Annotated in this window: 87 protein-coding genes and 1 pseudogene; 48 read left to right on the top strand and 40 right to left on the bottom strand. The window is 69.5% G+C overall.

What is annotated here, in order from left to right:
- Positions 1-116 precede the first annotated feature (116 nt).
- Positions 117-692 (bottom strand): YdeI/OmpD-associated family protein, encoded by a 576-nt coding sequence (locus ACLKM7_RS05155; RefSeq protein WP_436446088.1) that lies wholly within the window; start codon positions 690-692, stop codon positions 117-119.
- A gap of 38 nt (positions 693-730) precedes the next feature.
- Positions 731-1,540: an HAD-IIA family hydrolase gene (locus tag ACLKM7_RS05150; RefSeq protein ID WP_436446087.1), complete on the bottom strand. Its 810-nt coding sequence runs from the start codon at positions 1,538-1,540 to the stop codon at positions 731-733.
- 38 nt (positions 1,541-1,578) lie between these two features.
- Here ACLKM7_RS05150 and ACLKM7_RS05145 point away from each other — a divergent pair, with 38 nt between their 5' ends.
- Positions 1,579-2,538, top strand: coding sequence for an SDR family NAD(P)-dependent oxidoreductase (locus ACLKM7_RS05145; RefSeq protein ID WP_436446086.1), 960 nt, complete (start codon positions 1,579-1,581; stop codon positions 2,536-2,538).
- Positions 2,539-2,772: 234 nt separating this feature from the next.
- Here ACLKM7_RS05145 and ACLKM7_RS05140 read toward each other — a convergent pair whose 3' ends face one another.
- The gene (locus ACLKM7_RS05140; protein WP_436446085.1) at positions 2,773-3,408 is read right to left on the bottom strand and encodes a metal-dependent transcriptional regulator; all 636 of its coding nucleotides are present in this window, start codon (positions 3,406-3,408) and stop codon (positions 2,773-2,775) included.
- Between the two features lie 20 nt (positions 3,409-3,428).
- Positions 3,429-4,814 (bottom strand): Nramp family divalent metal transporter, encoded by a 1,386-nt coding sequence (locus ACLKM7_RS05135; protein WP_436446084.1) that lies wholly within the window; start codon positions 4,812-4,814, stop codon positions 3,429-3,431.
- Between the two features lie 152 nt (positions 4,815-4,966).
- On the opposite strand from ACLKM7_RS05135, the gene ACLKM7_RS05130 reads away from it, so the two are divergent.
- Positions 4,967-5,602, top strand: coding sequence for a TrmH family RNA methyltransferase (locus tag ACLKM7_RS05130; protein ID WP_436446083.1), 636 nt, complete (start codon positions 4,967-4,969; stop codon positions 5,600-5,602).
- 13 nt (positions 5,603-5,615) lie between these two features.
- Here ACLKM7_RS05130 and ACLKM7_RS05125 read toward each other — a convergent pair whose 3' ends face one another.
- Positions 5,616-6,941: an MATE family efflux transporter gene (locus tag ACLKM7_RS05125; protein WP_436446082.1), complete on the bottom strand. Its 1,326-nt coding sequence runs from the start codon at positions 6,939-6,941 to the stop codon at positions 5,616-5,618.
- Between the two features lie 59 nt (positions 6,942-7,000).
- Between ACLKM7_RS05125 and ACLKM7_RS05120 the strand changes: the two genes are divergently transcribed.
- From ACLKM7_RS05120 to ACLKM7_RS05110, 3 genes are all read left to right on the top strand, one after another.
- Positions 7,001-8,965, top strand: a complete 1,965-nt coding sequence (locus tag ACLKM7_RS05120; protein WP_436446081.1) for a M13 family metallopeptidase — start codon at positions 7,001-7,003, stop codon at positions 8,963-8,965.
- A 98-nt stretch (positions 8,966-9,063) separates the two neighbouring features.
- Positions 9,064-9,948: a serine hydrolase gene (locus ACLKM7_RS05115; protein ID WP_436446091.1), complete on the top strand. Its 885-nt coding sequence runs from the start codon at positions 9,064-9,066 to the stop codon at positions 9,946-9,948.
- An 82-nt stretch (positions 9,949-10,030) separates the two neighbouring features.
- Positions 10,031-11,143 (top strand): 5-methyltetrahydropteroyltriglutamate--homocysteine S-methyltransferase, encoded by a 1,113-nt coding sequence (locus ACLKM7_RS05110; RefSeq protein WP_436446080.1) that lies wholly within the window; start codon positions 10,031-10,033, stop codon positions 11,141-11,143.
- A gap of 25 nt (positions 11,144-11,168) precedes the next feature.
- On the opposite strand, the gene ACLKM7_RS05105 is transcribed toward ACLKM7_RS05110, so the two are convergent.
- The gene (locus ACLKM7_RS05105; RefSeq protein WP_436446079.1) at positions 11,169-11,960 is read right to left on the bottom strand and encodes an ABC transporter permease; all 792 of its coding nucleotides are present in this window, start codon (positions 11,958-11,960) and stop codon (positions 11,169-11,171) included.
- The gene (locus tag ACLKM7_RS05100; RefSeq protein WP_436446078.1) at positions 11,957-12,724 is read right to left on the bottom strand and encodes an ABC transporter ATP-binding protein; all 768 of its coding nucleotides are present in this window, start codon (positions 12,722-12,724) and stop codon (positions 11,957-11,959) included. Before ACLKM7_RS05100 ends, ACLKM7_RS05105 begins: the two co-directional genes overlap by 4 nt.
- Positions 12,725-12,803: 79 nt before the next feature.
- Here ACLKM7_RS05100 and ACLKM7_RS05095 point away from each other — a divergent pair, with 79 nt between their 5' ends.
- Positions 12,804-13,370: a helix-turn-helix domain-containing protein gene (locus tag ACLKM7_RS05095; RefSeq protein WP_436446077.1), complete on the top strand. Its 567-nt coding sequence runs from the start codon at positions 12,804-12,806 to the stop codon at positions 13,368-13,370.
- Between the two features lie 47 nt (positions 13,371-13,417).
- On the opposite strand, the gene ACLKM7_RS05090 is transcribed toward ACLKM7_RS05095, so the two are convergent.
- From ACLKM7_RS05090 to ACLKM7_RS05075, 4 genes are all read right to left on the bottom strand, one after another.
- On the bottom strand, positions 13,418-14,368 hold the full coding sequence (locus tag ACLKM7_RS05090; RefSeq protein WP_436446076.1) for a VOC family protein: 951 nt from the start codon (positions 14,366-14,368) through the stop codon (positions 13,418-13,420).
- Positions 14,369-14,443: 75 nt separating this feature from the next.
- Entirely contained in the window at positions 14,444-15,568 is a 1,125-nt protein-coding gene (locus tag ACLKM7_RS05085; RefSeq protein WP_436446075.1) for a PrpF domain-containing protein, read from the bottom strand.
- On the bottom strand, positions 15,555-16,274 hold the full coding sequence (locus tag ACLKM7_RS05080) for a 4-carboxy-4-hydroxy-2-oxoadipate aldolase/oxaloacetate decarboxylase (protein WP_436446074.1): 720 nt from the start codon (positions 16,272-16,274) through the stop codon (positions 15,555-15,557). The genes ACLKM7_RS05085 and ACLKM7_RS05080 overlap by 14 nt, the downstream gene beginning before the upstream one ends.
- Positions 16,275-16,287: 13 nt before the next feature.
- Positions 16,288-17,058, bottom strand: a complete 771-nt coding sequence (locus ACLKM7_RS05075) for a PIG-L deacetylase family protein (RefSeq protein WP_436446073.1) — start codon at positions 17,056-17,058, stop codon at positions 16,288-16,290.
- A gap of 143 nt (positions 17,059-17,201) precedes the next feature.
- Between ACLKM7_RS05075 and ligM (ACLKM7_RS05070) the strand changes: the two genes are divergently transcribed.
- On the top strand, positions 17,202-18,605 hold the full coding sequence (ligM, locus tag ACLKM7_RS05070) for a vanillate/3-O-methylgallate O-demethylase (RefSeq protein ID WP_436446090.1): 1,404 nt from the start codon (positions 17,202-17,204) through the stop codon (positions 18,603-18,605).
- Between the two features lie 342 nt (positions 18,606-18,947).
- Here ligM (ACLKM7_RS05070) and ACLKM7_RS05065 read toward each other — a convergent pair whose 3' ends face one another.
- Positions 18,948-20,285 (bottom strand): DUF222 domain-containing protein, encoded by a 1,338-nt coding sequence (locus ACLKM7_RS05065; RefSeq protein ID WP_436446072.1) that lies wholly within the window; start codon positions 20,283-20,285, stop codon positions 18,948-18,950.
- A 238-nt stretch (positions 20,286-20,523) separates the two neighbouring features.
- On the opposite strand from ACLKM7_RS05065, the gene ACLKM7_RS05060 reads away from it, so the two are divergent.
- Entirely contained in the window at positions 20,524-22,155 is a 1,632-nt protein-coding gene (locus ACLKM7_RS05060) for a tannase/feruloyl esterase family alpha/beta hydrolase (RefSeq protein ID WP_168913099.1), read from the top strand.
- 66 nt (positions 22,156-22,221) lie between these two features.
- Here ACLKM7_RS05060 and ACLKM7_RS05055 read toward each other — a convergent pair whose 3' ends face one another.
- A complete protein-coding gene (locus ACLKM7_RS05055; RefSeq protein ID WP_436446071.1) occupies positions 22,222-23,157 on the bottom strand; it encodes a LysR family transcriptional regulator in 936 nt (311 codons plus the stop codon).
- Positions 23,158-23,257: 100 nt separating this feature from the next.
- On the opposite strand from ACLKM7_RS05055, the gene ACLKM7_RS05050 reads away from it, so the two are divergent.
- Positions 23,258-24,610, top strand: a complete 1,353-nt coding sequence (locus tag ACLKM7_RS05050; protein WP_436446070.1) for an aminomethyl transferase family protein — start codon at positions 23,258-23,260, stop codon at positions 24,608-24,610.
- Positions 24,582-25,397: an IclR family transcriptional regulator gene (locus ACLKM7_RS05045; RefSeq protein WP_436446069.1), complete on the top strand. Its 816-nt coding sequence runs from the start codon at positions 24,582-24,584 to the stop codon at positions 25,395-25,397. The genes ACLKM7_RS05050 and ACLKM7_RS05045 overlap by 29 nt, the downstream gene beginning before the upstream one ends.
- Before the next feature lies 1 nt (position 25,398).
- Here the strand turns inward: ACLKM7_RS05045 and ACLKM7_RS05040 are convergent, their stop codons facing one another.
- Positions 25,399-27,015, bottom strand: a complete 1,617-nt coding sequence (locus ACLKM7_RS05040; protein WP_436446068.1) for an AMP-binding protein — start codon at positions 27,013-27,015, stop codon at positions 25,399-25,401.
- Between the two features lie 192 nt (positions 27,016-27,207).
- Here ACLKM7_RS05040 and ACLKM7_RS05035 point away from each other — a divergent pair, with 192 nt between their 5' ends.
- From ACLKM7_RS05035 to ACLKM7_RS05000, 8 genes are read left to right on the top strand one after another with little or no spacing between them, the layout of a single operon-like run.
- The gene (locus ACLKM7_RS05035; protein ID WP_168913094.1) at positions 27,208-27,747 is read left to right on the top strand and encodes a UGSC family (seleno)protein; all 540 of its coding nucleotides are present in this window, start codon (positions 27,208-27,210) and stop codon (positions 27,745-27,747) included.
- Position 27,748: 1 nt separating this feature from the next.
- Complete coding sequence (locus ACLKM7_RS05030) at positions 27,749-28,864, top strand: hypothetical protein (protein ID WP_436446067.1); 1,116 nt, start codon at positions 27,749-27,751, stop codon at positions 28,862-28,864.
- Positions 28,861-29,145, top strand: coding sequence for a hypothetical protein (locus ACLKM7_RS05025; RefSeq protein WP_436446066.1), 285 nt, complete (start codon positions 28,861-28,863; stop codon positions 29,143-29,145). Before ACLKM7_RS05030 ends, ACLKM7_RS05025 begins: the two co-directional genes overlap by 4 nt.
- Before the next feature lie 12 nt (positions 29,146-29,157).
- Positions 29,158-30,441 (top strand): aconitase X, encoded by a 1,284-nt coding sequence (locus ACLKM7_RS05020; RefSeq protein ID WP_436446065.1) that lies wholly within the window; start codon positions 29,158-29,160, stop codon positions 30,439-30,441.
- Positions 30,438-30,899 carry an aconitase X swivel domain-containing protein gene (locus ACLKM7_RS05015; RefSeq protein WP_436446064.1) on the top strand — a complete coding sequence of 154 codons (462 nt, stop codon included), beginning with the start codon at positions 30,438-30,440 and terminating at the stop codon, positions 30,897-30,899. The genes ACLKM7_RS05020 and ACLKM7_RS05015 overlap by 4 nt, the downstream gene beginning before the upstream one ends.
- A 59-nt stretch (positions 30,900-30,958) precedes the next feature.
- The gene (locus ACLKM7_RS05010; protein ID WP_436446063.1) at positions 30,959-32,059 is read left to right on the top strand and encodes an ABC transporter substrate-binding protein; all 1,101 of its coding nucleotides are present in this window, start codon (positions 30,959-30,961) and stop codon (positions 32,057-32,059) included.
- 29 nt (positions 32,060-32,088) lie between these two features.
- Positions 32,089-32,922 carry an ABC transporter ATP-binding protein gene (locus ACLKM7_RS05005; RefSeq protein ID WP_436446062.1) on the top strand — a complete coding sequence of 278 codons (834 nt, stop codon included), beginning with the start codon at positions 32,089-32,091 and terminating at the stop codon, positions 32,920-32,922.
- A 1-nt stretch (position 32,923) separates the two neighbouring features.
- The gene (locus ACLKM7_RS05000; RefSeq protein ID WP_436446061.1) at positions 32,924-33,721 is read left to right on the top strand and encodes an ABC transporter permease; all 798 of its coding nucleotides are present in this window, start codon (positions 32,924-32,926) and stop codon (positions 33,719-33,721) included.
- A 21-nt stretch (positions 33,722-33,742) separates the two neighbouring features.
- Here ACLKM7_RS05000 and ACLKM7_RS04995 read toward each other — a convergent pair whose 3' ends face one another.
- Genes ACLKM7_RS04995 through ACLKM7_RS04985 form a run of 3 tightly spaced genes read right to left on the bottom strand, consistent with a single transcriptional unit; the run spans position 33,743 to position 37,364 of the window.
- Positions 33,743-34,189 (bottom strand): MarR family winged helix-turn-helix transcriptional regulator, encoded by a 447-nt coding sequence (locus ACLKM7_RS04995; protein ID WP_436446060.1) that lies wholly within the window; start codon positions 34,187-34,189, stop codon positions 33,743-33,745.
- Between the two features lie 56 nt (positions 34,190-34,245).
- Complete coding sequence (locus ACLKM7_RS04990) at positions 34,246-35,619, bottom strand: FAD-dependent oxidoreductase (protein ID WP_436446059.1); 1,374 nt, start codon at positions 35,617-35,619, stop codon at positions 34,246-34,248.
- Positions 35,616-37,364: a dihydroxy-acid dehydratase domain-containing protein gene (locus tag ACLKM7_RS04985; RefSeq protein ID WP_436446058.1), complete on the bottom strand. Its 1,749-nt coding sequence runs from the start codon at positions 37,362-37,364 to the stop codon at positions 35,616-35,618. The genes ACLKM7_RS04990 and ACLKM7_RS04985 overlap by 4 nt, the downstream gene beginning before the upstream one ends.
- Positions 37,365-37,483: 119 nt before the next feature.
- On the opposite strand from ACLKM7_RS04985, the gene ACLKM7_RS04980 reads away from it, so the two are divergent.
- Complete coding sequence (locus ACLKM7_RS04980) at positions 37,484-38,929, top strand: aldehyde dehydrogenase (protein WP_436446057.1); 1,446 nt, start codon at positions 37,484-37,486, stop codon at positions 38,927-38,929.
- 100 nt (positions 38,930-39,029) lie between these two features.
- Positions 39,030-40,154: an NDMA-dependent alcohol dehydrogenase gene (locus tag ACLKM7_RS04975; RefSeq protein ID WP_436446056.1), complete on the top strand. Its 1,125-nt coding sequence runs from the start codon at positions 39,030-39,032 to the stop codon at positions 40,152-40,154.
- Positions 40,155-40,158: 4 nt separating this feature from the next.
- On the opposite strand, the gene ACLKM7_RS04970 is transcribed toward ACLKM7_RS04975, so the two are convergent.
- Positions 40,159-40,977 carry an IclR family transcriptional regulator domain-containing protein gene (locus tag ACLKM7_RS04970; RefSeq protein WP_436446055.1) on the bottom strand — a complete coding sequence of 273 codons (819 nt, stop codon included), beginning with the start codon at positions 40,975-40,977 and terminating at the stop codon, positions 40,159-40,161.
- A gap of 143 nt (positions 40,978-41,120) precedes the next feature.
- Here ACLKM7_RS04970 and ACLKM7_RS04965 point away from each other — a divergent pair, with 143 nt between their 5' ends.
- The 10 genes from ACLKM7_RS04965 (at position 41,121) to ACLKM7_RS04920 (ending at position 51,279) form a co-directional block, all read left to right on the top strand.
- Entirely contained in the window at positions 41,121-41,582 is a 462-nt protein-coding gene (locus tag ACLKM7_RS04965; RefSeq protein WP_436446054.1) for a MaoC family dehydratase, read from the top strand.
- The gene (locus tag ACLKM7_RS04960; RefSeq protein ID WP_436446053.1) at positions 41,579-42,484 is read left to right on the top strand and encodes an SDR family oxidoreductase; all 906 of its coding nucleotides are present in this window, start codon (positions 41,579-41,581) and stop codon (positions 42,482-42,484) included. The genes ACLKM7_RS04965 and ACLKM7_RS04960 overlap by 4 nt, the downstream gene beginning before the upstream one ends.
- A gap of 18 nt (positions 42,485-42,502) precedes the next feature.
- Positions 42,503-44,122, top strand: a complete 1,620-nt coding sequence (locus ACLKM7_RS04955) for an AMP-binding protein (protein WP_436446052.1) — start codon at positions 42,503-42,505, stop codon at positions 44,120-44,122.
- Positions 44,119-45,000: an amidohydrolase family protein gene (locus tag ACLKM7_RS04950; RefSeq protein ID WP_436446051.1), complete on the top strand. Its 882-nt coding sequence runs from the start codon at positions 44,119-44,121 to the stop codon at positions 44,998-45,000. The genes ACLKM7_RS04955 and ACLKM7_RS04950 overlap by 4 nt, the downstream gene beginning before the upstream one ends.
- Positions 44,997-46,193 (top strand): acyl-CoA dehydrogenase family protein, encoded by a 1,197-nt coding sequence (locus ACLKM7_RS04945; protein WP_436446050.1) that lies wholly within the window; start codon positions 44,997-44,999, stop codon positions 46,191-46,193. The genes ACLKM7_RS04950 and ACLKM7_RS04945 overlap by 4 nt, the downstream gene beginning before the upstream one ends.
- A gap of 122 nt (positions 46,194-46,315) precedes the next feature.
- Positions 46,316-47,089, top strand: coding sequence for an ABC transporter ATP-binding protein (locus ACLKM7_RS04940; RefSeq protein ID WP_436446049.1), 774 nt, complete (start codon positions 46,316-46,318; stop codon positions 47,087-47,089).
- Positions 47,086-47,955, top strand: coding sequence for an ABC transporter ATP-binding protein (locus ACLKM7_RS04935; RefSeq protein WP_436446048.1), 870 nt, complete (start codon positions 47,086-47,088; stop codon positions 47,953-47,955). Before ACLKM7_RS04940 ends, ACLKM7_RS04935 begins: the two co-directional genes overlap by 4 nt.
- The gene (locus tag ACLKM7_RS04930; protein ID WP_436446047.1) at positions 47,952-48,836 is read left to right on the top strand and encodes a branched-chain amino acid ABC transporter permease; all 885 of its coding nucleotides are present in this window, start codon (positions 47,952-47,954) and stop codon (positions 48,834-48,836) included. Before ACLKM7_RS04935 ends, ACLKM7_RS04930 begins: the two co-directional genes overlap by 4 nt.
- Positions 48,833-50,029: a branched-chain amino acid ABC transporter permease gene (locus tag ACLKM7_RS04925; protein WP_436446046.1), complete on the top strand. Its 1,197-nt coding sequence runs from the start codon at positions 48,833-48,835 to the stop codon at positions 50,027-50,029. The genes ACLKM7_RS04930 and ACLKM7_RS04925 overlap by 4 nt, the downstream gene beginning before the upstream one ends.
- Positions 50,026-51,279 carry an ABC transporter substrate-binding protein gene (locus ACLKM7_RS04920; protein WP_436446045.1) on the top strand — a complete coding sequence of 418 codons (1,254 nt, stop codon included), beginning with the start codon at positions 50,026-50,028 and terminating at the stop codon, positions 51,277-51,279. Before ACLKM7_RS04925 ends, ACLKM7_RS04920 begins: the two co-directional genes overlap by 4 nt.
- A gap of 65 nt (positions 51,280-51,344) precedes the next feature.
- On the opposite strand, the gene ACLKM7_RS04915 is transcribed toward ACLKM7_RS04920, so the two are convergent.
- The 5 genes from ACLKM7_RS04915 to ACLKM7_RS04895 form a co-directional block, all read right to left on the bottom strand.
- Positions 51,345-52,145 (bottom strand): DUF1932 domain-containing protein, encoded by an 801-nt coding sequence (locus ACLKM7_RS04915; RefSeq protein ID WP_436446044.1) that lies wholly within the window; start codon positions 52,143-52,145, stop codon positions 51,345-51,347.
- Positions 52,142-53,047, bottom strand: a complete 906-nt coding sequence (locus ACLKM7_RS04910) for an IclR family transcriptional regulator (protein ID WP_436446043.1) — start codon at positions 53,045-53,047, stop codon at positions 52,142-52,144. Before ACLKM7_RS04910 ends, ACLKM7_RS04915 begins: the two co-directional genes overlap by 4 nt.
- A 91-nt stretch (positions 53,048-53,138) precedes the next feature.
- A complete protein-coding gene (locus tag ACLKM7_RS04905) occupies positions 53,139-53,930 on the bottom strand; it encodes an MBL fold metallo-hydrolase (RefSeq protein ID WP_436446042.1) in 792 nt (263 codons plus the stop codon).
- The gene (locus ACLKM7_RS04900) at positions 53,906-54,706 is read right to left on the bottom strand and encodes an alpha/beta hydrolase (RefSeq protein WP_436446041.1); all 801 of its coding nucleotides are present in this window, start codon (positions 54,704-54,706) and stop codon (positions 53,906-53,908) included. The genes ACLKM7_RS04905 and ACLKM7_RS04900 overlap by 25 nt, the downstream gene beginning before the upstream one ends.
- A 39-nt stretch (positions 54,707-54,745) precedes the next feature.
- Positions 54,746-55,570 (bottom strand): alpha/beta fold hydrolase, encoded by an 825-nt coding sequence (locus ACLKM7_RS04895; protein WP_436446040.1) that lies wholly within the window; start codon positions 55,568-55,570, stop codon positions 54,746-54,748.
- Positions 55,571-55,741: 171 nt separating this feature from the next.
- On the opposite strand from ACLKM7_RS04895, the gene ACLKM7_RS04890 reads away from it, so the two are divergent.
- Positions 55,742-56,710, top strand: coding sequence for a GlxA family transcriptional regulator (locus tag ACLKM7_RS04890; RefSeq protein ID WP_436446039.1), 969 nt, complete (start codon positions 55,742-55,744; stop codon positions 56,708-56,710).
- Between the two features lie 11 nt (positions 56,711-56,721).
- Here the strand turns inward: ACLKM7_RS04890 and ACLKM7_RS04885 are convergent, their stop codons facing one another.
- Entirely contained in the window at positions 56,722-58,113 is a 1,392-nt protein-coding gene (locus ACLKM7_RS04885) for an aminomethyl transferase family protein (protein ID WP_436446038.1), read from the bottom strand.
- A 330-nt stretch (positions 58,114-58,443) separates the two neighbouring features.
- Here ACLKM7_RS04885 and ACLKM7_RS04880 point away from each other — a divergent pair, with 330 nt between their 5' ends.
- From ACLKM7_RS04880 to ACLKM7_RS04860, 5 genes are read left to right on the top strand one after another with little or no spacing between them, the layout of a single operon-like run.
- Complete coding sequence (locus tag ACLKM7_RS04880) at positions 58,444-59,205, top strand: ABC transporter ATP-binding protein (RefSeq protein ID WP_436446037.1); 762 nt, start codon at positions 58,444-58,446, stop codon at positions 59,203-59,205.
- Complete coding sequence (locus ACLKM7_RS04875) at positions 59,192-59,902, top strand: ABC transporter ATP-binding protein (RefSeq protein WP_436446036.1); 711 nt, start codon at positions 59,192-59,194, stop codon at positions 59,900-59,902. Before ACLKM7_RS04880 ends, ACLKM7_RS04875 begins: the two co-directional genes overlap by 14 nt.
- 3 nt (positions 59,903-59,905) lie before the next feature.
- Entirely contained in the window at positions 59,906-60,787 is an 882-nt protein-coding gene (locus ACLKM7_RS04870) for a branched-chain amino acid ABC transporter permease (protein WP_436446035.1), read from the top strand.
- Entirely contained in the window at positions 60,787-61,914 is a 1,128-nt protein-coding gene (locus ACLKM7_RS04865; protein WP_436446034.1) for a branched-chain amino acid ABC transporter permease, read from the top strand. Before ACLKM7_RS04870 ends, ACLKM7_RS04865 begins: the two co-directional genes overlap by 1 nt.
- Positions 61,911-63,182 carry an ABC transporter substrate-binding protein gene (locus ACLKM7_RS04860; protein ID WP_436446033.1) on the top strand — a complete coding sequence of 424 codons (1,272 nt, stop codon included), beginning with the start codon at positions 61,911-61,913 and terminating at the stop codon, positions 63,180-63,182. The genes ACLKM7_RS04865 and ACLKM7_RS04860 overlap by 4 nt, the downstream gene beginning before the upstream one ends.
- Before the next feature lie 93 nt (positions 63,183-63,275).
- Here ACLKM7_RS04860 and ACLKM7_RS04855 read toward each other — a convergent pair whose 3' ends face one another.
- Positions 63,276-63,935, bottom strand: coding sequence for a GntR family transcriptional regulator (locus ACLKM7_RS04855; protein WP_168913068.1), 660 nt, complete (start codon positions 63,933-63,935; stop codon positions 63,276-63,278).
- A gap of 164 nt (positions 63,936-64,099) precedes the next feature.
- On the opposite strand from ACLKM7_RS04855, the gene ACLKM7_RS04850 reads away from it, so the two are divergent.
- The 4 genes from ACLKM7_RS04850 to ACLKM7_RS04835 all read left to right on the top strand — a co-directional run bounded on the left by ACLKM7_RS04850 (position 64,100) and on the right by ACLKM7_RS04835 (position 69,074).
- Positions 64,100-65,596 (top strand): aldehyde dehydrogenase family protein, encoded by a 1,497-nt coding sequence (locus tag ACLKM7_RS04850; protein WP_436446032.1) that lies wholly within the window; start codon positions 64,100-64,102, stop codon positions 65,594-65,596.
- A 38-nt stretch (positions 65,597-65,634) separates the two neighbouring features.
- Entirely contained in the window at positions 65,635-66,510 is an 876-nt protein-coding gene (locus ACLKM7_RS04845; protein ID WP_436446031.1) for a PaaX family transcriptional regulator, read from the top strand.
- A 91-nt stretch (positions 66,511-66,601) separates the two neighbouring features.
- Positions 66,602-68,698: a DUF6351 family protein gene (locus ACLKM7_RS04840; RefSeq protein ID WP_436446030.1), complete on the top strand. Its 2,097-nt coding sequence runs from the start codon at positions 66,602-66,604 to the stop codon at positions 68,696-68,698.
- A 148-nt stretch (positions 68,699-68,846) separates the two neighbouring features.
- Entirely contained in the window at positions 68,847-69,074 is a 228-nt protein-coding gene (locus ACLKM7_RS04835; protein ID WP_436446029.1) for an RNA-binding S4 domain-containing protein, read from the top strand.
- Positions 69,075-69,168: 94 nt separating this feature from the next.
- Here the strand turns inward: ACLKM7_RS04835 and ACLKM7_RS04830 are convergent, their stop codons facing one another.
- Positions 69,169-70,365 (bottom strand): Cmx/CmrA family chloramphenicol efflux MFS transporter, encoded by a 1,197-nt coding sequence (locus tag ACLKM7_RS04830; protein WP_436446028.1) that lies wholly within the window; start codon positions 70,363-70,365, stop codon positions 69,169-69,171.
- Between the two features lie 256 nt (positions 70,366-70,621).
- Positions 70,622-72,046, bottom strand: a complete 1,425-nt coding sequence (locus ACLKM7_RS04825) for a DUF222 domain-containing protein (protein WP_436446027.1) — start codon at positions 72,044-72,046, stop codon at positions 70,622-70,624.
- A gap of 254 nt (positions 72,047-72,300) precedes the next feature.
- Here ACLKM7_RS04825 and ACLKM7_RS04820 point away from each other — a divergent pair, with 254 nt between their 5' ends.
- Genes ACLKM7_RS04820 through ACLKM7_RS04785 form a run of 8 tightly spaced genes read left to right on the top strand, consistent with a single transcriptional unit; the run spans position 72,301 to position 80,810 of the window.
- On the top strand, positions 72,301-73,203 hold the full coding sequence (locus tag ACLKM7_RS04820) for a transporter substrate-binding domain-containing protein (RefSeq protein ID WP_436446026.1): 903 nt from the start codon (positions 72,301-72,303) through the stop codon (positions 73,201-73,203).
- 2 nt (positions 73,204-73,205) lie between these two features.
- On the top strand, positions 73,206-74,129 hold the full coding sequence (locus ACLKM7_RS04815; protein WP_436446025.1) for an amino acid ABC transporter permease: 924 nt from the start codon (positions 73,206-73,208) through the stop codon (positions 74,127-74,129).
- Complete coding sequence (locus ACLKM7_RS04810; RefSeq protein WP_436446024.1) at positions 74,126-74,935, top strand: amino acid ABC transporter ATP-binding protein; 810 nt, start codon at positions 74,126-74,128, stop codon at positions 74,933-74,935. Before ACLKM7_RS04815 ends, ACLKM7_RS04810 begins: the two co-directional genes overlap by 4 nt.
- Positions 74,932-76,074 carry a CapA family protein gene (locus tag ACLKM7_RS04805; RefSeq protein ID WP_436446023.1) on the top strand — a complete coding sequence of 381 codons (1,143 nt, stop codon included), beginning with the start codon at positions 74,932-74,934 and terminating at the stop codon, positions 76,072-76,074. Before ACLKM7_RS04810 ends, ACLKM7_RS04805 begins: the two co-directional genes overlap by 4 nt.
- Positions 76,071-77,315, top strand: coding sequence for a CaiB/BaiF CoA transferase family protein (locus tag ACLKM7_RS04800; protein ID WP_436446022.1), 1,245 nt, complete (start codon positions 76,071-76,073; stop codon positions 77,313-77,315). Before ACLKM7_RS04805 ends, ACLKM7_RS04800 begins: the two co-directional genes overlap by 4 nt.
- Positions 77,312-78,358, top strand: coding sequence for a 2-hydroxyacyl-CoA dehydratase (locus ACLKM7_RS04795; protein WP_436446021.1), 1,047 nt, complete (start codon positions 77,312-77,314; stop codon positions 78,356-78,358). The genes ACLKM7_RS04800 and ACLKM7_RS04795 overlap by 4 nt, the downstream gene beginning before the upstream one ends.
- Positions 78,355-79,617, top strand: coding sequence for a 2-hydroxyacyl-CoA dehydratase (locus tag ACLKM7_RS04790; protein ID WP_436446020.1), 1,263 nt, complete (start codon positions 78,355-78,357; stop codon positions 79,615-79,617). Before ACLKM7_RS04795 ends, ACLKM7_RS04790 begins: the two co-directional genes overlap by 4 nt.
- Entirely contained in the window at positions 79,614-80,810 is a 1,197-nt protein-coding gene (locus ACLKM7_RS04785) for an MFS transporter (protein ID WP_436446019.1), read from the top strand. The genes ACLKM7_RS04790 and ACLKM7_RS04785 overlap by 4 nt, the downstream gene beginning before the upstream one ends.
- Before the next feature lie 58 nt (positions 80,811-80,868).
- On the opposite strand, the gene ACLKM7_RS04780 is transcribed toward ACLKM7_RS04785, so the two are convergent.
- The 13 genes and pseudogenes from ACLKM7_RS04780 to ACLKM7_RS04720 form a co-directional block, all read right to left on the bottom strand.
- A complete protein-coding gene (locus tag ACLKM7_RS04780; protein ID WP_436446089.1) occupies positions 80,869-81,399 on the bottom strand; it encodes a MarR family winged helix-turn-helix transcriptional regulator in 531 nt (176 codons plus the stop codon).
- Between the two features lie 107 nt (positions 81,400-81,506).
- Complete coding sequence (locus tag ACLKM7_RS04775) at positions 81,507-82,424, bottom strand: amidohydrolase family protein (protein WP_436446018.1); 918 nt, start codon at positions 82,422-82,424, stop codon at positions 81,507-81,509.
- 149 nt (positions 82,425-82,573) lie between these two features.
- Positions 82,574-84,304 carry a thiamine pyrophosphate-requiring protein gene (locus tag ACLKM7_RS04770; RefSeq protein ID WP_436446017.1) on the bottom strand — a complete coding sequence of 577 codons (1,731 nt, stop codon included), beginning with the start codon at positions 84,302-84,304 and terminating at the stop codon, positions 82,574-82,576.
- Positions 84,304-85,794, bottom strand: coding sequence for an aldehyde dehydrogenase family protein (locus ACLKM7_RS04765; protein WP_436446016.1), 1,491 nt, complete (start codon positions 85,792-85,794; stop codon positions 84,304-84,306). Before ACLKM7_RS04765 ends, ACLKM7_RS04770 begins: the two co-directional genes overlap by 1 nt.
- A gap of 36 nt (positions 85,795-85,830) precedes the next feature.
- Entirely contained in the window at positions 85,831-86,640 is an 810-nt protein-coding gene (locus ACLKM7_RS04760; RefSeq protein WP_436446015.1) for an ABC transporter ATP-binding protein, read from the bottom strand.
- 8 nt (positions 86,641-86,648) lie between these two features.
- Positions 86,649-87,479, bottom strand: a complete 831-nt coding sequence (locus ACLKM7_RS04755) for an ABC transporter permease (protein ID WP_436446014.1) — start codon at positions 87,477-87,479, stop codon at positions 86,649-86,651.
- Complete coding sequence (locus ACLKM7_RS04750; RefSeq protein ID WP_436446013.1) at positions 87,476-88,288, bottom strand: ABC transporter permease; 813 nt, start codon at positions 88,286-88,288, stop codon at positions 87,476-87,478. Before ACLKM7_RS04750 ends, ACLKM7_RS04755 begins: the two co-directional genes overlap by 4 nt.
- A gap of 45 nt (positions 88,289-88,333) precedes the next feature.
- A complete protein-coding gene (locus tag ACLKM7_RS04745; protein ID WP_436446012.1) occupies positions 88,334-89,356 on the bottom strand; it encodes an ABC transporter substrate-binding protein in 1,023 nt (340 codons plus the stop codon).
- Positions 89,353-90,423, bottom strand: a complete 1,071-nt coding sequence (locus tag ACLKM7_RS04740; protein ID WP_436446011.1) for an amidohydrolase family protein — start codon at positions 90,421-90,423, stop codon at positions 89,353-89,355. The genes ACLKM7_RS04745 and ACLKM7_RS04740 overlap by 4 nt, the downstream gene beginning before the upstream one ends.
- Positions 90,424-90,552: 129 nt before the next feature.
- Entirely contained in the window at positions 90,553-91,326 is a 774-nt protein-coding gene (locus ACLKM7_RS04735) for an IclR family transcriptional regulator (RefSeq protein ID WP_436446010.1), read from the bottom strand.
- Positions 91,327-91,387: 61 nt separating this feature from the next.
- Positions 91,388-91,969 carry a PadR family transcriptional regulator gene (locus tag ACLKM7_RS04730; RefSeq protein WP_436446009.1) on the bottom strand — a complete coding sequence of 194 codons (582 nt, stop codon included), beginning with the start codon at positions 91,967-91,969 and terminating at the stop codon, positions 91,388-91,390.
- 118 nt (positions 91,970-92,087) lie between these two features.
- Positions 92,088-93,500 carry a vanillate/3-O-methylgallate O-demethylase gene (gene ligM / locus ACLKM7_RS04725; protein WP_436446008.1) on the bottom strand — a complete coding sequence of 471 codons (1,413 nt, stop codon included), beginning with the start codon at positions 93,498-93,500 and terminating at the stop codon, positions 92,088-92,090.
- Positions 93,501-93,585: 85 nt separating this feature from the next.
- Positions 93,586-93,754, bottom strand: a pseudogene (locus tag ACLKM7_RS04720) (formyltetrahydrofolate deformylase); the annotation flags it as partial.

Genomic DNA, 93,754 nt, shown 5'->3' with positions numbered 1-93,754 from the left:
GCATTGTGTCCTTCCGTCTCCCCCCCCCCCCCGCCACAGCTGCCACACGACGATCACCAGGGTCGTCAGCACGATCACCGCTGACACCGACAGCACCAGGGTCTGCTCGAGCTCGTTCACCGGGGCCTGCGTCCTTCGGCGGCGTCTGCCACGAGCTTCGCGATGCGCGAGGCACGCGTGTCGGGGCGGCGCGCCATGTCGACGTGCGAGATGCCGATCTTGCGGGTCGAGGGTGGGAACGCATCCCAGGCCGTGCGCGCCGTCGGCACCGCGTCGAGGGCGGCTGCGAAGTCGTCGGGCTCGCGCAGCTGGTCGGCGTTGTCGAACACGCTCCACGAGCCGTTCGCCTTCGCCACCTCGATGGCACGGATGCCGGCCTCGGTGAGCAGCCCCTCCGCCTCGAGCTTCGCCACCCGCACCTTGTTGGTCGCCGCCCAGCCGCTGGTGGGTCGCCGGGGCGCGAACCACAGCCCGCCCCGCAGCTCGTCGAACGAGCGCACCGGACCGTCGATCCACCCGAAGCACAGCGCCTGCAGGATCGCGTCTTCGTAGCCGATCAGGTCGAGGCCGGAGCCCGGACGTGGCCGGATCAGCCATGCGCCCTTCGAGGTCGCGTGGTGCTCGGCCAGCCATGCGCGCCAGGTTGCGGCATCCGTCGCTTCCACTCTTTCGCCGTCGTCGAGCGCACCCATGAAGGCGACCTTATCGGGGCACGCCGACAACCGCGGGCTCAGAGCAGCTCGGGATCCTCGGACTCGACGGGATCGCCGTCCAGGAGGTCGGCAACGGAGTCCAGCACCTCGTCGGGGCGGAACGGGTAGCGCTGGATCTCGACAGCGTCGCTGATGCCGGTCAGCACCAGGACGGTGTGCAGGCCCGCCTCGATCCCCGCGACGACGTCGGTGTCCATGCGGTCGCCGATCATGCCAGTGTTCTCGGAGTGCGCGCCCAGCCGGTTCATCGCGGAGCGGAACATCATCGGATTCGGCTTGCCGACGACGTACGGCTCCATGCCGGTCGCCTTGGTGATGAGCGCCGAGATCGCGCCCGTCGCGGGCAGCACGCCCTCGGTGGACGGGCCGGTCGCGTCGGGGTTCGTCGCGATGAACCGCGCGCCGGCGCCGATGAAGCGGATGGCCTTCGTGATCGCCTCGAAGGAGTAGTTGCGCGTCTCGCCGACGACGACGTAGTCGGGGTCGGTCTCGGTCATGATGAACCCGGCCTCGTGCAGAGCAGTGGTGAGGCCTGCCTCGCCGATGACGAACGCCGTCCCGCCGGGCATCTGCGACTTGAGGAAGTCCGCCGTTGCCAGCGCCGAGGTCCAGATCGACTCCTCCGGCACCAGCAGCCCCGACGCCCGCAGCCGGGCCGAGAGATCCCGCGGGGTGAAGATCGAGTTGTTCGTCAGCACCAGGAACGGCACGCCCTGATCGCGCCACTGCTGGAGGAGAGCGGATGCCCCGGGGACGGGTGTGTTCTCATGCACCAGCACGCCGTCCATGTCGGTGAGCCAGCATTCGATCTCGGCACGGGTGCGCATGCGTCAAGACTAGGTGGCGCGGGCGTAGGGTCGAAGCCGTGACCTGGGACCCCCGGAGCCTCCCCGACCTCTCCGGCCGCGTGTACCTGGTGACCGGCTCCAACGCCGGACTGGGCTACTTCGCGTCGGAGCAGCTCGTGCGCGCCGGGGCATCCGTCCTCATGTCGGGCCGGCACCCGAACCGGCTGTCGGCCGCGCGCGCCGCGATCCGGCGCCGCGTCCCGGATGCCGCGCCCGACGCCACCGAGCCGCTCATCCTCGACACCTCCAACCTGGGTTCGGTGCGCTCCGCCGCGGCGAGTGTGCGGGGCCGCGGCGGGCTGGACGGGGTCCTCCTCAACGCGGGGATCGTCCACGCCCCGCGTGTGCGCGAGACCACCATCGACGGTCACGAGGTCGTCTTCGCGACGAACGCCCTCGGGCACTTCGCCCTCGGCGGCGAGCTGCTGACCGCGCTGGCCGCGGCATCCGGCCGGATGGTGTGGGTCGGCAGCATGTCGGCGCGGATCAGCCCGTACGACCCCGTCGACCCCCACCTCGAGGACCGCTACACGCCGTGGCGCTCATACGTGCAGTCGAAGATCGCCACCGCCGCACTGGGCTTCGAGGCCGACCGCAGGCTGCGGGCCGCGGATGTGCCCGTCGCGAGCGTCGTCGCCCACCCGGGCTACTCCACAGGCGGGCGTACGCCCGGCGTCGCCGGGGTGAACGAGCCTTCCCGCATGAAGCGGTTCCGCGACAACCTGCAGGCCGCCGTCGCGCAGTCCAAAGAGCACGGCGCGTGGCCGCTGGTGCGTGCCCTGGTCGACCCCGAGGTGCAGGGCGGTGAGTTCTGGGGCCCGGCGTCGGGAACCCGAGGCGCGCCCCGCCGCCGCACGCCCCCGAAGATCACCCGCGACACCGAGATCGCCGCGCGGCTGTGGGACGTGGCCGAGGCCGCGACCGGCGTGCACTGGCCCTTCGAGAAGGCCGCGGCCGCGGGTCCAGCCTCCGGCTGAGCCCGCCGTCCGCTCGCGCTGCCGGAATCGGCATCCGCTCCACTTCTCGCCGGGTCCGCTCGGCTCGCGCTGCCGGAACCGGCGTCCGCTGCCGAACGGAACGGGCGCGAGTGACGGTTCTCGCAGCGTGAGCCTGCCGCGTGTCGGGCCTGAGGTCCGCACCTGTGGCCCCGAGGTCGTGGCGCGGCACCGGTGGCGGCGCGCCCGACAGCGGGCAGCCGTCACCAGTAGGGGTCAGCTGCTGAGCCACACCGCGGCCGTGGCGGCCTCGGGGAGGGCGACCTCGACGCCGTCGACGCGGATGCTGCCGGCATCCGTCACGGTCACCGTCGCGCCGACGGCGACACCGGCCGCTTCGACGGCCCGGAGCAGGTCTGGATCGCGGTCGCTCACCCGCAGCACGCGGCCGACGTGCCCTGCCGCCGCCTGGCCGAGCAGAACGAACGGCTCACGGTGCACGTGGCCCGCAGCATCCGGGATCGCATCGCCGTGGGGGTCGAAACGCGGGCGTCCGAGGCGCTCGTCGATGCCCTCGAGCAGCCGGTCGCTGATCGCGTGCTCGAGCACCTCGGCCTCGTCGTGCACCTCGTCCCACGCATACCCGAACTCGCCGACGAGCCACGTCTCGATGAGGCGGTGGCGGCGGATGATCGCGGCGGCCCGCTGCTGGCCCGCCTCGGTCAGCGAGATGGGCCCGTACGGCCGATGCGTCACCAGCCCCTGCACGGCGAGCTTGCGCACCATCTCGGTCACGCTGGACGGCGCGAGGCCCAGTTCCGCCGCCAGCTGCGACGGCGTGATCCGCTCGGTCTGCCACTCGGTGTGGTGGTAGATCGTCTTGAGATAGTCGTCGATGGCGGGGGAGGGCACGCTTCAGGGTACCGGCGGCCTCACGCCCCGGTGAGGACGAGCCACAGCAGGATCGCGTTGAGGGCGATGAGGAAGACGGATGCCGCGACCCCGGCGATCGTCGTCCAGACGCGGTTGCGGTACCCGCCCAGCACGTCGGCCTTCGCGGTGAGGGCGACGAGCGGGATCAGAGCGAACGGGATGCCGAACGACAGCACGACCTGACTGAGCACCAGGGCGACGGTCGGGTCGAAGCCGATGGCGAGGATCACGAGCGCGGGGATCAGCGTGACCAGGCGCCGCGCGAGCAGTGGCACCCGGATGTGCAGCAGTCCGTGCATGATCTCGGCGCCGGCGTACGCGCCGACCGACGTGCTGGCCAGGCCGCTGGCCAGGAGCCCCACGGCGAACAGCGTCGCGACGAGCGGGCCGAGACCGGCGGCGAGGGCAGCATGCGCCCCCTCGAGCGAGTCGGTTCCCGGGACTCCGGCGAGGTTCGCCGCGGCGAGCAGCAGGATGCACAGATTCACCGTGCCCGCGATCAGCATCGCGATCGTGACGTCCCACTTGGTCGCGCGCAGGAGTCGCCGGGTGGGGATGCCGCGCAGCTCCTCCAGAGGGATGTCGATGCGGGCGCCGGGCGAAACGTCCGGGTTCGCCGCCGGGCTGGTCGACGGGCCTGTTGACGGGCCGGGCGCCGAGCGGTCCCTCGCCAGAGCTTGCGTGGGCGCGAAGCGGTCCCTCGCCAGGGCGCTGTGCGCGTATATGGCGTGCGGCATGATCGTGGCGCCCAGGATCGACGCCGCGAGCAGGACCGAGTCGGTGCCCTCGAACCGGGGGACGAGACCGGCGACCACGCCCGCCGGATCGGGCGGCGCGACGAAGACTCCGAACGAGAAGCCGATCGCGATGATGGCGAGCAGGCCGATCACGACGAACTCGAACGGCCGCGCTCCACGCCGGGACTGGATCAGCAGCAGGGCGATCGACACGGTTCCGGTGATGACACCGCCCCACAGGAGCGGGACCCCGAACAGCAGGTTGAGCGCGACGGCGCCGCCGATGACCTCGGCGATGTCGGTGGCCATCGCGACGAGCTCGGCCTGCAGCCAGTAGGCGCGACGACCCCAGCGGTTGCGCATCCGGAGGCCGAGGGTCTCAGGAAGGCTGCGTCCGGTGACGATGCCGAGCTTCGCCGACAGGTACTGGATAAGCCACGCCATGACGTTGCCGAGGACCACGACCCACACGAGCAGATAGCCGTACCGCGCTCCCGCCGTCATGTTGCTGGCGACGTTGCCGGGATCGAGGTAGGCGACTCCCGCCACCAGGGCGGGGCCGATCAGCCACGCGACGCGGGGAACGGTCTGCGGGCGGCGCGCAGGGGTGGCGGCAGAGGCGCTGACGTCGGCGGCAGTTTTCGGCACACCGAAACCCTAGCGGATATTTCGGTCCACCGAAATATTCTTGAGGACGCGGTGTTCACAAGTCCGGACGATGCCGCGACGCGCCCTGCCGGGCACCGCGCAGGGCCCGTGCATCCGGAGTTGTGGCACGGCCAGGCGGATAGCCTGATCCGGTGAACGCGCCGGACGAGAACCCCGAGCCCACTCTGCCGGTCGGCGTCGGGCCGTGGCCGGGCGGTCCGGACGCGTGGCCCGACGACCCCCGCTACGATCCCGAACTGCTCGCGCACGGCGACACGCGCAATGTCGTGGACGAGTACCGGTATTGGACGATGGATGCCATCGTCGCCGACCTCGACACCCGCCGCCATACCTTCCATGTGGCGATCGAGAACTGGCAGCACGACATGAACATCGGGTCGATCGTGCGCAGTGCCAATGCGTTCCTCGCCGCGGAGGTGCACATCATCGGCCGCCGGCGCTGGAACCGCCGCGGCGCGATGGTCACCGACCGGTACCAGCACGTGCGCCATCACGAGGACGTCGCGTCTTTCAAGGCATGGGCGGATGCCGCGTCCCTGCCGGTCATCGCGATCGACAACGTCCCCGGCTCGGTGCCGCTGCAGGACGCCGACCTGCCCGAGGCGTGCGTGCTGCTGTTCGGTCAGGAAGGACCGGGGCTCTCCGCGGAGGCGGTGGCTGCGGCATCCGGTGTCGTCGAGATCACGCAGTACGGCTCGACACGCTCCATCAACGCCAGCGCCGCGGGCGCCGTCGTGATGTACGAGTGGTGCCGCCGCTGGGCGTGACCGGCCGACCGCGTCAGGCGCCCGCGGTCATCCACGCCGAGCCGCGCACGCGCCAGCCGAGCGTGAGCAGGCGCGCGAGCATGTAGACGCCGAAGAACGCGACGGCCAGCCACGCCAGGCCCGCCGCGCCGGCGGGGTGGAGCACCGCGACGAGCGCGAGTGCCGGCACGAACGGCACGAGGTTCAGCACGCCAACGATCGCGAGGTACTTCGCGTCGCCGGCACCGATGAGCACGCCGTCGAGCACGAAAACGATGCCGCACACCGGCTGCGCGACCGCGAGCACGATGAGCGCGGGCTGCACGAGCGCCGCGATCGAGGCATCCCCCGTGAACAGCAGCCCGATGACGCCCGAGAGTGCGCCGATGACGGCACCGACGATCACTCCGAACCACGCGCCCCACGCCACCGTGCGTCCGAGGACGCGCTTCACGGTGCGCGTGTCCTCGGCACCGAGGCCCTTGCCGATGAGCGCCTGCGCGGCGATCGCGAGGGCATCCAATGCGAACGCGGCCGTCGAGAAGATGGTGAACGCCACCTGCCACCCGGCGAGTTCCTCGGTGCCCAGGCCGGTCGCCACGGCGACCGTCGCGAGCAGGGCGATCCGCAGTGACACGGTGCGCACGAACAGCCAGCCGCCGGCGCGGGCGGAGCCGCGCACGCCGTCGCGCTGGGGGCGGACGGATGCCTCATGCCGGCGCGCGAGCCGCGCCACGACCACGACGTACGCGGCGACCATGCCCCACTGCGCGACCACGGTGCCGACGGCGGAGCCCGCGATGCCCCACCCGAAGCCGTAGATGAACAGCCAGTTCAGAAGCGCGTTCGAGGCGAAGCCGAGCCCGGCGATCCACAGCGGCGTGACCGTGTTCTGCATGCCGCGCAGCAGGCCGGTGGCCGCGAACACGACCAGCATCGCGGGAAGGCCCCACATCGAGATGCCGAGGTAGGTCTCGGCCTGCTCGGCGACGACGGGCGAGGCGCCGAACAGCGCGACGAGGGCCGGGGTCGCGAGATACCCCACCAGCGCCAGCACCGCGCCGATGCCGAGCGCCAGCCACATGCCGTCGATGCCGACCGACACCGCCCGCGACGGGTCGCCCGCGCCGAAGCGGCGCGCGACCGCGGGAGTCGTCGAGTACGCGAGGAACACCATGAGCCCGACGATCGTCTGCAGCACCGCCGAGGCGATGCCCAGGCCCGCCAGCGGCTCGACGCCGAGATGCCCGACCAGTGCCGAGTCGACGATGAGGAACAGCGGCTCGGCGACGAGCGCACCCAATGCCGGGACGGCGAGCCGCAGGATGTCGCGGTTCAGCGTGTCTGGCGCACTCGTCACCCTCCCGAGCCTACGAGCCCCGGCCGTAACGACTCCGGCGGGCGCATATCCTGGAACGCATGACCGACGCCCCCCGCTCCGGTCTCGCGCTCGAGGAGCTGAGCGCCGAGATCCGCCCTCAGGACGATCTTTTCCGCCACGTCAACGGCGCGTGGCTTGACCGCACCGACATCCCGGACGACAAGGCGCGGTGGGGTTCGTTCCACCTGATCGCCGAGCAGGCCGAGAAGGACGTCCACGCGATCGTGGTGGAGTCCACGGATGCCGAGGCGGGCACCGAGACCCGCAAGATCGGCGATCTCTACACCAGCTTCATGGACACCGAGCGCATCGAAGAGCTCGGGGCGGCACCGCTGGCCGACGTCCTGGCCCGCGTGGACGCCATCACCGACATCGCCGGCTTCCTGCGCACCACGGGCGAGTTCGAGCGTGACGGCGTCGCCGCGCTGATCCACCTCTACGTCGAGCCCGACCCGGGCAACCCGCAGCGCTACGTGCCGTTCTTCATCCAGGGCGGACTGTCGCTGCCGGACGAGAGCTACTACCGCCTCGACAACTTCGAGGCCACCCGCACCGCCTTCCGCGCGCACGTGCAGAAGATGCTCGAGCTGGCCGGCGTGCCCGAGGCCGAGGCATCCGCTGATCGCATCTTCGCGCTCGAGACCGAGCTCGCCACGCACCACTGGGACAACGTCGCCAGCCGCGATGCCGTCAAGACGTACAACCTGATGCCGTGGGCCGACCTGCTGACGCTCGCGGAAGTGGACCTCGGACCGTGGCTGGAAGGTGTCGCGAAGGAGTACGCCGACGCGTTCGCCGAGGTCAATGTGTATCAGCCGAGCTTCTTCGAGGGGCTCGGTTCGCTGCTCACCGAAGACCGCCTGGACGACTGGAAGGCGTGGCTGCGCTTCGCGGTCGTGCACTCCGGCGCCGCCTTCTTGTCGGAGGAGTTCGTCGCCGAGAACTTTGCGTTCTACGGCACGCAGCTCACCGGCGTGCCGGTCAATCGCGAGCGCTGGAAGCGCGGCGTGAGCCTCGCCGAGGCCGCGATGGGCGAGGCGATCGGCCGCGTATACGTCGAGCGTCACTTCCCGCCCGCCGCGAAGGAGGCGATGGACGAACTCGTCGCCAACCTCATCGAGGCCTACCGCCGGTCGATCACCGACCTGGAGTGGATGAGCCCCGAGACCCGCGAGCGCGCCCTCGCCAAGCTCGACGCCTTCACGCCGAAGATCGGCTACCCGGTGAAGTGGAAGGACTACTCCACGCTCGAGATCGCCGCGGATGACCTTGTCGGCAACGTGCGCCGTGCGCACGTGTGGGAGCACGACCGGCAGCTCGCGAAGGTCGGCCAGCCGATCGACCGCGACGAGTGGTACATGACGCCGCAGACGGTAAACGCGTACTACAACCCGTTGATGAACGAGATCGTGTTCCCGGCCGCGATCCTGCAGCACCCCTTCTTCGAGGCCGACCGTGACGCGGCCGCCAACTACGGCGGAATCGGCGCGGTGATCGGGCACGAGATCGGTCACGGCTTCGACGACCAGGGCAGCCGGTTCGACGGCGACGGATCGCTGCGCGACTGGTGGACCGACGCCGACCGCGCCGCGTTCGAGGAGCGCACGAAGAACCTCATCGCGCAGTTCGACGCACTCGTGCCGCAGGGCCTCGCCGACGAGCACCACGTCAACGGCGCGCTCACCATCGGCGAGAACATCGGCGACCTGGGCGGGCTGGGCATCGCGATCAAGGCGTACCAGCTGCACGCCGAGCGAGCCGGCGATCCCGAGATCGACGGCTACACGGGCCTCCAGCGGCTGTTCCTCAGCTGGGGGCAGATCTGGCAGCAGAAGGGACGGGATGCCGAGACCATCCGCCTGCTGACGATCGATCCTCATTCGCCCAACGAATTCCGCTGCAATCAGATCGTGCGCAACATCGACGCGTTCTACGATGCTTTCGGTGTCACCGAGTCGGACGCGCTCTGGCTCGACACCGACCAGCGCGTCACCATCTGGTGACCTCGACACGCTGAACCACCCCGAACCCGAGACCACCTGGGGACACAGAACCGGAAGGGAAACCCGTGGGCACTGAGCCCAGAAGGGATGCGGAGTCGCTGCGGGGGTCGCGACGAAGCACCACCAGAAGGCTGCCGAGGAGGGCGGCAGCCGGACGCCGATCATTCACGTCGACGTTGAAGGCGCTCGACGATCTCGCCACATCCGGAGCGAAGATCTCGGTGCGCATCACCGATCTCGACCGGGGGACATCGGTGCTCGCCGGTGACGACTTCGTCACGCTTCCGGTGGCGGGCCTCGGTGTCGTGCCGCTCCTGATCGAAGTCGCCGCCGCTTTCGAGTCCGGACAGCTCGAGCCGCTCGAGATCATCGACCGCTCGCAGCTGGACACCGTGACGGTCGCCGGTGTGTGGCAGCACCTCAAGGCGCCCGCCCTGCCGCTGTCGGATCTTGCGGTGCTGACGGCATCCACCGGCGATGCTCTCGCCGCCAACGCGCTGCTCGCGCGCGTGGGACTGCCCGCGGTTCGCGCGCGCATCGAGCAGCTCGGGCTCTCGCGGTCGGCGCTGCTGGACCGCTTCCGCGACGAGCGCGGGCCCGACGACGCGCCGCACTTCGCGCTCGGATCCGCGCGCGAGCTCGCAGAGGTGTTCGCGGCCCTGGTCAACTCGCAGGTCGTGTCGCCCGGCGTGAGCGCGCAGGTCGCCGAGTGGCTGAGCCTCAATCACGACCTGTCGCTCGTGGCATCCGCGACCGGTCTCGACCCGTTCTCGCACGAGAACGACGAGCACGGCCTTCTCTTCATAAACAAGACGGGCCGGGATGCCGGGATCCGGGTCGAGGCGGGCGTCCTCGCCGGGCCGCGGGCCGGGGTCTCGTACGCGCTCATCGTGTGCTTCGACGACCTGTCGATCTACCACCGGATGCGCGCGCACGACGCCTTCCGTACGCTCGGCGTAGACCTCATGGAGTACGTGTTCTGACGATGCCGCGGGACGAAGGCGTCAGGTGACGGGGCATGACGTGCCGTTCGCGTGGCCGGAAGGCATCGAGTAGCCTCGCATGGTGTCTACGCCGCCGTACCGTGCCGACATCGTCGGCAGCTTCCTCCGCCCGACCGCCCTCGCCGAAGCCCGCCGCCGCTTCGCCGACGGCCAGATCGACGCCGATGCACTGCGTGTCGCGGAAGACACGGCGATCGCCGAGCTTGTCGTGCAGGAGGCCGATGCCGGCCTGAAGCTGGCGACCGACGGTGAGTTCCGTCGCTCGTGGTGGCACTTCGACTTCTTCGGGCTGCTCGACGGCGTCGACATCGTCGAGCTGGATCACGGCATCCAGTTCCAGGGGGTTCAGACCCGCCCCCGCGGCATCGAGATCACCGACAAGATCGGGTTCAGCGACAGCCACCCGTTCCTCGAGCACTTCCGCTCGCTCAAGAGCCTGCTCGAGCGCACCACCGGAGCCGTGCCGAAGTTCAGCATCCCGGCGCCGACCGTCCTCGACTTCCGGCTCGAGCCCGGCCACATCGCCGAGTCGGCGTACGACGGCCGCGAGGCGATCGTGGACGACCTGGTGCAGGCGTACCGCGACGCGGTGGCCGCGTTCTACGACGCCGGCGCCCGCTACCTGCAGTTCGACGACACCGCGTGGGCCTATCTCTGCTCGGACGTCGAGCTCGAGAAGGCCCGTGACCGCGGCATCCGCACCGACGGCATCGCCGAGCGCTACGCGACCATGCTCAACCGGATCCTCGACGGCAAGCCCGACGACCTGGTCGTCACCACGCACGTGTGCCGCGGCAACTTCCGTTCCACGTGGATCTCGTCGGGCGGCTACGAGCCGGTCGCCGAGCAGCTGCTGGGCAACACCGCGTACGACGGCTACTTCCTCGAGTACGACAGCGAGCGCGCCGGCGGCTTCGAGCCGCTGCGGTTCCTCCCCGAGGGCGACAAGACGGTCGTGCTCGGGCTGATCACGTCCAAGAGCGGTGAGCTGGAAGACGTGGATGCCGTCAAGCAGCGCATCGACGAGGCCTCGAAGTTCGCCCCGCTCGAGCAGCTGGCCCTGAGTCCGCAGTGCGGCTTCGCCTCGACCGAGGAGGGCAACGTCCTTACCGAGGACGAGCAGTGGGCGAAGGTGCGCGAGGTCGTCGACATCGCCGCCGACGTCTGGCGCTGACCCGCCGGTTCCCGCCGCTCGGCGGTCACGTCAGGTCGCGGCGGAGCGGTGCGGCGACTGCAATCACCGCGGCCAGCAGTGCGTAGGCGAGCAGGATGGCCGCGCCGAGCAGCGGAGAGGCCAGCGGTGCTCCGCCCAGCGGGGTCTGGTCCGCGATGGCATCGCTGAGGAACGTGAACCGGGTGAGGGATGCCGTCGCCCCGCCGGGCAGGAACGGGTAGATCGTGTTGACCCCGGGGATCAGCATGAGGACGTGCTCGAGGAAGTAGAAGTAGCCCAGCACGATACCGATCGCGAGGAGCTGGTGGCGCGCCAGCGCGCCGATGCCCACGCCGAGCACCATGTAGACGGCGGCCGCCAGCGCCAGCTGGGCAAGCGTCAGCACGAGGCCGTCGTTCGAGATCCCGAGATCGACGCCGCGGGCGGCGGCCGCCGCGATCAGCGAGACGCCGGACACGGCGGACGCGACCAGCCCGTAGAGCAGGCCGAGCATCGCATAGACGGCGAGCTTGGCCGCGAGGACGCGACCGCGACGCGGCACGGCGAGGAAGGTCGTGCCGATCGTGCGGTGCCGGTACTCGGCGGTGATCGCGATCGTGCCGATGAGCGCGGGCACGAACAGCAGCAGCGCGCCCAGGCCGACGACGAGGCCCGCGCCCTGCGCGGTGTCGATGCCGGGCATCGGCGTCGTCGAGTTCTCGGGTCCGATCAGTGCCAGCAGGCCGGTGAACGCGCCGCCGCAGGCGGCGGCGAGGACCGTCCAGAGCGGAAGCCGGGTGGAGAACAGGCGAACGAACTCGCCGTGGATCGCGTTCATCGGTGTGCGCCCTTCTGGGTCAGGTGGAGGAAGGCTTCTTCGAGGGAGGGGCTCGTGGCGAGCAGTTCGACCAGCGCGCCGGCCCAAGACACACGACCGCGATCGATGAGCACGACGTCGTCGATGCTGTGCTCGAGGTCGTTGAGCAGGTGGCTCGAGATCAGCACGGCGCCGCCCTCGGTGGCGAAGTTCCGCAGGAAGCCGCGCAGCCAGGCGATACCGGCGGGGTCGAGCCCATTGGACGGCTCGTCGAGGACGAGCACCCGGGGGTCGCCCAGGAGTGCCGTCGCGAGTGACAGGCGTTGCCGCATCCCCGTCGAGAACGTGCCGATCCGCCGGTCAGCGAATCCCTGCGCCTCGACGGCGGTGAGGACCGCATCGACGCGGTCGCCGGGAAGACCGCCGAGCGCGCAGTATGTACGGAGATGGGATCGCGCCGTCATCCGCGGGTGCGCGCCGGCGATGTCGAGGACGGCGCCGACGGTGCCGAGGGGAGAGGCGAGGTCGCGGTAGTCGCGGCCGTCGATGCGAGCCGTTCCCGCGTCGGGGCGGGTCAGGCCCAGCAGCATCCGCAAGGTCGTCGATTTGCCGGCGCCGTTCGGACCGAGAAAACCCGTCACGCGGCCCCCCTCGACCGCGAAGCTCACGTCGCTCACGGCCGTCACCTCGCCGAAGCGCTTGGTCAGGCCGCTCACCACGATCACCGGCCGCGGCGCGTGTGCACCCCGCATCCGATCCCTCTTCGCTGTCTGCTGCGTCGTCATCCGTTGCACCCTCGTCATCAGTAGAATCGTTCTAACGGAGAGAACATTATCACGCTGATAATAATGATGGGAGGCCCGAGTGGCCGACGACTCCTCGATCGCCGATGTCGTGATGCATCCGGTGCGGCTGCGGATCATCCAGCAGCTCGGCGGGCGCAGCCTGACGACGGCGCAGCTGCGCGCCGCACTCCCGGACGTCACGCAAGCGACGTTGTACCGGCACGTCGCGACCCTCGTGGATGCGGGCATCCTGACCGTCGTCGAAGAACGGAAGGTGCGCGGTGCGGTGGAGCGGACGCTGGCCCTCGGCGACCGCATGGCCCACGTGGACCAGACCGAGCTGCGCGCCATGAGCGACGCCCAGTTGCGGTCGGCGTTCCTGGCGTTCCTCGGTGACGTGTCGGCTGATTTCGACCGGTTCGTCGCGGGTGAGGACCCGGTGCTGAGGGACTTCGTCGGATTCGGGCGCGTGCCCCTCTATGTCGATACGGCGGGGCTCACTGCGATTCAGGCCGGGCTGTCGGAGCTCCTCGCCCCCTACCTCTCGGAGCGTGGCGACGGACAGCGTCGGGTGAGCCTCGCGACCGTCCTGATCCCCGAGCCCGACCCGCCCGCGCCCGCCGCGCTCCAGCGGGACGACGACTGACGGGCGAGACCGTGGGAGTCACCCACGGTCTCGCCCGCCGCTTGTCACTACACCAGCGGCGTGCCGTGGGTGTGGAAGGTCTCGATCGTCTTCATGCCCCACGCCTGGCCCTTCTTGCGCTCGGCCTCGGACCACTCGACTACGGGCTGGTCGGGGTCCAGCAGCAGGCGCGCGCCGGCCTGGGCGAACTCGATGCGGTTGCCGCCTGGCTCCCACACGTACAGGAAGAACGTCTGGTTGATGGCGTGCTTGTGCGGGCCGGACTCGATGTGGATGCCGTTCTCGAGGAAGATGTCGGCCGCCTTGAGGATGTCTTCGCGCGTGTCGGGTGCGAACGCGATGTGGTGCAGGCGGTTGCCGTGCTTGGTCCAGTCGTCGGAGTACACGACGTCGTAGGACTTCAGCGAGAAGTGGAACCACCACGCGGCGAACTTGCCGGTGTCGAGCCGGATGCGCTCGGACTCGCGCATGCCGAGAGCACTCGCGAGGAATTCGCCGTTGGCTTCGACGTCCTTCGCGAGGTAATTGATGTGGTCGAGGCGACGGGCGTTCACGCCGCGACCCGGGAACCGTGACGCCTGGTTCTTGAGCGCCGGGCGGTCCTCGTCGCCGGCGACGTACCGCTCGGTGTCGTAGAAGATCCCCATCGAGTGGCCGTCGGGATCACGGAACTGGAAGGTGCGGCCCGTGCCGACCTCGCCATCCACCCATCCCTCGCCGAGGCCGGCCGCCTCGATCGCGGCGACGCGGCGCTCCAACGCCTCTTGCGAGGAGGCCCGGAACGAGGTGCGGCCGACGCCCGCGGCATCCGACCCCGTCAGTTTGATCGTGTACAGCTGGTACTCGTCCCACGTGCGCAGGTAGACCGAGTCACCTTCCTCGGCGACGACGCGCATGGCGAGGAGCTCCTCGAAGAACCAGCGGCTCTCGGCGGGCTTCGGAGTGAGCAGCTCGACATTGGCGAGGTGGGCGACGTCGAACGACGTGTGAGCGGTCATGGGGCGTCCTCTCTGACGGTGAGGGTACTGACGGGACAGTGGGTTTGCGATGGAAGGGAAGGGGACGGATGCCGCCTAGCGGCGCGGGCGCGGGAACACGACGCCGTCGAAAAGCTTGCGGGCGGTGCGCAGCGACAGTGACGTCGCGCGCCAGGTGCCGCCGGCGTCGCGGGTGACGTGCACGCGCGCGGGGAAGGTGCCGCTCGGATGCTCGATCGGAGTGGTCTCGCCGCTCACCGCTGCGCCCGAATCCGTGGCGGTGTCGAAGGCGACAGTGCCGGGCACTCGCACGGCCGCGGCGACGGAAGCCGCCATCAGCACGCCGATCGAGGTGTGCACGCGTGTGGGGATGAAGGCTCGCGTCGAGACCGCGCCGCCCGCGCGCCCCGGCGACACGAGGATCACCTTCGGCACGGTCTGACCGGCCACGTCGCCGAGTCCCATGAGCGGGCCGGCTTCGAGCCGAATGCGTTCGATGCGGGCGGCGAGGTCGGCATCCGCTTCGAGTTCGTCCGGCGACTCTGTGCCGGTGAAGCCGAGCTGGTCCGCGTGCACGAGCACCACCGGCATCCCGTTGTCAATGAGCGTGACGCGATGCCCGTCGAGCTCGTCCACGGTGCGTCCGGTCGGCAGCAGCGGCTTGTCGGGGCCGCCGCCGACCTCGAGGTCGATCGCCGACGCCCATCCCGGCACGCCGTCGATCGCGACGGCACCCTCGGTGCCGGGCTCGCCGTCGTAGTCGGGGCGCCCGTCGACGGTCGCGAACTGCGATGTCGCGATGTCGCCGGTGTTGAGCAGTCGGATGCGGACCGTGGTGCGCTGGCCGGTCGCAGCGATGAGGCCGCGCTCGACGGCGAACGGCCCCACTGCGGCGAGCAGATTGCCGCACGTCTGCGCGTCCGCCACGGTCGCCTGCTCGACGCCCAGTTGAAGGAAGAGGTAGTCGACGTCGACGCCGTCCATCGTCGATGGCGCCACGATCGCGACCTTGCTCGTGAGCGGGTGGGCGCCGCCGATCCCGTCGATCTGCCGGGGATCGGGCGTGCCCATGATCCGCAGCAGCAGGTCGTCGCGCACGGCCGGATCGGCCGGAACATCGCTCGCCACGAAGAATGCGCCCTTCGAGGTGCCGCCACGCATGAGCATGCACCGGATGCCGTCGCGCACGGCATCCGCCAAGGTCGGGTCAGCGGGGCTCATCGCCGGCCGCCGAGAGGTAGTCGCGTTGCGTGAGGTACGTCACGCCGAGGTCGGTGAGCAGACTCCGCAGTCCCTTGCGGTCCAGGCTCAGCTCGCCCGAGCGATAGGCCTGCCGGTCGGCCTCCTCCTTGGCGACGCGTGCGTCCGACGCCGTCAGTGCCTCCGTGGCGATGGCGCGCGGGACGCACAGCACTCCGTCGTCGTCGGCGACGATCACATCTCCGGGTTGGACGGTGACGCCGCCGACCACGATCGGCACGTTGACCGAGCCGGGCGTCGCCTTGACCGTGCCCTGGGCGAACACCGCGCCCGACCACGCCGCGAAGCCCATCGCCCGCAGGTCCACGACGTCGCGTACGCCGGTCGTCGTGACCAGCCCGCGCACCCCGCGGGCTTGCAGCGCGGTTGCGAAGAGCTCGCCGAACGCGCCGTCCACCGAGGGTGAGGTCGTCGTGACGACGAGGATGTCGCCCTCGCGGCACTGCTCGACGGCCGCGTGGATCATGAGGTTGTCGCCGGGCCAGCACAGCACCGTCACGGCGGTGCCCGAGATGCGCGCGCCGTCCTGGATGGGGCGGATGCCCGGGCCCACCAGACCGGTACGTCCCATGGCCTCATGGACGGTCGCGGCACCGTGCACTCCGAGCGCGGCCGCGGTCGCGGCATCCGCTCTCTCGATGTCGGTGACGACGACGGGACCGGTCATGCGAGCACTGCCTTCATGAAAGGACTCCGGTCACCTGCGGGAAGTACCGCATGTACGCCTCGCCCATGGTCTCGTGCGGCAGGCCGAGGTTCGGGCCGGCGTTGCGCTTGACCTGCACGCCCCGCCGCACCGCGAGGTCGGTGTAGTACGACCACATGTGCTTCTGCGCGGGCAGGCACTCCATGGCGGCGCGCTTGCTGGGGAAGGCGTCGGTGATGTCGAGCAGCACGTTGGGTGTGAAGTCGCACTGCTCGGGCTGATGCGGCTCGAAGAAGAAGACCGGGGGAGCGCCGATGATGTCGTCCTTCGAGGGGAAGGACCCGTCGGAGTTCGCCACGCCGATCGCCTGGGCGAGCACGCGGGCCTCGAGCGCCATGCGGGCAGCTGCCGGGTGGTCGCCGTTGTAGGGGTCGTGGAGCGTGTGGGTCAGCACGATCGTCGGCTGCACTCGGCGGTAGACGTCGACCAGTTTCGAGACCGCGTCGCGGGACTCGACGAGCGGGTAGTCCCCGATGTCGAGGAACTCGATCTCGGCGCCGAGGGCGGATGCCGCAGCCTCGGCCTCACCGCGGCGGATCGCCTTGATCTCGTCGAGGCTCTTGCCCTGCAGCCACTGGCTGGCGGACTCGCCGCGCTCGCCGTAGGAGAGGCACACGACCACGGCGCGCTCACCCCGCATCGTCGCGGACGCGATGGCTCCGCCGGCCCTCCATACGAAGTCTCCGGCGTGCGCGCTGACCACCAGCACGGTGTTGGCGCTGTCTGGGTTGGCGCTGTCTGACATGGGCCCCAGCGAACCACACCTCTGGCGCAATGGTCAAGATTATGTCTACAATCTTGGCGACGGGAAATTTCCCTCTGTACATAGGTATTCGAGGCCCGTACGATCTCATGCACGTGAAAGACAAGGAAGTCGAGGAGACCTACATGGCCGAGAACCTCCAGGAGCTGCTGGACGACTCCGGGAACACCGTCGAGCTGCTGCGCAACTCGCAGCTGGGTACGTACATCTACCCCGTCGTTCCCGCCGAGTTCTCCAACTGGCGGCGCGAGCAGAAGGCCTGGCGCGACGCCGCCGTGCTCTACGACCAGTCGCACCACATGGTCAACTTCTTCATGTCCGGACCCGACGCGCTGAAGCTGCTCAGCGACACCGGCATCAACTCCTTCGCGAACTTCGCCGTCGACACGGCCAAGCAGTTCGTGCCGACGGCCTCCAACGGCGGGGTGATCGGTGACGGCATCCTCTTCCGCGAGGCGGAGAACGACTACGTGTACGTAGGGCGCGCGCCCGGCGCGAACTGGCTGCAGTTCCACGCCGAGACCGGCGGCTACGACGTCGAGACCCGCTACGACGACCGTTCGCCGTCACGCCCGTACGGCGCCGCGGTGAGCCGTGAGTACTACCGGTTCCAGATCCAGGGGCCGAACGCGTGGGCGATCATCGAGAAGCTCGCCGGCGGCACGGTGGACAAGGTCAAGTTCTTCCACATGGGGCACATGACGATCGCGGGCGAGCAGGTGCGCACCCTGCGGCACGGCATGGCGGGCGCCCCGGGCCTGGAGCTGTGGGGGCCGTACGAGCAGCACGGCAAGATCCGCGACGCGATCCTCGAGGCCGGCCGCGAGTTCGGCATCGAGCCGTGCGGCTCGCGCGCCTACTCGTCGAACACGCTCGAGTCGGGCTGGATCCCCTCGCCGCTGCCGGCGATCTACTCCAGCGAGGCCGAGCGCGCCTACCGCGAGTGGCTGCCTGCGAACAGTTACGAGGCGATCAACGCGCTCGCCGGCTCGTTCGTGTCGGAGAACATCGAGGACTACTACCTCAACCCCTGGGAACTCGGCTACGGGTCGTTCGTCAAGTTCGACCACGACTTCATCGGCCGAGACGCGCTCGAGAAGATCGACCCCGAGCAGCAGCGCAAGAAGGTCACGCTGGCGTGGAACGACGAGGACCTCGCCAAGATCCTCGCCTCCGTCATCGACCGTGAGGGCCCCGGCTACCAGTTCTTCGACCTGCCGAACGCCAACTACGGTTCATCGAACTACGACGCCGTCATCGACGCCGACGGCAACAACGTCGGTCTGTCGCTGTTCACCGGCGTCACGGCGAACGAGAAGCGCGGCCTGTCGCTGGCGACCGTCGACCGCGACGTGCCGATCGGCGCCGAGGTGCGCGTGGTGTGGGGCGAGCCGGACGGCGGCTCGGGCAAGGCCACCGTCGAGCCGCACGAGCAGATCGCCGTGCGCGCCGTGGTGAGCCCCGTGCCGTACGCCGAGACGGCCCGCACCGAGTACCACGGCGGCTGGCGCACCACCGGCGCTGCCTGACCATACGAGCGAGGGCGGATGCCTCGACCCGGCGAAGCCGCGGGCCGAGGCATCCGCCCTTCGTTTCAGGACCGAGGGCCGTGTGGCGGAGGCTGTCGCCCCCCGGTCGTCGGGCGCGGACCGCAGCGAAGAGACGAACGCCCTGAGCGTGGTGTCGACCGGTGGTTCGGGGCGTTTCGTCTCGTCCCACGCTCCATCCCCTCGCCGCTCGCGCGTCGGGCGGAGCCTCCGGCCGCGTGGGTGCAGGCGCGATCCGCAGATCCTCCGGCCGCGTAGGTCCATCGTTCGCTCAACGAGCGAGCTGGGGGTTCGGCTCATCTCGCTCGCTCAACTGCACACGGGTTACGCGGCGTAGTCGAAGCGGGCCCGGCCGCCGAGGCGAGGGGTTCGGGCGGCGTCGCCGTGTGCGGGTGGGAGGAACCAGACCTTTGCACGAGTTCCGGTGCCGGCGATGCGGATGTCCCAGCCGTTGTCGTGGATCCGGTGATGGCAGGACTCGCAGAGCAGTACCCCGTTGGAAAGGTCCGTAGGTCCGGCGTCCCTGCCCCACCATCTGAGGTGGTGGGCCTTGGTATGGGAGGGTGGGGCTCCGCACATGGCGCAGCCGCCGTCGCGTTCGACGAGTGCGAGCTTCTGCGGCTCGGTGTAGAGGCGCCTGCGGCGTCCCCAGTCGAGAATTTCGCTCTCGCTGCCGAGGACGCAGGAGATGATGCCGCCACCACCCGCCATGCGCCGTGCGGTGGCCACCGAGACCGGCTGCGTGAGCCCGTCGATGGCGGCGTATCCGGTCTCGTTCACGAGGTCGGCGTGGCCGATACGCACGACCACGGTGGCGCCCTGGACGGGGAGGTCACTGCTCGCGCAGCCGAGCGCATGCGCAGCCAGAAGGGTGAGCGCGTCGGCCTGCATCTGCGGGATCGTCGGGCGCACAGCATCCGGTGCGTTCTCATCCCGCTGCGCGGCGAGCTGGGCCGTGACGTACGTGTCGATATAGGCCTTGACGGGAGCGGCGTGCTCGGGGTCGAACTTGCTGTTGACCACGAGCATGCCGTGGCGGTCTTCGTACATGTGGGTGGCCGGGTCGGCGCGCAGTTCGTCTTCGCGGCGGGTGACGCCGGCGGGGTCGAGGAACGCCTCGGCGCGGGTGACGAGCTTGGCGAACTGGTCGGCCGCCAGTCCCGGCGCCTTCTCAACGAGGGTGCGTTCGGCTTCGGCGATGGCCGTAGGGTCGGCGCGCAACGCGACCCGGTCGAGCATGGTGACGATGGCGCTCGCGGCGGGGGAGCCGATGCGCCCGGCCGCCAGCGCCTCGGCGACGAACGGGTGGCGGGCAGGCTTCTGCTGGCCCGACAGTGTCATGCGCGGCGCGGTGGCCTCGCCGACCTTCACCAGCCGGGACGCTTCGCCCGAACCGGAGCCGGTCACCGAGGCGATGAGCGCCGTGGGGTTGCGAAAGCCCTGCGTCTTCGCCAGCCCGGCGGGACCGAGCTCGGGTCGCGACTGCCGGGCGATCTCGGCCGCGACGCGCGCCCTTCCGGCGTCGAGCAGCCGCTGTGCCTCGGACAGCCCTTCCATCAGCTTCATCAACGCGCCGGGCGGCAGCGACTCGATCGCCTGCTCGCCCCACACTCCGCGCGCGGAATCCACCGCCGCAGCGAGGGGAGCGAGGTGATCTGTCATAGAACAAATGTACGAGATACCCGCGACATTCGGCAGACTCACCGTCGAACCTGTGGATAACTCCATTCGCTCGATGAGCGACGGCTGCTGCGGCATCCGGCCCCGCCTTCATCGTGCACCAGTGCGAAAGGTGAGACCACTCTCATCTCCAGAATTGTTAACGATTTTGCGTGGCATCCGCCCTAGGCTCGGCCGCGGGGCTATGAAGGCCCGCAGTGGAACTCAGTGAGGAGTTGTCATGCGAAGAAGGATCACGATCACGACGGCCGCAATCGGAGCCCTCGTGCTCGGAGCGACCATGCTGACGGCGGGGGCGGGTTTGGATCCCGCAACCCACCGGGACCGGCCCGGAATCACCGCGGAGAAGTGCGCCGCACTGGCAGGTCTCACGATGCCCGATCGCAAGATCGAGCTGCCCACCACCGGCGCCGAGGTCACGAGCGCCACGTGGGTCGACGAGGGCGGCGGGCATTGCCGTGTGGTCGGCGACATCCATCCCGTCGATCCCGAGGCTCCGCCGATCGAGTTCCAGGTCAACCTCCCGGCGAACTGGAATCAGCGCGCATTGCAGATGGGCGGGGGCGGCTACAACGGCAGCCTCGTCACCGGGCTCGGACCATACCGCCTGCAGCCAGCGGGTCAGCCGTCGCCCCTCGAGCAGGGCTTCGTGACCCTCGGGTCCGACGGGGGCCACAAGGGCGCGGGATTCGACTCCTCCTTCGGGCTGAATGACGAGGCTCTCGTCAACTACGGCACGGACTCGATCAAGAAGACGCACGATGCGGCGGTCGCGCTCATCAAGGAGACATACAAGACGAAGCCGCGCTATTTCTACTTCATCGGGTTCTCGCAGGGCGGTCATGAGGCGATCAATGCCGCAGGTCTGTATCCCGAGGACTATGACGGTGTCGTCGCCGGAACGCCGGCCTACAACGTCGCGATGATGCACGCGGGGATCGGCGCGACGTTCCGCGACAACCTGTATAGGGACGGGGGCGCCGGATGGCTCAACCCCGCGAAAACGCAGCTCATCGTGCAGTCCGTGTACGACACCTGCGACGGCCTCGACGGCCTCGAGGATGGCGTCATCTCAGACACCGGCGGTTGTTTGGAGACGTTCGACATCACGACGCTGCGCTGTCCCGACGGAGCGGACGGCGGCGACACGTGTTTGTCGGACGAGCAGATCGAGACGGCAGATGCCATCGCGAGCGAGCACGACCTCGGGTTCGCCATCGAGGGGAACAGCATCGTTCCGGCGAGCCCGATCTACTACGGCGGCACATACGACCGCTTCACCCTCGGCACAGTGCCTCAGCCGGCGCATCCGGCGAGCGGACAAGAGGCCTTCCACTACTCGGTGCTGAGTGCCATCGCCACCAACATCGTGACCCGCGATCCTGGCTACGACGTGCGGACGTTCGACCTCGACGAGTGGTCGGATCGCATCCAGGAGGTCGGCGAGGTGCTCGACAGCACGTCCGTCGATTTGTCGGCCTTCGCCCGGCGCGGCGGGAAGATGATCCTCACCACCGGGCTCGCCGATGACGGCGTGCTGCCCGAGAACACCCGCGCGTTCTACGAAAGGCAGGTGTCGGCATTCAGCGAGAAGAAGCTCGACGGCTTCCTGCGGTACTACGAGATGCCCGGGTTCTCGCACGGGTTCGGCCCGTACTCCGCGACCTACGACGCCCTTCCTGCACTCATGGACTGGGTCGAGAACAGGCAGGCGCCCGAGAACCTGGTCAGCGTCGACGCGAACGCCGCAACCGCGGGACGCACGCGTCCGATGTGCGAGTATCCGGCGTGGCCGAAGTACACCGGTACTGACCCGGCCGCCGCGTCCAGCTTCACCTGCGTGACGGACTGACGGGAGACCGGATGCCCCGGCCTGTCGACCACGGCCGAGCCGGGGCATCCGTGCGTGCTGCTTCCGTCAACGCGGCGCCGCGCCGGAGTCACCGTGGATCACGAAGAACTGCCCCGTCGAGCCCCGCACGGCACGGGCCACGGTCGAGAACAACCAATCGAGCGCACCGGTCTGCTGGCTGGTGGCTCGGCGGTAGAGGTAGAGGTCGACAGGCGGCATGTCGAAGGGCAGCGGCGTCAGCGATATCGGCCAGGTCTGCGCCCACCCGGCCGCGATCATGTCGGGCAGTGTCGCGACCAGCCCGGGATCGGCAGCGAGCACCGGCGGGAGCGTCGCGAAGTGCGACACCGCCACCTGCGGCTGGATCACGACTCCCGCGCGGCGCTGCGCTGCCTCGAGCATCGGCCGGCCGGAATCGCTCGCGACGGTGACGTGCGCCGCCTGCGCGTACGTGTCGAGGTCGAGCGTGCCGCCGGCGAGCGGATTGCGCGTCGACATCACGGCCGCATAGGGCTGCGACTTCACGAGCACCCGATCGAAGGCGGCCGGCATCGTCGCCGTCGTGATCGCGAGGTCCACGGTGCCGCGCGCCAGCCAGTCCGGAAGGGACGCCGGGTCGAGGGTCACGACCTCGAGGCGCACGTGGGGCGCCTCGGCACGCACAGTGGTGAGGATCGAGGGGAACCATCCGATCTCGCCCAGCTCCGACAGGGCGATGCGGAACAGGCGGCGGGAGTCGGCCGGGTCGAAGCGGTGGACGGCGTCCAGGGTGCGGTCGATGCCCGCGATCGCCTCGCGGAAGCCGGGATACACGGCGTCGGCGAACGGCGTCGGCTCCATGGCGCGGCCGGCTCGCCGGAACAGCGCGTCGTCGAGTTCGCGCCGCAACCTGCCGAGCGCCTGGCTCACCGCGGGTTGCGTGACGTAGAGCCGCCGAGCCGCCGTCGTCAGGCTGCGCGACTCGTACACCGCCACGAACACGCGGACGAGGTTCAGATCCATCGGCTAAGCATCCGTTCGGTGGTCATAACCGATGATTATCTTCCAGACCTTGTTCTCTATCCAGTGTTTACTACGGTGGACTCCGACCGAAGGAGTTCACATGACCGAGTCCGTCGCCGAGGCGATCGCCCGAGCCGGCACCGCCGTCGAGCTGCTGCGCAATGCGCCCGCGCGCCCCACGGTGTTCCCCGTGACACCGGAGTTCACCAACTGGCGCTCGGAGCAGCGGTCGTGGCGTGAGTCCGTGGCCCTGCTGGACCAGTCCCATCACATGACCGACCTCTTCATCTCGGGTCCGGACGCCCTGCGCCTGCTGTCGGATGTCGGGGTCAACAGCTTCGCGAACTTCGCGGTGAACTCGGCCAAGCAGTTCATCGCCGTCAACCACGAGGGCTACCTGATCGGCGACGCGATCCTGTTCCGCCTCGACGAGGACTCGTACGACCTCGTCGGCTGGCACATGGTGATCGACTGGCTGCAGTTCCACGGCGAGACCGGCGGCTACGACGTCGCGTTCGAGCGCGACGGCAGCTCGCTGGTGCGCGAAGGCGACCCCAAGCTCTACCGCTACGAGCTGCAGGGTCCGAACGCGCTCGCGCTCATGGAGAAGCTCACCGGCGCCCCGGTGCCGGCCACGAAGTTTTTCGGCATGGCGGACTTCACGATCGCCGGCGTCCGCGTGCGTTCGCTGCGGCACGGCATGGCCGGGCAGCCGGGGTTCGAGCTCTTCGGACCGTGGGCCGACGGCGAAGTCGTGCGCGAGGCCATCCTGGCCGCGGGCGAGGAGTTCGGGCTCGTGCGCGTGGGCGCGAAGGCGTACTCGTCGGCGAACCTCGAGTCGGCGTGGGTGCCGTCCCCGCTGCCTGCCATTTTCACCGGGCAGGGATCGGCCGAGTACCTCGCGTGGCTGCCGGCCACGCGCGCGGGGTCGCTGGCGGGCAGCTACGCCTCGGACGACATCGAGGACTACTACCTCACGCCGTACGACCTCGGGTACGGGCGCAGCGTCTCGTTCGACCATGAGTTCATCGGGCGCGCGGCGCTGGAGCAGCACGCTGCCGCCGCACAGCGCGTCAAGGTGACGCTGGTGTGGAACGCCGACGACGTCGCCGCCGCGCAGCGCTCGCTCCTCGAGCCGGGCCTGCCCGCGAAGTACCTGGAGTTCCCCAAGGCCCGATACGGCCAGTACCAGGTCGACCGCGTGCTGCGCGACGGTGCCGATGTGGGCATCTCGCACGACTGCGGCTACATCACCAACGAGCACGGGTTCGTCTCGCTGGCGAGCGTCGATGCCGAGCACTCCGAGCCCGGTACGGACGTCGTCGTGGTGTGGGGCGAGGAGCCCAACTCGCTCAAGCCGGCGGTCGAACCGCACCGGCAGGTCCAGATCCGCGCGACGGTGCAGCCGGCACCATACTCGGCATATGCCCGACAGAACTACCGCGCCCGGTGACGAGACGGAGCGGGGCGATCCTGCCGGTCCGCCCCGCTCCGTCATCGACCGCGCGCTGAGCATCATCGGCACGTTCCAGGGCGGGCGGGTGCGCCAGACGCTGTCCGACATCAGCCGTCGCACCGGTCTGCCGATCGCGACGTGCTACCGCATCGTGCAGCGGCTCGCCGAGTGGGGCGCGCTCGAGCGCGACGCCGACGGCCGCTACAACATCGGACTGCGCCTGTGGGAGGTCGCGTCGATGGCGCCGCGGTCGGTCGGGCTGCAACGGCTCGCGCGCCCGTACATGCAGGACCTGTACGAGACCACCGGCTACGCGTGCCATCTGGCGATCCGTGAGGGTCTCGAGCTGGTCTCGATCGAGCGCTTCCAGAGCCCGAGACGGCCCGTCCGACGCCCGCTCGTGGGCGGCCGGTATCCGCTCCACGCGACGGCGATCGGCATGGTCCTGCTCGCCCACGCGCCGGTGGAGGTGCAGGATGCCGTCATGGCGCGTGGCCTGGACGCCTACACGACGCGTACCTACACCGACGCGGACGTCCTCCGTCGCGTGCTCGACGACATCCGGCGGACCGGCTTCGCCGTCAGCGACCGGCAGGTGGACGAGGTGCACGTCGGCTTCGCCGCCCCGGTGCGCGGTGCCGACGGCAGCGTCGTGGCGGCGGTGTCGCTCGCGCTGGACGAGCAGGGTGTCGACGCCAAGAACGTGATCCACCTCGTGCGGCTGACCGCCACGTCGATCTCGCGCGCCCTGGTCGCTGCCGGGTTCGGCCTCGCCGACGCGTGAGTCAGCCGGCGCGGGCCGCCGGCTCGCGTGCGGCGAGTTCGCTCGCCGCGTCGGCCTTCACGCGCGCCAGCTCCACCTTGCCGGTCGGCGTGCGCTCGAGCGACTCGCGCACGAACAGGTGCCGCGGGCGCTTGTAGCCCGCGAGGCGCTCCGACACCGAGGCGAGCAGCTGGGGCACGTCGATCGTGGCACCCGGTCGCGGCGCCACCATCGCGCTCACCGCCTCGCCGAACCTGGTGTCGGGCAGCCCGAACACGACGGCATCGTCCACCGCGGGGTGCGCGAGCAGCGCTTCTTCGACCTCGCCGGGGAAGACCTTCTCGCCGCCCGTGTTGACCACGGCGCTGAGGCGCCCGAGCAGCTCGATGCCGCCGGTCCCGTCGGCGCGGGCCCAATCGCCCGGCATCACGTAACGGTGGCCGCGAATCGTGGGGAACGCCTGCGCGGTGCGCTCGGGGTCGCCGTGATACCCCTTCGGGAGCACACCCCGGAAGGCCAGGATGCCGAGGGCACCGGCATCCGCCTGGATCTCGTTCAGGTCCTCGTCCAGCAGCACGGTGCCCGGCGTCATGGTCAGTCGCGTGGGCAGGTCGTCTTCGCCATGGGTGATGCCGAAGGCGAACGGCCCGCCCTCACTGGAGGCCAGCATGTCGACGATCGTGAGCTCGCCGAGTGCGTGCAGCCGCCGCTTGGTCTCGTCGCTGAATCGCATGCCGGAACTGATGACCATGCGCACATGGAGGAGCCCGGTCCCCAAGCGCTCGGCGGCCTCTGCCAGCGGCAGCGCGAGGGCGTCGCCGGCGACGACGACGCGCGTCGCGTGGTGCGCGAGCGCGAGCTGGAGTGCCTCGTCGATGTCCATGCGCGGCGCCGCGTGCATGAGCACGGTGCCGCCCAGCGCGAGCGTCGCCATGGTCGTCGATTGGGCGGTGCCGTGGAGCAGCGGCGGCAGCAGCAGCGTCACCACGCGGGGCGTCCGCGGATCCAGCGCGATCGCGATGGCGCCGTCGAGGTCGTCGGGCGGAGTGAGCCCGATGATGCCCCACGTCGACTGCTGGCGTGCGATGAGCAGGGTGTCCATGTCCCACACGACGGCGCGCGGACGGCCCGTCGTGCCGCCGGTGTACAGCCGCAGCTCGGCGCCGCGCGGGGCGACGGCCCGCAGCGCGCCGCCGGCGGCGATCACGTCCGCGTAATCGACCGCGTCGTCGTGCACGCGCCCACCGTCGTCGATCTCGACGACCTGGACGTCGAGCCCGTCGCTCGCCTCGCGCGCGATCTCGGACAGCGAGGTCGTCGTCAGCAGCACCCGCGTGTCGCAGTCCTCCAGCAGCTCTCGCACCTCGCCCGCGCGGTACCGGTAGTTGATCGCGACGGGAGCCGCGCCGATCGACAGGCACGCCCACATGAAGGCGAGGAACTCGGGCCTGTTGTACAGCAGCATCGCCGCCGCGTCCCCCTGCCCGACGCCGCGCTCGACCAGGTGACGGGCCAGTGCGCCGGCCTCGTGGGCGAGGCGCCCATACGTCACCGTCTCGTCGCGCGTGATGACGGCCGGACGGTCGGGCTCGGCCTGCGCGATGGCCTGCCAGAGGTCGCTGTAGTGCGGTGCGGTCACTTCGTCTCCGTCTTCGTCCTGGGCGTCGTCGTCCCGTCCGCGCAGGCCGAAGCCGCGCGCGGTGCGGTCTCCAGCATCCCTTGCCGCCAGGCGGGCGGCGACGCGGCTTTTCGCTGTATGGAAACCACAGGGGACCGTCGCGGATGCCGCGTGTCACAGTGACGCGACGTTCGAAGACGGAAGGCACTCGCCATGGCGATACACGAACTGCTTCTCGATCCCACCGGCACCGACGAGGCGGGGCAGGAGAGCACGCTCTCTCCGCGCCCGGTCACGCTCAACGGCCTGCGGATCGGGCTGCTCGACAACACCAAGCCCAATGCCACCCTGCTGCTCGAAGAGATCGGCGCGGAGTTGCAGAGCCGATACGGCGCGGGCGAGACGCGGCTCTACACGAAGGACTACTTCGGAACCCCGGCCACGGCAGAGCTGCTGGAGCGGATCGCCGACGAGTGCGACGTCGTCATCACCGCGGTCGGCGACTGCGGATCGTGCAGCGCCGCGACCGTGGCCGACGGCATCCTGCTCGAACGCGCCGGCGTGCCCACCGTGAGCATCACGTCGGACTCGTTCCTGATGTCGGGCCGCGCGATGGCAGCCGTGCAGGGCTTTCCGGGCTTCGACTTCCACGCCGTGGCGCACCCGATGGCGAGCCTGACCGCCGAGCAGGTGCGTGAGCGGGCGCTGGCCGCGCTGCCCGAAGTACTGCGGATCCTGGGAGTGGAGGACTGACATGTCGACGACCCTTGATGTGACGACGGCACCGGATGTCGACGCCGACCGCGTGCGGGAGGTGCTGGAGTATTACTGGGCCAAGGACTGGACCGACGGCCTGCCCGTCGTCCCGGTGACGGAGTCGTACCTGGAGCGCTTCCTCGACACGGTGCCCCACGACGGCGCGGACGTACTGTTCACGATCCCCCACCTGAACCGCAGCCTCACGGTGCGTCTCGCGGCGATCAACGCGGCGATGGCCGGATGCCTGCCCGAGTACTTCCCGGTCGTCGTGGCGGCCTGGGAGGCGATCGCGCAGGAGCCGCACCCCGCGCGCGGCATCTGGCAGTCCACCACCGGCACGGCGCCGTTCCTGGTCGTGAACGGGCCCATCCGCCAAGAGATCGGGCTCAACAGCCAGGGCAACATCTTCGGGTCGGGCTTCCGTGCGAACGCCACGATCGGCCGCGCCATCCGGCTGGGCTGCATCAACGTGTTCGGCCTGCAGCCGCACCGCCTCGACCAGGCCACGCAGGGAACGCCCGCGAAGTACTCGGCGTGCATCGCCGAGAACGAGGAGCAGAGCCCGTGGGCGCCGCTCCACACGGAGTACGGCTTCGACGCGTCCGACAGCGTCGTGACGGCGTACGTCATCCGCTCGGTCGTGCACATCGAGGCGCGCCACACCAGCGAGCCCGAGCAGCTGGCGCTCGACCTCGCCGACACGGTGCGGCGCACCGGTGCGCTCATCCACGAGTACACCAGCGCGCTGCTCGTGCTGACCCCCGAGCACGCGGACGTGTTCGCGACGGCCGGCTGGAGCAAGGACGACCTGCGCCAGTTCGTGTTCGCGCACGCCACGCGCACCCGCGAAGAGCTCTCGGCCGTCGGTAAGGACGCGCTGTCGCGCAAGAGCAGGTGGCGCCTGTCGTCGCAGCATCCGGATTCGATGCCCGACACCGCCAGCGCCACCGACGATCCGTCGCTCGTGCGGGTGCTGAGCCACCCCACCTCGATCCAGATCATGGTCGCCGGTGCCGACAACGCCGGCGTCTCGGCGGTGGTCGAGGTCTTCACCCTCAACCCGCCGCGAGAGAACCCGTACTCGTACAGCAAGATCGGAGGCCGCTCATGACCGAGGCGACGCGCCCGCAGGAGGCGCCCCTGCAGGAGACGAAGCAGAAGGACGTGGATGCCGCGCTCGCGCCGTTCACCGAGATGATGGCCGCGGACGGCTACCTGCTCAGCTGGGAGCCGACCGCCGAGGACCGCATCGTGGTGCGGATCGACGCGACGGCCGAAGCCTGCGCAGACTGCCTGGTGCCCACGCGCGTGATGGAGGCCATCATGTCGACGGCGCTCGAGCCCACGCCGTACACGCTGGAGCGGGTCGAACTGCCGAACGGCGGCCACTGACGGGAGCGCCTCATGCTGCTGACCGACGACGAGAAGCGGATGCGCGACGGCGCCGAGGGCGACGCGGTCGCCGCCGCGATGGACCTGCTCATCCGATATGCCGACGCGCTCGGGGCGGAGCGCCTTGTCGAGACCCGCAACGTCGCCGGCACCATGACGCAGCCGTCTCCGGCCAAGGCGGCGCTGTTCGCCGAGGGCGGCTGGTCGCGCGTGTATGCCGTGACCAACCTCGACTGCGACCGCGATCTCGACATCCCGCGGATGAAGGTGCCGACGTGTCAGCTGCAGCACGGGTTCGGCACCGACGCGTCGGGGCTCACCCCGTACCCGGACTCGTCCATCGCGCTGCAGGAGGACGCCGAGGCCTTCGTGAGCGAGCGGGGTGTGAACATCCTGGCGACGTGCACGCCGTACCAGGTGGGTAACCTGCCGGTGCGCGGCGAGCACGTCGCGTGGATGGAGTCGTCGGCCGTCGTCTACTGCAATTCGGTGCTCGGCGCCCGCACCAACTGCGAGGGCGCGGCCTCCACCGGCGCCGCGGCACTGACCGGCCGCATCCCGTACTGGGGCAACCACGATCCCGCGCAGCGCTCGGCGACGCACCTGGTGCGCGCCGACGTGGAGGTCGAGAGCTTCCAGGATTGGGGGATGCTCGGGTACTTCGTGGGCGACGTGGTGCAGGAGGCGCGACCCGCGGTGGTGGGCGCGCTCGGCCAGCCCGACCTCGCCGACCTGAAGCATTTCGGCGCGGCGGCCGCGACCTCGGGAGGGGTCGAGCTGTACCACCTGCCCGGAGTCACGCCCGAGGCGCCCGACCTCGACGCGGCGTTCGGAGGGGCGGCCGTGCCCGAGCCGCTCGTCTACGACCGCGCGGCGCGTCGCGAGGTGTACGAGGCGCTCAACAGTCAAGGCGACAGCGACGACGTGGATTTCATCCTGCTCGGATGCCCGCACGCCTCGCTCGATCAGCTGGCCGAGATCGCTCAGCTGCTCGATGGACGCCGCCTGCACGCCGACACCGAGCTGTGGGTCATGACGCCGCGGGCCCTGCGCTCGGTCGCGGACCGCAGCGGCTACACCCGCGCCATCACGGCGGCCGGCGGCAAGGTGCTCACCGACTCGTGCCCCGCGATGTCGCGCGCCGCGCCTCCCGGGACGCGGGTGTTCGCGACCGACTCCGCCAAGCAGGCGCACTACTTGCCGGCGATCCTCGGGATAGAGGCATGGTTCGGCACCTTGCAGGAGTGCATCGACGCCGCCGTCACCGGGCGCTGGCACGGAGCCCTGTCGGCATGATCCTCATGCAGGGTCGAGGCATCGTCGGCGGCGTCGTCGAAGCGCCGGCTCTGGTGACCAGCGAGCCGATCTCGGGATTCGGCGGTATCGACGTCGCCGCAGGCACGGTCATCGAACCGCGCCATGAGCTGTTCGGCGTATGCTTCACCGGCAAGGTGCTGGTGTTTCCGGGTGCGAAGGGGTCGTCGGGGTGGTCGGGGTTCTTCCAGAGCACCCGCCTGCTCGGCACCGCCCCCGCGGCGATGGTGTTCACGGTCATGACCACGAAGGCGGCGCTCGGCGCGATCGTCACACGGGTGCCGACCGTCGTGGGCGCCCTGCCCGATCCCGTCATCACGGTGCGCACCGACGACATGGTGCGGGTGGACGGGGATGCCGGAACGGTCGTCATTCTGACGCGACCCGGAGACACCCTTTCGATGAGTGAAAAGCCCGCTGGAGAGCGCGGACGGCACTGACAAGACTCGAGGCCGTCGTCCGCAACGGCGGGGACGCAGATCCGACACAGGAGTCAGATATGACCACGGCAACCGCACACCCGGCAACCCGGTCTCGCCGGCGCATCATCCGCACCGCGGCGACACTTCTCGCCGCAGGAGCCCTCGCTCTGAGCGGCTGCGCCGGCGGCACGCCCGACGCCGCTTCCGCCGGCGGCGGCGACGAGCCCGCCGAGCTGAAGCCGATGACGGTCGTCACCTTCCTGCCGCTGGAGTCCTTCACGTTCACCCCCGAGATGTTCGCCTACTCGGGCGGCTACTTCGAGAAGCACGGCCTCGACGTCGAGCTGCAGCCGGTGCAGGGCACCTCCGCCGCGATCCAGTCGCTGCTCGGCGGTGCCGCCGACATCACGCGCGCCAGCACCGTGGACGTGTTCCCCGCCATGGAGGACGGGCAGCCGATCCGCTCGGTCGGCACGATGGCGTACAAGTCGAACCTGCGCATGGTGTCGGTGGAGGACGCGCCGATCGAATCGCCCGAAGACATGGAGGGCAAGACCATCGGCATGGGCTCCGTCGGCGGCACGAGCGAGAAGATTCTCGACCTGACGCTGGGCGCTGCCGACATCCCGCAGGACTCGGTGACGCGGCAGGCGGTTCCCGTCACGGCCGCGACACTCGAGGTGGTACGTCAGGGTCAGCTCGACGGCTACATCGTGAGCCTGGACACGTCGATCGGAATCGGCGCGCAGAACGACGATGCGGTGATCGACGACGCAGGTCTCAGCGAGGCCCCCGACATCCAGACCTGGCTCACGACCGCGTCCAACATCGAGGACCCGGAGAAGGCGGAGAACATCCAGGCCTTCCTCGCGGCGATCCGCGAGGCGGTGCAAGACGTCATCGACGACGCCCCGAACGACTTCGAGAACGTGCTGAAGACACTGCGCGACAGCGGCGACTGGGCGTTCCCCGCGCTGGAGGACGACGCGGTCGCAACCGCGGCGCTCGAGGTCTACACCACCGAGACGTGGGTCGACCAGTCCGGCGAGGCGAGCCTGCTCGAGAACAACCTCGACGCGTGGCAGGCGACATATGACGCCTACGTCGACGCCGGCATGCTCGAGGGCGGACAGGACCCGACAGACTGGATCACCGACGAGCTGCTGCCCGCGGAGTGATCCTCATCCGACGAAGAGAGGCCCCCACCTTGAGCAACGACACTCTCGCTCCACCCGTCACCGACGCAGAGGTCGGCCGCCCCATCCCACGGTTGCAGATCCGCGGGATCGGACGCGACTTCCACACCAAGGCCGGCGTCACCCACGCGGTGTCGGGCATCGACCTCGACATCCGGATCGGCGAGTTCGTCGCCTTGATCGGAAGATCCGGATGCGGCAAGACGACGCTGCTGCGCATGATCGGCGGCCTGCTCGCGCCGAGCAGCGGAACCATCGCGGTGGACGGCCGTCAGCTGTGGCGGGACGGCCGGGTCGAGGCATCCGCCGTCACGCGACTCGGGTTCGTGTTCCAGGAGAGCAATCTGTTCCCGTGGTTCAGCGTGCTCGACAACATCGCGCTGCCGCTCAAGATCCGCGGCGTGCGCAAGGCGGAGCGGCGCGCACGCGCCGCCGAGCTCGCAGGCCTCGTGGGGCTCGCGGGCTTCGAGAACTCGTACCCGCGCGAGCTGTCGGGCGGGATGCGGCAGCGCGCCGCCATCGCGAGAGCCCTCAGCACCGAGCCTGATCTGCTGCTGATGGACGAGCCGTTCGGCGCGCTGGACGCGCTCACCCGCGAACGGATGAACCTCGAGCTGCAGCGCATCGTCCTGGAGACGAACTCGACGGTGGTGTTCGTGACCCACGACATCCCCGAGGCCGTGTTCCTGGCCGACCGCGTCGTGCACCTGACGCCCAGACCCGGACGCATCCGGCAGATCCTGCCCGTGGAGTTCGAGAAGCCTCGCACGGTCGACCTGCAGACGACGCCCGAGTTCAACGACATCGTGCGTGCCCTCCGGCACGACCTCGACGAGGAGGAATGACGTGCCGCGCTCTCGCATGGCCAAGCTGCTGCCCTGGATCGTCACGCCTTCGCTGGTGATCCTGCTGATCATCGCGTGGCAGGTATTCGTCACGGTCACGAACGTCAACCCGTTCGTCTTCCCGCCGCCGGCGGACGTCGGCGCAGCATTCGTCACGCTGGTCACCGACCCTGCGACGTGGGAGGAGGCAGGGATCACGGTGACCGAGATCCTCGCCGGATTCGCGATCGCCGTCGTCCTCGGGATCATCGTGGGCGTCGTGCTGGGCAAGCTGCCCTGGCTCGAGGTCAGCATCCGCCCGCTGATCGTCATCGCGCAGGTCGCGCCCAAGGTCGCGTTCATCCCGCTGTTCGTGATCTGGTTCGGGTTCGGCATGACCTCGAAGATCCTGCTGGCCGCGCTGCTGGCGTTCTTCCCGGTCATGCTCAACGTGCTGCTGGGCGTACGTTCGGTCGAGCGCGGTCAGCACGAGGTCATGACGAGCCTCAACGCGACACGTGCCCAGACCTTTACGCAGCTCGAGCTGCGGAGCCTGCAGCCGTACCTGTTCGCCGGCATGGAGGTCGCGATCGTGCTGGCCACGATCGGCGCGATCGTCGGTGAGTACCTCGGCGGCAGCGAGGGACTGGGCGCCATGGTGGTGCGGGCGATGAACTCGCTCGACGCGGCACGGACGTTCGCCCTGATCCTGCTGCTGTCGCTCATCGGTCTCGTGCTGTACCTGATCGTCAACGAGGCCAAGCGCTTCGTGATCCCGTGGCACGAGTCCGTCTACGGGCTGCGCACCGCGACGGCCTGAGGGTCCGACAGAGCCGTCCGGTCAGCTCTTCTCCGCGAGGGCGGGGGTCCCCGAGCGCAGGGCGTGGCGTACGCGACGCAGGTAGTCCGCGAACGCCACGCCCTCCTCGTCGGTGAACTCGCTCATCATCAGCTGCTCGAGCTCGTCCACACGCGGCCGCGCCTGCGCGATTGCCGCAGCTCCGGTGTCGGTGAGGTAGAGCAGCAGCCGTCGGGCGTGCTCCGGGTCGCGCTCGCGCCGCACCAGGCCCGCCTCCAGCATCGGATCCATCGTCTGCGCCATCGTCTGTGCGCGCACGAACGAGCGTCGCGCCAGCTCCGAGCTGGTGATGCCGGGCCGGCGCTCGAGCACCGTGAGTGCCGTGTACTGCGCCGTCGTCATACCGGCCGCGGCGCACGCGCCCTCGATGTACGGGCGCAGGGCGAGTTCCACCTGCTTGATGACGTATGTGAAGTTGGTGTGTTCCATCCGGCCCCTTCGCCCCCGCGTTCAGGGTAACGCCGGGTGCCGCTGTGCGCGGGATCTCAGCGCGTGATCTCCGCGGGCTCGGCCGGCTGTGCCGGCAGGCTGGTGCCGAGATAGGCGCCGTCGCGCTCGAGCCGTCGCTGCAGCTCCGCGATGTCGACGGCGGCGGATGCCCCGTTCCCGGCCAGTGCGAGATCGGCTGCCGTGCCGGCGGCCTGGCCCATGACGAAGCACGGCCCGGTGACCCGGCCCGACGACTGGCCGAGCTGCGTCATCGAGGCGCAGCGGCCGGCGACGAGGAGATTGTCGACGCCCTGGGGCTGCAGCATCCGGAAAGGGAGCTGGTTGTAGCCGCGGGAGTCTGCCGGTGCGAAGCGGAACTCGACGTCGCCCTGCACGTGCGCCTCGACGGGCCAGCCGTTGACGCCGATGGTGTCGTCGAAGTCGGCGCAGCCGAGCACGTCGTCCTCGGTGAGCTGATACGGGCCGACGATTCGCCGGGTCTCGCGGATGCCGATCTGCGGCGCGATGTCGACGACGTACGAGTCCTGGAACCCGGGCGTCACCTGCCGGATGAAGTCGAAAGTCTCGCGAACCTGACGCCGGCCCTGGATCTCTCCGCGCGTCAGTTGGTGCACGTCGGTGCCGTCGATCGCCGAGCCGTCGTCGTTCGAGAGCTGCGTGAGGTTCGATCGCCACTCGAGCGGGTTGCGCTGCGGGCGCACGATCGGCTTCTTACGGGGGAAGCGGTGGGTGCCGGCGGCCTCGGCGTCTTCCATCAGGCGCCGGATGGTCTTCCAGGCCTCGCCGGCCTCGACGAAGTCGACGCCGTTGATACGGAACATCAGGGAGGGGTACAGCAGGTGCGGCGACCGCTCGAACGGGGCGCCCGCCCAGGCTGCGACATCCCCGTCTCCGGACGCATCGATGAAGAAGCGGCCGCGCACGACGCCCGCGCCCGACTTCGACTCGACCACGACGCCGGCGAGCCGCGCGTCGTCCATCACGACGCCCTGCACGCTGGCGTGGAACAGCAGGTCGGCGCCGCCCGCGAGAACCAGGTCGTCGGCCGCGATCTTGTATGCCGAGATGTCGAAGGCCTGCGCCATGATCCGGTTGTCGACCGACAGGTGCGGGGCGTTCAGTCCGTCGAGCTTCTCGAGCCGGTCGAGCAGCTCGTCGGTGTAGCCCCGGATCACACGCACGTCCTCGCCGTAGACGCGGGCGTGCAGGCCGCAGAACGTGCTGAGGCCGCCCATCGTGCCGGCGCCGCCGAGGAAGCCGTACCGCTCGATGAGCAGCGTCGAGCGCCCCGCGCGCGAGGCGGCCGTGGCCGCCATGATCCCGGCGGGGCCACCCCCGATCACGACGACGTCGTACTCGCCGAGGACCGGGACGTCGCGGGCGGGAAGGTGGACGGTGGGATCGCTCATCGGGTTCCTCCTGCGGTGGCTGCTGTGGAAGCGAGGGATGCCTCGCCCGTGCCGGGATGACACGCGCTGCTGGGCCGGGGGCACAGCACCGCCCCGCACGCGAGCGGCTGCACCAGCTCGCGGTACTGATCGAGGTAGCCGCCGCCGGTGTCGAGGTCGGCCGGCGGAGAGTACGGCGCGCGCGCCGCCAGTTCTTCCGGGCTCACGAGCAGATCGACGGTGCCCGCGCCCAGATCGATGTCGATCACGTCGTCGTCGCGCAGGCGGCCGAGCGGTCCGTCGGCAGCGGCCTCGGGAGAGACCTCGCCGATCGTGACGCCCTGGTTGACGAGGCCGCTGAACTGGCCGTCCGTGACCAGCGCGACGCTCTGCGCGAGGCCCTTGGCGTGCAGCGCGAAGATGAACGCCGACGTCAGGCCCATGCCGGGGCCGCCCGAGACGCCGATGCCGCGGATCACCGCCACGTCGCCGGCGCGCAAGCGCCCGTTCGAGATGGCGGCGATGGCCTCCTCGCGGTTCGCGAAGACGCGGGCAGGGCCGGTGAAGCGCTTGCGGCCGGTGTCGGGGACAGGCCGCTTGGCGACGGCGCCGCCCGGGGCGAGTGTGCCGCGCAGCACCGTGATGGCGGGGTCGGTGCCGAACGGGTCGGCGACCGTGCGGATGATCCCGCCGTCGGCGGGGCGGGCGTCGGCGGCGTTCTCGGCGAGGGTTCGTCCCGTGATCGTCAGCTGGTCGCCGTCGAGCAGCGGCAGCAGCTCCCGGATGATCGTCGCGCCGCCACCGGCATCCTCGAACTCCTCGACCAGTCGCGGCCCGTTCGGGCGCACCGAGCACAGCAGCGGCGTCTGGCGGCCGAGTTCGCGGTACGTCTCCCACACGTCGATGTCGACGCCGGCCTCGACCGCGACCGCCTGCAGGTGCTTGATGGTGTTCATCGAACCGCCGATCGCGAGCATCACACGCGCGGCGTTGCGCACCGAGCCGGCGGTGATGATGTCGCGGGGGAGGATTCCGTTCTCGATCGATGACATGAGCGTCGCGGCCGACCGGCGCACGGCATCCCACATCCGTTCGCTGTTGGCCCGCACCGGCGTGGAGCCGGGCACCGCCATGCCGAGCGCCTCGGCGGCGATGTGCATCGAGTTCGCGGTGGCCAGGCCCGCGCAGACGCCGGGTCCGAGGATCGCGTCGTCGGCCAGCTCGGCGAGGTCATCGCGCGGTTCACCGGTGACGGCGGCCTGCGCGGCGAGCAGGAACACCTCTTCGACATCGGCCTCGCGGCCCTCGGCCAGCCCGCTGTGCTGGTAGCCGCACGCGATGACGATCGTCGGGATGTTCAGCCGGGCGGCCGCCATGAGGTGCGCGGGCGTGGTCTTGTCGCACGAGCTGAGGCAGATCATCGCGTCCAGGCGCGCGCCCTCGACGACGGCTTCGATGTCGTTCACGATCAGGTCGCGACTGGGCAGGATGTAGCGGCCCGCGCGCCCGACGCTGGTGATGAAGTCCGACGGCGCCGTCGTGCGGATCTCGAACGGCAGCGCGCCGAGCGCGCGCAGCTCCTCCTTGAGCATGGGCACGATGTCGTCGAGATGCGCGTAGCAGGCGGCCAGATCGGACGACGTGTTCACGATCGCGATCTTGGGCTTGGTCAGCTCGTCGGCGCCGATGCCGAGCGCCTTCCACTGAGCCCGCCGGGCGATTCCCAGCGCGGAAGTATCGGACATGTTGCTGCGCAGGTGCGTCATCGCATCCTCATCGTCGTCGGCGAACGTGCGCGGAGGAGACCGCTGCCTCGAGTGTACGCATTGCGGTCGCACGGTCGCAATGCGTGACAAGGACGAAGGGGCGGTGTTAGCCTGACGCCGTGCCCGAAGCAACGCAGGTTCAGGAACGCCTTTTCACCGCCGGAGAGTTCGCGGAGTCGACCGGCTCGCAGCTGATCGCCGTCGAGAATCCCTTCGATCGATCGCTCATCGGGCATGCGCCCGACGGCACCGCGCAGGATGTCGATCGGGCCGTGCTCGCTGCCCGCGTCGCGTTCGATCGCGGCCCGTGGCCCCGCCTGTCGCCGGCGGAGCGCGGGGACTGGATCGACCGGCTCGCCGATGAGCTCGAGGCCCGTGCCGCCGAGACTGCCGCCTTCGTCACCGACGAGATCGGGCAGCCGATCTCGGTCGCGCGCTTCATGAACGGCATGCGACCCGTGCAGCACCTGCGCTACTACGCGCGCGTGGCGCGCGGACTCGAAGGCGAGCAGGTGCGACCGAACGTCGACCGGGAGGGTTCGTCGCTGCACCTGCGGCAGCCGCTCGGCGTCGCCGCACTGATCGTGCCGTGGAACCACCCGCAGTCCTCGACGACGCTCAAGCTGGGGCCCGCGCTGGCCGCCGGATGCACCGTCGTGATCAAGCCTGCCGCGGAGTCGCCCCTCGACATCTTCAACCTTGCCGTCGCAGCTCAGACCATCGGGCTTCCGCCGGGGGTCATCAACATCGTCTCGGGTGGTGCCGAGACCGGTCGCGCGCTGGTGGCGCACCCCGGCGTCGACAAGGTCGCGTTCACGGGTTCGACCGCCGCCGGCCGGCACATCGCCGCGACGGCGGGGGAGCGGCTGATCCCCGCGACCCTCGAGCTCGGCGGCAAGTCCGCCGCGATCATCCTCGACGACGCCGACCTCGAGCAGGTGATCACCGGCCTGCGGGTCGCGTCGTTCGCCAACACCGGGCAGAACTGCGTCTCGCTCTCGCGGGTGCTGGCTCCGGCATCCCGCTACGGCCAGATCGTGGACGCGCTGGTCGACCTCGCGCGCGACCTGCGGATGGGAGATCCGCAGGATGCCGCCACCGAGGTCGGCCCGCTGGTGTCGGCGCGCGCGCTCGCACGTGTGTCCGGCATGGTCGAGCAGGCGCAGGCCGATGGCGCGACGGTGCTCGCCGGCGACACGGCCGCCCCCAACGACATGGGACACTTCTTCGCCCCGCGCATCATCACCGACGCCGCCCCCGACAGCATGATCGCGCAGCAGGAGATCTTCGGGCCGGCGATCACGGTGCACTCGTACGTCGACGTCGACGACGCGGTCCGCATCGCCAATGCGACGCGGTACGGACTGGGCGGTGCGGTCTTCAGTGCCGACGAGGATGCCGCGCTCGCGGTCGCGCGGCGCGTCCGGACGGGCTCGATCGGCCTGAACGGCTACCGGCCCGACCTCGGATCGCCCTTCGGCGGTGTGAAGGACTCGGGCCTCGGCCGCGAGTTCGGGCCCGAGGCGATCGAGAACTACCGCGAGAGCACCTCGATCTTCCGCTGAGCCCGCTTCGGGTCGGGATCCGACCTCGACGTGTGACGTCAATTACAGGTAACCTGATAATGAGCGATGACGCTCACCCGCACTGCTCCGAAGGAGGATCATGCCCATCACGTCCCGCGCCGCCATCGTCCGTCAGGCTCCCGGAGAGTTCGAGATCGCGGACGTCGAGGTCGGCGATCCGCGGCAGAACGAGATCCGCGTGCGCATGGTCGCGGCGGGCATGTGCCACTCGGATTACCACATGATGACCGGCGACAGCGTGGCCGGCCACCTGCCCATGGTGTGCGGGCACGAGGGCACCGGCATCGTCGAATCCGTCGGGCCCGGCACCCCGGGCTGGGAGGTCGGCGACGCCGTCGTGTTCACCTGGATCCCCAGCTGCGGCAAGTGCCGCTGGTGCACCACGGGCATGACGAACCTGTGCGATCGCGGTCGCTACCTGCTCGCCGGCCACCGCTTCGACGACGAGGACAGCTACCGCTTCGCGCTGCCGGACGGCACCCCGATCGGGCAGATGTGCCAGGTCGGCTCGTTCTCGCAGTACACGCTGGTGTCGGTGGACTCGGCGATCAAGCTGCCCGAAGGCTCCGACCTCGAGAAGATGTGGCTGCTCGGCTGCGGCGTCGGCACGGGGTGGGGGAGCGCGGTCTACGCGGCCGAGACCCGGCCCGGCGACGTCGTGATCGTGATGGGTATCGGCGGCATCGGCATCAACGCCGTGCAAGGCGCCCACCATGCCGGCGCGGTGTCGGTGATCGCTGTGGACCCCGTCGAGTTCAAGCGCGAGAAGGCGCTCGAACTCGGCGCGACGCACGCGTTCGCCACGATGGACGAGGCTGCCGACTACGCGCGGTCGGTCACGAACGGCCAGGGTGCCGATCGCGCGATCGTCTCGGTGAGCGTCGTCGAGGGCGCGCACGTCGCGCAGGCGGTGTCGGCGATCCGCAAGGGCGGCGTCGTGGTCGTGACGGGCATCGCGCCCGACAGCGAGACCAGCATCCCGATCAGCCCGCTCGAGCTCACCCGCTATCAGAAGCGCATCCAGGGCACGATCTACGGGCATGCCAATCCGCGCGCCGATGTTCCGCGCCAGATCCAGATGTACGACGCGGGCCAGCTCAAGCTCGACGAGCTCATCACGCGCATGTACACGCTCGACGAGATCAACGAGGGCTACCGCGACATGGTCGAAGGACGCAACATCCGCGGCGGCATCCGGTTCTGAGGGTTCAGCCGGCGGTGCCCGCGACGGCGGTCCGGTGCAGGTGCGGGTTCGCGCCGAGGTAGCCCTGCGCGATGCGCTGGGCGGCGGTGCGCAGCAGCGGCACTGCGTCGCGGGCGAGGGATGCCTCGTCCTGGCGCACGGTCGTGGACGAGACGCCGACCGCACCGACCGCGGTGCCGCTCACGATGATCGGCACCGCGGCGGCGACCATGCCCGGATTGAGCTCTTCGATCGAGATGTCATAGCCGCGCCCGCGCACGAGCCGAATCCGGTCCAGGAACGACGCGGCGTCGGAGATCGTGTGCGGGGTGTGCGGCTCCCAGTCGATGAGCGGCAGCGCCGCGTCGAGGGCATCGTCGTCGAGCGCGGCGAGGAGCACCTTGCCGATGGCCGTCGCGGAGGCCGGCAGGCTCTCGCCCACGCGGACCGAGCCGGGCAGGGGCCGGTGGTCTTCGACGCGGGCCACGTGGATCACGTCGACGCCGCTCAGCACCCCGAGGCTGCAGGTCTCGCGCAGCTGCTGCACCACGTCCTCCATCGCCGGACGGGCGATCACCGGCAGCGACGAGTCCGCGAAGTATGCCGCGCCGAGTTCGAGGATGCGCGGTGTCAGCCCCCACACGCCCCGGTCGCTGCGCACGTAGCCGAGGTGCTCGAAGGTGAGGAGGATGCGGCGCACGACCGGGCGGGGCAGGCCCGCGCGAGCGGCCACCTCGCCCGCAGACAGCTGCGGTGGGCGGCCGTCGAAGACACGGAGCACGGCGATGCCGCGTTCGATGCTCTGCACGCGGTCGCGTGAACGATCTGTACGCTCTGCGGTCACGGCCTCATCCTAGGCGGCCCGCCGTCGGCTTCCGCGTGGTGGAAAGGAACAGGTGCGCGGGCGTGCTGTTTCAGGTAGCCTGAGAATCAAGCCGACGAGGGCTGCGCGCGCTGCGCGACGCGAGGATGCGAAAGAGGAGTGTCATGACCGCAACGGCCGTCTCCGTGACGATCGACGAGCTGCCCGATCTCGAGGGGGCGACCTTCGGTCCCTCCAGCTGGCGACAGATCACGCAAGACGAGGTGAACCTGTACGCCAAGGTCTCGGGCGACGACAACCCCATTCATCTCGACGCCGACTTCGCGGCATCCACCCCCTTCGGCACGCGCATCGCGCACGGTCTGCTCACCCTCAGCCTCGTGGTGCCGCACATGCGCGAGATCTTCAAGGTCACCGGCGTCGGCATGGGCATCAACTACGGCATGAACAGGGTGCGCTTCCCCGCGCCGGTCCCCGTCGGCGCGCGCGTGCGCGTGCACGGCCACATCAAGTCCGTTACCGACATCGGAGGCGGCTGGCAGGTCGAGGTGCCGGTGACGTTCGAGATCGAAGGGGTCGAGAAGCCCGCGTGCGTGGCCGAGCTCGTCCTGAGGTACTACAAGTGAGCGGCGGGGTCAGCCTCGACGGAAAGGTCGCGATCGTCACGGGCGCAGGCCGCAGCCTGGGTCGCGCCTACGCGCTCGCGCTCGCCGATGCGGGGGCGGCCGTCGTCGTGAACGACGTCGACGCCGAGACGGCGGAGCAGACCGTCGCCGACATCCGCTCCGCCGGCGGGCGTGCCGTCGCTTCGGTCGGACCCGTCGGACCCACCGAGACGGCGGACGCGCTCGTCGCGGCGGCCGTCGCCGAGTTCGGCCGGCTCGACATCCTGGTCGCCAACGCGGGCGTGCTGCGCGACCGCGTGCTGTGGAAGATGGGCGACGACGACTTCGACGCCGTCATCGCGACGCACCTGCGCGGATCGTTCACGTGCGGCCGGGCCGCGGCCACCTACCTCCGCGAGCAGGGCGAAGGCGGGCGCATCATCCTGATCGGCTCGCCCGCGGGTCAGTTCGGCAGCTTCGGCCAGACCAACTACGCCACCGCCAAGGCGGGTCTGGTCGCGATGGCCCGCACGTGGTCGCTCGAGCTCGCACGGGCAGGCATCACCGCGAACACGGTGGTCCCGACCGCGCTGTCGCCGATGACGGCGACCATCCCGGCCTACGCCCAGGTGTACGAAGAGTACGTCGCGGGCGCCCCGATCCCGGTCGAGTACCGGCGCGATCACGCGCTCGGAACCCCCGAGGACGTCGCCTCGCTCATCGTGTGGCTGGCGTCGGATGCCGCGGCCGACGTGACCGGACAGGCCATCGGCATCGGCGGCGACCGGCTGACGCTGTACGCGCACCCGGCGGTGCTGCGTACGCTCGATCAGGACGGGGGCTGGAGCCCGGAGCAGATCGACGAGGCCTGGCACGCGCAGCTCGCGGCTCAGGCGCAGCACTCGGGTCCCTCCAAGCACTGAGCATGCGGGGGTTCTGAAATGCACGGACACTATGCCGATCTCTGGCAGGCGGTCGCGCGCGCTCTGCCCGACCGCATCGCGATCCGCACGATCGACGGACAGATCTGGACCTACGCCCGCTTCGCCCGCGAGGCCGGTGCGCTCGCGGCCACGCTCGCCGCGCGAGGTGTGGCGCCGGGCGACCGCGTGGCGATCCTGCTCTACAACCGCCCCGAGTTCCTCATCACGTTCTTCGCGTGCCTGGCTGCAGGCATCACGCCGGTGCCACTGAACTTCCGGTTCCGGGCGGCGGAGGTCGCGGCGCTGCTCGACGACTCGCAGGCGAAGGTGCTCATCCACCCGACGTCGCTCTCGAACGTCGCGGCAGATGCCGTCGAGCAGTCCGCGGCGGACGTCACCCTGGTGGGCATCGTCGACGACGCGACGCCACCCCCTCCCGGCATCCCGTGGACCGAAGCCGTCGCCGGCGAGACGCCGCTGCCCGCGGCCACGCCCGACGGCACCGAGCTGTGGATCTACACCGGCGGCACGACCGGACGGCCCAAGGCGGTGCGCTGGGACGAGCGGGACATGTTCGAGGTGCAGATGTTCGCCACCTACTCGCTCAGCGATCTGCCGTGGCCGCAGACGCTCGACGAGGCGGTCGCGGTCGCGGTCGATCCGGCGACACCGCACATCGTCAACCTGCCGCTGGCACCGTTCATGCACGGCACCGCGCTGACCACGTCGATGAACACCCTCACACTCGGCGGCACCGTGCTCGTCACGTCATCGGCACGGCTGGATGCCGAGGCCGCGCTGCGCTTCGCGACCGAGGCCGGTGCGACGCGCCTGATCGTCGCGGGGGATGCCGTCACCATCCCGCTGGTCGAAGCCGCCGAGCGGCTCAAGGTCGGCCTCCCGACGGTGACGTCGGTGATGAGCTCGGGCATGCGCTTCAGCCCGGAATCGAAGCGCCGGCTCCACGCGCTCGGCGACCTGTCGATCTTCGATCTGCTCGCCTCCACCGAGGGCGGCGGTTTCGCCGTGACGACCACGACGGGTGTCGACGACCTCCCTGGGCGTCCGCGGCTCTTCCCGACGGCGGTCGTGCTCGACGAGCATCGCAACGAGGTGCAGAACCGTCCCGGATCGCTCGGGGTGCTCGCGCAGCGTGGCGCGCTGCCGCTGGGCTATCACGGCGATCCCGAGAAGACGGCCGAGACCTTTCCCGTGATCGACGGCGTCCGCCACGTCGTGCCGGGAGACTGGGTCCGGGTCGAGGACGACCTGCACATCGAGTTCCTCGGTCGCGGCAGCGGCGTCATCAACACCGGCGGCGAGAAGGTGTACCCCCTCGAGGTCGAGGAGGCGCTGCTGACCCACCCCGCCGTCGCGGACGTCGTGGTGCTGGGTGCGCCCGATCCGCGGTTCGGCGAGGTCGTGACTGCCGTCGTCGAACGCGCCGACGACGTCTCGGCCGACGAGCTCCTCGCCCACGTCGACGGGCTGCTGGCCGGGTACAAGCGCCCGCGGCACATCCTGTTCCGCGCGTCGATGGACCGCACGCCCACCGGAAAGGTCGACGTCGGCAGCCTGCGCGCCGAGGTCGTGGGTGACCGTGCCCTCAAGGACAACGCCCAGAAAGGATCCGCATGACCGGCCTCGAGCGCATCCGCGCGATCGACACGCACGTCCACATCCAGGTCGACGACAGCGGGCGCTTCGGCGCCTCGCCCGAGCAGCGCGAGGCGATGGACCGCTACTTCGGCAGCTCCGAGCCGGTGCGCACCGTCGACGAGACGGCGCAGTATTACCGCGAGCGCGACATGATGGCGGTCGTCTTCACGGTGGATGCCACCACCAACTCCGGCCACGCCCCCAACAGCATCGACGACATCGCCGCCGGCGCCGCCCGCAACGCCGACACGCTCATCGCGTTCGGCTCGGTCGACCCGCTGCAGGGCAACGCCGCGATCGACGAGCTGCGCCGGCAGGCCTCCGAGCTGGGGGTGCGCGGATTCAAGTTCCACCCGACCGTGCAGGGCTTCGATCCGTCGGATGAGCGCTTCATCCCGCTGTTCGGCGCCATCGAGGAGCTCGGGCTCCCCATCGTGGTCCACACCGGCCAGACCGGCGTCGGTGCCGGAGTGCCCGGCGGCCTCGGCCTGCGTCTGAGCCTGTCGAACCCCATGCTGCTGGACGACGTCGCGGCGCGGCATCCGGGACTGTCGATCATCATGGCCCACCCCAGCGTGCCGTGGCAGGACGAGGCGATCTCGATCGCGACGCACAAGGCCAACGTGTGGATCGACCTCTCCGGCTGGTCGCCGAAGTACTTCAGCCCCGCGCTCGTGCGCGCGACGCGGACCTACCTGAAGCACAAGATGCTGTTCGGCTCGGACTTCCCGGCGCTCACGCCGGATCGCTGGCTGCGCGACTTCGCGGGCCTCGAGCTGCCCGAAGAGGTCGAGCGCCTCGTGCTGAAGGAGAACGCCGTCCGGCTGCTGGGTCTCGACGAGGCGGTGCCGGCATGACGAGCCCCACGCTGGAGTATCCGGGCGACCTGCTGGGGTTCGCCGACGACCTCGCGCCGGCCGAGCGGGCGAAGCTCGCGCGACTGCGCGCGTACCTCGACGAGAACGTGCGGCCGGTGCTGGTCGAGCGCTGGGAGCGCGGCGAGTCGCTCGCGGACTTCCGGCGGCCGCTGGCCGACCTGCATCTGCTCGACGACCCCGAGCTGCTCGACGACCCCGCGGTGCAGGGCGGCGTCCGTCGGCTGCGACCGCTGTACCGCGGGTTCGTGACGCTCGAGCTGTGCCGGCTCGACCTCGCGATGTCGATCACCTACGGCGGCCAGGTGGGCATGTTCCGCACGCTGATCCACGCGGGCGGCAGCCCCGAGCAGATCGCGGCCTGGGATCCCGGCATCCTGGATTTCTCGTTCACGGGATGCTTCGCCCTGAGCGAGCCCGACCACGGTTCCGATGTCGCCGGCGGCATGTCGACGACGGCACGGCGCACCGAGGACGGGTGGGTGATCGACGGCGCCAAACGCTGGATCGGCAACGCCACGATCTCGGACAACATCGTGGTCGTAGCGCGCGAGGAGGGCGGGGAGCGCGTGCTCGCGTTCGTCGTTCCCGCCGAGACGCCCGGCGTCGAGCGCTCCGTCATCCCGCACAAGGGCGCCACACGCATGGTGCACAACGCCGACATCCGACTCGACGGCGTCGTCGTTCCTGAGGAGCGCCGGCTTCCGCGGATCGAGAGCTTCCGCGACATCAACCGGGCGTTCCGCTCACTGCGTGCCGACATCGCGTGGAGCGCGGCGGGCATGCAGCTCGGGGCGTACGCCGCGGCGGTCGAGTATGCGCAGCGGCGGGAGCAGTTCGGGCGCCCGATCGCCGGGTTCCAGCTCATCCAGGACAAGCTCGTGCGCATCGTCGCCAACATCGCGCAGACGCTCGCGCTCGCGGTGCGCACGACCACGCATCCCATCGGCGACGATGTCTCGCCGAGCCTGATCAAGCTCGTCGCGGCCGACCGACTGCGCGAGTCCGTGGCGCTCGCGCGCGAGATCGTAGGCGGCAACGGCGTGCTGCTGGAGCACGACGTGATGCGCTATTTCGCGGATGCCGAGGCGATGTACACCTTCGAAGGCACACGCGAGGTCAACACCCTGATCGTCGGCCGCGCCCTGACGGGACACAGCGCCTTCACCCGCTGAGCGGAATCCCGCCTGCCGATCCGGCGAGATCTCTTGATTTGCGTTTCAGGTTGCCTGATAATGGTGATACCCGGACCGTAGTGATGCGGAGCGGGGCGAGGTGGTCGAGGAGGACCGAGCCTGTGAACAAAGACGACGACGGCATCACGACTCCGGATGCGCTGGATGTCGCAGCCCTGAGCGTGAGGTACGGACGCTCGATCACGGCACTGCGTGACGTGAACCTCCGGGTGGGCGACGGCGAGGTCGTCACCCTGATGGGGCTGAACGGCGCCGGCAAGTCGACGCTCGCGCGCGCGATCACCGGGCTGCTGCCCGCGCAGGGCGGGTCGATCGCGGCAGGCTCGATCCGCAGCTTCGGCGAGGATCTGGCGCACCGCTCCCCGCGGGCGATCGTGCGGCACGGCGTCGCGCAGACCCTCGAGGGCCGTCGCATCTTCGGCGGCATGTCCGTCAGCGAGAACCTCGACATGGGGGGCGTCACGGTGCGCGGCGCCGAGCTGCGAGCGAACCGCGAGCAGATGTTCGAGCTCTTCCCGCGCCTTGCCGAGCGTCGTGATCAAGCGGCAGGGCTGCTGTCGGGCGGCGAGCAGCAGATGCTCGCGGTGGCCCGTGCCCTGATGTCGTCGCCGCGGCTGCTCGTGCTGGACGAGCCGACGCTCGGGCTCTCGCCCAAGCTGGTCACCTTCGTCGGCGATGCCATCCGCGCGATCCAGGAAGCCGGCACCAGCGTCCTGCTCATCGAGCAGAACGCGACCATGGCGCTGGCCGTCGCCGACCGCGGCTACGTCCTCGAGCACGGCCGCATCATCCACGAGGACACTGCGGCCAACCTGCGCTCCGACGAGGGGCTGCAGCGACTGCTGCTGGGCCTCGGATCGGAGGAGGTGGCATGAGCGCTCCGGCACCCACCTCGCCGCCGCTGCTGGCAGTGCGCGATCTCGAGCTGTCGATCGGCGGACTCCACATCCTCCGTGGCATCAGCTTCGACGTCGCCGAGGGTGAGTTCTTCACCGTGATCGGCCCCAACGGAGCAGGCAAGACGTCGCTGCTGAATGTGATCAGCCGCATCTACCGGCCCACCTCGGGCACCGTGTCGTTCGACGGCAGCTCGCTGCTCGAGGCGAAGCGCACGGCGCTGGCTGACCTCGGCATCGCCCGGACCTTCCAGAACCTCGCGCTGTTCGAGCACATGGATGTCATGGACAACGTCGTGCTCGGCCGTCAGCGCCTGATGCGCTCCGGCGTGCTCAGCGGGGCGGTGTGGTGGGGGCGAGCCCGGCGCGAAGAGACGATCGCGCGACAGGCGTGCGAGCCGCTCATCGACCTGATGGGCCTCGGTGACTACCTCAGCCGGCCGATCCGCGACCTGCCCTACGGGATCAAGAAGCGCATCGAGCTCGCGCGGGCGCTCGCCGTCGAGCCGCGACTCCTCCTGCTCGACGAGCCCGCGGCCGGCATGAACGATGAAGAGACCGATGAGCTCGCCGAGTGGATCCTGGTGGCCAAGCGGGAGCTGAACCTGACCATCGTGATGATCGAGCACGACATGGGCCTCGTGACGCGGCTCGGCGACCGATCGCTCGTGCTCGACTTCGGCACGACCATCACGATCGAATCGCCGCGCGCAGCGATCTCGGACCCGCGTGTCATCGCGGCCTACCTCGGCGACGAGTCCGAAGAGGTCGACGACCCCACCGTGACGGGGACCATCGCGCTGAAGATCCCGAAGCGCCTCGCGAAGAAGGGGGCCCGTCGATGACCGACTTCCTGCAGACACTGGTCTCGGGCATCGCGCTGGGGTGCCTCTACGCAGTGCTGGCCCTCGGGTTCGTCGTCGTGGCGCGGGCCTCCGGCATCCTGAATCTCGCGCAGGGCAGTTTCGTGATCCTCGGCGCCTACCTCGCCTACGCGCTGATCCACCAGGCCGGGCTCCCGTTCTGGGTCGGCGTCGTCATCGCGATGGCGGCGGTCGCGGTCTTCGCGGTGCTCCTCGAGGCGCTCGTCGTGCATCGCGTCACCGACCACTTCGCGGCGCTGCTGGTGACCTTCGGCATCACGATCGCGGTGGCCCCGATCGTCACCGCGATCTGGCCGGGCGACTCCCTCAACCTCGACGACCCGTGGGCGCTCGAGGTGATCCGCATCGCCGGCATCGGCATCACCGCCCGGGATGCGACGCTGATCCCCATCACCGCCGTGCTGCTGCTGGCGTTCTTCCTGTTCTTCCGGTTCACGCGCATCGGCCTGAGCCTGCGTGCCACCGCCATCGACAGCGAGGCCGCCATGGCGCAGGGGGTGAGCACGCGGTTCGTCTTCGGCATCTCGTGGGGCATCGCCGGCGCGCTCGGCGCCTTCGGAGGAGTCGTGCTGTCGACCACGGTGGGCGGCGGCGTCAGGCCGGGCCTGGAGGTCTACGCGTTCCTGGCTCTGCCGGTCATCATCCTGGGCGGGCTCGAATCGCCGCTCGGCGCCGTCGTCGGCGGCCTCATCATCGGCGTCGTGCAGCAGTTCGCGGTGTCGCTCGTGCCCGAGAGCTGGGGGTCGGGCTTCGCCGACGTGGTGCCCTACCTCGTGATGCTCGTGATTCTGCTCATCCGGCCCGCCGGCCTCTTCGGACGCAAGGAGATCAGACGCGCATGACCACCGCCGCTCCCCACGCAGAAGCGAACTCCGCCGACCCGGGCTCCACCGACGCCGTGCTCGGCCGCAGCGCACGGGCACGCGCCCCCAGGCTGTTCGGCACGCTGACGGCCAAGATCCTCGCGATCGTCTTCGTCCTCGCCATCTTCGCCGTGCCCCTCAACATCGGCGACAGCTACGTGCTGACCGTGCTGACCACGGCTGCCATCGCCGCGATCGCGGCGACCGGCCTCAACCTGCTGACCGGCTACGCGGGCCAGATCTCTCTCGGGCACGCGTTCTTCGTGGGCGCCGGAGCGTTCAGCGGTCAAGTGCTCGGCGGGCAGCTCGGCCTGCCGTTCCTGCTGTGGCTGCCGCTGGCGGCGCTCTTCGCCGGGGCGCTCGGTGCCCTCGTCGCGCCGTTCGCGCTGCGACTGCGCGGTCCCTACCTCGCGATCGTGTCGCTGGGGCTCGTCTACATCGGGATCTACGCCGCCCGCAACCTGCCGGCGCTCACGGGCGGCCTGAACGGCACCGTGGTGACGGCGCCCGTTGCGATCGGACCGCTGGATTTCACCTCGCTGCAGATCGGCCCGTTCCTGCTCACGCGCGAGCAGGGCATGTTCATCCTGTGCTGGGTGATCCTGGCCCTCGTGCTGCTGGCGACGGCGAACATCGTGCGCTCGCGTTCAGGCAGGGCCATGCAGGCCATCCGCGATCACGACCTCGCCGCCGAGGTGCTGGGAGTGCGGCGGCTGCCGTCGATGATGAACGCCTTCATCGTCTCGTCGGTGCTCGGCGGCCTGGCCGGCGGGCTGCTCGGCGTGCAGCTGCAGTACATCCGTCCCGAGAACTTCGGTCTGGACCTGTCCATCCAGTACGTCGCGATCATCGTCATCGGCGGCCTCGCCAGCATCTGGGGGCCGGTTCTCGGCGCCCTGTTCATCGGTCTCGTGCCGGTGATGGCGATCTGGCTGTCGAACTATCTCCCGTTCATCGCGAAACCGGGGGAGCAGAGCGGGGTGAGCGTCTCGGGCTTCGGCCTGATCGTCTACGGCGTCCTCATCGTCGTCTTCCTGCTGTTCCGTCGCGGCGGACTGATCTCGTTCTTCCATCGACCCGCTCGCGCCCCGCGCGCGCCCGCCGCGCGTGCCGCGGCATCCGACCCCGCACCAGGGGATTCCACCACACAGAAGGAAGGACCCAGCTCGTGAGAATCCGCACTCTCGGCGTCCTCAGCATGGCCGCAGCAGCGTTGCTGCTGACGTCGTGCGCCGTCCAGACCGCCCCCACCGGCGATGCCCCCGAAGAAGCCCAGGAACTGACCACCGTGCCTGGCTTCGACATGTCCGACGGGGTGATCCACGTCGGGCAGATGACCGCGCTGAGCGGCCCGCTGGCGCCCTCGTCCAACGAACAGGTCGCCGGTCAGCAGGCCTACTACGACATCATCAACGCTGAGGGCGGCATCGCGGGGGAGTACCCGGTCGAGGTGATCACCGCCGACAACCAGTACAACCCGCAGCTGGCCGTGCAGGAGTATCAGCGCATCAAGGATCAGGTCGTCATGCTGTCGGGCGTGCTCGGAGACGCGTCGACCGAGGCGCTGCTGCCGATCCTCGAGCAGGACGACGCCGTCGCGCTGCCCTCGACGCAGAGCTCGCGGTTCACGAAGCAGCCCAACCTCGGCATGACGTTCACCTCGTACCAGTCGAACACGTGGAACACGCTGTCGTACCTGTTCGAAGAGGGGCAGATCACGACGGACTCGACGGTGTGCTCGATGATCCAGGCCGATCAGTCCGGCGAGGCGCGCCAGATCGCGCTGGAGTACGCGAGCGAAGAGCTCGGGTTCACGCTCGGACCCAAGACCGAGTTCGCGCCCACCGACACCGCATTCACCGCGCAGGTGCAGACGCTCAAGAACGCCCAGTGCGAGGTCGTCGTCTTCGGCGGCGCCACGAACAACGTGCCCAACCTCGTCGCCGCGGCCACGCAGCTCGACTACGCGCCGGTGTGGCTGGCCGAGTTCTTCGCGATCGCCCAGTCGTTCAAAGACACCGACATCGCCGGCTACCTCGCCGAGAACTTCCTCATCACCGGGCTCGCCGGCAACCTGGACGACACCTCGATCGAGGGCATCGAGCTGCTCACCGAGCAGCTGGGCACGACGCCCACGATGCAGAACGTGTACGGCTTCATGCAGGCCATCACCGCATCGACGATCCTCGAGAAGGCCGTCGAGCTGGGCGACCTGTCGGGCCCCGGCATCATGAACGCGATGGTCGAGCTCGACAAGGTCAGCTACCTCGGCCTCAACGGCGACATGACGTACGGCCCGGCGGAGGACCGGCTGCAGCCCGACACATCGTCGATCTTCGCCTACGACCCCGCCGCGCCGGGCAGCCTCAGCGCGCTCGCAACGATGTACGTCGCACCGGACGGCCGCGGTCCGGACTTCTGAGCCCGCGCCCGACACGACGATGCCCGTCCGCTTCCGCGGGCGGGCATCGTCGTGCCGGCCGGGCTTCAGACGTGCCCGGGCCCGTCGTCGGCGGTGAGGCGCTCGAGCCACGCGAGTGTCGCGCGGGTCATGTCGGCCGGGCGGCCCGCCGATTCGAGCATCGCGAGCGCGTCGCGCACCTCGTGCTCGCGGCGGGAGGCGTGGCGCTGCGTGCCCTCGACGAGCCGGCGCACGAGGGCGTCGCCGTCGGGGCCGAGCTCGCGCGCCATCTGCTCGCGCATCCAGTCCTCGGAACCGGCCGCGCGCGCTCCGTCGAGCGACTCGATCACGAGGGCCCCGAGCCCCTTCATGAAGACGCTCCGCAGCAGCCGCAGCTTCGCAGCCTCGCCGGCATCCCCGTCCAGCACCTCGATCGGCACCTCGAAGGGCGCGAGCCGGTCGGCCAGCGCCTGCGCACCCGAGCCGCTCGCGAGCATCGGGGTGCGGTGTCCCGCGCGCACGACCGGCGCGAGCACGGCGGCATCGGCCATCAGCACGTCGCGGTCGGCGGCCAGCCGCGCGATCCGCTGCTTGATCTCGGGCGAACCGGTGTTGAGGTCGGCGTAGACGGCGCCCCGTTGCAGGTGCGGCAAGGCGTCGCGGGCGACGGATGCCGCAGCCCGGCCGCTCACCAGACTGAGCGTGACCTCGGCCCCGTCGAGGGCCTCGCCGAGATCGGCGAACTGCGCGACCTCGGGCGCACCGAGCTCGTGGGCCGGGTCGAAGCCGCGGACCTCGGCGCCGGCGAGGGCGAGACCGCTCGCGTAGCGCCGTCCGGCTTCGCCCAGCCCGAGGACGGCGATCCTCGTGGACGTTCGGGCCGTCATCGCAGCTCGCCCACGGGCTCGACGAGTTCGCCGGGCAGGACACCGGCGTCGTGCGGGTCGGTCTCGAGGCTCTCGAAGTATTCGAGCGATCGCCGCGATCCGCTCACGACGGAGCGGATGCCGTGGGTGCGCTCGTCGACATCGGGCCGGTAGGCGGCGGCGAGGTCGCGCGAGATGCCGGCCGCAGCGCGACGCAGCAGCTCGACGTATGGATGCGCGGACGAGCCGTCGTTGGGGATGACCACGCCGATCGCGGCGTACACGGTGCCGCCGGGGCCGTTGATGGGCACCGCGATTCCCCGCGACTCGAGGTGGATGAATCCGTCGGCGACCGCGTGCCCGTCGCCGCGCACCTGGCGCAGGCGCTGGCGCAGCTCGGCCGCGGTGCGGATGGTGTTCTCGGTGTACACGCGCAGACCGTGGGCGACGACGTCGGCGACCACCGACGCGTCGGCGTACGCGAGCAGCACGAGTCCGCTCGAGGACGCGTGCAGCGGGATCCGGCCGCCGATCAGCGTCGCGTTGATGACGGCGTCGCGCGTCGACATGCGGTCGATGAACAGCACGTCCCGTCCGCTGAGCACGCCGAGCTGCGCGTGCTGCCGCACCCGCTCGTGCACCGCGCCGAGCCACGGCCGTGCGATCTCGCGCAGGCCGAGGGCGCCGGGCGTGCGGCTCGCGAACTCCCACAGCCGCACGCCCAGGCGATAGGTCCGGTCGGGCAGGCGCTCGAGCAGGCCCTCCTGCTCCAGCTCGGCGATCAGCCGGTGGGCGCTGGAGCGCGGGATGCCGGCGCCGTCGGCGATCTCACTGAGGGTGAGGAACGGATGCCACGCATCGAACGTCTCGAGCACGCGCAAGTGCCGATGCAGCACCGACTCGCCGGCTGATCCTCGTGCCACGGCATCCTCCTCGATGACGCCGCCATGCTAGCCCGGAATTCCGTTGAAGCGAACGTCCCGTCAGGAATCGGAGCCTGGGCGAGTCCGAGGGTCACAGCTCGATCCGCGTTCCGAGCGGGAGTCGGCGGACGCGGTCCTGGACGTCCGCGGGGGCATCCGCGATCGCTGTCGCGAGCCCCGCCACGCCGTCGGCAAAATGCGACCACCCCTCGTAGTGCACGGGGACGGCGACTCTCGGTCGCGTCAGTGCGACGAACTCCATCGCGCGACTGCCGGTCATGGTGTACCTCACGGGGCCGGTCACGCCGAACTGCACCCCGCCGACATGGACGATGAGTACGTCGACCGTTGTCGTGCGGGCGAATCGGCGCAGGGCGGCATGGAGTACGGTGTCGCCGGTCACCCATACCGAGGCGCCGCCGCACCGGAGCAAGAAGCCGACGACCGGACCGACGATCGGCCGCGACATCGGGGGACCGTGCCGCGCAGGAGTGGCTGTCACCTCGAGCGGTTCGCGGCCCGGTGCCTCCAGCACGGTGCGCTCCCCGACGCGCAACCCGCGCGCACCCGTCAGCCCGAGCCGCCCGGCGGCGCGTCGGGTCGTGAGAACCGTCGGCACGGCAGGCAGGAGTGCTCGGCCGGCGCGGTCGAGGTTGTCGCCGTGCTGGTCGTGCGTGAGAAGCACGGCGTCCAGGTCGGGCAGATCCGTCGTCGCCAGTGCCGGAGCGGCGACCTTGTCCGACGAGGTGCCCCACCCGAAGACGTAGTGGTCGCCTGCCGGGTCGAACGTCGGGTCGGTGATCAGACGCCAGCCGCCCAGTTCGACGAGCACCGTCGGTCCGCCGACGTGGGTGAGGATCACCTCGCGTGTGCGATCGCCCACTCGAGCACCTCGTCGGCGATCGCCTCCCAGCCGCGCTGGGCGGGGAGCAGATGGGCGTATCCGTCGTACACCTTGACCTCGGTCACCGTGTCGGACTTGTAGTGCTTCGCGTTCGATCGCTGCACCGACGGGGGCATGATGTGATCCTCGGAGGCAGAGACGAACAGCAAGGGTGCCCGCTGGTCGTTGTGGTAGTCGACCCAGATGTCCTGGGGGCCGGGCTGGAAGTTGGCGAGCACGCTGCCCCACAGGATCCCGCCGTTGGCAGGGATGTGGTAGCGCTCGTACGTGGCGCGCGCCTCCTCTTCGGGGAAAGTGTTGGTGAACGCGTACTTCCACTGCTCGTAGTCCAGGCCGACGGCCTTCTTCCGATTGCCGGGACTCTTGAGGACCGGGAACGTGGACCGCACCTGGGACGGCGGCACGACCCTCACTCCCTCGGTGGGAGCGGAGTTGAGCGCGACGGCGGCTGCTCCGAAACCGTGGTCGAGCAGGACCTGGGTGAACGCGCCGCCTGCCGAGTGGCCGATGATGATCGGCTTGGTGTCGAGCTCGCCGAGGACGCCCTCCAGTTTGGCGATGATCTGCGGGACGGTGAGGTCGGCGATGATCTGCGGATTCGCCCTCAACTCCTCGACTTCGACTTCGAATCCGGGGTAGCCCGGGGCGAGCACCCGGTAACCCTTCGACTCGTAGTGAGTGATCCAATGCTCCCAGCTCCTGGGCGTGACCCAGAAGCCGTGGACAAGGACGATGGTGTCCGGCTGTGTCGTCATGTGCGTGCTCCGATCGTCGTGGGATGGATTGGCCGAAGGTCAAGACAGGAGGAACTCGAGGAGGTCGTTGTTGAGCTGGTCCTTGTGGGTGTCGGTGATGCCGTGCGGGGCGCCGGGATACACCTTCAGCGTGGCGAGGGGGACCCGTTCGGCCGTCTTCCTGCCGCCGACCTCGAACGGAACCACCTGGTCGTCGTCACCGTGGATGACGAGCGTCGGCACATCGACCTTGTCGAGGTCGTCACGGAAGTCGGTCGCGGAGAAGGCGGCGATGCACTCATAGGCGTTGCGCGCGCCGGCCTGAAGGCCCTGGAGCCAGAAGGCGTCGCGCATGCCCTGAGATGGATGCTGGCCCTCGCGGTTGTTGCCGAAGAACGGTCCGTCCGCGAGGTCCCGGTAGGTCTGGGACCGGTCGCCGAGCGACGCGGCCCGGATTCCGTCGAACACTTCGATCGGCACTCCGTCGGGATTGTCGTCGGTCTTCAGCATGAAGGGCGGCACCGCGGAGACGAGAACGAGCTGTGCGACGCGGCTGGTGCCGTGCCGCCCGATGTAGCGGGTGACCTCGCCCCCACCGGTGGAGAAGCCCACGAGGGTGACCGCTTGAAGATCGAGAGCCTTCATCAGGACGGCCAGGTCGTCGGCGTAGGTGTCCATGTCGTTGCCGTGCCAGGTCTGCGTGGAGCGGCCGTGCCCGCGGCGATCGTGGGCGATGGCGCGGAAGCCGTGCTCGGCGAGGAAGAGTTGCTGTGCTTCCCAGCTGTCGGCGTTCAAAGGCCATCCGTGGGCGAGGACGACGGGTCGGCCGCTTCCCCAGTCCTTGTAGAAGATCTGAGCGCCGTCGCCGGAGGTGACGTAGGGCATGCTGGATTCCTTCCGTTCGGGCGGGGTGTGGCGGTGGGCTCCGTCCCGTGATAATGCTGTCGTGCCCCGTGATGCGCCATCCCCTGTCGATAGGTCACAGTCTCGGAGTACCGGAGCCGCTCCGGGGCGCGCAGGCCGTCAACCTTCGAACTATTCGGGACAGGAGCGTCCGTGGCACACCGTGTTGTGATCGTCGCGCTTCCGGGAACGTTCGTGCTCGACCTCGCCGTGGCCGCGCAGGCGTTCGGGCGCCGGCCGTCGGTGTTCTCCAAGATCCGCGTAGAGACCTCGCCGCCCTACGATGTCCGCGTCTGCGGCAGCGCCGCGCTCGGCACCTCGCTCGGCTTCTCCATGAGCGAACTAGGACCCCTCACGGAACTCTCCCACGCAGACACCGTGATCGTGCCGGGCCTGGAAGCGCCGTGGGAGCCCCAGGACCCGGCGCTGCTGGACACCATTGCGGCGGCGGCAGCGCGGGGCGCCCGGATCGTGTCGCTGTGCGCCGGGGCGTTCGTCCTCGGGCAGGCAGGCGTGCTGGACGGCCGGAGGGTCACGACGCATTGGGCGCTTGCCGAAGAGTTCCGGGCGGCGTTCCCGGCGGCGCATCTCGTCGAGCACGCGATGTACATCGACGATGGCTCGGTGCTGACGTCTGGCGGCATGCTCGCATCGGCCGACTTGTGCCTGCATATCCTTCGGCTCGACCACGGCCAGGCGTACGCCAATGACGTCTCGCGCATCCTGATCAGCCCGCCGCACCGGGTCGGAGGTCAGGCGCAGTACGCCACCGTGCCGGCCCGCCCGCTCACCGGCGCCCTCGCGCCGGTGATGCAGTGGATGCTCACCAACCTCGCCGAGCCGTTGTCGCTGGAGACCGTGGCTCGGCACGCGCACATGAGCCCCCGCACACTGGAGCGTCGGTTCCGCACCGAAACCGGCGAGAGCCTCCAGGCGTGGGTTTCGCGGCATCGGGTCGAGCGGGCGCGAGTCCTGCTGGAGGAGACGGACCTGACGATCACGAACGTGGCGTACACGTCAGGATTCGGCTCCACCCAGGTGATGCGCCGGCACTTCCTCCTGCACACCGGCGCGAGTCCGAGCGACTACAGAACGGCGTTCAGGGCACCCCAGCAGGTGTGAGTTCCTTCCCGTCAGGAATCGGAGCGGTACACCGTGCGGGCGTAGTCGTGGAACGGCGCGGGGGCGACGGTCGCGCGGATGCGCACCTGCCGGTGCGTGCGATCGACCGAGTCCTTGCGCGAGATGGGGTCTTCGCCCCACACCACCTCGACCTCTTCGCCGTCGCGGATGCCGGTGTCGAGTGTCGCCAGCGACATGTACAGCTGATCGAACGCCACGTATCCGGCATCCGTCGAGATCCCCACACGCTCGCCGCCGCGCAGGACCTCGTCCATCTGGTACAGCCCGTAGCGGGCTTTGGGAAAGTCGAGGAACTTCGCCGGCGTGCCGGGTTCGATCTGCGACCGCACCACAGCGGCGACGTCCTCGGAGTTCCACAGCAGCGTCACTTTGCGACGCTGCTGCTTCTCGGCGTGGCGCTCGAGCGCCTCACGACCGTGGAAGTCGTGGTCGAAACGCACCGAGCGCCCGAGTCCGATGTCGAACGGGGTCATGTAGAAGTCGTGGATGTCGTCGGAGTGCAGCGATCCCGCGACCGAGCCGATGCGAGCGGCCGGAAGCCACTCGCGATACTCGGCGAAGTCGTCGTCGAACACCGCGGGGAAGGGGGTCGGCACCCAGCCCGACTCGAGCGGTGACGAAGAGTAGGCCTTGGCGCCCACGCGTCGGATGTCATGCTCGGCGCCTGCCTCGAGGATCGCCTCGAGCACGATCTCGTTGTCTTCCCACGGTCCGTAGAACTCGAACCCGGGCTGGCCGGCCATGCCGTGGCGCAGCGCCTTGACCGGGCGCCCCGCGATGGTGACATCGCCGATGTGGAAGAACTTGATCTCGGGGGGCGGCCCGCCGAAGATCTTCTCCATCACGATGTCGGCCTTCGGTCCCTGCAGCTCGTAGCGGTAGAACGTCGGCGGTCCCTGGCGCATGTGCGAGTTCGCCTCGAGGCGGTACCGGACGTCCTTGCCGGCACCCTGCGCCTTCTCGATGTTGAACCGCACCCAGTCGATGAGGATGTGGTGGCCGATGAGCACCAGGCCCTCGGGTCCCTCGGCGTTGTAGAACAGGATGCCGTCGCCGATGAGGTAGCCGTCCCGGTTGACCGAGATCAGCTGCTTCGCCACGCCCGGCCGGAAGGTCACGAAGGTGTTCGGCGAGATCGAGCTGAGGACGGGGATGAGATCGGCGCCGTCCAGGAAGAGCTGCGTCATGTGGTGCGACTGGTCCATGAGCGCGACGGTGGTGCTCCACGCGCGCTGCTCGTCGCGCCAGTTGGTGAACTCGGGTGCCACCGGGAAAGTGAATGCGGGCCAGTTCTGGTTGCGCAGCAGCTCGATGGGGCTGCCTGCACGCTCGATCGCCTGGGCCAGTGATTCCGTGCCCGTCTCGGTCATCGTATTGGTCATCGTCGACCCTCCTGTTCGTTGCGGTCAGCGTAGGTCGAGGTTTCGACACCCTGGTGGAAGATTCCGATGAACGGAACTACGGGATGCCGTGGGGCATGTGCGGGGCGACCATCGAACAAGCACTTCGCGGCGTCGCGGGAGCAGAACGGTCACAATTCGCGCACAGTCGCGCGGTTCACACCAAAATCGTTGACAATCTGACTGGGGATCCGTAGTTTTCCCAGCAGGGGAGGACTCGAGTCCCCTGTCGACGCGACGCCGCTGGGCGGCGATGTCGTCGACCGCGACGACGCAACGAAGCGAAAGGGCAGCATGGGCGCGCGATTGACGGTGAGCGACGTCAACCTTCACTTCGGCGGCGTGAAGGTCCTGCAGGAGGTCTCGTTCGGGGTCGGTCCCGGCGAGATCTTCGGCCTGGTCGGACCGAACGGCGCGGGCAAGACCTCGCTGTTCAACTGCATCAGCGGCCACTATCGGCCGAGTTCCGGATCCATCCGCATCGACGAGGCCGAGGTGCGCGGCGCGCGACCGGCGACGCTCGCACGGCACGGCCTTGCCCGCACGTTCCAGCACCCCGCGCTGCAGCTGCGCGAGACGGTGCTCGAGAACGTGCTGCTCGGCGCCCACAGCCGGCTGCCCGGCGGGCCCGCGGAATGGTCGCTCCGCCTGCCGCGCACTGCGCGCGCCGAACGCGAGCTGCGTGCCGAGGCCATGGACCTTCTCGAGGCGCACGGACTCGGCTGGGCTGCGGGTAGGCGCGCCGACGAGCTGTCGCACGGCCTGCACAAGGGCGTCGAGCTGTGCCGTGCGCTGCTGATGAAGCCCCGGCTGCTGCTGCTCGACGAGCCGGCGGCCGGCCTGCCGCACGGCGAGGTGGAGACTCTGATCGAGACCGTTCGCCGCGTGCGGGACGCCGACATCACGGTGATCATCGTCGAGCACAACATGGGGCTGATCTCGGCACTGACCGATCGCGTCATGGTGCTCGACCACGGGCGCAAGCTTATGGAGGGCACCGCGGCCGAGGCGCAGGCGGACCCGCGCGTGATCGAGGCTTACATCGGAAAGGACGCCGCGGATGACGCTGCTTGAGCTCGTCGACCTGACCGCGTCGTACGGACCCATCCGGGTGCTCGAGAGCGTGTCGCTGACCGTCCCGGACGGCGGGGCGGTCGGCATCCTGGGCGCGAACGGCGCCGGCAAGACGACGACGCTCCGCGCGATCTCGGGCGCCGTCCGCTCGACCGGGACGCTCCGCTTCGACGGCAAGGACCTGCGAGGTCTGCGGCCCGATCAGGTCGCGGCGCTCGGCATCGCGCATGTGCCTGAGGGACGCGGCACGCTGTCGGATCTGACCGTGCGCGAGAACCTCAAGGTGGGCGCGTACCTCCGCAAGGACCGCAAAGGCATCGCGTCCGACATCGACTACTGCCTCGACCTGTTCCCGCAGCTCCAGGAGCGCATCCGCTCCAACGGTTCGGCTCTGTCGGGCGGCGAACAGCAGATGCTCGCGGTGGCCAGGGCGATCATGGCCAAGCCGCGGCTCATGATGCTCGATGAGGCCTCGCTCGGACTGGCGCCCAGCACCGCACGGTCGGTCTACGACGCGATCGGCCGGCTGCGACGCGAGTCGGGCATCGCGATGCTCGTCGTCGAGCAGAATGCGAACCTGGCATTCACGCTCGTCGACACCGCCACCGTGCTCGAGACCGGCCGCAGCGTTCTCACGGGCACGTCCGCCGAGCTTCGCGGCATGGACGAGATCCGCCGCGCGTACCTGGGAGGCTGACGGATGGGGACCTTCATCCAGCTCGTGGTCGACGGCCTGTCGACCGGCTCGATCTACGCGGCGCTCGCGCTCGCGATCGTGCTGGTCAATCAGGCCACCGGCCTCATCAACTTCGCCCAGGGTGGCATGGCCGTGCTGTCGGCCTACGTCGCGTGGGCCGTCTACGGCTGGGGCGTACCGCTCGTCGTGGCGATCCTCGTGGCGATCGTGTTCTCGTTCCTGCTCGGCGCGGTGATCGAGCGCTACCTCATCCGCCGCTTCGAAGGCGGCGACCCCGACACCGCGGTCGTCGTGACGATCGGCCTGCTGACCCTGATCACCGGCATCTGCGCGTGGATCTGGACCTACAACAACCGGCTGTTCCCGTCGCTGTTCCCGCTCGAGACGGTGCAGATCGCCGGGGCGGTGATCAGTGTTCGCTCGCTCGGGACGTTCATCGTGATCGTGGCCATGATGGGAGTGCTGCAGGCCTTGTTCATCGGCACGAAGCTCGGGCTGGCGCTGCGCGCGGTCGCCATCAACCCGCACTCGTCGGCGTTCTCGGGCCTGCCGGTCGGACGCCTCCTCATGGTGGGCTGGGGACTCGCGGCTGTGCTGGGCGCGGTCGCCGGAGTGCTGGTCGCGCCGCAGTTGACCCTCACGCCCGGAATGATGGACTCCGCGCTCGTGTACGCGCTCGCGGCCTGCATCCTGGGCGGACTGTCGAGTCCCGTCGGCGTCGTCGTCGCGGCCTGGCTCATCGGCGTGCTCGAGAACCTCGCCGCCGTCTACGTGCCCTTCATCGGCCACGACCTCAAGATCGCGGTGCCCTTCATCCTCATCTTCGTGGTGCTGATCATCCGGCCTCAGGGCCTCTTCGGCCGGAAAGCGGTGGTGCGCGTCTGATGTCGACCACAACGGATCTCAATCGCACCCGCCCCGCCGCGGCATCCGGCTTCTTCTCCAAGCCCTGGGTGCAGTGGGCCGGCGTCGCGCTGATCGTCGTCCTGCTGCTCGTGCTGCCGCTGCTGCTGCCGGAGTTCGCGAATCAGACCATCGCGCGCATCGGGGTGTTCGCCGTCGCGGTGCTGGGCCTCAACGTCGTCATGGGCTACACCGGCCAGGTCTCGCTCGGCCAGATCTTCTTCGTCGGGCTGGGCGCATACGTCACGGCGTACGGCGTCGACCAGGACTGGAACGTCGTGCTCGTCTTCGTGCTGGCGTGCCTGGTGCCCGCCGTCGTCGGGCTGCTCATCGCCCTCGCTGCGGCCCGGCTGGGGGGCCTTGCCATCGCGATGGTCACGATCGCCCTTCCCATCGTCGGAGTGCCGCTGGCCAAGCGGCTGTCGGACTTCACCGGCGGCTCGCAGGGCACCTCGGCGCGATTCACGGATGCCCCGGAATGGACGGGTCTGTACGACGACCAATGGCAGCTGTACCTGGTGTTCCTCATCGGCGGCATCACCTTCCTGCTCACCCGCAACCTGGTGCGGGGCAAGTACGGGCGCGCCTTCGCCATCGTGAAGGGCAACGAGGCGGTCGCGGCATCCATGGGCGTCTCGCCGTACCGCTACAAGGTGCTCGCCTTCACGATCGCGTCGCTCATCGGCGGCGTGAGCGGCTTCCTCTATATGGTGGTCGTGCAGTACACGTCCCCCGAGACCCTGCACTTCGGACACTCGATCGAGCTGCTGGCCTCGATGGTGATCGGCGGCGCGGGGAGCATCCTCGGTTCGCTGCTGGGCGGCGCGTGGTACGTGCTGGTGCCGCAGATCACGAACATCATCGATCCGAACATCACGGCCGTCCTGCAAGGAGCGATCCTGCTCGTCGTGCTGTTCGTCCTTCCCGGCGGCCTCGTCTCGCTCCCGAGACTGTGGCGCCGCCGCCGCTCGTCGGGACAGCACTCGTCAGGGCCGCGCTCTGACTCACCGGCCGAAGAGTCACCGACCGCACAGCCACCGACCACACAGCCACACACCACACAGCCACACACCACACAGTCAGAACCAAGAGAGAGGCAGGACCCATGAGCATCAACCGCAAGAGGATGCGGATCGCTTCGGTCGTCGCGGGGATCGGCGTCGTCGCCGTCCTCGCTGCCGGATGCGCCCGAGGTGGGGGCGGCGATGGTGGCGGAGACGGCGGCGGCGAAGCGGCCGCGAGCCCCGGCATCACCGACTCGTCCATCACGCTCGGCATCACGACTCCGCTCAGCGGTCCGACCGCGGGACCGGGCACCTGCACGGTCGCCGGCATCACCGCGTACTTCGGCGCCCGCAACGCCGAGGGCGGCGTCGAGTTCGGCGACGGCCAGACCCGCACCGTCGAGATCGAGGCGCTGGACGACGAGTACGACCCGCAGAAGGCCAAGGCCAACTACGACCAGCTCAAGGGCAGCGTGTTCGCGATGACCTCGGGCCTGGGGACGCCGACGAACCGCGCCTGGCGCGAGGCGGCGATCGCCGACGAGGTGCCCCAGGTGCTGATCCAGACCGGCGACCCGATCTTCAGCGATGCCGAGGAGAGCCCGTGGCAGCTCGGCTTCGTGCCGATCTACCAGAACGAGGGCGAGGCCTTCGGTGAGCTGCTGGCCACCTCCGGCGAAGACCACAAGGTCGCGATCCTGTCGCAGAACGACGACTACGGCGAGGGATACGTCGAGGGCTTCAAGTCGGCCATCGAAGGCGCCGACAACATCGAGATCGTCGGCGAGCTCACCTACGAGGCCACCGACGCCTCGGTCGACGCGCAGCTGACCGAGCTGGCGGCGACCGACGCCGACGTGTTCTTCAACGCGATGTCGATCACCCCGCTGGTGATCTCGTCGCTGCAGAAGACGCAGGAGCTCGGCTGGCTGCCGAACTGGTTCCTGCCGTCGAACACGTCCAGCCCGGGAGCGATCCTCGAGCCCGGCGGGGCGACCGCGTTCCCCGGCGTGTACACGGTGTCGTTCGCGAAGGCTCCGCAGAGCCCCGCGTACGCGGAGGACGAGGACGTCGTGGCGTTCCTCGACAGCCTCGCCGAGTACGCGAACTACCCCGATGTGCCGGCCTTCCCGCACTGCATGTGGAGCTACATGATCGGCGCGACGCTCGAGCAGGTCTTCGCCAAGATGACCGAGCCGACGCGCGAGGACTTCATGGAGCAGCTGCGCACGATCTCGGACTTCCAGGCGCCGCTGATGCTCGAGGGTACCGCGGTCGACACGACCCAGGACGGCCAGCCGGCGGTGTCGTCGCTGCAGGTGGTCAAGTACAACGGCAGCGGCTACGCGCCGGCCGAGGCCTGGGGCGAATGAGCTGAGCACATGACGAAGGGGCGGCCGGAGGCATCCGGTCGCCCCTTCGTTCGTGAGAGGGCAGGTGTGCGGCGCGCGCGGCGTCCTGCCTCGTCACTCCATGCCGTGGAGCACGTCGACGATGCCCGACAGGTGTGCGCGAGTCGCGGCCTCGGCGGCGTCGGGGTCGCGCGAGAGCATCGCGTCGATGATCGCGATGTGCTCGGGTGCCGAGCGCGCGGCCCGGCCGGGATGGAACGCGAGCCGGAACTGGTGGCGCGCGGACTGCGCGCGCAGACGCTCGAGCAGCTGGGTCGCCGTCGCGTGGCGGCTGAGATCGCGGATCCGCCGGTCGAGCTCCTGGTTGAGCCGCGAGTATTCGACGAGGTTGCCGGTCGTCACCGCGACCTCGATCGCCGCGCGCAGATTGCGCAGCTCGGCGGCGTCCTGGTCGGTCAGATTCTCGGTCGCCTTGCGTGCGCACAGCGTCTCGAGCCCGATGCGCACTTCGACGATCTCGATGGCCTCGTCGACGCTGATCGCTCGCACGCGCGCACCGCGGTTGGGGAGCCTCTCGACCAGGCCCTCGCCGGCGAGATTGAGCAGCGCCGTGCGGACGGCCGCGCGCGATGCTCCGTACTTCTCGCTCAGATCGGCTTCGATCAGACGCTGGTGAGGAGCGAACTGCGCGTCCAGGATGGCGTCCCGGATCTGCTGCGTGAGGTCGAGGCGTCCGGTGGCCTCTTCCGCCTCCGTCGCCGCGGCATCCGTCATCTCTGCTGTCCCCTTTCGACGCCGTCGTCCGTGCTCCGACACTATCCGGTGGCCAGGGTATTTCATACGAGATTCACGCGAATATCGTCGACAATCTTGATCCTTGCGCATGGAAGATGCACCCTGGAACCGGGCGAACAGACGCACAGAGAGGTGGTCGTGCCATGAGCGGCACTGCGACGGAGACCGGAGTTCGGACGGGACTGTTCATCGGCGGTGAAGAGCGGTTCACCGACGATGTGCTGGCAGTGGCGGATCCGGGCAAGAAGGGCGCGATCGTCGGCGAAGCGGCGGCGGCATCGCCGGACGACGTGGCCGACGCGGTCGCGGCCGCCAAGGCCGCCTACCCCGCCTGGACGGCGCTGAGTCCGCAGGAGCGGGCGCAGCTCATGACCGAGGCGATCGCCGGGATCGCCGACGAGCGCGACGAGGATGCCGCGATCCTGTCGCAGGAGAACGGCAAGGTGAGGATGGAGGCCTGGGTCGACGCGCTCGTGTTCGAGATCCGGTGGAACCTCGCCCTCATGCTGGTCGACGAGGTGGACGCGTCCAAGACGCTGCCCGTCGTTCCCGGCGCGATCCCGGTGTCGACCGAGGTCTCGTACCAGTCGCTCGGAGTGGTGACCGTGATCGTGCCGTTCAACTGGCCGATCGCGATCCTCGGCGCCTCGCTGCCGCACGCTCTGCTCGCCGGCAACACCGCGATCGTCAAGCCGCCGCCCTCGGCGCCGCTGGCGACGGCACGCGTGGTGCAGCGGGTGGCCGAGAAGCTGCCGCCCGGCGTGCTCAACGTGGTCACCGGCAAGGACGAGAACATGGCGGGGCTGATCCAGAACCCCGACGTGGCGAAGGTCTGCTTCACGGGGTCGGTCAATGGTGGCAAGCGCATCATGGAGATGGCGTCAAGGACCCTCACGCGGGTGACGCTCGAGCTCGGCGGCAACGACGCCGCGGTCTTCCTCGAGGACGCGATCCTCGACGAGACGCACCTCGACCGACTGTTCGCGGCGATCTACGACACCACCGGGCAGATCTGCATGAACGCCAAGCGCGTGTTCGTGCATCGGTCCCGCCTCGAAGAGGTAGTCGCGGGACTCACGGCCCGGCTCGAGAAGGCGGTGCTCGGCTACGGCCTCGACGAAGGCACGACGATGGGCCCCCTGCATCAGCCGGCGCAGAAGGCGTTCGTCGACGAGATCATCCAGGAGGCGAAGGATGCCGGAGCCGACGTCCGGGAGTTCGGTTCGATGCCCGACGGCGACCTCGCCGGCGGCAACTTCGTGCGGCCCGCGCTCGTGGTCGACCCTCCGCTGGGGCTGCGCGTCGTGACACAGGAGCAGTTCGGCCCCGTCATCCCGATCATCCCCTTCGACACCGAGGACGAGGCGGTGCGGCTCGCGAACGACACCTGGGGCGGCCTGTGCGGGTCTGTGTGGACGGGGTCGCCCGAGGCAGCGCAGCGCGTCGGTTCGCAGCTGGAGTGCGGGTATGTATGGGTCAACGACCACGGCGCCACCCGCCTCGATCTGCGCGCCCCGTTCGGCGGCATGAAGCAGTCCGGGTTCGGTCGGGAGCAGGGCATCGAGGGCGTCCGCGCCTTCCAGGACACTCGCTCGATCGCGACGATCGATCCGGAGGCGCTCGCCGCGATGGCGCACTGACCGCCGGCCGTCGTTCGGCGGGTGCCATGATGTAGGCCATGACTCTCGCCGACGAGGGGCCCGGCGGGCCCGGGATCCGCCGCGCGTCTCCGGTGCGGCACGTGCTGACGATCTTCGGCGACTACTGGTGGCACATCGACGAGCCCATGCCGACCGGTGCGCTCGTTCGGGTGCTCGGTGATCTGGGGCTCAAAGAGGCGGCCGCCCGCGCCACACTCGCGCGTATGTCGAAGAGCGGCCTGCTGGTCGCTGACCGCAACGGCCGGCGGACGACGCATCGCCTCACCGAGCGCGCGGCATCCATCGTCGATGAAGAGGCGTCCTGGCTCGACACCTTCGGAGTCGAGGAGCCGGCGTGGGACGGACTGTGGACGGTGCTGGCGTTCTCGATCCCCGAGTCGCAGCGGTCCACGCGCCACCTCGCGCGGTCGCGGCTCAAGTGGCTCGGGTTCGCGCCGCTCTACGACGGCGTGTGGCTCTCGCCGCTCGACCACTCCGACGAGGCGATGGCGCAGCTGCGAGAGCTCGGCCTCGCCGACGTGACCGCGATGCGCGCCAGTCTCGAGACGTCGATCCAGGGCGGTCCGCAGTCGGCGTGGGACCTGCAGGCCGTGGCAGAGCAGTACCAGGAGTTCGCGGCGGCTGTCGCGGCGACGGATGCCACGACCCCGGTCGCGGCCTTCGTCGAACGCACGCGGCTCATGCTGGGGTGGCAGGCCTTCCGCGTGCTCGACACCGGGATGCCGGCCGAGCTGGTGCCGACGGGGTGGCCCCGCGTGAGCGTGCGGCGCGCCTGGATGCAGCTGTACAACCGGCTGGGTGGTCCCGCCGAGGAGCACGTGCGCCGGGTGGTCGGCAGCATCGATGCCGAAGCGCGCGAACTCGTGACGAGCCGCCGGCTCTCCGATAGTTGATCTTTCATTGACGCGCGTCACACAGAGTTCTACTCTGTGGCGTGAGGGCGGCAATGGGGCCGCTCCACTGACGACGATGTCGGAGGATTCGATGAAGCGATCCAGGTACAGGGCGCGCGCATTCGGGGTCGGCGTGCTCGCCGCATCCGGTGCACTGATGGCGGGGCTGCTGCTCGCGCCGGCCGCGGGCAATGCGGCGCAGCCCGTTCAGATCGACGTGCTGTCGGGGCGCGCCGATTCGGTCTCGGGCGGCGATGCGCTCGTCTCGGTGACGGGTGCGCGCCGCGACTTCCGCATCGTGGCGGCGGGAGTCGATGTGACCGAGTCGTTCCAGCCGCTCGGCGGCGGCCTGGTCGGACTCGTCGACGATCTTCCGCTCGGTGTGAGCGAGATCACCGTGACGAAGAAGAACGGTCAGGTGCAGACCTCGCTCGAGGTCGAGAACCACCCGATCACGGGCCCGGTGTTCTCCGGGCCGCAGCATCCGATGTACTGCACCGCGTCGGGGGCGCCGTGGAATCTCGGGGCGGTCGACGAGGACTGCCACGTGGCCGCGCCTGTCGTGAGCTACCGCTACCGCACGACGGCCGGTCAGTTCGCCGCGTATCCGACGGATGGGTCGGTGCCGGCGGACGTCGCGACGGCGACGGTCTACGGACTGAGCGTGCCGTACGTGGTGCGCGTCGAGCGTGGGACGATCAACCGGGCCGTGTACGAGACCGCGATGCTGCACCAGCCGGGAACACCCGAGCCTTCGCCGGTGCAGGCCGAGCCCGGCTGGAACGGCAAGCTCGCGTACACGTTCGGCGGCGCGTGCGGTGTGGGCTACTGGCAGGGCAGCAGCACCGGCGGTGTGCAGAACGACCTGTTCCTCAGCCGCGGGTATGCCGTGGCATCCGCGACCTTCAACGTCTATGCGCAGAACTGCAACGACGTCACGAGCGCCGAGACCGCGATGATGGTGAAGGAGCACGTGGTCGAGCAGCTCGGTCCCGTGACCTACACGGTCGGTTCCGGCGGGTCGGCCGGCACGATGCAGCAGCTGCTGCTGTCGAACAACTACCCGGGGATCCTCGACGGTGTGCTCGGCGAGATCGGCTACCCCGACGAGCGGTCCACCACGATCGGCGGCCACGATTGCCGCGGCCTGCAGAACTACTGGAACTCGCCCGCCGGTGCCGGATGGACCGAGGCGCAGAAGGTCGCCGTCACCGGTCATGCGCTCTCGGGAACCTGCTTCGGGTTCACGTTCTTCGACGGAGTCGACGACCCCAACCGGGGCTGCAACGCGGCGATCCCGGTCGCCGACCGCTGGTCGCCGTCGAACCCCGACGGGCTGCGGTGCACCATCGCCGACATGGTGAAGAACGTGTACGGAACGGATGCCTCCGGCCGTGGCCTGCGCGTCGAGCCCGACAACGTCGGCGTGCAGTACGGCTGGAATGCGCTGCAGAAGGGTGCGATCACGGTCGAGCAGTTCGTGTCGCTCAACGAGCGCATCGGCGGCATGGACGTCGACGGCGCCCGCACCGCGGAGCGGTCCGAGGCCAGTGTCGAAGCGATCGAGCGGGCCTACGAGACCGGCCGCATCAACATGATGACGGGCGGTCTGGAGTGGACGCCTGTGATCGAGATCCGCAACTACACGGATCCGACCGGCGACTTCCACGAGCGCTACCGCTCGGCGATCATCCGGGAGCGGATGCTGGCCGCTCACGGTGATGCCGGCACGCACGTGAGCTGGACCGGGGCGAACATCCCCGCCAACACTGCGGCGATGCGTGCTGCCGCACTCGACCAGCTCGAGGCGTGGCTGGACGCGATCGAGGCGGCGGGTGGACCCGGTGACCGGGAGCGCACGATCGCGGCGCGGCCGGCCGGATTGGTGGACGGATGCTTCGACGCCCAGATGGGCTTCATCGAGGAGGTGCTGGACTACGACGACCCGACGACGGCGTGCAACCAGCTCTATCCCTTCCACTCGCAGCCGCGGGCCGAGGCCGGCATGCCGCTGCTGGCCGACGGGCTCAAGTGCGCGCTCACCGACGCTGAGCGTGCCGACTACCCGGCGATGAGTGACGAACAGTGGCAGCGCCTGTCGGCGGTGTTCCCCGACGGCGTGTGCGACTGGTCGCAGCGCCCGCAGGGCTACGCCGAACTCGAGGGAACCTGGTTGAGCTTCGGCTGACCTCGGCACCGCGCAGCGGAAGGGCAGGTCCTCGCACGGCGGGGACCTGTCCTTCGCGCTGTGGTGCCGTCGCCCTCGGTGCGCGGGGAGGGAATCGGTCTGGGGTACCTTGCTTCGGGGCAGAATCCTGGTCGGCTAGCATTCGGGGATGACCGACACGGAGCCGATCGTCGACGTCTCGATCGGCGGCGAGACCATCCGCCTCGGACAGTTTCTGAAGTTCGCCGGTGTCCTCGACTCCGGGGGGAACGTGAAAGAGGCGATCATCGACGGCTATGTGAGCGTGAACGGCGAGGTGGATCGCCGCCGCGGGCGCCAGTTGCAACTCGGTGACATCGTCGGCTTCGAGGGACGCAGGTTCCGGGTCCGCCCGTAGGTCGCCGAGCCCTGCGCTCGGTTCTCGCGGGATTCGCGGGCGTGAGTCCGACGAACGTCGCTGAGGTGATCAGTGGGGCGCGCCCAGCGAACCGTCACGGGCGCGATTCGGCGAGTCCGTCGCTTCGGATGCCTCGAGGGGCGATCAGCCCCATTGTCGGCATCGCGATGAGGAGTGCCAGCCCTGAGGCGATCGCCGCCACCCAGATGGGCCCGGTCAGGCCCAGCGGTGTGGCCAGAGCCATGGCGCCCAAGAGCGGTCCAGCCACGGCACCCACGTTGAGCGCGGCGGTCGCGTAGGAGCCGCCCATCGTCGGTGCAGCGTTGGCCGCATAGAGCACGCGGGTGATCAGAGTGCTGCCGACTCCGAAGCTGAGGACGCCCTGCACGAATACGACACAGAGGAAAGCCGTCGGATTCGATGAAGACACGGCAAGTCCCACCCACCCGACTATCAGGCCGCCGCCGCCGATGATGAGCACCGGCCGCGGCCGGCGATCAGAGAGCCGGCCGGCAATCGTCACGCCCGCGAATGAGCCGATGCCGAAGAGCACCAGCACCATGGGCACCCACCAGCGCTCGAGTCCGGCGACGTCGGTTGCCACCGGAGCAAGGAACGTCAGGGCGGCAAAGGTGCCCGCGTTGACAAGCGCCGCAAGGATCATCGCCATGATGAGGCGAGGCGCCGCCAGCTGCGCGATTTCCGATGTGAGCTCGGGTGGGCGCTCCTCGTCGGTCAGCCTGGCCACTCGCGGGTTGAAGCCGATCGTCACGCCGACGGCGGCCGGCACGCAGAGGACTGCGATCGCCCAGAAGGTCGACTGCCACCCCCATGCTGCGCCGAGTGCTGCGCCAGCGGGCACGCCCGCCACGGTGGCGACCGTCGTGCCGGCAAGCAGGACGGCGACCGCGCGGCCCTTGTTCGTCGGCCCGACCAGCCGCGCCGAGGCCGTCAGAGCCACGGCGAGGAAACCGGCGTTGACGAACGCGGCCACCATGCGAGTGACGACGAGGACGGTGAAGTCCGACGTCGTCGCTGCCACGACGTGTGCTGCGGCGAACAGCAGGATGAAGGCGAGCAGGCTGCCGCGCACGGGCAGCCGGCGGGTGATGGCGGCCATGAGGGGAGCCCCGACGACCATACCCACTGCGAACGCAGAGGTGAGGACGCCGGCGGTTGCGACCGGGACATCGAAGCCGGCGGCGATGTCTTGCACCAGCCCGGACAGCATGAACTCGGATGTGCCCATGGCGAAGACCACGAGCGCGAGCAGATAGAGAACGAAAGGCATCGAAAGCTCCGGAGAAGAGAGGTGAACGGGGACGGATGGTCACCACGATCAGCCCCATCGCACCAGGCGATGTGCTCTACGGAGCTAGGAACTCAGCGGTTCCAGGGGCTAACGGAATGACCGATAGCCCCTTTCTTGGATGCCTCAGGACTCGACATGCGCTCGAGACTACCTGACCTCACCACGGCGCTGCACGCCGTCAGCACCGTCCTGAGGGGCAACGCCTAGCGCGTCGCAGTGACTCGGTCCGCCGGGTTCACGTTCGTCGTGCGATGAGGTTGCCGCGGCGGGTGGGGGATTTGGTGGTGGGTCGCCACTGCCGGGTGCGGTCCCACCAGGAGGGTCCGCGGACATGCGGGATGCCGTCTTGCATGCGGATCTGCCAATTGCCGGTGTCGATGGTGCGGTGGTGGAACCAGCAGAGTAGGACGCCGTTGTCGGTGTGCGTCGGGCCGCCTCGGGAGTGCTCGGTGACGTGGTGGATTTCGCACCATTGCGGGGGGCAGTGGCAGCCGGGGATGACGCAGCCGCCGTCGCGGACGGTGATGGCTTTGCGCTGGTGGTGGTTGAAGAGTCGGTCCAGGGTGCTGATCGACACGATCCGGCCATCCTCCCCCAGGACGACGCGTTGGATGGCGCCGACGCAGGCGGTGTGCCGGGCGGCGGCGAGCGGGATGGGCAGGTCCTCGCCGGCCAGGTGTGCCTTCCCGCGTCCGGCGGTCAGGTCTTCTTCCCGGACGGTGACGACCAGAGTCGGGGCGGCGCCGCCGAGGGCGGGGAGGGTTCCGGATGCGGCGGCGGCGGTGAGCAGCACCGCGAACGCGTCGTGCAGCTTCTGAGTGTGCGACCGCGGGTCCGCGGCGGAGGCGACCGGTCCGTCCCGATCCTCATCCTCGACGAAGCACGGTCCCGGGGCGGGGGCGCCGTCGACCCGTGGGTTGAGGATGCTGTCGAACCCGAGCCGCAACTGCGCGGCCACTTCTGGGAGCAGCCGGCCGCGGAGTGGGACCAGGCCGTCGTCACCGCGACGGCCGACGGTGATGCCGCGTTTGCGGAGCGCCATGGTGTCTTCGGGTTCGGTGCCGTCTTGGTCCAGGTACGCCGCCCACACGTGGGCGAGTGCCCGTAGCGCGTCCGCGGTGGCGGGGGGTGCCGCATCCGCCCCCTTGCCACCGGCGGCGGCGGCCAGTTCGGTGTCGGCGGCGAGGATCCCGGCTCGTCCGGTCTGGCAGCCGCGGAACGCGCCGGTCACCGCGACCACTCCGTCCACCCCGACGTGCCCGGCTGCCAGAGCTGCCCGCATCCCGGGCCACTCCGCGGGCAGCACCTCCCCGGTGGACAACGCGACCTGCTGCTGCACCGCGGCCGCGACGGCGAGGACCTCAGCCGCGGTCCGCGCGGAGACCCGCGTGGCGCGTTGCACGAGTTCGCTGGTGTTGCGGCATCCGAACCGGGTGGTCATCCGGTCGGCGTGCCCGGTCGACCCGTCACGGTCGGTGATCACCGCGACCGCCTCGACCATCACCGCTTCCGCGGACCGCCGGATGCGGCCCGCCACCGCCAGCATCCCCAAGACCTCGGAGTCGCCAGCGCCGCGCAACCCGCCCTCCGCGACGGCCGCGGCGGTCACCTTCGCAACCGCGTCGCCGAGCTCGTTCAGAGCGTCGGCGAGGTTGGTCATACCCCCATTCTGGCCAGGACCACCGACATCCAAACTCCCAGATCAACCGGCCAATCCACCCTGTGGACAATCCCGGAAACCACCACCCGAACCGCCCCTGTGGAGGAACCGTCGAGGTCGGTGTAGAAGCCCACAAGGTCGGAGCACAGACAGTCGTGGGAAGATTGATAGTTGATAAACTCAACCATCAACTTTTATGATGTTCTTGTGGTCACCCGGCCACAACCCGATCTGCACAACGATGTGGAGTCCTCATGCGCACCAAGAGCATTGCCGCCCTCGCCCCCCTTCTCGTGATCGGCCTCATCGCGGGCTGCTCTTCGTCCTCGACTCCCGACAGCGAGCCGGCAGAGACGGATGCCGCGACCGAGGCGCCGCTGTACGACCAGCTGCCCGACGCGATCAAGGAAGCCGGTGTCATCAAGATCGCCGGCGACACCCACCCGCCGTACCGCACGATCGAAGAGGGCGGCGAGATCACCGGCATCGACCCCGACCTGCAGGCCGCGCTCTCCGAGCAGCTGGGAGTGCCGTTCGAGATCATCACGTCGTCGGGTCTGGACGCCATGCTCACCGGCATGCTGTCGGGTCGCTTCGACGCCTTCAACGGCCCGGTGCGCACCACTCCTGAGCGGGAGGCGGACTTCGATGCCGTGGTGTGGATGACCACGCGCACCTCTTACGTCTACCTCGCCGAACGCGCCGACGAGCTGAGCGACCCGGAGGCTCTGTGCGGCGCGCGGGTCGCGGGAGTCACCGGCTCGGTGACCGAGAGCCAGCTCGCACGGTACAACGAGTGGTGCGCCGCCGAGGGGCTGGATCCCGCTGAGTTCATCGGCCTGGAAGACAGCAACGCGACCTTCCTCGCGGTCAACTCCGACCGGGCCGACTACGCCGGCACCACGCAGTCCGCCGCGATCGACCTGCAGGCATCCGATCCCGACACGTACGAGTTCATCATCCAGTCCGACGAGCAGGGTGCGGGCGTCGACCAGCTCGCGATGTTCATGCCCAAGGGCAACGGCCTGGCTGAGCCCATGCTCGCCGCCTTCGAGGCGATCTTCGAGAACGGCGAGTACGAGCGGATCATGACCGAGTGGGGCATCGAAGACGCCGCCGTCGACGCACCCACGCTCAACCCGATGACCAGCGAGTGACGATGACAGACCTCACCACCCAGCCGGTGCGCAACCCATCGGCCGACAGATCGATCGACGCTGCGAGGGCACGACGCCGGATCCATCCGTGGCGGGTGGTGGTCGGCATCCTGCTGGCACTCGTCACGGTCCAGATCGCCGTCTTCCTCGTGACCAACGAGCGGTTCGACTGGCCCGTCGTCGGGGAGTACCTCTTCAATCCGAGCGTGCTGATGGGGCTCGGCATGTCGATCATGCTCACAATCGTGGGCATGGTTCTCGGGTCGCTCCTGGGGACCGGGCTCGCTGCCGGGCAGCTCGCCGAGTTCGCGCCGCTGCGGTGGGCCTGCATCGTGTTCGTCGGGGTGTTCCGTGGGGTTCCGCCGCTCGTGCAGCTGATCTTCTGGTACAACCTCGCGTACCTGCTGCCGCGCCTGGCGGTCGGGGTGCCGTTCGGGCCCGAGCTGTTCAGCTGGCCGACCAACGATCTCATCACGCCGCTCACCGCCGCGATCATCGGACTCTCTCTCCACGAGGCGGCGTACATGGCCGAGATCATCCGCGCCGGCATCCTGTCGGTCGACTCCGGACAGCGGGATGCCGCGGCCGCCATGGGCTTCAGCCGTTGGCATTCGTTCACCAGCGTCGTGCTGCCGCAGGCGATGCGGGTCATCATCCCGCCGACGGGCTCGCAGGTGATCGCGCTCCTGAAGGGAACGTCGCTCGTGAGCGTCATCGCGATGGGCGACCTGCTGCACTCGGTGCAGGTCATCTACAACCGCACGTATGAAGTGGTGCCCATGCTGCTCGTCGCCGTCATCTGGTATCTGGTGGTCGTCACCGCCCTGACGCTCGTGCAGCGCAGGGTGGAACGGCACTTCAGCAAGGGCATGTCGCGAGCCGCCGTCGCCCGTCGCGTCGTCGAGCGGACGGAGGCGGTGGCATGACCGGCCAGAACACATCCGTGACCCCGGTGCTGCAGGTGATCGGGGTGCGCAAGGAGTACGGCGACAACGTCGCCCTCGACGGCGTCGACTTCGAGGTGCACGCGCAGGAGGTCGTCGCCGTGCTCGGGCCCTCCGGATCGGGCAAGTCGACTCTCGTGCGCTGCATCGACCAGCTCGAGTCGATCGAGGGTGGCGCGATGTATCTCGACGGCGAGCTGCTCGGCTACGAACGCCATCGTGACGGCATCCGTCCTCTCACCGACGCCGATGTGAAGCGGCAGCAGCGTCGCATGGGCATGGTGTTCCAGCAGTTCAACCTGTTTCCGCATTGGACGGTGCTGCGCAACATCACCGAGGCGCCGATCAAGGTGCACGGCGTGCCCGCCGCCGAGGCGAAGGCCCGCGCGCTCGAGCTGCTGAACCGGGTCGGGCTCGCCGACAAGGCCGACGCCCATCCACGCCAGCTGTCGGGCGGCCAGCAGCAGCGTGTGGCGATCGCGCGCGCGGTGGCCACGAACCCCCGCATCCTGCTCTTCGATGAGCCGACGAGCTCGCTCGACCCGGAGCTCGTCGACGAGGTGCTGCAGGTGATGAAGGACCTGGCCGAATCGGGCATGACGATGATCGTCGTCACGCACGAGCTCGACTTCGCGCGCCACGTCGCCGACCGGTGCGTGTTCATGGCTGACGGGCAGGTGATCGAGGACCGCCCGTCGACGGAGTTCTTCGACGCCCCGCGGTCGACGCGACTGCGGACGTTCCTGACGCGCACCGCGGCGACGCCCGCGCGCGAGGTGGGCGCGTGACGACGATCCGCGCCGTCGGCGACCTGGTGCTCGAGCGCGATGACGCGCGCTCGCTCCTGGCGCCGGCCCGCGAGTTGCTGCGTGAGAGCGATCTGCTCATCGGGCAGCTCGAGATCCCGCATCTGGACGTCGAGCTCGACGGGCCGGTGGTGCAGACGACGGATGTCCCGGCCCTGCCCGGGCCGCCCGCGGCCCTGGATGCGCTCGCCGACGCCGGGTTCGGCATCCTGACTCTCGCCGGCAACCACGTGTACGACTTCGGCCCTGAGGGCATCCGCGACACGGTGCGTCACAGCGCCGAGCGGGGCCTGCGCACGGTCGGCGTCGGCGAGAACCTCGACGAGGCGTTCACGCCGGTGATCGCCGACGTGGACGGCACTCGTGTCGCGGTGCTGAGCGTCAACTGCGTCGGCCCGCGTGAGACGTGGGCGTCGAGTCTCAAACCGGGCGCCGCGTACGTCGAGGTGATCACGCATTACGAGGTGCGAGGCGCGAACCCGGGCGGACCGCCGCGCGTGCGCACCTATGCGGAGCCCACGAGCCTGGCCCGACTGCGCCAAGCCGTCGACGTCGCCGCCGCGCACGCGGAGGTCGTCGTCGTTGCACTGCACAAGGGACTCGTCCATGTCCCCGCCGACATCGCGGACTACGAGATCGAGGTCTCGCATGCGGTGGTGGATGCCGGAGCCCACGCCGTGATCGCGCACCACGCGCATATCGCGAAGGGCGTGGAGGTCTATCGGGGTCGTGCGATCTTCCACGGCCTCGGCAACTTCGCCACCGTGACGCGCGCCCTCTCGGCCTCGCCGGACGGGTCGCCCGAGCGTGTGGCGTGGGCGCGGCAGCGCCGGCGTCTGTTCGGTTTCGAACCGGATGCCGCGATGCCCGAGTATCCGTTCCACCCCGAGAGCCGGAACACCGCGATCGCCGAACTGGTGGTCGAAGACGGCGAGGTGCGCGCGGCGCTCCTGCCGTGCTGGATCGACGACGAGGCGCGCCCGGTGCCCGTCGGGCGCTCCGAGTGCGGCGAGCAGGTCGCCCACTACCTGCGCACGATCACGGCACACGCCGGTTTCGCCACTGATCTCGCGTGGGACGGCGATCGACTCGCCGTTCGCGCGGGGGAAAGCACACGATGAGCAATCCTGACGCCCCCCTTGCGGGCAAGACCGTGATCGATCTGACCACCGCGCTCGCAGGCCCCTACGCGACGCTGCTGCTCGCGAGCCTCGGCGCACGCGTCATCAAGGTCGAGAACCCCGAACGCGGCGGCGACTCGTCGCGCAACAACTCGCCGTACGTGACCGCCGATGGGCTGCAGCTTCGCCGCACCGGCCCCGACGACATGTCGGTGTCGATGATGGCGCGCGGCCGCGGCAAGGAGAGCATCACGCTCAACCTCAAGCACGCCGCCAGCCGCGAGGTGTTCTTCGACCTCGTGCGCCAGGCCGACATCGTCGTGGAGAACTACAGCGCCGGCGTGACGCGGCGCCTCGGCATCGACTTCGCCGCCGTGCAGCAGATCAACCCGCGCATCGTCTACACCTCGATCAGCGGCTTCGGTGCGCAGGGCGTGCCGGGCGAGGGCAAGGCGATGGACACGATCATCCAGGCGCTCAGCGGCGTCATGATGACCGCCGGCGAACCCGGCGACGCACCGGTGCGGTTCGGACTGCCGATCGGCGACCTGGTCGCGCCGCTGTTCGCGGTGATCGGGACTCTGGCCGCCGTCATGGACGTCGAGCGCACCGGCGAGGGCCAGCACGTCGACGTCTCGATGCTCGGCAGCCTCACGTCGCTCGTCGCGTGCGAGCCGTTCGACGCTCTGGAATCGGTCGGCTTCCCGTTGCGCACCGGCGCGGTCGTGCCGCGCCTCGCGCCCTTCGGCACGTTCCAATCCGTCGACGGCTGGTTCGCGATCTGCGCACCGACGGACGCGTTCGCCGAGGGCACGCTCGCGGCGATCGGCCGGCCCGAGCTCGTCGACGACCCGCGGTTCTCGTCGCGCGATGCGCGCGTCGACAACGCCGACGAGCTGCACGGGCTCGTGAGCGAATGGGCGCGCACCCGCTCGTCGGCCGAGGTGCTGTCCGCCTTCGAGCACAACGGCGTGCCCGCAGCTCCGGTGCGCGACACGGCGACCGCCGTGCGCGACGACATCGTGACCGGCAGAGGCGAGGTCGTTCCGCTCGTGCACCCGCAGTTCGGTCACTTCGAGGGGCTGTACGGCACCGGGCTTCCCGTCGTCTTCTCGCGCAGCCGCGCCGACCTGTCCAAGCCCGCGCCCGGTCTCGGCGAGCACACCGACGGCGTGCTCGGCGACCTGCTCGGCTACGACGCCGAGCGCGTGGCGCAGCTGCGCCAGGACGGGGTGCTGTGATCACGAGCGCACCGGTGATCGGCGTCGTGGGCGATGATGTGCCACGGCAGCTGCTCCTCGCGCTCGGCGCCCGCCCGCATCGCCTGACCGGGTCATGGACGGGGGCGATCGACCCCGAAGCGCAGCAGCTTCTCGGCGCGACGGATGCTGCCGTGGCGCGCCTGCTCACCGAGTTGCGCGGTGGCGCCGAGCCGCTCGACGCGCTGATCGTGTGCAACGACTCCCAGGCGAACCTGCGCCTCTTCTATGTGCTGCGCGCCACCGGGTCGAACGTGCCGGTGCACCTGCTCGACATGCCGAGAGAAGCCTCCGGGCCTGCGCGCCGGTTCGCGCGGTCCCAGCTCGAGGCGCTCGCCGCGTTCGGCGCCGCCGTGACGGGGTGCACCCTGGATGCGGCATCCCTCACCACCGCGGCCGACGCGGAGGCGGCCCTGGGCGACGCGCTGCGCCGGCTGCGTTCCCGTCGACGAGCCCACCCACCGCTGTGCGCGGGCGCCGCTGCGCTCGACGCGATCCGGGATGCTGCACGACTGGCGCCCGCGGACGCCGTGACGCGCCTGGACACCGCCGGAGCGCAGGCCGCACCGGTGCCGTCGGGTGCGATCAGGGTGCACGTGACCGGCTCGTCCCACCCCGACGTCACGTTCTATCGCGAGCTCGAGAGCGACGGCCGCTGCGTGGTCGTCAGCGAGGACCACGACACCGGCGACGCCGCATGGCTGGGCGAGGCTGTGCGCGGCGAGACCGCGGATCACGTGATCGAGGGGCTGATCGACGCGCACTTCGCGCGCGTCACGACCTCGGCCACCTCCTCCAGCGAGGGGCGCGCCGCGTTGACCCGCGACCTCTCGCGCGAGGCCGGAGCAGACGCGGTGGCCGCGATCGTCCGCGAGCTCGACGAGGCGCCGCTGTGGGACCTCGCCGATCAGCGCGACGCGCTCGCAGGCCTCCCGTTCGTCAGCGTGCGCGTGGCGCCCGGCGGCGAGATCGAAGCGGCCCGCGACCTGGTGCGCGACGTCGTCGCGAGGGCGGTGCCGGCATGAGCGACCGTCGCCCCTCTGGTCGGCCGCGCCTCGAGAGCGCCGCCGCGGCGACGGCGTTTCAGAAGGAGTGGTTCCTGAGCCTCGCCGACCGGGCTCGCGAAGGCGATCCGATCGCACTGGCGAACGCGGATGCCCCGCATGAGCTGCTGCGGGCTTTGGGCATCCCGTACGTCGTGAACCAGTGGTGGTCGTCGATCATCTCCGCCAAGCGCGCGGGGGCAGCCAGCCTCGCGGCGGTCGCGGCCCAAGGTCTGCCTGACGACAGCCGCCAGTACGATGTGCTGCCGCTGGGCGCCCAGGAGCTCTCCGCAGAGCTCGCGCCGTGGGGCGGGCTGCCCGAACCGCGCTTCGCGATCGCGGAGCGCAGCGGCGACGTCACGCACAAGATCTTCGAGCGGTGGGGTCGCCGCCCGGGGACCGAGACGTTCCTGCTGTCGCGCACTGCAGCCGTGCCCGCGCCCGCGGGCTGGTGGGATCGCGTGGCTCATGACTGGGAGGACGTCTTCGGAGCGGCCCGCATCGATCTGCTGGAGGGCGAGATCAGGATGCTGGCCGCGACGCTCGAGGAGCGCGTTCGTCGCACCCTCGACCTCGACGAGCTGGCCGAAATCATGGCGCTGGCCAACGAACAGGCCGAGTGGAACCGGCGCACGCGCGACCTGCTCGCATCCGCCCGGCCCCTGCCCGTCGAGGTGACGGACATCATCCCGGCGGTCATGGTGCCGCAGTGGCATCGAGGCACGCCATGGGCGGTCGCGGCCGCGCAACGCCTCCACGATGAAGTCGCCCGTCGCATCGACGACGGCCACGCCGTGTGCCCGGGCGAGCGGCGGCGCCTGATGTGGATCGGCCGCGGCCTGTGGTCGGACCTGGAGATGTACCGCTCGTTCCAGGACGAGTTCGGCGCGGTCTTCGTGTGGTCGATGTACCTCGCGATCGCCGCGGACGGCTACGTCCGCTACGGCGCCGACCCCGTGAGGACGCTCGCCGCGCGGTTCGTGGGGCTCACCGACCTGCTCTACGTGCCGCCGATGTCGTCGTCGTGGTACGTCAAAGAGGCACTTGCCCACGGTGTCGACGGCGTGGTGCATCTCGTCGCCGACGACACCCCTGCCCCGGGCGTGATCACGGCGGCGCTCGAGGAGCGCGGCATCCCCGTTCTAGAGATCCGCGCGAGCAACGCCGACCCGCGTGCGACGGGCGACGTGCGGGAGCGGATCGCGGGCTTCGTGCGGGAGCGCGTGCCGGCCGCGCGATGAGCCGCGCGCCGCGCCTGCGCGTCTTCGAGCCGTTCGGCAACGGGCGCTTCTCGCTGTACTTCAGCGGCCAGGTGATCTCGAACACCGGCACCTGGTTCCAGAACCTCGCTCTGTCGTTGGTCGTGCTCGAGGCCACCGGGAGTGCGCAGGCGCTCAGCGGAGTGACGATCGCGCAGTTCCTGCCGCTCCTGGTGCTGAGCATTCCGGCGGGCCGGCTCGCCGACCGGGTGCGGCCCCGCACGATCCTGCTGGTCACGTCGCTGGCGTCGGCACTCGTCGTGGCGGGACTGGCCGTCGTCACCCTCGCCCCCGAGCCGTCGGTCCTGGCGATCTACGGCTTGGTCGCCGCGCTCGGCACGGTGCACGCGTTCGAGAGGGTCGCGGCGCAGGCGATCATCTTCGAGATCGTCGGACCGGAGAGCCTCGGCCGCGCCGTCTCGCTCAGCACCATCGCGCTCGCCTCCGCGCGCTCCATCGGCCCGGGACTGGCCGGCATCGCGTTCCAGGCCCTGGGTCCCACCGCGTGCATGCTGATCAACTCGGCGTCGTTCGTGCTGGTGTTCGCGTCGATCGTGGCGATCCGCCCGTCGCGCCTGTTCCCGCGTCCTCGGCGTGCGGATCGGGCGGGCGGCGGCATCCGTCCCTCGTTCTTCTCTCGCGAGCTGGTGACGCTCCTCGTCGTCAACGCGGCGGTGGCGCTGCTGGCCCTCAACCTCATGCTCGTGCTGACGTCGACTGTCACCCTCACGTTCGCCGGCGACGCGACGGCGGTCGGGGCGACGCACACGCTGAACGCCCTCGGCGCAATCGTGGGCGGCGTCCTCGCCGCGGGACGTGATCGCGTCACGGTCCGATCGCTCATCGTCGCGTGCGGGGGACTGGGTGCGGCGCTCCTGCTGAGCGCCGCGGCACCCACGCTCGCCATCCTGCTCGCAGTCGGTCCGCTGCTCGGGCTCGGCGTCGGGTACTACCAGGGCATCCTCAACGCGGCCGCGCAGGTCAGCGTCACGCCCGACCAGATCGGCCGGACGATGTCGCTGGTGACCCTCGGCAACTACGGCATGGTCCCGTTCGGCGCGCTGCTCATGGGCTGGGTCATCGACGCCCAGGGCGGCAAGATGGCACTCGGGATCGGCGGCCTCGCCGCCCTCGCGTGCGCGACGTTCGTCGCCGTCCGGCTGCGCAGACGATGACGGATGCCGTCGGCCCGGCTCGCGGCCATTGTGGGGGTCGCCGGTCCGGGCCGACGCTTCACGCCGGAGCCAGCCCCGATCCTCTGCTGGGGCGTCGGCGCCTGGCGACCGCCTCGGCCTCGGCATCCGCGTCTCCGAAGTAGCCGCCGGCGAGCGTGTCGGCCGCGCGATCCAGCACCTCGGCGAGCGTTCCGCCCAGGTCGGGGCCGATGATCTCGGCCAGCCGGTCCTCGCGCTCGCGGATCTCGGCCTCGCACTTGGCGAGCGTGTCCCAGCCGGTCTCGCTCAGGCGCACCAGGCGCACGCGCCGGTTCGTCGGGTGCTCGACCCGCTCGATCAGACCCGTATCGAGCAGTTCGGCCGAGACCACGTGCGCGGCCTGCGAGCTGACGAACGTGCGACGCGCGACCTGCGCATTCGACAGCGGGATCCCCTCGCCGAGCACCTGGAGGATGAGGAACTGGGGGAGTGTGACGCCGTGCGCGAGGGCGGTGTTCTCGGCGGCGCGGTTGAGAGCGCGGGCCAGGCGGTAGGCGGTGTAGTTGAGCCGGTCGGTGGCGGGGGTCCCCCGCGGATCTCGGCTCTCCATCGACACGCTCCCAGCCTAGCCGCGCCCGTTCCGGGCCGGCCGCGGCGCACCGCGGCGAGGCGGCCTCACGAGACGGCCCGGGCGCGGACGGTCTCGATGTATCGCCCTCAGAAGTCGAGGCCGAACACGCGCCTCGCCGTGAGCTCGAAGAACGCGGACTTCTCGGCCTCGCTGATCGGGAGCGCGTCCTGTGCGGCGACCTCGGCCTGCTCGAACTGATACGGGTAGTCCATCGCGTACATGACGCGATCGGCGCCCACCACCTCACGCGAGAACATGATCGCCGGCTCCCACGGCATGCCCGACGTGGTCAGCCAGATGTTCGTGGAGAAGTACTCCGATGGCCGCTGCCGCAGGGGCTTGATCTGGTCGTACCGGCCCGACGCGACCTGCTTGGCGTGCATGTGGTCGATGCGATAGAGCCAGAAGGGCAGCCCCTCACCAAGATGCCCCACGACCAGACGCAAGGCCGGATGACGATCGAAGACTCCGGAGGTGATGATGCGCAGCAGGTGCAGGCCCGCGCTCGCGCCGAACCCGTGGATCGCCCCATCCAGACCCGCCTCGCGGTAGGGGGCGATCATGCTGTTCGGCGGGCTGTGGGGGTGGAGGTAGAGGGGCACGTCCAAGGCCTCGAGCTCGGCGAGGATCGGCGCGAACCGAGGATCGTCGATGTACGAGCCCCTGATGTGGTCGTTCAGGATCAGGCCCTTCAACCCCAGCTCGGTGACCGCGCGTCGCAGCTCCGGCACCGCCGTGCCGACGTCCTCGTACGAGACCGCGGCGAGCGCGGAGAACCGCGTCGGATTCGCCTGGCAGATGGCGGCAAGCCGGTCGTTGCCCAGACGGGCCATGCGGGATCCCTCGTCGGCGTCGAGCACCTGGGTTCCGGGTGCCGTCATGGCCAGGACCTGGTGGTCGATTCCCGTGGCGTCCATATCGGCGAGGCGGCGGGCGGCCGCATCCTGCAGCCTTTCCACCACGGACCGGGGCTGAGGGTGGGACGAGCCGAGGAAGTACCCCATCAAGCTCTCGAATCCGACATCGTCGATGGTCCGCTCGGACAGGTGCCGGCGATAGAGGTCGATCAGCTCAGGCGGCGCCCACGCTTCTTCGGTGGCGATTCGGAGGTAGGGGCGGGAGGCGGAAGTCGCGTCGATGATGGTCGTCCTTTCTAGAGCGTTGCTGCGTCGTTCTGAGCAGTGATGGCACTCACCCGCACGGTGACCACCGCAGGAGTGCCGGCGGTGACCTGAGCGAGCCCCTCCCGGAGAGCGGCGTCCAGCTCATGGAAGTGAGTGACGATCGCGCTCCACGCCTGACCGGCGGCGGACGCGATTCCGCCGAAATCCGTGCTCTGCTCGAGATTGACCCAATACCGATCGGCGCGCACCGCGGCGCCCTCGGGGTGGAGCCGTTCCACATTGCGCTTCGTCGCGTTCCACCCGCCGTTGTCCAGCACGACGGTGAGGACGGGCAGCCCGTAGCGACGCGCGATCCAATACGTGGACGAGGGCGCACTGAAGAAGAATGTGCCGTCGCCGACGATGCTCACCACCGTTCGATCAGGCGCCGCGAGCTTGATGCCCAAGGCTCCGCCCCCGGACCAGCCGAGCGACGTTCCCCGGTTGCCGTACTGGGATCCCGGTCGACTTCTCGGGAGATGCTTCCACACGGTCGGCGCTTCCGAGATCGCCTCATTGATCACGATGGCGTCCTCGTCGAGGAGGCGGTGGAGGGCCGCCGCGACGCTCGCCGGAGTGAGACGCCGCCCGCGCGCATCGGCGTCGGCTTGGGCTGACCACGTCCGTCGCAGCGACGCCGCGTCTTCGGCCGCCTGCGCGATGCGCCCGATGGCGGCGGGATCGGGTTCGGCCGGGCACCGTTCGCCGAGCTGCTGGAGGACGAGGCGGCTGTCCGCGCGGATGAAGCGGTCGGCGGCGACGTACCAGAGAGGAAGGGATTCCTGCAGGGGATCCTCGTTCACGACGAACACGGCGGCGTCTTCGCGAGGGCGGCGGATCGAGTCCACCCACGGGACGTCGGTGTCGATCGCCAGGATCACATCCGCGTCGGCGAGGAGTCGATGAGGGTCGTCGCCGCCGTGCAGCGGATGCTCGCGAGGGAAGTTCATGACTTCGGCGTTGTGCTCGACGACGGTGACCCCGAGCCGTTCTGCGAGCATGACGAGCGCGGGAACGGAGTCCTGCGACCTGCCGAGGTAGGTGGTGATGATCAGGGGATGAGCGGCGGTGGCGAGCGCCGTGAAGAGTTCTTCGACCGCGGGCTCCGACGCCGGAGAGGGATCGATCGGGCGCCATTGACCCAGCGCGAGAGCGGGATCCGGTGCCTGCTCTTCGAGCACCTCGCGCGCGGCCGTGACGTACACGGGTCCGGCCGGGGCGCTTCGGGCGAGCTGCAATGCCCGGTAGACGATCTGCGGAGCGTTGGCCGCGGTGCGGATGTCGTAGCTCCATTTGACGTACGGGCGCACGATCCCGTGCTGGTCGGGAACATCCTGGAGGTGGTTGACGAACGAATTGCGGCTGCCGGGCAGCTCGCCCTCCAGCGTGTAGGGCGTGAGCCCCGCGAAGACGAACACGGGCACGCGCGAGCGCGCCGCGTTGTGGACGGCGCCGCCGAGGTTGGCAGTGCCGACATCGGTGTGCACGAAGACGGCTTGCGGCTTGCCCGTCACGGCGGCGTAGCCGTGCGCCGCGCTGAGCGCGCTGTACTCGTGGGGGCAGAGGATGACGGCGGGCGTATCGATGCCTTCCTCGCGATCGGCCGCGAGGGCTTCGATGATCGCGGGGTGGTCACTGCCGAAGTTCGCGAAGAAGTGGGTGACGCCCGCATTGCGCAGCGCATCGACGATGAGCCGTCCTGCCGATCGTTCGGAGCCCATCACGCCGTGCTCCGTGGCGTGACGGCGTGCACGTCGATGCTGTGGAACTGCAGATACTCGTCGATGCCGTACGGCGAGCCCTCCCAGCCGATCCCGCTCTGCTTCCATCCGCCCATCGGGATCTCGCGCGTCCCGGCCTCGGAGAACATCCCGCTGTTGATGAAGGTGACGCCCGCTTCGATCCGCGCAGCGGCGGCGAGCGCCCGCTCGGGGGAGCTCGACCACACGGATGAGCAGAGCCCGTACTCGGTGTCGTTCGCGAAGGCGATCGCCTGCTCCTCGTCTTCGCAGACCACGACGGGGAGGATCGGGCCGAACTGCTCTTCGCGAACGACCTCGTCGTCGTGCTGCGCGTCGAGCACGAGTGCGGGCAGGAGGAAGTGGCCGTCGGTCCACGTGGACTCGTCGAGCTTCGACCCCAGCACGCGCACATCCCGCCCGGCGGCGCGTGTCCGCTCGAGCAGATCACGGACCCGCTCGAACTGGCCCTCGTTGTTCACCGGACCCATCGACGCACGCTCATCGGCAGCATCCCCGACGACCATCCCCTCGACCCGTTCCACCAGCAGGCGCCGGAACTCGTCAGCAATGGTGCGGGGCACGTACACCCGCTTGGTGGCGAAGCACACCTGACCCGCACGGCGGAAGGCAGACAGAGCGATGCGATCGGCCGTCTCGCGAAGATCGGCATCCTCCAGGACGACGGCGGGGTCGTTCCCGCCGAGCTCGAAATGCACCGGCAGGAGCGTGTCGGCCGCCTGCCGCATGATGTGGCGCGCGGTGGCGCCCCCGCCGGTGAACGAGACCTTCCGCACGCGGGGGCTGTCCACGAGCGCCCGGGCGACCTCGGCATCGCCGTTGACCACGTTCACCACACCGTCCGGGAGCTCGGCCGCGGCAAGACCCGCGAGAAGCGACACCGCGAGCGGGGCGAACGGCGACGGCTTGAGGACGACCGCGTTTCCGGCGGCGATCGCGGGGGCGAGCTTGTTCGCCGTCAGCAGGACGGGGGCGTTCCAGGGGACGATGCAGGCGACCACACCGTAGGGGCGCCGCTCGATCCTCACCTGCTCATCTGCAGACGCGCCCGCGACCGTGCGCGACTGGAGGGCTGTCGGCAGGTAGTCGGCCACGAGGCGGAAGGAGTCGGCGGCCGCGGCGACCTCGCGGCGAATCGTCGAGACGATGCTCCCGTTCTCGCGCGTGGCGAGATCGACGAGAAGACCCGCGTGGCCGTCGATCGCATCGGCGATCCGGTGCAGGCGCTCGACCCTCTCGGGCACCGATGTCGTGGCCCACGACGTCGCGGCTTCGGCCGCCGCGTCGACGGCCGCTCCGGCATCCGCTGCCGACCCCTCTGCGACGACGCCCACCACTTCCTCGACGCGGCTCGGGTTGCGCACGGCGAATGTGCGGTCTCCGGCAGCCTGGACGCCGGCGATCAGGTGGCCGACCACCGCTGCGCCCGTCGTGTCGTCGATCATCGTCATCTCTTGTCCCTCCGAACTGCTCGTGTGCACGGTCGCTCAGGCGTCCTTGGGCATCACCAGCGACAGCAGACGCCGACGCAACGACAGGAACTGCTCGCTCGCGCGCGTCTCGACCTGCGTGCGCTCGTCTCCCAGTCCGACGTCGACCACTTCGCGTACGACGCTGGGGTTCTTGGAGAGCACGACGATCCGGTCGCTGAGGTAGATCGCCTCATCGATGTCATGAGTGACGAGCACCACGGTGATCCCCAGCTCGCGACGCACCTGGAGGATCAGATCCTCCAGGTCGAATCGCGTCTGGGCATCCACCGAGGCGAACGGCTCGTCCATCAGGAGCAGTTCCGGTCGATACGACAGAGCCCGGGCGATGGCCACCCGCTGCTGCATACCGCCCGAGAGCTCCCACGGATACTTCCGCTCGACGTGCCCGAGTCCCACGCTCTGGAGAGACTCGGCGACCCGAGCCGCCCGCTCTGCCCGCGGCATCCGGCGAGCAGAAAGCGGCAGCGCGACGTTGTCGCCGTTCGTGAGCCACGGGTACAGCGACCGCCCGTAGTCCTGGAAGACCAGTCCCAGCTGTTCCGGCACATTCGTCAGCGGGCGTCCCTCGAAAGTCACCGCTCCGGCGCTGGGCGAGGCAAGGCCCGAGATGCACCGCAGCAGCGTGGTCTTGCCGGCACCGCTGGGTCCGACGATGCAGACGAACTCGCCCTTGTCGACGTGGAACGAGACCGTGTCGATGGCCATGTTGGCCTGATCGGTCCCCTCGTTGTAGATCTTGCGGAGCCCGTCGACGGTGAGCACCGTCTCGGTCGCGGTCGGAGTGAAAACGGCTGCAGAAGACATGCGATTCCTCAGGACGATCCGAGAGCACGCGAGCGGTAGTACCAGCGGAGCACGCGACGCTCGACGAACACGAACAGATAGTTGAGCGCTGTTCCGATCAGGGCGAGGACCAGGATGCCGGTCCACATCTTCTTGATCGCGAACTCCGCCTGCGCTTGAAGGATGAAGAACCCGATTCCCGAGTTCGCCGCGACCATCTCGCTGACGACCATCAGCACGATGCCGACGGTGAGGCTGGCACGCATGCCGGCGGCGATCTGAGGCGACGCCCCCGGGAGCACCAGCCGCGTGTACGTGCGCCACCCGCCCAGGCGCAGGCCTCGGGCCGTGTCGAACTTCACCGTGTCGATGCCGCGCATCCCATCGAGCGTGTTCAGCAGGGTGGGCCAGATCGATCCCAGTGCGATCAGCGCGATCTGGCGCATGTCGCCGATGCCGAAGATCGCGATCATCGCCGGGAGCAGAGCCGGGGCCGGCAGCACGTAGAGGAAGTAGATGATCGGATTAACCGAGATCCGCAGGTAGCGCAGTCGCCACAGGAGCGATCCGCCGACAATGCCGATCAGGACGCCGAACAGGTAGCCGATGAACAGATTCCGCAGGCTCACGACCGCGTTGGTCCAGGCTCCGAGGACGACCCATTGGTTCCACGTCTCGACCAGGATGTCGCCCAGGGGCGGAAAGAACGGCGACGACGAATTCGCGGTGACGAACCACCAGATCGCCACGAGCAGCACGGGCAGCCACAGCGAGGTGAGCACGGCGCCCACCCGCCGCATCCCGGTGCTGCTTCCGCGAGCACGCACCGTCGGCACGAGGCTTGTCGTCACCCGGGTCATGTGGCCCCCACTTTGTTCGACTCGCGGATGTTCCGCTGCGACTCGTGCCAGTGCATGACCCGCTTCTCCAGGAGGAAGAATCCACCCGTCAGCGCGACGCCCAGGATGCCGGCCACCATGATGTAGGCGTACATCGTCGGATAGGCGACGACTCCGGTGTTCTCGGCCAGGAGGATGTTGCGGCCGATCCCCGCCGCGCCGCCCACGATCTCGGCCACGATGCACAGGATCAGAGCCTGGGCGGACGCGATGCGCATCCCCGTCACCAGATACGGGGATGCGCTGGGAACGCTGATCTGGAGGAACCGGCGGACACCCCGCACCCCGAGCGCCCGGGCGGTGTCCAGGACGATCGGATCCATTGAGCGCACCCCGTAGATCACCTGTATGAGGAACGGCCAGAACGCCGCGAAGCACACCAGGAAGACCTTCATCGGCAGCGTCGACCCGGCGATCAGGATCACCAGCGGAAGGATGGCGATCGCCGGGATCGCCTTGAAGATCTCGATCACCGGGGCGGCGCTGCGCTGCGCGAAGTCGTTGTAGGCGAGCGCGGTGCCGATGACCACGCCGAGCACGATGGTGATGACCATGCCGATGAGCCACCCGATGAGGGTCGCTCCGATGGCCGGCCAGACCCGGCCGGTCGAGATCTCATGGCCGAGGGCCGCCATCGTGTCGGTCATCGTGGGGAACTGCGTCGCGCTGACCATGCCGCCCGCTGTCACGAACTGCCAGGCGAGCAGAACCACACCGACGGTGACGACCGGCAGCGCCCAGTTCAGCCACGATCGCGAGCGGTCGAGCATCGCTTCTCCTCTCTTCGTCGTCGCGTCGCACGCATGCGCCGGCCGTTACAGCGCGCCCGGCCACACGATGGTGGCCACGTCGAGGTTCTCGAGCGCCGTCTTCGCCGACTCGTCGGTGCTGAACTTGACCAGGAGGTCGCGTGCCACTTCGAACGCGTCGAGATTCAGAGCCGGATCGCCCCCGATGTTCCACCGCGCGCCCGCGGCCTGCTCGGCCGTGATGCCGAGGCCCTCGACGAGCGACTCCTTCGCCACCTCGGGGTTCTCGGTGGCGCCCACGATCGACTCGGCCATCGCGTCGGCGAAGGCGCGAACCGTGTTGGGATTCTGATCGATGAAGGACTGCGAGGTGTTGAACAGGGTCGTGGCCGTGTCGACGAACAGCTCGCGGTTGTTGTACCCGAGCTCGACGCCTCCGGCGGCGAGAGCATCGGCGGCGAACGGCCACTGCATGATCGCGGCGTCGACGTCGCCGCTCGCGAGGGCAGCAGCCATCTGTCCGAACGGCAGCTGGACGAGCTCGATCGACTCGGTGTCAGCGCCCGCGCGGTCGGCGAGCTCCCACATCGTCATCGTGTTGTGAGACGAGAGCCCGACCGTGGCGACGCGTTTGCCCTCGAGCCCCGCGAAGTCGGTGATGCCCGATTCGGCCGACGCGATCGTGACGGTGCCCTCGTCGTCCTCCTGGATCTGACCCTCGATCGTGGTGATTGCGCGGATCGGGATGCCGTTGGCGTTCGCCGTCACCGCGTGCACCACGGTGGCGAACCCGATGTCGTAAGTGCCGCTGGCCAGTCCCGACACGATCGCGGCGATGTCGGTCTGCGGCGTGATCTCCAGCTCGAGCCCGTGCTCTTCGAAGATCCCCTCCTGGATGCCGTAGTAGAGCGGTGCGAACTGCGTGGAGGGGTTGATCGCGACCGTGAGAGTGGACTTCTCGGGTGCGCCCCCGTCGCCCTCGGCACCTTCATCGGCGGGCGCTCCTCCGCCGGAGCAGGCGACGAGCGAAGCGAGCACCGTTCCCACGGCGGCCAAGCCGCCCAGACGTCGTGCAATGGATTTCCTCATGATGAAACCTCCGATTCAGCGAGCGTGTTCAGCGCGGCAGCGCTGTCCAGGCCGAGCAGATCCGTGACGTTGCCGTGGTAGATGCGTGCCCGGTCGGCGTCGGTCAGGATGTCCATGTCGTTCAGGTTCGCGATCGTGTCGCGGATGTATCCCGGCCCCTTTTCGGGGTCGAACGGGGTATCGGACGCGAAGAGGGTGTGGTCCACGCCGAAGAACCTGATCGCGGTCCGCATGGCGTCGCCGGCACCGAAGTACGCCGTGTCGACGTAGAACTTCTTGAAGTACTCGATCGGGCGCAGGGTCAGCGGGTACCCCGCGACGTCCTCCGCCTGATCGGCCGGCGTCCGCGCCCCCAGCTGGTCCCAGCCCGGCCCGACCCGGCCGGCGAAGTGGGGGATCATCGCACCGCCATGGTGGATCAGGATCTTGATGTCAGGCAGACGCTCGAAGATGCCGGAGAAGACGAGGCGGGACATGAACGCCGAGAGGTCGTACTCCCAGCCCAGCGTCCACCAGATCTCGAACTTCGAGCGTTCCTCCGTCTTGTAGTCGGACCAGCTGGAGTCACGGCAGGGATGCACCTGGATCATCTTGTCGCCGCGACGGGCCACCGCCTCGTAGAACGGGAAGAATCGCTCCTGGTCCATCGGTCCGCCGTTGACGTGCGTGTAGATCTGCACCCCGACGGCACCGAGCTCGTCGAAGGCGCGATCGGCCTCGGCGATGGCGCCGTCGACGTCATCCAGCGCGACGGCCGCACAGAACCCCGCGAAGCGATCAGGATGGTCGGCGACGAGCTGTGCCATTCCGTCGTTCGCGATACGGGCGAGTTCGGCCGTCCGCTGACGCGGCCCGAGGTCGTCGAGCGGCGGTGCGGCCGTGTTGATGATCTGGCGGTAGTCCGAACCGAACTCGTCCATCCCTCGGAATCGCTCGTCGAGGTCGACGAGCGCGGGGACACCGCTCACGCGTTTCTGGATGTTCCGTGCGACGGCACTGTCCGTGATCGCGAACAGACGCTCCGCATACGCCGCGGGCAGGAGATGGCAGAATGCATCGATCTTCATCGAGACTGTTCCCTTCGACTCGGCGCGCTTCGTCGCGGCGCGAGTGGGTCCGAGCCAATCAACGTCGCACCGGCCGGTAAAGACTCGACGGCACGTGATTCCGCACCGCGGAATCGGAGGGGATGCCGCTCACCGGGCGAGGTGCGATCTGATGCTCGCGGCGCACCTGCGCAGCTGCACGACGATGTCGCGCACCCGGTGCGAGGACAGCCTCGAGCTGGGCGCGGACATCGCCACCGCGGCGATGGCGGTTCCGCCGCGATCTCGAAGCGGCACGGCGATCGCGCTGAGTCCTTCGACGCTCTCGTCCTGATTGATCGCGTAGCCCTGCATCGACACGAGCGACAGCTCGTCGAGGAGCTGCGTGAAGGTCCGCGTGTGCCGAGTCAGACGATGCAGCGCTCGCGGGTAGAGTCTGCGCAGCTCCTCCCGCGACAGCTCCGCCAGCAGCACCTTCCCGCCGGACGTCGCGTAGGCCGGGAGCAGCGTGCCCGTCAGCACGTGCGTGCGGACACGCTGGTCCGCCTCGAAGCCCGCGACGAATCGGATCGACGACTCCTGCAGCACCATGAGATTCACGGTCTCGCCGAGGCTGATGCTCAATTCGCGCAAGTGCGGCTCACTCAGACTCCGCAGGTCGATCGCGCGCGTGCTGGAGAATCCGAGCTCGATCAGCGCCGGACCCACTCGATAGGCGCGTGTGATCCGGTCCTGCGTGACGAATCCCCTGTGCTCCAGCGTGCTCAGATGGCGGTGCGCGGTCGATGGAGCGACGCCGAGCGCGTGTGCGACGTCGCTGACGCGCAACTCCGGCTGGGACCGCAGCAGAAGAAGCAGCCGCAGCGTCTGGTCGACGGCCCCCACAGGGTGGCGCGGGCCCGCCGCATCATCCTCGATGGTCATACGCTGAAGCTACTGGCGGGTCGATCACTCCGGACGAGGCTGCATCGTCGGGGACAGGGCGCTACGCGTCGAGACGGTCGACCAGGGCGAGGCCGCGCTCGGCCCACGCGATCTCGATGCGTGCACGCTCGACGAGGCCTTCGTAAGCGAATCGCTTGAACTCGATCGTGCGCTCGCGGTCGTCGTCGGGCAGAACCTCGAGGCGGCGTACCAGCATCGGGTTGCTCAAGTGCTCGATGTGCGTGAGCTCGCCCTCCCACTGCGCGAGCTCGCCGCGCCACACCTCGATGTGGCGCTCCAGGAACTCCCGCGCGGCCTCAGGCGTCGTCGCCTCGAGGTAGGCGGCGCGCAGGTGCGCGGGGTCGCGCACGCGCTGGTAGTCCAGGGGAGCGGCCATCCACTCCGCGAACGCCTGCTCTCCGGCATCCGTCACGTGATAGATGCGTCGCGTGCCGCGCTCGCCGCGCGCCTGCTCCTCACCCTCGATCAGGCCGGCCTGCTCCATCTTTCGCAGCTCCGGATAGATCTGCGAGTCGGGCGCGTGCCACACGTGACCGACCGACTGATGGAACTGCTTCTGCAGGTCGTAGCCCGACAGCGGTCCGACACGCAGGATCGCCAACAGCGCATAGCGCAGACTCATGCGACTCCTTTCGTTCCCGAGCGTACCGACCCGCCCGTTCCCCAGACGCCAACGGGGCGCCGAGGCAGCGGGTTGTCGCTGCCTCGGCGCCCCGATGGTCATCCGCCGGTGAGATGGGTCAGGACGCGGCCTGCTGGTACCCCGTGCGCCAGCCGCCGTGGTAGGTCTGACGCGCGACCGTCGAGTACGGAACCGGGCTGACGACGACGCGGACCTCGGTCTGCTCGTGCGGCTCGACCGATGCCTTGCTGCTGCCGCCGTTGGGCTCGCCCCACACCACGCGCAGCTCGCTGCCCTCGGGAACGTCGGGGTTCACAGTGCCCAGCGACAGGCCGCGGCGCTCGTTGGCCGAGTAGCCGGTGAACATCGAGTAGCCCACGACGTTGCCGTCGGCGTCGATGATCGAGTCGTAGTTCGCCGAGCCGTAGTTCGCCAGCGGCAGGTCGAAGAACTTGTAGTTGGGGCCGTCGACGTTCAGCAGCGACGTCCACACCTTGCCGAGGTCCTCGGCGTCCCACGCGAGCGTGACCTTCTTGCGCTGCGTGGCCGGGTCGATCTTCTCGAGCGCGTCGCGACCGATGAAGTCGTGATCGAACTTGACGAAGTTGCCGTAGCCGAGCTCCCACGGGGTGAGGTAGTAGTCCTCGATGTTGTCCGACACGAACGAGCCGGCGAGCGTGCCGGTCGCCTCGTAGCTGTCGATGCCGAGCCACTCGCGGTACCCGCGCTCAGCCTCGCCCGTATAGATGGCGGGCAGCGGCGAGGGGATCCAGCCCGACTCGAGCGTGTTGGACGGATATGCGCGCGACCCGACCGGGACGAGGCCGAACTCGGCTCCCGCCTCGACGATCGCGTCGCGGATCTCGTCGTGCTCGGCGTACGGGCCCCAGATCTCCAGGCCGGGCGCTCCGGCCATGCCGTGACGGAGGGTGCGCACATCCTTGCCGGCGATCTTCATCGTCGACATGTTGAAGAAGCCGATCTTCTCGAGCGGTCCGCCGTTGAGCTTCTCGATGACGTCCCAGGCCTTCGGCCCCTGGATCTGGAAGCGGTAGTACTGGCGCGTCACCGGGTGGCCGTACGGCCGCGAGGGCGAACGGCGGTCGACGGTGACCTCGAGGTTCGAGTAGCCGCCGGTCTCGCCGTGGTACAGCAGCCAGTTCGACGCGGGCGCGCGACCGACGTAGGTGTACTCGTCCTCGGCCTCGCGGAACAGGATGCCGTCGCCGATGACGTGGCCGGCGGCGGTCGTCGGCACGTACTGCTTGGCCTTGTTCACGGCGAAGTTGGCGACCGAGTTGATCGCGGTGTCGCTGATCAGCTTGATGGCATCCGAGCCCTTGAGGAACACATTGTCCATGTGGTGCGACTGGTCGTAGAGCACGGCCGTGTCACGCCACGCCTTCTGTTCCTTGATCCAGTTCTGGAAGTCCGCGGGGACGACCGGATAGATGTAGGAGCCGATCTGCGAGTTGCGCAGGAGCTCGACCGGGTTTTTCTGGTCGAGCAGCTGCTGGAGATTGTCGGCCATGCGAACCTCTCTGTTCTGTGAGCGGATGCCTCGGCGAGGCGTCCTGGGTCTGGTCAGTCGGTCTGGTGAATCGGTCGGGTGTGGGTCAGCTGAAGACGATGGTGTGGTTGCCGTGCTGGATGACGCGGTCCTCGGCGTGCCATTGGACGGCGCGGGACAGGACGGCGCGTTCGACGTAGGCGCCGCGGGCTTGGAGGTCGGCGGCGGTCATGGCGTGGTTCACGCGGGCGACGTCCTGCTCGATGATGGGGCCC

Origin of the sequence: Microbacterium sp. I2, from assembly GCF_051364985.1 — a bacterium.
Classification (GTDB): domain Bacteria; phylum Actinomycetota; class Actinomycetes; order Actinomycetales; family Microbacteriaceae; genus Microbacterium.
The sequence above is the reverse complement of the archived record's forward strand: the minus strand, read 5'-3'. Positions and strand labels throughout refer to the sequence as shown.

Coding starts and splice junctions, on each gene's coding strand:
- ACLKM7_RS05025 (WP_436446066.1), top strand. CDS start 28,861: ATGACCGAGGCGACGCGCCCGCAGGAGGCGCCCCTGCAGGAGACGAAG.
- ACLKM7_RS05075 (WP_436446073.1), bottom strand. CDS start 17,058: ATGTCAGACAGCGCCAACCCAGACAGCGCCAACACCGTGCTGGTGGTC.
- ACLKM7_RS04950 (WP_436446051.1), top strand. CDS start 44,119: ATGACCGGCCTCGAGCGCATCCGCGCGATCGACACGCACGTCCACATC.
- ACLKM7_RS04745 (WP_436446012.1), bottom strand. CDS start 89,356: ATGAGGAAATCCATTGCACGACGTCTGGGCGGCTTGGCCGCCGTGGGA.
- ACLKM7_RS05105 (WP_436446079.1), bottom strand. CDS start 11,960: ATGAACGCGATCCACGGCGAGTTCGTTCGCCTGTTCTCCACCCGGCTT.
- ACLKM7_RS04845 (WP_436446031.1), top strand. CDS start 65,635: ATGACTCTCGCCGACGAGGGGCCCGGCGGGCCCGGGATCCGCCGCGCG.
- ACLKM7_RS04915 (WP_436446044.1), bottom strand. CDS start 52,145: ATGACGGCCCGAACGTCCACGAGGATCGCCGTCCTCGGGCTGGGCGAA.
- ACLKM7_RS04810 (WP_436446024.1), top strand. CDS start 74,126: ATGACCGGCCAGAACACATCCGTGACCCCGGTGCTGCAGGTGATCGGG.
- ACLKM7_RS05015 (WP_436446064.1), top strand. CDS start 30,438: ATGATCCTCATGCAGGGTCGAGGCATCGTCGGCGGCGTCGTCGAAGCG.
- ACLKM7_RS04735 (WP_436446010.1), bottom strand. CDS start 91,326: ATGACCATCGAGGATGATGCGGCGGGCCCGCGCCACCCTGTGGGGGCC.
- ACLKM7_RS04765 (WP_436446016.1), bottom strand. CDS start 85,794: ATGACGATGATCGACGACACGACGGGCGCAGCGGTGGTCGGCCACCTG.
- ACLKM7_RS04785 (WP_436446019.1), top strand. CDS start 79,614: ATGAGCCGCGCGCCGCGCCTGCGCGTCTTCGAGCCGTTCGGCAACGGG.
- ACLKM7_RS05035 (WP_168913094.1), top strand. CDS start 27,208: ATGGCGATACACGAACTGCTTCTCGATCCCACCGGCACCGACGAGGCG.
- ACLKM7_RS04900 (WP_436446041.1), bottom strand. CDS start 54,706: ATGACGACACAGCCGGACACCATCGTCCTTGTCCACGGCTTCTGGGTC.
- ACLKM7_RS04825 (WP_436446027.1), bottom strand. CDS start 72,046: ATGACCAACCTCGCCGACGCTCTGAACGAGCTCGGCGACGCGGTTGCG.
- ACLKM7_RS04835 (WP_436446029.1), top strand. CDS start 68,847: ATGACCGACACGGAGCCGATCGTCGACGTCTCGATCGGCGGCGAGACC.
- ACLKM7_RS04875 (WP_436446036.1), top strand. CDS start 59,192: ATGACGCTGCTTGAGCTCGTCGACCTGACCGCGTCGTACGGACCCATC.
- ACLKM7_RS04865 (WP_436446034.1), top strand. CDS start 60,787: ATGTCGACCACAACGGATCTCAATCGCACCCGCCCCGCCGCGGCATCC.
- ACLKM7_RS04820 (WP_436446026.1), top strand. CDS start 72,301: ATGCGCACCAAGAGCATTGCCGCCCTCGCCCCCCTTCTCGTGATCGGC.
- ACLKM7_RS05030 (WP_436446067.1), top strand. CDS start 27,749: ATGTCGACGACCCTTGATGTGACGACGGCACCGGATGTCGACGCCGAC.
- ACLKM7_RS04830 (WP_436446028.1), bottom strand. CDS start 70,365: ATGCCTTTCGTTCTCTATCTGCTCGCGCTCGTGGTCTTCGCCATGGGC.
- ACLKM7_RS04985 (WP_436446058.1), bottom strand. CDS start 37,364: ATGACGCACCTGCGCAGCAACATGTCCGATACTTCCGCGCTGGGAATC.
- ligM (WP_436446090.1), top strand. CDS start 17,202: ATGGCCGAGAACCTCCAGGAGCTGCTGGACGACTCCGGGAACACCGTC.
- ACLKM7_RS05065 (WP_436446072.1), bottom strand. CDS start 20,285: ATGACAGATCACCTCGCTCCCCTCGCTGCGGCGGTGGATTCCGCGCGC.
- ACLKM7_RS04885 (WP_436446038.1), bottom strand. CDS start 58,113: ATGACCAATACGATGACCGAGACGGGCACGGAATCACTGGCCCAGGCG.
- ACLKM7_RS04780 (WP_436446089.1), bottom strand. CDS start 81,399: ATGGAGAGCCGAGATCCGCGGGGGACCCCCGCCACCGACCGGCTCAAC.
- ACLKM7_RS04750 (WP_436446013.1), bottom strand. CDS start 88,288: ATGCTCGACCGCTCGCGATCGTGGCTGAACTGGGCGCTGCCGGTCGTC.
- ACLKM7_RS05100 (WP_436446078.1), bottom strand. CDS start 12,724: ATGACGACGCAGCAGACAGCGAAGAGGGATCGGATGCGGGGTGCACAC.
- ACLKM7_RS05150 (WP_436446087.1), bottom strand. CDS start 1,540: ATGCGCACCCGTGCCGAGATCGAATGCTGGCTCACCGACATGGACGGC.
- ACLKM7_RS04850 (WP_436446032.1), top strand. CDS start 64,100: ATGAGCGGCACTGCGACGGAGACCGGAGTTCGGACGGGACTGTTCATC.
- ACLKM7_RS04895 (WP_436446040.1), bottom strand. CDS start 55,570: ATGCCCTACGTCACCTCCGGCGACGGCGCTCAGATCTTCTACAAGGAC.
- ACLKM7_RS05060 (WP_168913099.1), top strand. CDS start 20,524: ATGCGAAGAAGGATCACGATCACGACGGCCGCAATCGGAGCCCTCGTG.
- ACLKM7_RS04755 (WP_436446014.1), bottom strand. CDS start 87,479: ATGACCCGGGTGACGACAAGCCTCGTGCCGACGGTGCGTGCTCGCGGA.
- ACLKM7_RS05020 (WP_436446065.1), top strand. CDS start 29,158: ATGCTGCTGACCGACGACGAGAAGCGGATGCGCGACGGCGCCGAGGGC.
- ACLKM7_RS04800 (WP_436446022.1), top strand. CDS start 76,071: ATGAGCAATCCTGACGCCCCCCTTGCGGGCAAGACCGTGATCGATCTG.
- ACLKM7_RS05050 (WP_436446070.1), top strand. CDS start 23,258: ATGACCGAGTCCGTCGCCGAGGCGATCGCCCGAGCCGGCACCGCCGTC.
- ACLKM7_RS05080 (WP_436446074.1), bottom strand. CDS start 16,274: ATGACCGGTCCCGTCGTCGTCACCGACATCGAGAGAGCGGATGCCGCG.
- ACLKM7_RS04860 (WP_436446033.1), top strand. CDS start 61,911: ATGAGCATCAACCGCAAGAGGATGCGGATCGCTTCGGTCGTCGCGGGG.
- ACLKM7_RS05090 (WP_436446076.1), bottom strand. CDS start 14,368: ATGACCGCTCACACGTCGTTCGACGTCGCCCACCTCGCCAATGTCGAG.
- ACLKM7_RS05045 (WP_436446069.1), top strand. CDS start 24,582: ATGCCCGACAGAACTACCGCGCCCGGTGACGAGACGGAGCGGGGCGAT.
- ACLKM7_RS04965 (WP_436446054.1), top strand. CDS start 41,121: ATGACCGCAACGGCCGTCTCCGTGACGATCGACGAGCTGCCCGATCTC.
- ACLKM7_RS05010 (WP_436446063.1), top strand. CDS start 30,959: ATGACCACGGCAACCGCACACCCGGCAACCCGGTCTCGCCGGCGCATC.
- ACLKM7_RS04935 (WP_436446048.1), top strand. CDS start 47,086: ATGAGCGCTCCGGCACCCACCTCGCCGCCGCTGCTGGCAGTGCGCGAT.
- ACLKM7_RS04870 (WP_436446035.1), top strand. CDS start 59,906: ATGGGGACCTTCATCCAGCTCGTGGTCGACGGCCTGTCGACCGGCTCG.
- ACLKM7_RS04955 (WP_436446052.1), top strand. CDS start 42,503: ATGCACGGACACTATGCCGATCTCTGGCAGGCGGTCGCGCGCGCTCTG.
- ACLKM7_RS04990 (WP_436446059.1), bottom strand. CDS start 35,619: ATGAGCGATCCCACCGTCCACCTTCCCGCCCGCGACGTCCCGGTCCTC.
- ACLKM7_RS04775 (WP_436446018.1), bottom strand. CDS start 82,424: ATGGGGTACTTCCTCGGCTCGTCCCACCCTCAGCCCCGGTCCGTGGTG.
- ACLKM7_RS04840 (WP_436446030.1), top strand. CDS start 66,602: ATGAAGCGATCCAGGTACAGGGCGCGCGCATTCGGGGTCGGCGTGCTC.
- ACLKM7_RS04815 (WP_436446025.1), top strand. CDS start 73,206: ATGACAGACCTCACCACCCAGCCGGTGCGCAACCCATCGGCCGACAGA.
- ACLKM7_RS04855 (WP_168913068.1), bottom strand. CDS start 63,935: ATGACGGATGCCGCGGCGACGGAGGCGGAAGAGGCCACCGGACGCCTC.
- ACLKM7_RS04790 (WP_436446020.1), top strand. CDS start 78,355: ATGAGCGACCGTCGCCCCTCTGGTCGGCCGCGCCTCGAGAGCGCCGCC.
- ACLKM7_RS04930 (WP_436446047.1), top strand. CDS start 47,952: ATGACCGACTTCCTGCAGACACTGGTCTCGGGCATCGCGCTGGGGTGC.
- ACLKM7_RS04975 (WP_436446056.1), top strand. CDS start 39,030: ATGCCCATCACGTCCCGCGCCGCCATCGTCCGTCAGGCTCCCGGAGAG.
- ACLKM7_RS05085 (WP_436446075.1), bottom strand. CDS start 15,568: ATGAGCCCCGCTGACCCGACCTTGGCGGATGCCGTGCGCGACGGCATC.
- ACLKM7_RS05155 (WP_436446088.1), bottom strand. CDS start 692: ATGGGTGCGCTCGACGACGGCGAAAGAGTGGAAGCGACGGATGCCGCA.
- ligM (WP_436446008.1), bottom strand. CDS start 93,500: ATGGCCGACAATCTCCAGCAGCTGCTCGACCAGAAAAACCCGGTCGAG.
- ACLKM7_RS04770 (WP_436446017.1), bottom strand. CDS start 84,304: ATGGGCTCCGAACGATCGGCAGGACGGCTCATCGTCGATGCGCTGCGC.
- ACLKM7_RS04740 (WP_436446011.1), bottom strand. CDS start 90,423: ATGAAGATCGATGCATTCTGCCATCTCCTGCCCGCGGCGTATGCGGAG.
- ACLKM7_RS05120 (WP_436446081.1), top strand. CDS start 7,001: ATGACCGACGCCCCCCGCTCCGGTCTCGCGCTCGAGGAGCTGAGCGCC.
- ACLKM7_RS04995 (WP_436446060.1), bottom strand. CDS start 34,189: ATGGAACACACCAACTTCACATACGTCATCAAGCAGGTGGAACTCGCC.
- ACLKM7_RS04945 (WP_436446050.1), top strand. CDS start 44,997: ATGACGAGCCCCACGCTGGAGTATCCGGGCGACCTGCTGGGGTTCGCC.
- ACLKM7_RS04730 (WP_436446009.1), bottom strand. CDS start 91,969: ATGAGTCTGCGCTATGCGCTGTTGGCGATCCTGCGTGTCGGACCGCTG.
- ACLKM7_RS05055 (WP_436446071.1), bottom strand. CDS start 23,157: ATGGATCTGAACCTCGTCCGCGTGTTCGTGGCGGTGTACGAGTCGCGC.
- ACLKM7_RS04760 (WP_436446015.1), bottom strand. CDS start 86,640: ATGTCTTCTGCAGCCGTTTTCACTCCGACCGCGACCGAGACGGTGCTC.
- ACLKM7_RS04925 (WP_436446046.1), top strand. CDS start 48,833: ATGACCACCGCCGCTCCCCACGCAGAAGCGAACTCCGCCGACCCGGGC.